The sequence below is a fragment of the Amycolatopsis coloradensis genome, from assembly GCF_037997115.1.
GTDB classification, from domain to species: Bacteria; Actinomycetota; Actinomycetes; order Mycobacteriales; family Pseudonocardiaceae; genus Amycolatopsis; species Amycolatopsis coloradensis_A.
Map to the genome: position 1 here is coordinate 5439366 of NZ_CP150484.1, position 83750 is coordinate 5523115.

General features: G+C 69.7%; 88 protein-coding genes and 2 pseudogenes. 37 read left to right on the forward strand and 53 right to left on the reverse strand.

Annotation, left to right across the window (positions count from 1 at the left end; all coding sequences use genetic code 11):
- Positions 1–48: 48 nt before the first annotated feature.
- On the reverse strand, positions 49–894 hold the full coding sequence (locus tag LCL61_RS25470) for an LLM class flavin-dependent oxidoreductase (protein WP_340682055.1): 846 nt from the start codon (positions 892–894) through the stop codon (positions 49–51).
- 181 nt (positions 895–1075) lie between these two features.
- Between LCL61_RS25470 and LCL61_RS25475 the strand changes: the two genes are divergently transcribed.
- Positions 1076–2341: a family 1 glycosylhydrolase gene (locus tag LCL61_RS25475; protein WP_340682056.1), complete on the forward strand. Its 1266-nt coding sequence runs from the start codon at positions 1076–1078 to the stop codon at positions 2339–2341.
- Here LCL61_RS25475 and abc-f read toward each other — a convergent pair.
- Positions 2325–3947 (reverse strand): ribosomal protection-like ABC-F family protein, encoded by a 1623-nt coding sequence (abc-f, locus tag LCL61_RS25480; protein ID WP_340682057.1) that lies wholly within the window; start codon positions 3945–3947, stop codon positions 2325–2327. The two genes, LCL61_RS25475 and abc-f, sit on opposite strands and share 17 nt — an antisense overlap.
- 283 nt (positions 3948–4230) lie before the next feature.
- On the opposite strand from abc-f, the gene LCL61_RS25485 reads away from it, so the two are divergent.
- The 5 genes from LCL61_RS25485 to LCL61_RS25505 all read left to right on the forward strand — a co-directional run bounded on the left by LCL61_RS25485 (position 4231) and on the right by LCL61_RS25505 (position 8314).
- Positions 4231–4827 carry an Rv1733c family protein gene (locus LCL61_RS25485; protein WP_340682058.1) on the forward strand — a complete coding sequence of 199 codons (597 nt, stop codon included), beginning with the start codon at positions 4231–4233 and terminating at the stop codon, positions 4825–4827.
- A gap of 42 nt (positions 4828–4869) precedes the next feature.
- Positions 4870–5697 carry a M55 family metallopeptidase gene (locus LCL61_RS25490; protein WP_007035431.1) on the forward strand — a complete coding sequence of 276 codons (828 nt, stop codon included), beginning with the start codon at positions 4870–4872 and terminating at the stop codon, positions 5695–5697.
- A complete protein-coding gene (locus tag LCL61_RS25495; RefSeq protein WP_340682059.1) occupies positions 5690–6985 on the forward strand; it encodes a M20/M25/M40 family metallo-hydrolase in 1296 nt (431 codons plus the stop codon). The genes LCL61_RS25490 and LCL61_RS25495 overlap by 8 nt, the downstream gene beginning before the upstream one ends.
- 178 nt (positions 6986–7163) lie before the next feature.
- The gene (locus LCL61_RS25500) at positions 7164–7658 is read left to right on the forward strand and encodes a hypothetical protein (RefSeq protein WP_340682060.1); all 495 of its coding nucleotides are present in this window, start codon (positions 7164–7166) and stop codon (positions 7656–7658) included.
- Between the two features lie 14 nt (positions 7659–7672).
- Positions 7673–8314, forward strand: a complete 642-nt coding sequence (locus LCL61_RS25505; RefSeq protein WP_340682061.1) for a maleylpyruvate isomerase family mycothiol-dependent enzyme — start codon at positions 7673–7675, stop codon at positions 8312–8314.
- Between the two features lie 7 nt (positions 8315–8321).
- On the opposite strand, the gene LCL61_RS25510 is transcribed toward LCL61_RS25505, so the two are convergent.
- Positions 8322–8984 (reverse strand): helix-turn-helix domain-containing protein, encoded by a 663-nt coding sequence (locus tag LCL61_RS25510; protein ID WP_340682062.1) that lies wholly within the window; start codon positions 8982–8984, stop codon positions 8322–8324.
- Here LCL61_RS25510 and LCL61_RS25515 point away from each other — a divergent pair.
- Positions 8928–9914 (forward strand): FAD-dependent monooxygenase, encoded by a 987-nt coding sequence (locus LCL61_RS25515; protein ID WP_340682063.1) that lies wholly within the window; start codon positions 8928–8930, stop codon positions 9912–9914. The two genes, LCL61_RS25510 and LCL61_RS25515, sit on opposite strands and share 57 nt — an antisense overlap.
- Before the next feature lie 5 nt (positions 9915–9919).
- Here LCL61_RS25515 and LCL61_RS25520 read toward each other — a convergent pair whose 3' ends face one another.
- A complete protein-coding gene (locus LCL61_RS25520) occupies positions 9920–10045 on the reverse strand; it encodes a hypothetical protein (protein WP_340682064.1) in 126 nt (41 codons plus the stop codon).
- Between the two features lie 49 nt (positions 10046–10094).
- Between LCL61_RS25520 and LCL61_RS25525 the strand changes: the two genes are divergently transcribed.
- Positions 10095–11168 (forward strand): GDSL-type esterase/lipase family protein, encoded by a 1074-nt coding sequence (locus LCL61_RS25525; RefSeq protein ID WP_340682065.1) that lies wholly within the window; start codon positions 10095–10097, stop codon positions 11166–11168.
- A 4-nt stretch (positions 11169–11172) separates the two neighbouring features.
- On the opposite strand, the gene LCL61_RS25530 is transcribed toward LCL61_RS25525, so the two are convergent.
- From LCL61_RS25530 to LCL61_RS25555, 6 genes are read right to left on the reverse strand one after another with little or no spacing between them, the layout of a single operon-like run.
- Positions 11173–11472 carry a hypothetical protein gene (locus LCL61_RS25530; RefSeq protein ID WP_005150941.1) on the reverse strand — a complete coding sequence of 100 codons (300 nt, stop codon included), beginning with the start codon at positions 11470–11472 and terminating at the stop codon, positions 11173–11175.
- Positions 11459–11686, reverse strand: coding sequence for a hypothetical protein (locus LCL61_RS25535; protein ID WP_007035425.1), 228 nt, complete (start codon positions 11684–11686; stop codon positions 11459–11461). The genes LCL61_RS25530 and LCL61_RS25535 overlap by 14 nt, the downstream gene beginning before the upstream one ends.
- Positions 11687–11732: 46 nt before the next feature.
- Entirely contained in the window at positions 11733–12185 is a 453-nt protein-coding gene (locus LCL61_RS25540) for an Lrp/AsnC family transcriptional regulator (protein ID WP_016334198.1), read from the reverse strand.
- Positions 12182–13324 carry a Xaa-Pro peptidase family protein gene (locus LCL61_RS25545; RefSeq protein ID WP_340682066.1) on the reverse strand — a complete coding sequence of 381 codons (1143 nt, stop codon included), beginning with the start codon at positions 13322–13324 and terminating at the stop codon, positions 12182–12184. Before LCL61_RS25545 ends, LCL61_RS25540 begins: the two co-directional genes overlap by 4 nt.
- A 10-nt stretch (positions 13325–13334) precedes the next feature.
- On the reverse strand, positions 13335–14585 hold the full coding sequence (locus tag LCL61_RS25550; protein WP_340682067.1) for an MFS transporter: 1251 nt from the start codon (positions 14583–14585) through the stop codon (positions 13335–13337).
- Complete coding sequence (locus LCL61_RS25555) at positions 14582–15160, reverse strand: helix-turn-helix domain-containing protein (protein ID WP_340682068.1); 579 nt, start codon at positions 15158–15160, stop codon at positions 14582–14584. Before LCL61_RS25555 ends, LCL61_RS25550 begins: the two co-directional genes overlap by 4 nt.
- A gap of 118 nt (positions 15161–15278) precedes the next feature.
- On the opposite strand from LCL61_RS25555, the gene LCL61_RS25560 reads away from it, so the two are divergent.
- From LCL61_RS25560 to LCL61_RS25570, 3 genes are all read left to right on the forward strand, one after another.
- Positions 15279–15815, forward strand: a complete 537-nt coding sequence (locus LCL61_RS25560; RefSeq protein ID WP_340682069.1) for an NAD(P)H-dependent oxidoreductase — start codon at positions 15279–15281, stop codon at positions 15813–15815.
- A gap of 74 nt (positions 15816–15889) precedes the next feature.
- Positions 15890–16834: a 5'-3' exonuclease gene (locus tag LCL61_RS25565; protein WP_340682070.1), complete on the forward strand. Its 945-nt coding sequence runs from the start codon at positions 15890–15892 to the stop codon at positions 16832–16834.
- Positions 16831–17808, forward strand: coding sequence for a pirin family protein (locus LCL61_RS25570; protein ID WP_340682071.1), 978 nt, complete (start codon positions 16831–16833; stop codon positions 17806–17808). Before LCL61_RS25565 ends, LCL61_RS25570 begins: the two co-directional genes overlap by 4 nt.
- A gap of 112 nt (positions 17809–17920) precedes the next feature.
- Here LCL61_RS25570 and LCL61_RS25575 read toward each other — a convergent pair whose 3' ends face one another.
- From LCL61_RS25575 to LCL61_RS25595, 5 genes are all read right to left on the reverse strand, one after another.
- Positions 17921–19141 carry a GNAT family N-acetyltransferase gene (locus LCL61_RS25575; protein WP_340682072.1) on the reverse strand — a complete coding sequence of 407 codons (1221 nt, stop codon included), beginning with the start codon at positions 19139–19141 and terminating at the stop codon, positions 17921–17923.
- A gap of 44 nt (positions 19142–19185) precedes the next feature.
- A complete protein-coding gene (locus LCL61_RS25580) occupies positions 19186–19584 on the reverse strand; it encodes a DUF4333 domain-containing protein (RefSeq protein WP_340682073.1) in 399 nt (132 codons plus the stop codon).
- Positions 19585–19618: 34 nt separating this feature from the next.
- On the reverse strand, positions 19619–20818 hold the full coding sequence (locus tag LCL61_RS25585) for a GNAT family N-acetyltransferase (protein ID WP_340682074.1): 1200 nt from the start codon (positions 20816–20818) through the stop codon (positions 19619–19621).
- Positions 20819–20858: 40 nt separating this feature from the next.
- Positions 20859–21635, reverse strand: coding sequence for a DUF4333 domain-containing protein (locus LCL61_RS25590; RefSeq protein WP_340682075.1), 777 nt, complete (start codon positions 21633–21635; stop codon positions 20859–20861).
- A 440-nt stretch (positions 21636–22075) separates the two neighbouring features.
- Positions 22076–24919, reverse strand: a complete 2844-nt coding sequence (locus LCL61_RS25595) for a DEAD/DEAH box helicase (RefSeq protein WP_340682076.1) — start codon at positions 24917–24919, stop codon at positions 22076–22078.
- Positions 24920–25030: 111 nt separating this feature from the next.
- On the opposite strand from LCL61_RS25595, the gene LCL61_RS25600 reads away from it, so the two are divergent.
- Entirely contained in the window at positions 25031–25618 is a 588-nt protein-coding gene (locus LCL61_RS25600) for a hypothetical protein (RefSeq protein ID WP_340682077.1), read from the forward strand.
- On the opposite strand, the gene LCL61_RS25605 is transcribed toward LCL61_RS25600, so the two are convergent.
- The 7 genes from LCL61_RS25605 to LCL61_RS25635 all read right to left on the reverse strand — a co-directional run bounded on the left by LCL61_RS25605 (position 25602) and on the right by LCL61_RS25635 (position 30552).
- Complete coding sequence (locus LCL61_RS25605) at positions 25602–26477, reverse strand: diacylglycerol/lipid kinase family protein (RefSeq protein WP_340682078.1); 876 nt, start codon at positions 26475–26477, stop codon at positions 25602–25604. The genes LCL61_RS25600 and LCL61_RS25605 overlap by 17 nt on opposite strands.
- 7 nt (positions 26478–26484) lie before the next feature.
- Complete coding sequence (tatC, locus tag LCL61_RS25610; protein ID WP_340682079.1) at positions 26485–27456, reverse strand: twin-arginine translocase subunit TatC; 972 nt, start codon at positions 27454–27456, stop codon at positions 26485–26487.
- Between the two features lie 110 nt (positions 27457–27566).
- The gene (gene tatA, locus LCL61_RS25615) at positions 27567–27899 is read right to left on the reverse strand and encodes a Sec-independent protein translocase subunit TatA (RefSeq protein WP_340682080.1); all 333 of its coding nucleotides are present in this window, start codon (positions 27897–27899) and stop codon (positions 27567–27569) included.
- A gap of 38 nt (positions 27900–27937) precedes the next feature.
- Positions 27938–28147 (reverse strand): bacteriophage holin, encoded by a 210-nt coding sequence (locus tag LCL61_RS25620; RefSeq protein WP_005150907.1) that lies wholly within the window; start codon positions 28145–28147, stop codon positions 27938–27940.
- 9 nt (positions 28148–28156) lie between these two features.
- Complete coding sequence (locus LCL61_RS25625; RefSeq protein ID WP_340682081.1) at positions 28157–29134, reverse strand: YafY family protein; 978 nt, start codon at positions 29132–29134, stop codon at positions 28157–28159.
- A complete protein-coding gene (locus tag LCL61_RS25630; protein ID WP_340682082.1) occupies positions 29131–30111 on the reverse strand; it encodes a helix-turn-helix transcriptional regulator in 981 nt (326 codons plus the stop codon). The genes LCL61_RS25625 and LCL61_RS25630 overlap by 4 nt, the downstream gene beginning before the upstream one ends.
- Positions 30112–30120: 9 nt before the next feature.
- On the reverse strand, positions 30121–30552 hold the full coding sequence (locus LCL61_RS25635; RefSeq protein ID WP_340688679.1) for a winged helix-turn-helix transcriptional regulator: 432 nt from the start codon (positions 30550–30552) through the stop codon (positions 30121–30123).
- A gap of 104 nt (positions 30553–30656) precedes the next feature.
- On the opposite strand from LCL61_RS25635, the gene LCL61_RS25640 reads away from it, so the two are divergent.
- From LCL61_RS25640 to LCL61_RS25650, 3 genes are read left to right on the forward strand one after another with little or no spacing between them, the layout of a single operon-like run.
- Positions 30657–31595, forward strand: a complete 939-nt coding sequence (locus LCL61_RS25640; RefSeq protein WP_340682083.1) for an NADP-dependent oxidoreductase — start codon at positions 30657–30659, stop codon at positions 31593–31595.
- A gap of 37 nt (positions 31596–31632) precedes the next feature.
- Positions 31633–32085, forward strand: a complete 453-nt coding sequence (locus LCL61_RS25645; RefSeq protein ID WP_340682084.1) for an SRPBCC family protein — start codon at positions 31633–31635, stop codon at positions 32083–32085.
- On the forward strand, positions 32082–32780 hold the full coding sequence (locus LCL61_RS25650) for an SDR family oxidoreductase (RefSeq protein WP_340682085.1): 699 nt from the start codon (positions 32082–32084) through the stop codon (positions 32778–32780). Before LCL61_RS25645 ends, LCL61_RS25650 begins: the two co-directional genes overlap by 4 nt.
- On the opposite strand, the gene LCL61_RS25655 is transcribed toward LCL61_RS25650, so the two are convergent.
- From LCL61_RS25655 to pafA, 4 genes are all read right to left on the reverse strand, one after another.
- Positions 32777–33640 carry a TIGR03620 family F420-dependent LLM class oxidoreductase gene (locus tag LCL61_RS25655; protein ID WP_340682086.1) on the reverse strand — a complete coding sequence of 288 codons (864 nt, stop codon included), beginning with the start codon at positions 33638–33640 and terminating at the stop codon, positions 32777–32779. The two genes, LCL61_RS25650 and LCL61_RS25655, sit on opposite strands and share 4 nt — an antisense overlap.
- 71 nt (positions 33641–33711) lie before the next feature.
- On the reverse strand, positions 33712–34053 hold the full coding sequence (locus tag LCL61_RS25660; RefSeq protein WP_340682087.1) for a metalloregulator ArsR/SmtB family transcription factor: 342 nt from the start codon (positions 34051–34053) through the stop codon (positions 33712–33714).
- A 12-nt stretch (positions 34054–34065) separates the two neighbouring features.
- Entirely contained in the window at positions 34066–35109 is a 1044-nt protein-coding gene (locus LCL61_RS25665) for an oxidoreductase (RefSeq protein WP_340682088.1), read from the reverse strand.
- A gap of 80 nt (positions 35110–35189) precedes the next feature.
- Complete coding sequence (gene pafA / locus LCL61_RS25670) at positions 35190–36548, reverse strand: Pup--protein ligase (RefSeq protein ID WP_007035399.1); 1359 nt, start codon at positions 36546–36548, stop codon at positions 35190–35192.
- Between the two features lie 147 nt (positions 36549–36695).
- On the opposite strand from pafA, the gene LCL61_RS25675 reads away from it, so the two are divergent.
- Positions 36696–38174: a bifunctional phosphatase PAP2/diacylglycerol kinase family protein gene (locus LCL61_RS25675; RefSeq protein ID WP_340682089.1), complete on the forward strand. Its 1479-nt coding sequence runs from the start codon at positions 36696–36698 to the stop codon at positions 38172–38174.
- A gap of 172 nt (positions 38175–38346) precedes the next feature.
- Here the strand turns inward: LCL61_RS25675 and prcA are convergent, their stop codons facing one another.
- From prcA to dop, 4 genes are all read right to left on the reverse strand, one after another.
- Positions 38347–39108: a proteasome subunit alpha gene (gene prcA / locus LCL61_RS25680; RefSeq protein WP_340682090.1), complete on the reverse strand. Its 762-nt coding sequence runs from the start codon at positions 39106–39108 to the stop codon at positions 38347–38349.
- Between the two features lie 52 nt (positions 39109–39160).
- On the reverse strand, positions 39161–39997 hold the full coding sequence (gene prcB, locus LCL61_RS25685; RefSeq protein WP_340682091.1) for a proteasome subunit beta: 837 nt from the start codon (positions 39995–39997) through the stop codon (positions 39161–39163).
- A 73-nt stretch (positions 39998–40070) separates the two neighbouring features.
- Positions 40071–40265: a ubiquitin-like protein Pup gene (locus LCL61_RS25690; protein WP_037319666.1), complete on the reverse strand. Its 195-nt coding sequence runs from the start codon at positions 40263–40265 to the stop codon at positions 40071–40073.
- Between the two features lie 97 nt (positions 40266–40362).
- Entirely contained in the window at positions 40363–41865 is a 1503-nt protein-coding gene (gene dop / locus LCL61_RS25695) for a depupylase/deamidase Dop (protein WP_039924535.1), read from the reverse strand.
- Positions 41866–41908: 43 nt separating this feature from the next.
- Here dop and LCL61_RS25700 point away from each other — a divergent pair, with 43 nt between their 5' ends.
- Positions 41909–42427: an NUDIX hydrolase gene (locus LCL61_RS25700; protein WP_340682092.1), complete on the forward strand. Its 519-nt coding sequence runs from the start codon at positions 41909–41911 to the stop codon at positions 42425–42427.
- On the opposite strand, the gene LCL61_RS25705 is transcribed toward LCL61_RS25700, so the two are convergent.
- Genes LCL61_RS25705 through LCL61_RS25715 form a run of 3 tightly spaced genes read right to left on the reverse strand, consistent with a single transcriptional unit; the run spans position 42424 to position 44378 of the window.
- A complete protein-coding gene (locus LCL61_RS25705; RefSeq protein WP_340682093.1) occupies positions 42424–43029 on the reverse strand; it encodes a hypothetical protein in 606 nt (201 codons plus the stop codon). The two genes, LCL61_RS25700 and LCL61_RS25705, sit on opposite strands and share 4 nt — an antisense overlap.
- Positions 43030–43083: 54 nt before the next feature.
- Complete coding sequence (locus LCL61_RS25710; protein WP_340682094.1) at positions 43084–44037, reverse strand: aldo/keto reductase; 954 nt, start codon at positions 44035–44037, stop codon at positions 43084–43086.
- Positions 44034–44378, reverse strand: coding sequence for a hypothetical protein (locus LCL61_RS25715; RefSeq protein ID WP_125678154.1), 345 nt, complete (start codon positions 44376–44378; stop codon positions 44034–44036). Before LCL61_RS25715 ends, LCL61_RS25710 begins: the two co-directional genes overlap by 4 nt.
- A 143-nt stretch (positions 44379–44521) precedes the next feature.
- On the opposite strand from LCL61_RS25715, the gene LCL61_RS25720 reads away from it, so the two are divergent.
- The gene (locus LCL61_RS25720) at positions 44522–45433 is read left to right on the forward strand and encodes a DMT family transporter (protein ID WP_340682095.1); all 912 of its coding nucleotides are present in this window, start codon (positions 44522–44524) and stop codon (positions 45431–45433) included.
- A gap of 54 nt (positions 45434–45487) precedes the next feature.
- On the opposite strand, the gene arc is transcribed toward LCL61_RS25720, so the two are convergent.
- On the reverse strand, positions 45488–47290 hold the full coding sequence (gene arc / locus LCL61_RS25725; RefSeq protein ID WP_340682096.1) for a proteasome ATPase: 1803 nt from the start codon (positions 47288–47290) through the stop codon (positions 45488–45490).
- A 362-nt stretch (positions 47291–47652) separates the two neighbouring features.
- Here arc and LCL61_RS25730 point away from each other — a divergent pair, with 362 nt between their 5' ends.
- The 4 genes from LCL61_RS25730 to LCL61_RS25745 all read left to right on the forward strand — a co-directional run bounded on the left by LCL61_RS25730 (position 47653) and on the right by LCL61_RS25745 (position 51028).
- Positions 47653–48474: a hypothetical protein gene (locus LCL61_RS25730; protein WP_340682097.1), complete on the forward strand. Its 822-nt coding sequence runs from the start codon at positions 47653–47655 to the stop codon at positions 48472–48474.
- Positions 48475–48481: 7 nt separating this feature from the next.
- A complete protein-coding gene (locus LCL61_RS25735) occupies positions 48482–48937 on the forward strand; it encodes a hypothetical protein (RefSeq protein WP_340682098.1) in 456 nt (151 codons plus the stop codon).
- A gap of 221 nt (positions 48938–49158) precedes the next feature.
- Complete coding sequence (locus LCL61_RS25740; protein WP_340682099.1) at positions 49159–49944, forward strand: thioesterase family protein; 786 nt, start codon at positions 49159–49161, stop codon at positions 49942–49944.
- 148 nt (positions 49945–50092) lie between these two features.
- The gene (locus LCL61_RS25745; RefSeq protein ID WP_034306615.1) at positions 50093–51028 is read left to right on the forward strand and encodes a ParA family protein; all 936 of its coding nucleotides are present in this window, start codon (positions 50093–50095) and stop codon (positions 51026–51028) included.
- Between the two features lie 72 nt (positions 51029–51100).
- Here the strand turns inward: LCL61_RS25745 and hisG are convergent, their stop codons facing one another.
- The 5 genes from hisG to LCL61_RS25770 all read right to left on the reverse strand — a co-directional run bounded on the left by hisG (position 51101) and on the right by LCL61_RS25770 (position 55022).
- Entirely contained in the window at positions 51101–51946 is an 846-nt protein-coding gene (gene hisG, locus LCL61_RS25750; protein ID WP_340682100.1) for an ATP phosphoribosyltransferase, read from the reverse strand.
- A 32-nt stretch (positions 51947–51978) separates the two neighbouring features.
- Positions 51979–52242 carry a phosphoribosyl-ATP diphosphatase gene (locus LCL61_RS25755; RefSeq protein WP_034306611.1) on the reverse strand — a complete coding sequence of 88 codons (264 nt, stop codon included), beginning with the start codon at positions 52240–52242 and terminating at the stop codon, positions 51979–51981.
- Positions 52243–52314: 72 nt separating this feature from the next.
- The gene (locus LCL61_RS25760) at positions 52315–52806 is read right to left on the reverse strand and encodes a methylated-DNA--[protein]-cysteine S-methyltransferase (protein ID WP_340682101.1); all 492 of its coding nucleotides are present in this window, start codon (positions 52804–52806) and stop codon (positions 52315–52317) included.
- 15 nt (positions 52807–52821) lie between these two features.
- Positions 52822–54285 (reverse strand): AlkA N-terminal domain-containing protein, encoded by a 1464-nt coding sequence (locus LCL61_RS25765; RefSeq protein WP_340682102.1) that lies wholly within the window; start codon positions 54283–54285, stop codon positions 52822–52824.
- Positions 54286–54341: 56 nt separating this feature from the next.
- The gene (locus LCL61_RS25770) at positions 54342–55022 is read right to left on the reverse strand and encodes an HAD family phosphatase (protein WP_340682103.1); all 681 of its coding nucleotides are present in this window, start codon (positions 55020–55022) and stop codon (positions 54342–54344) included.
- Positions 55023–55200: 178 nt separating this feature from the next.
- Between LCL61_RS25770 and LCL61_RS25775 the strand changes: the two genes are divergently transcribed.
- The gene (locus LCL61_RS25775; RefSeq protein ID WP_126732014.1) at positions 55201–56100 is read left to right on the forward strand and encodes a PAC2 family protein; all 900 of its coding nucleotides are present in this window, start codon (positions 55201–55203) and stop codon (positions 56098–56100) included.
- Positions 56101–56210: 110 nt separating this feature from the next.
- On the opposite strand, the pseudogene LCL61_RS25780 reads toward LCL61_RS25775, so the two are convergent.
- From LCL61_RS25780 to LCL61_RS25790, 3 genes and pseudogenes are all read right to left on the reverse strand, one after another.
- A pseudogene (locus tag LCL61_RS25780) lies at positions 56211–56312 on the reverse strand (metallophosphoesterase); the annotation flags it as partial.
- A gap of 15 nt (positions 56313–56327) precedes the next feature.
- On the reverse strand, positions 56328–57572 hold the full coding sequence (locus LCL61_RS25785) for an MFS transporter (RefSeq protein WP_340682104.1): 1245 nt from the start codon (positions 57570–57572) through the stop codon (positions 56328–56330).
- Positions 57569–58147: a helix-turn-helix domain-containing protein gene (locus tag LCL61_RS25790; RefSeq protein ID WP_340682105.1), complete on the reverse strand. Its 579-nt coding sequence runs from the start codon at positions 58145–58147 to the stop codon at positions 57569–57571. Before LCL61_RS25790 ends, LCL61_RS25785 begins: the two co-directional genes overlap by 4 nt.
- A gap of 152 nt (positions 58148–58299) precedes the next feature.
- Here LCL61_RS25790 and LCL61_RS25795 point away from each other — a divergent pair, with 152 nt between their 5' ends.
- On the forward strand, positions 58300–58770 hold the full coding sequence (locus LCL61_RS25795; protein ID WP_340682106.1) for a MarR family winged helix-turn-helix transcriptional regulator: 471 nt from the start codon (positions 58300–58302) through the stop codon (positions 58768–58770).
- 146 nt (positions 58771–58916) lie between these two features.
- The gene (locus LCL61_RS25800; RefSeq protein ID WP_340682107.1) at positions 58917–60524 is read left to right on the forward strand and encodes an ABC-F family ATP-binding cassette domain-containing protein; all 1608 of its coding nucleotides are present in this window, start codon (positions 58917–58919) and stop codon (positions 60522–60524) included.
- A 50-nt stretch (positions 60525–60574) separates the two neighbouring features.
- Here the strand turns inward: LCL61_RS25800 and mshC are convergent, their stop codons facing one another.
- The 4 genes from mshC to LCL61_RS25820 all read right to left on the reverse strand — a co-directional run bounded on the left by mshC (position 60575) and on the right by LCL61_RS25820 (position 66023).
- A complete protein-coding gene (gene mshC / locus LCL61_RS25805) occupies positions 60575–61813 on the reverse strand; it encodes a cysteine--1-D-myo-inosityl 2-amino-2-deoxy-alpha-D-glucopyranoside ligase (protein ID WP_340682108.1) in 1239 nt (412 codons plus the stop codon).
- A 73-nt stretch (positions 61814–61886) separates the two neighbouring features.
- Positions 61887–62651 (reverse strand): MerR family transcriptional regulator, encoded by a 765-nt coding sequence (locus tag LCL61_RS25810; protein WP_340682109.1) that lies wholly within the window; start codon positions 62649–62651, stop codon positions 61887–61889.
- 19 nt (positions 62652–62670) lie between these two features.
- Positions 62671–64629, reverse strand: coding sequence for a VWA domain-containing protein (locus LCL61_RS25815; RefSeq protein ID WP_340682110.1), 1959 nt, complete (start codon positions 64627–64629; stop codon positions 62671–62673).
- Positions 64626–66023, reverse strand: a complete 1398-nt coding sequence (locus tag LCL61_RS25820) for a sigma 54-interacting transcriptional regulator (protein WP_340682111.1) — start codon at positions 66021–66023, stop codon at positions 64626–64628. The genes LCL61_RS25815 and LCL61_RS25820 overlap by 4 nt, the downstream gene beginning before the upstream one ends.
- A 133-nt stretch (positions 66024–66156) precedes the next feature.
- On the opposite strand from LCL61_RS25820, the gene LCL61_RS25825 reads away from it, so the two are divergent.
- Positions 66157–66954 (forward strand): hypothetical protein, encoded by a 798-nt coding sequence (locus LCL61_RS25825; protein ID WP_340682112.1) that lies wholly within the window; start codon positions 66157–66159, stop codon positions 66952–66954.
- A gap of 4 nt (positions 66955–66958) precedes the next feature.
- On the opposite strand, the gene LCL61_RS25830 is transcribed toward LCL61_RS25825, so the two are convergent.
- Positions 66959–67579 (reverse strand): VC0807 family protein, encoded by a 621-nt coding sequence (locus tag LCL61_RS25830; protein WP_340682113.1) that lies wholly within the window; start codon positions 67577–67579, stop codon positions 66959–66961.
- Entirely contained in the window at positions 67576–68460 is an 885-nt protein-coding gene (locus LCL61_RS25835; RefSeq protein WP_340682114.1) for an alpha/beta hydrolase, read from the reverse strand. The genes LCL61_RS25830 and LCL61_RS25835 overlap by 4 nt, the downstream gene beginning before the upstream one ends.
- 87 nt (positions 68461–68547) lie before the next feature.
- Between LCL61_RS25835 and LCL61_RS25840 the strand changes: the two genes are divergently transcribed.
- A complete protein-coding gene (locus LCL61_RS25840) occupies positions 68548–69129 on the forward strand; it encodes a TetR/AcrR family transcriptional regulator (protein WP_340682115.1) in 582 nt (193 codons plus the stop codon).
- 42 nt (positions 69130–69171) lie between these two features.
- Here the strand turns inward: LCL61_RS25840 and LCL61_RS25845 are convergent, their stop codons facing one another.
- Entirely contained in the window at positions 69172–70218 is a 1047-nt protein-coding gene (locus LCL61_RS25845) for a ferrochelatase (protein WP_340682116.1), read from the reverse strand.
- 85 nt (positions 70219–70303) lie between these two features.
- Here LCL61_RS25845 and LCL61_RS25850 point away from each other — a divergent pair, with 85 nt between their 5' ends.
- The 3 genes from LCL61_RS25850 to LCL61_RS25860 all read left to right on the forward strand — a co-directional run bounded on the left by LCL61_RS25850 (position 70304) and on the right by LCL61_RS25860 (position 72556).
- Positions 70304–70888 carry a TetR/AcrR family transcriptional regulator gene (locus tag LCL61_RS25850; RefSeq protein ID WP_340682117.1) on the forward strand — a complete coding sequence of 195 codons (585 nt, stop codon included), beginning with the start codon at positions 70304–70306 and terminating at the stop codon, positions 70886–70888.
- A 73-nt stretch (positions 70889–70961) separates the two neighbouring features.
- Complete coding sequence (locus LCL61_RS25855) at positions 70962–72143, forward strand: Cmx/CmrA family chloramphenicol efflux MFS transporter (protein ID WP_340682118.1); 1182 nt, start codon at positions 70962–70964, stop codon at positions 72141–72143.
- A gap of 8 nt (positions 72144–72151) precedes the next feature.
- Entirely contained in the window at positions 72152–72556 is a 405-nt protein-coding gene (locus LCL61_RS25860; protein ID WP_340682119.1) for a nuclear transport factor 2 family protein, read from the forward strand.
- Between the two features lie 122 nt (positions 72557–72678).
- Here the strand turns inward: LCL61_RS25860 and fabI are convergent, their stop codons facing one another.
- Both fabI and fabG read right to left on the reverse strand, forming a co-directional pair.
- Positions 72679–73446 carry an enoyl-ACP reductase FabI gene (fabI, locus tag LCL61_RS25865; RefSeq protein ID WP_034306560.1) on the reverse strand — a complete coding sequence of 256 codons (768 nt, stop codon included), beginning with the start codon at positions 73444–73446 and terminating at the stop codon, positions 72679–72681.
- A gap of 50 nt (positions 73447–73496) precedes the next feature.
- Positions 73497–74201 carry a beta-ketoacyl-ACP reductase gene (gene fabG, locus LCL61_RS25870; protein ID WP_016334125.1) on the reverse strand — a complete coding sequence of 235 codons (705 nt, stop codon included), beginning with the start codon at positions 74199–74201 and terminating at the stop codon, positions 73497–73499.
- A gap of 191 nt (positions 74202–74392) precedes the next feature.
- Here fabG and LCL61_RS25875 point away from each other — a divergent pair, with 191 nt between their 5' ends.
- From LCL61_RS25875 to LCL61_RS25900, 6 genes are all read left to right on the forward strand, one after another.
- Positions 74393–75751, forward strand: coding sequence for an MFS transporter (locus LCL61_RS25875; RefSeq protein WP_340682120.1), 1359 nt, complete (start codon positions 74393–74395; stop codon positions 75749–75751).
- Positions 75752–75761: 10 nt separating this feature from the next.
- A complete protein-coding gene (locus LCL61_RS25880) occupies positions 75762–76430 on the forward strand; it encodes a response regulator transcription factor (RefSeq protein WP_340682121.1) in 669 nt (222 codons plus the stop codon).
- A 3-nt stretch (positions 76431–76433) separates the two neighbouring features.
- The gene (locus tag LCL61_RS25885) at positions 76434–77837 is read left to right on the forward strand and encodes a HAMP domain-containing sensor histidine kinase (protein ID WP_340682122.1); all 1404 of its coding nucleotides are present in this window, start codon (positions 76434–76436) and stop codon (positions 77835–77837) included.
- Complete coding sequence (locus LCL61_RS25890; protein WP_340682123.1) at positions 77834–78775, forward strand: TAXI family TRAP transporter solute-binding subunit; 942 nt, start codon at positions 77834–77836, stop codon at positions 78773–78775. Before LCL61_RS25885 ends, LCL61_RS25890 begins: the two co-directional genes overlap by 4 nt.
- Before the next feature lie 100 nt (positions 78776–78875).
- Positions 78876–80162: a lipase gene (locus LCL61_RS25895; protein ID WP_340682124.1), complete on the forward strand. Its 1287-nt coding sequence runs from the start codon at positions 78876–78878 to the stop codon at positions 80160–80162.
- A 765-nt stretch (positions 80163–80927) separates the two neighbouring features.
- The gene (locus LCL61_RS25900) at positions 80928–81359 is read left to right on the forward strand and encodes a thioesterase family protein (RefSeq protein WP_340682125.1); all 432 of its coding nucleotides are present in this window, start codon (positions 80928–80930) and stop codon (positions 81357–81359) included.
- On the opposite strand, the gene LCL61_RS25905 is transcribed toward LCL61_RS25900, so the two are convergent.
- A complete protein-coding gene (locus LCL61_RS25905; RefSeq protein ID WP_340682126.1) occupies positions 81347–82942 on the reverse strand; it encodes an alkaline phosphatase D family protein in 1596 nt (531 codons plus the stop codon). The genes LCL61_RS25900 and LCL61_RS25905 overlap by 13 nt on opposite strands.
- Before the next feature lie 111 nt (positions 82943–83053).
- Between LCL61_RS25905 and LCL61_RS25910 the strand changes: the two genes are divergently transcribed.
- On the forward strand, positions 83054–83515 hold the full coding sequence (locus tag LCL61_RS25910; RefSeq protein ID WP_037337394.1) for a tRNA (cytidine(34)-2'-O)-methyltransferase: 462 nt from the start codon (positions 83054–83056) through the stop codon (positions 83513–83515).
- Positions 83516–83604: 89 nt separating this feature from the next.
- Here LCL61_RS25910 and LCL61_RS42675 read toward each other — a convergent pair.
- A pseudogene (locus tag LCL61_RS42675) lies at positions 83605–83730 on the reverse strand (AIR synthase-related protein); the annotation flags it as partial.
- Positions 83731–83750 lie beyond the last annotated feature (20 nt).

Below are 83750 nucleotides of genomic sequence, written 5' to 3' on the forward strand. Positions count from 1 at the left end.
GACAGACGGTTCTAACCGTCCTTACCACTCACGAGGCCGAGCGGGAGCTCACCACCGAGGCGGGCCGGCGTCCACGATCTTCTGCGAAAGCTCCAGCGGGTCGAGATGCATCAGCGACTCCATCCACCACGTCATCCCGGCCTGCCCCAGCGCGGGCAGGTCGACCTTGATCGGCTCCTCCCACGCCGGACTCGCGTTCCCGGCGACCGCGACGTCGAAGGGACGGCCCGACTCCAGTCCGGCGAGACCGAGCGCACGGTGGGTCTCCGCGATCTCCTCGGCGGTCGGCGTGTGGTCCTCCGGGTTCGGGAAGATCCCGTCGCACAACGCCGCCCGCCGGACGACGCGCGGATTGTCGGTGGAGCTCGCCACCCAGATCGGGATCCGGAACGGCTCGGGCGGGGCCTCGGCGAGCGCGACCTGGTAGTGCGCGCCGTCGTGGTCGAAGCGCCTGCCGGACCAGATAGCGCGGATGACGTCGAGACCCTCGTCGAACATCGCCGACCGGGTCAGCAGGTCGGTCTGCTCGCCGAACCGGCTGAAGTCACCGGATTCGTCCGAACCGAGACCGGTGCCGAGGATCAGCCGCCCGCCGGAGAGCCTGCTGACCGTCGACGCGTGCCGCGCCACCACCCACGGCCGTCGCCGGGCGGGCGGGGTGATCATCGGACCGAACAGCAGTTGGCTGGTGGCGTGCGCGATGGCGCCGAGCGTCGTCCACGGATCCGCGATGGGCATGGTGTCCGCGACGACGTGGTCCCACAGGAAGAACCCGTCCCAGCCCGCCGCCTCGGCGCGCACGGCGAGGTCGACGAGCACCCCCGGCTCACCGAACGGGCCGAAAGGCGGCAGATAGACGGCGTGTCGGACCGTGCTGCCGGTCAAGTCGATCATCTCCCCAACGTCATCGTCGAAGTCCCCGGACGGCCGCTTGTTTACGCCGTTCACCCACGTTAGCGTCCCGAGGATGGCGGACGCTGGTGAACGATCGACGAAGTGGCCGGAGCATCGGGGAAGGTTACGCCGGGCGCTGTCCTCGGTGGTCGCCGTCTCACTATGCGCGACACTCTCCGCGGTGAACGCGTCCGCATCGCAGGACGACGGCTGGTCCCGGGACTTCTACTGGGGCGTCGCGTCGTCGGGCTATCAGTCCGAGGGCAGCGCTCCGGACAGCAACTGGAAGCGGTTCGTGGACCGTTCCGCCGGCAAAGACGGCGTCGACGAATACCGCGACTCCGTCGACTTCCGGCACCGCTACGCCGACGACATCCGCCTCGCGGCCGGGCTCGGCGTCAACACCTACCGTTTCGGCATCGAGTGGGCTCGCGTCGAGCCCTCGCCAGGACGGTGGGACGAAACCGAGCTGGCCTTCTACGACGACGTGTTCCGGCAGGTCCGGGCCGCGGGCATGACCCCGATGATCACGCTCAACCATTGGGTCTACCCGGGCTGGGCGCTCGATCAGGGCGGCTGGGCGGAGTCGCGGACGGCCGACGCGTGGCTGGAGTTCAGCCGGAAGATCGTCCAGCGTTACGCCGGGCAGGACGTCCTCTGGGTCACGTTCAACGAGCCGCTGATCTTCCTCAGGAACGAACAGAAGGTCGGGGCGCTGAACGCGACGCGGTACTTCGCGGCGCAGTCCAACATCGTCCAGGCGCACCGGCGCGCCTACGACCTGATCCACGAACTCGATCCGACCTCGAAGGTCACCAGCAACCAGGCCTACATCACCGGCGTCAACGGGATGGCCGACTGGTTCTTCCTCGACCAGGTCAAGGACAAGCTCGACTTCATCGGGATCGACTACTACTACGGCCTGAGCATCGACAACTGGACGGTGTTCGCCGCGGCGACCGACAAGTTCTGGGACGTGAAGCTCCAGCCCGAAGGCATCTACTACGCGCTGCGCAGCTACCACGACCGGTTCCCGCGGATGCCGCTCTACATCGTCGAAAACGGCATGGCGACCGACAACGGGAAACTCCGCGACGCGGACTACACCCGCGGCGATCACGTCCGCGACACCGCGTACTGGCTCCAGCGAGCCAAGGCCGACGGGATGAACCTCATCGGCTACAACTACTGGAGCCTCACCGACAACTACGAATGGGGCAGCTATCGCGCCCGGTTCGGACTGTACACAGTGGACGCTCTCACCGATCCCGCGCTGACCCGGCGCCCCACGGACGCCGTTCCCGCGTACCAGGCTCTGGTGACGGCGGGTGGCGTGCCGCAGGGCTTCCGGCTCAAGCGCGGTCCGGGGACCTGTTCCCTCGTGGACGGGCTGAACAGTTGCCTCAACCCGGCCAAGGTGGACGGACCGCTCATGCCACTGAAGTGACCAGCTCCAGCCGCCTGCCCTCGAAGGTCCGCCGCATCCGACGGTCGTGGGTGACGATCACGAGCGCGCCGGAGTACTCCGCGAGCGCCTGCTCCATCTCCTCCACGAGATCCGGGGCGAGATGGTTGGTCGGCTCGTCGAGCAGTAGCAGGTCGGTCCTGGCCGTCACGAGCCTGGCCAGTTCGAGCCTGCGCCGCTGCCCGATGGACAGTTCCCGGACCGGCTTGCGCAGATCCGGCGCCCGGAACAGGCCCAGCGACAGCAACCTCTCGGCCGCCTCGTCCTCGTCACCGTCCCCGGCGAAGACCGCCAGAACGGTTCGAGCGTCGGCGGCGAGTCCGCCATTCTGGTGCAGGAACCCGATCCGGCCCGTCCGCTCCGCCGACCCCGTCGACGGCGCCAGCTCGCCGGCGAGCACCCTCATCAGGGTCGTCTTGCCCGCCCCGTTGGGCCCGGTCACGAGGACCCGTTCGCCCGGCAGCACGCTGAGCGACGTCCGCGGAAGACAGCCGTCGACCGACACGTCGTCCACCTTCACCACGAACTGATCGGCCTCGGTCTCCCCCGCGGCGATCCGCGCGGTGAACCGGAGCGGCTCCGGCGGCGGCGGAACACGGTCCGCCTCGAGCCGCTGGATCCGCTCGCGTGCCGACCGGATCCGGCTCATCGCCCCGTGCGCCCGGGACCGGGCCCGGAACGCGCCGGCCCCGCTGAAGGCCGCCGGAGCCTTGCGAGGGATCGCCGAGAACCGGTCGATGTTGACGTCCGCCATCCTTTCGTAACGGGCCTTCTCCAGCCGCCACTCCTCGTACTCACGGACCCATCGGGCCCGTGCGGCCTCCTTCGCCGCGAGGTAACCCGCGTAGCCGTTGCCGTGCCGCTGCACGGTCCGGCGGTCCGCGTCGACCTCGAGAATCGTGCTGGTGACCCGGCTGAGGAACATCCGGTCGTGGGTGATCGCGACGATCCGGCCGCGATGCCCGCGAAGGTGGTTCTCCAGCCAGGCGACGGCTTCGTCGTCGAGATCGTTGGTCGGCTCGTCCAGCAACAGCAGTTCCGGCGAAGCGGCCAGGGTGGCCGCGAGCGCCAGTCGGGACCGCTGGCCGCCGGACAGGCTGCCCAGGGCGCGGCCGCGATCGAGGCCCGGCTGCCCGAGCCCGTGCAAGGCGACCTCCACCCTGGTGTCGGCCTCGTAACCGCCACGGGCTTCGTAGGCGGCCATCAAGTCGCCGTACGCGGCCAGGTCCTCGGCGGTTTCGAGCGCTGTTTCGGCTGCCCGCAGGCGCGATTCGAGGTCCCGGATGTCGGCCAGCGCGAGGTCGATCGCGTCGCCGACCGTGGCGGTGTCGGACAGCTCCAGCGTCTGTGGGAGATAACCGACGCCTCCGGGCGCGGTGACGGTCACCGTGCCGTTGTCCGCCCGGTCCCGGCCGGCGATCAGCCTCAGCAACGTGGACTTGCCCGAGCCGTTGTCGCCGATGACGCCCACCTTCTCCCCCGGTTTGACGGTGAAAGAGACCTGGTCGAGTACGACATGGTCGTCGAAACGTTTGGTGACACCGGAGAGCACGAGTTGTGTTCCGGGATTCTGATGCGGGATACGCACAGGGGCGTCCTCCTGATTCTCGCAAGGGAAAAGAGCGCGTGCGGAAGGACGCGGCCCGGCGGAGCGAAGGCTCTACGCCAGGACCGCGTCGAAGGCGAGAATCACAGAGTGAAGAAAATCCCCATGCCGAAGACGGTAGCGGTGGAACGCGGACGGGCAAAACGAATTAAAGGTTGTGTACGGGTTCACAGAGTGGTCTGTGTCCCCATACCGCGACAGCGGCGCCCCGGTGACCGAGAATCGAAGATGGAGGTTTTCGCGGTCTGAGGGAATGGGGTTCCTCGTGCACGGGTCAAGCGGTCCGATCGCCCGGTTCCGGCGACGGCTCTTCCCTGGTCACAATTCGCTGGCCCGCGGCTCCGACCGGTTCGAAGCCCTGGTGCTGAAGCTCGTCATCCTCGCGGCATTGCTCGCCATCCCGGTCGCGGCCACCGTCGGCTCCGCCAACCACGGCAGGCAGGTCGCCGCGGCCGCCGCCGACGCCACCGGACGCCAGGCCGCCACCGCGTATCTGCTGACGGCCGCGCCCGTCCGCATCGTCGACAGCGAGAGCGTCGGAACCGGCAACTCCACCACCGCGGCGACCTGGACCGACTCGCGCGGCGCGCGGCACACCGGTGGTGTCCTCGCGACGCCGGGCAGCCCCGCCGGATCGGCCGTGCCGATCTGGATCGACGCCCGCGGTGAGCTCACCGCCGCCCCGAGGAACGCGTCGACGGCGGTATTCGATTCCGTGCTCGTGGGACTCTGGCTCTGGTTCGCCGTGGTCGGCGCGCTCGTCCTGTTCCACCGGATCGTCCGGCTGGTGCTCGACCGGCAGCGCGCAGCGGCCTGGGAGCGTGCCTGGGCGGTCTACCCGCGTTCCGGCTCCTGGCCCTGATCCCGGCGGCGAGGGCAAAGCGCCTCGGCTAGGGTGCCCCGCATGCGCATCATGATCTCGGCGGACATGGAGGGCGCCACCGGCGTCACCTGGACCGAGGACGTCATCCCCGGTACCGAGCAGTGGCAACGATTCCGCCGCCTGTTCACCGGTGACGTCAACGCCACCATCGCGGGCCTGTTCGACGCCGGCGCCACCGACGTGCTGGTCAACGAGGCGCATTCCTCCCAGCGGAACCTCCTGCTCGAAGACCTCGACGGCCGCGCGCGCATGCTCACCGGCAGGCACAAGCCGCTCTCGATGATGCAAGGCATCGACACCGGCGTGGACGGCGTCGTCTTCCTCGGCTACCACGCCGGCGCGGGATTCGACGGCGTCCTGTCCCACACGTACCTCGAGAACCAGATCACCGGCGTGTGGCTCGACGACGTGCCCGCCAGCGAAGGCAGGCTGAACGCCGCGATGGCCGCCGAGTACGGCGTCCCGGTACTCGTCGTCTCCGGTGACGACAAGGCCTGCGACGACGCCCAGGACTACGCGCCGGAGGCCGAACTGGTCACGGTGAAGGAGTGCGTCAGCCGCTACGCCGCGATCTGCCTGCCGCCCGCGAGGACGGCCGAACTGCTGAGCTCGGCCGCCGCGGACGCGATGAACCGGGCGGGCCGGGTCGAGCGATTCACCACGCCCCACCGGATCGAGGTCGAGTTCGACGCGAGCCACCTCGCGCAGGCCGCGGCGGTGATCCCGACGGTGGAACAGATCGGCGTGCGGCGGGTCGGCTTCGACGCGCCGGACATGACCGAAGCGATGAAGGCGTTCAAGATCGTCACGGCGATCGCGGCCGGGGCGGTGCAGGGTATCTATGGCTGAGTTGGATGTCGTCGAAGTCTGCTCGCGGCTGATCCGGTTCGACACCACGAACCGGGGCAATGGGGATTCCGGGGGCGAGCGCGAGGCGGCCGAGTACGTGGCGTCGCTGCTTTCGGGACTCGGGATCGACTCGAAGATCATCGAGTCCGCGCCTCGCCGCGCGAACGTGATCGCGCGGCTCCCCGGCACCAACCCGAGTCTCCCCGCGCTGCTCGTACAGGGACACCTCGACGTCGTCCCGGCCGACGCCACCGACTGGTCGGTGGATCCGTTCTCCGGCGAGGTCCGCGACGGGTTCCTCTGGGGCCGGGGCGCGGTCGACATGAAGGACTTCTGCGCGATGGTGCTCGCCGCCCTCGCCACGGGTGTCCGGCCGAGGCGGGACATCGTCCTGGCGTTCGTGGCCGACGAGGAGGACAAGGGCGAGTACGGGGCGCACTGGCTCGCCGCGGCGCACCGGGACCTGTTCGACGGCTGCGCGGCCGCGATCAGCGAGTCGGGCGCGTACACCTACCACGTCCCCGCCGCCGACGGCCGCACCGTGCGGCTCTACCCGGTGGCGACGGCCGAACGCGGCACGGCGCACCTGCGCCTGACCGCCAAGGGCCGCGCGGGACACGGATCGCGTCCCAACGACGAGAACGCGGTCACCCGGCTGGTCACCGCGCTCGGCAAGATCGCCGCGCACCGCTGGCCGGTCCAGCTGACCCCGACGGTGCAAGCGTTCCTGGAACGCACCGGGGAAGCGCTCGGCGTCCCGATCGATCTGTCCGATGTGGACGGAACGATCGCGCGGCTCGGGCCCGCCGGGGCGCTGGTGGTGCCGACCGTCCGCAACAGCACTACGCCGACCATGCTCGACGCCGGCTACAAGGTGAACGTGATCCCGACTTCGGCCGAGGCCCAGGTCGACGTCCGCGTCCTGCCCGGTACCGAGCCCGACCTGTTCGCCGAGCTCGACGCGATGCTCGGCGAGGGCGTCAGCCGCGAGTTCGTCGCACACCAGCCGCCGGTCCAGGCCCCGGTGGATTCGCCGTGGTTCGACGCGATGGCTGAGGCGCTGCGCTCCGAAGACCCCGAAGCCGTCGTCGTGCCCTACTGCATGGGCGGCGGCACGGACGCCAAGGCGTTCAGCCCGCTCGGGATCGACTGCTACGGCTTCGCTCCGTTGTGGCTGCCGGAAGGCTTCCCGTACCGGGCGATGGCGCACGGGGTGGACGAGCGCGTCCCGGTGGAGGGCCTGCGGTTCGGCACGCGGGTGCTACGGCATTTCCTGGAAAACTGCTGAGGCGTCATCGGTACAGGTGGTCGTGAGTGGCAAGTGTCGTTCTAAAGACACTTGCNGCCGACCACCGCCGCGAACGCATAGAGGATCGCCGGGACTCACGACCCACTTTCATGCGAATTTCATGAAGGCCGCATAGCGTCGGCGGCGTGAGACCTCTGACTTCGCGCGCCTGGCGGGCGTGCTCGTGATCGGCCTCGGCGTCACCCTCTCGGCGTGCCGAGGCGGGTTCCCGATACCGCGTTCCGACGCCGCGCCCGCGACGTCGACCTCGGACTCCCCTCCCCCGCCCGAGACGCGGCCCCTGACGGTGACGCCGCCTGCAGCGCCTTCGACGTCATCCGCGCCGGGTCTCGAACCCGCCGCGATCGACCGGGTGTTCCAGGTCTACGTGAACGGTCTGGCCAATCACGACATGACCGCGTTGCGCAGCGGGACCTGCCCCCGGCTGCGGGCGACCCTCCTGGGATTCGAACTCCACGGGCACTACGTCGAGCGCTGGGGGATGCTGCCGTACTCCGTCCCGCCGGGACAGGAGTTCGTGACGGTCCAGGCCAAGGTCACCCAGCGGAACGCGCGCAGCGGCAAACTCGCGGGTGACGTCGTCTATTCCTGGTATGTCGAGCGGAACGAGGACACGAACTACTACGTTTGCGGGTGGCTCGACTACGAGTGAGCAGGAGGCCGCCAGTGGACACCGTCGCGCGACTCGCCCGGGACGAACGGGCGGACTTCGCCGCCTTCCTGCGAACGCTGTCCCCCGAGCACTGGGACGCGCCGACGTTGTGTTCGGAGTGGACGGTCCGGCAGGTGGTCGCCCACGTTGTCGACTACGACGCCCAGCGGTTCCGTGATCTGCTCGGCCAGGCCGTCCGCGGCGGGCTGCGGCTGAACCGGATGAACGCGCTCGGTGTCGCACGGAAACCCGGCCGGACACCGGAGGAGCTGATCGCGCGGTTCGAGGAGCACCTCGAGCCACGCGGCCTGACCTCGGCGTTCGGTGGACGGGTTGCCCTGCTCGACGGGATCCTCCATCATCAGGACATCCGGCGCCCACTGGGGTTTCCCCGCGAGGTGCCGCCAGAACGGCTGCGTCACGCCCTGGCTTTCGCCCGCTACGCCCCGCCGATCAAGGCGCGCAAGCGGGCGCGCGGGCTTCGGCTCGTCGCCACGGACCTCGACTGGTCGTCCGGAGCCGGGCCGGAAGTCCGCGGCCCCGGGGAGGCGCTCCTGCTGTCGATCGCCGGCCGGGCCGTGGCACTGGACGAACTTTCCGGGCCCGGCGCGGCGATCCTCGCGTCCAGGGTGGACGGTCACCCCGCCGCCGGCTGAGGCGGCGTCAGCCCGGGAAAACCTCGGACAACGCGGTGAAGGCGCGGTCCAGCCGGTCACGGTGCGCGGTGACGAGGGCGGTGAGATCGTCTCCGGCGAGCCGTCGCCGCGTCGTCGCCACGGCGACGACGCGATACGTGGCGACGATCAGCGCGGCGACCAGTTCGCTGTCACCGGAGAGCCGGGGGTCGCTCTCGAGCTCGTCGGTCAGTTCCGCCTCGATCTCGTGCTCGAACTCGCGCAGCCGTGAAATGAGCGAGCGAGACCCGGCGACGGTGCGCGCGAGCGGCTCACCCGCCTGACTCAGCCCCGACAGCGGATGCTGTTCCTCCGCGAGAGCGATAGCCGCCCGGCGGAACGCTTCGACGACCCCCACACCATCCGGCCGCTCGCGGACCACGGCCCGGACGATGCCGACGGCGTCGGGCAGCCGGTCGAGCGCGAGGTCCTCCTTGCGCTCGAAGTGCGAGAACACGGTCACCTTCGAGACGCCGGCGGCGGCGGCGATCTCGGCGACGGTCACGTCTTCGAAACCGCGCTCCATTTCGCCGGGATCATGTTCCGGCACGACCTTGTCGACCAGGGCGATCCGGTACTGGCGGCGCATACCGCTGTGGCCAACGGGATCCTGGTACGCCAGCACGATCTCGAACTGCTGCTCGGCGAGCACTGCGCCAAGCTGGGAGTCGAGATCCGTCGCGGTGTCGAGGTCCGGGACCTGCGCGGCATCGGCGGGGACGGCGACGTGGTCGTCGAAACCAGCGCGGGTGAGTTCACCGCCGGGTGGGTCGTCGCGGCCGACGGCGGACGGAGTGTCATCCGCAAGCGGCTCGGCGTCGATTTCGCGGGCACCGGCCCGGAACTGGTGGGCTACCAGGCCATCGCGGATTTCGAAGACGTGAGCGAACTGCGCCGCGGCTGGAACTGGACACCTCGCGGCATCTACACCTACGGACCGGTGCCGGGACGCGTTCTCGTCGCCAGGTTCGCGCCCCAGCCCGAAGACAAGAACGCTCCCGTCACTCTCGAAGAGCTGCAGAGCGCGGTGCGCGACGTCACCGGCATCCCGGTCACGATCACCGGACTGCGGGGCCGGGCGACCCGATGGCCGGACAACGCGCGCCAGGCGCGGGCCTACCGTCACGGCAGGGTGTTCCTCGCCGGCGACGCCGCGCACGTGCACTCACCGTTCAGCGCGCAAGGGCTCAACCTCGGGCTCGGCGACGCGGTCAACCTGGGCTGGAAACTCGCCGCGACCATCCAGGGCCACGCGCCGGCAGGACTGCTCGACACCTATCACTCCGAACGGCATCCGATCGGCGCGTGGGTCCTGGACTGGACACGGGCTCAGGTCGCGCTGATGCGCGGAGACGAACGAACCGCTCAGCTGCGGAAGGTCGTCGGCGACGAACTGTTCGCCGTTCCCGGCGCGACCAACCGCATGGTCGCGCTCACCTCGGGAATCCTTCAGCGGTACGACGTCGCCGACGACGCCACCGCCCCGACAGGCTCGATCGCCGGGGACGTCGCCTGGGCCGACGCCTCCGCCGGCCACGCGCGGAAGCTGCTCGACATCGCGGTCCAACGCTGGGCCGGCTGACTCGATCAGAGCGCGGTCGAGCGGCTCGAGGACTCCCAAGCGGCCAGCTCCGCCGCCCTGGCTTCGTGTCCGGTCGCCGCCGGTGAACGACAGCCCGCGCTGCCGGACGGACCGGACATCGCGACCGTCACACCGCCATGATCACCCTGTCGGGCCACGGGTCCGTAGAATCCGGTGACGATGCGACGTTTCCGGTGGTGGTGGGGTGCTCTGGCGCTCACGTTCGTGGTGGTTCTCGTCGGGTTCATTGCCTTTACCGGGTCGGAAAGCCGCCCAGGGCAGCCGTCCCCGCGCCAAGGCCCACCGGGGACGGGGCCGCTGACGGTCGTCTCCATCGGCGACAGCACCGTGTCCGGTGAGGGCGCGGGCGACTACACGCCCACGACCAACGGGCAGGGCGGCAATTGGTGCCACCGCTCCCCCAACGCCTTCGTCGAGCAGATCAAGATCCCCGACGTCACCGCGCGCGTGAACCTCGCGTGTTCGGGGGCGCCCTCGGAGCAGATCGCCCTCGGCGACGCCAAGCAGTGGACCGAGCCGTCACAGGCTCAACAGCTCGCGAACTTGATCAAGGACCATCGGGTCGCGGCGGTGGTGATCGCGATCGGCGCGAACGACGAGCCCAAGTTCTCGGCTCAGGTCAACGAATGCTTCAAGGCTTGGTTCTCCCCGCAGAACCCGCCGTGCAGCGTGGCTCTCCGCACCACTTGGAAGTCCAAAGTGGACGCCATGGTGCCGAAGGTGACCAACGCCGTCGCCGACGTGAAGAAGGTGCTCGCGCAGGCCGGCTACGTCCCGGCGGACTATCAGCTCGTGCTGATGTCGTACGCCTCGCCTGTCGGCCCCCAGATCCCGGAGGCCCTGCGCAGCCTCAATGGCTGCCCGTTCCGCACCGAGGACCTGGAGTGGATGCGCCGCGACGGCGTCTCCGTTCTGTCGGACGGGCTCAAGCAGGCGTCGAGGGCGACCAGCGCACGGTTCCTGGACCTCTCACGGGCTGGCGCCGGGCACGAGGCATGCAGCAGCGACCCGGCGAACGAGTGGTTCAGCAGGCTGACGCTGCAGCTGCGTGACCTCGGCCAGGTGGACCGCGCGAGCCACGCGCTGCAGGAGTCTTTCCATCCCAACGCGAACGGCCACGCGCAGATCGCGAACTGCCTCAACGAGTTCCTCGCGGCCCGCGGCGGCAACGCGTCGTGCCTCTCCGGCCCCGACGGCAAACTGCACGCCGCGCCCGAGGTGATCGCGCGTTAGAGGTCTAGAGGTCGAGTGCGGCGCGCAACGCGATGTCGATGCGCTCCTGGACCTCTTGGTCGATCTCCGCGATCTTCTCGTCGAACCACGGCCGGTACAGGCGCGTGAGGTTCAGCGTGGAGACCCAGTACCGCGCGTCGACGGCGACGCCGAGGATGTCCTGCGGATCACGGTCCAGCAGTTCGGTGCCGAGCAGCCACGGCCGCTCGGATTCGTTCACCCCGTCCGAGGACAGCAGGACGACGGTGCGCTGCCGTGCCGGTTCGGTCGGGGGGTGGTACGTCCAGACTTCACCCCTGTGCACGCAGATCCTTCTCCGCGGCGGTCAGCTCGGCCTCGTCCGATTCGGCGGACGGTTCGACCGGGGCGCGCTGCGGGGTGTATCCGGTGCGGACGGCCTCCCTGCGGGCCGCTTTGGACAACCACGACGAGACCGAGATCCCGTGTGCCTTCGCGGCCCGCTCGGCGAACTCGAGCGCACCACTGTCGAGTGAGAGAGTGACCTTACGTGTTGCCATACCTTTTATCGTACCAGCGTCGCGCAAGCCCACCGGTTTTCCCGTTTCACAGGGTGGGCGAACGGCCCTCGAACGGCGTCGACAGCACCACCGTGGTCCTGGTCGAGACCTTGGCGGACTCCCGGATACGGCGGAGCAGATCCTCCAGGCCGAGCGGCGAAGCCACCCGGACCAGGAGGATGTACGACTCGTCCCCCGCGACCGAGTAGCAGGACTCGATCTCCTTGATGTGCTCGAGACGCTGCGGGTAGTCGTCCGGCGCGGCCGGATCGTTCGGCGTCAGCGAGATCAGCGCCGTGAGCGGCAGCCCGATCTGCTCGCCGTCGAGCCGCGCGGTGTACCCGAGGATGACCCCGCGCTGTTCCAGGCGGCGCACCCGCTGGTGTACCGCCGAAACCGAAAGCCCGACCCGCTCGGCCAGATCGGTGAAACTGCGCCGTCCGTCCGCGGCCAGTTCCTGCACGATGGCCTGGTCCAGTGGCTCCAGGGAACCCGTCATGCGTCGAGCACGATCAGCTCGTGCGGGCGCTGGTTGACCGCTTCGACGCCGTCCTCGGTGACCACGACGATGTCCTCGATGCGGGCGCCCCAGCGGCCGGGCTGGTAGATGCCGGGCTCGACGCTGAACGCCATGCCCGGCTCGAGCGGCAGCGCGTTGCCCTTGATGATGTAGGGCTCCTCGTGCACGTCGAGGCCGATGCCGTGGCCGGTGCGGTGGATGAAGTACTCGCCGTACCCCGCCTCGGCGATGATGTCGCGCGCGGCGGCGTCGATCGACTCGGCGGTGACACCCGGACGGACGGCGTCGACGGCGGCCTTCTGCGCCCGCTGCAGGACGGCGTAGGTCTCGGCGACGTCGGCGTCACGCGGCTCGCCCACCGCGTACGTGCGGGTGGAGTCGGAGTTGTAGCCCTCGGCGATCGGGCCGCCGATGTCGACCACGACGACGTCGCCGCGCTCGATGACCCGATCGGAGACGTCGTGGTGAGGGCTGGCGCCGTTGGGGCCCGAGCCGACGATCACGAAGTCGGCGTGGGTGTGGCCCTCTTCGACGATCGCGGCGGTGATGTCCGCGCCGACCTCGGCCTCGGTGCGGCCGGGGCGCAGCCATTCGTGCACGCGGGCGTGTACGCGGTCGATGGCGGCACCCGCGTCGCGCAGCGCCTGGATCTCGGCCGCGTCCTTGCGCATCCGCAGTTCGCGCACGATCGGCCCGGCGAGCGTCTGCTCCGCGTCGCCGAGCGCGCCGCGGAAGGCGAGCACGTGCAGCGCCGGGGTGAAGTCGCTGACCGCCACGCGGCCGGGCTTGCCCAGCCGGTCGGCGACCAGTTCGTAGGCGTTGTCACCGTCGACCCAGGTGACGATCTCGATGCCGAGTTCGTCGGCGGGGACGTCGGCGTAGCCGGGTGCCTCCAGTTTCGGCAGCACCAGCGCCGGGACGCCGTCGGCCGGGATCACGAGCGTCGTCAGCCGTTCGAAGGAGCCCCCGGCCTGGCCGATGAGGTAGCGCAGGTCCGAGCCGGGTGCGATCAGCAGGGCGTCGGTGTCGGCGGCGGCCGCGGCGGCGCGGGCCCGGTCGAGGCGGGCGCGGAGGCTGGCGGCGTCGGGGGCTGGGTTGTGAAGGGAACGGCGCGACATGATGGCGAGCCTAGTCGGTCCGCGCCCCTTGGCTCACCGGCCGGTCACCCCCGATCGGGGCGGGATCGTCGAGTCCGCGCCAGACCCGGAAGATCGCCGGGAAGGTGCCGGCGATCAGGTACAGAGCGCCGAACACGGCGAGCGCGCCGACGAGGCCGATCCCGTCCAGTAGCAACCCGGCCGCCATCGAGCCGAGCGGCATCGCGGCGAGCACCCCGCCCACGAGAAGGCTGAGCACACGGCCGCGGACGGCTTCCGGAACCCGTTCGTAGACCGCCGGGAGCACGATCGGATTCAGCGCGCCCGCCCCGATCCCGGCGACCACAAGCCCGGCGAGCAGGACCGGCGGCGCGGGTTCCAGCGCGAGCAAGGCGAAGCGTGGCGCGCCTCCGATCGCGACGGCGACGAGGATCGCCGTCCGCCGGGAAAACCGATGGCCGATCCAGCCGTAGATCGCCGAACCGAGCAGCGCGCCCGCCGCGACCGCGGTGATCATCGCGCCGATGAGCGCGGTGCTGTGCAGGACCTGGTCGCCGTACGCCGGGTACAGGACGCCGAGCAGCCCGAAATCGAGGCTGTTGGTGAGCATCAGCATGCCGACCACCGCGCGCAGTACCGCGTCACGCTTGACGTATCCGAGCCCTTCGCGCAGTTGCCTGAGATATCCGCCCGACGGCGGCCTCGGCGGACCGGCCGCGGCCGGGATCAGCGCGAACACCAGCGTCGAGGACAGCAGCAACGCGCCCGCGTCGACGAACAGCACCGGCATCGGGCCGATCAGCGCGATCAGTGCGCCGGCGGCGGGCCCGCCCACCATCCGGCCGGTTCTCATCGCCGCTTCGACGGCGCTCGCCGCCCGGCTCACGCGGACACCGCCGAGTTCGGCGACGCCGGGGAGCAGCACCTGCTTGGCCGTGTCCGCGGGCCCCCGGGAAACCCCCATCACGAACGACAGCACGATCAGCCCGGGCAGGCTGAGCCCTGTCGTGCCCATCGCGAGCGGGATCAGCAGCACCGTGATGGTGGTCAGCAGGTCCGCACCGACGCTCGCCCGGCGTGTGCCGACGCGGTCCACGATCGGCCCGCCCAGCAGTGCCGCGACCATCAGTCCCAGCACCTCGGCCGCGGTGACGAGACCGGTCTTGGTGCCGCTGCCCGTGCTCTGCAGCACGAACCAGGGAATCGCGAGCAACGTCATCATCACCCCGGCCGAGGAGGTCCCCGAAGCCACGACCAGAGCCCCCAGTGGCATCCGGCTCATGGCGTCTCCGGCCGGGACTTCCTCGGGAAGGCCGCCCAGTGCACACGGACCTGGGTGTCGCCGTCCTTCTCCGGACGGCGGTACCGGCCGATCACCTCGAGGATTTCGTCGCTCAACGCGGCGGCCTCGTCCGGTGTCAGCGACAGCGGCGAATCGTGGAAGCTGACCTTGTCGATCCACTCGTCGGCCCAGTCCCGCACTTCGGCGACGAACTGCGCTTCGGCCGCGTAGCGCCGCTCGATCATCGTGTGGGCGTAGGCGTTGAAGGGACCCGCGAGGTCGGGATCGTCGATGAAGTCCTTGGTCCGCATCTGGTCCCCCTCGTGCACCGCCCTCCACCACCGGTCGCGCCTGCTGCCGCGCTCGGTGTCCTCCGTGATCAGCCCGGATTCGGCCAGCTGACGCAGATGCCAGCTCGTGGTCCCGGAACTCTCCCCCGCCCGTTTCGCCAGTCCGGACGCCGTCGCCGGTCCGTCCTCCCGCAGCAACTCCAGGATCTTGACGCGCAGTGGATGCGACAGCGCCCGCAGGATGCGGCCGTCGACCCGCGCGAGATACCTCTCGCTCTTCCCCATGCGCTCCACCCTACGACCGCAGAGAGTTCTTTGCAAAGAGTTCTCTGCGATTGACTCTTGAAATGAGCCCATTCTGGAGTTTGACTTCAAGTTAAGTGCAGGTTTTACGGTCTTGGGCATGACAACGAACTCGCCTTACCAACTCGCCGTCGTGATCAGCAGCGTCCGCGAAGGCCGCTTCGCTCCCGTCGTCGCGAACTGGTTCCTCGACCGCGCCAAACAGCGCGACGACGTCACCCTGTCCGTCATCGACCTGGCCGAAGCCCCCGGTGATCTCTCCCCCGGTGTCGCCGGCGCGGACGCCGTCGTCGTGATCGTCCCCGAGTACAACCACAGCTACCCCGGCCCGCTCAAGACCGCGCTCGACGCCACGGGCCCCGAATGGCACGGGAAACCGGTCGCCTTCGTTTCCTACGGCGGAATCTCGGGCGGCCTGCGCGCGGTGGAGCACCTGCGTCCGGTCTTCGCCGAACTCCACGCCGCGACGATCCGCGAGACCGTGAGCTTCCCCTACGCCTGGAACCACTTCGGCCCGGACGGTGAGCACGACGACTTCGAAGGCGCCTCCGCCGCCGCAACCACGCTGCTGAATCAGCTGAACTGGTGGGCCAACGCCCTCCGCGACGCGCGCCGAGTGCGGCCCTACGCGGCCTGACGCGTCCGTGGAGGACCCGGCTGGGGGTCGGGTCCTTCACGGACATCCGGGGCGGGACATGGCAGGCTGTCCGCGTGACCGGACCACTCGCTCTCCTCGATTCCGCGAGCCTCTACTTCCGCTCGTTCTACGCACTGCCCGATTCGATGACCGCCCCCGACGGGACACCGGTCAACGCGGTGCGCGGGTTCACCGACACCGTCGCGCGGATTCTCGTCGACCGGCGGCCTTCCCGGCTCGTGGCGTGCCTCGACGCGGACTGGCGGCCGAAGTTCCGCACCGATCTGCTGCCCAGCTACAAGGCGCACCGGGTGGCCGAAGAGGTCCCGGAAGGCAGCGATGTCGAAGAGGTGCCGGACACCCTGACGCCCCAGGTGCCGATCATCCTGGAACTGCTGGAGGCCTTCGGGATCGCGACGGCCGAGGCGGCCGGGTACGAGGCCGACGACGTCATCGGCGCGCTCGCGATCCGCGAGCAGGTGTCACCCGTCGAGGTCATCACCGGCGACCGCGACCTTTTCCAGCTGGTCCGCCATGAACCGACGCCCACGGTCGTCATCTACGTCGGCAAGGGCTGGAACAAGGCCGAGGTCCTCGGCCCGGACGAGATCGCGGAGAAGTACGGGATCCCGGCCGGGAACGCCGGGCCCGGCTACGCCGACATGGCGGCGCTGCGCGGAGACCCCTCGGACGGGCTGCCCGGTGTCGCCGGGATCGGCGAGAAGACGGCGGCGAAGCTGATCACCCAGTTCGGCTCGCTGCAGGAGCTGCTCGAGGCGTCCAACGCCGGCGACTCGCGCGTGCCGCTCAAGACCCGGCTCCGGCTGACCGACGCCGCCGACTACCTCGCGGTCGCCCCGACCGTCGTCCGGGTCGCCGCCGACGCACCGGTCGAACAGTCACGTCCGGACGTCGTCCCGTCCGAGCCCGCCGACCCGGACAAGGTCGCGGAACTCGCGGAACGCTGGAATCTCGGCCGTTCGGTGGAGCGTCTGCTGGCCGCGCTCCCCAAGCCGTGAGCAACACCGAGGCCGACCCGGCCGAGCTGCTGTGCCGGGAACGGCCGGGCGAAGGCGTCACCGTGCTGACCCCGCGCGACGTCCCGCTCGGCGGTCCGCGCGCCATCCGGGTCCGGCGGACACTCCCGCAGCGCCAACGGTCCCTGATCGGCGCCTGGTGTTTCGCCGACCACTACGGCCCGCAGGACGTTTCGGAGTCCGGCGGGATGGACGTCGCGCCGCATCCGCACACCGGATTGCAGACCGCGAGCTGGCTGTTCAGCGGCGAGATCGAGCACCGCGACAGCATCGGCACCCGGGCCATGGTGCGGCCCGGCGAGCTCAACCTGATGACCGCCGGGCACGGCATCGCGCATTCCGAGGTCGCCACAGTGTCCACACCGGACACCTCGACGCTGCACGGCGTCCAGCTCTGGATCGCGCTGCCGGACGAACATCGCGACACCGCACGGAACTTCCGGCACTACGCGCCGCCACTGCTCGACCTGCCCGGCGCGACCGCCCGGGTCTTTCTCGGGAGTCTCGCCGGGACCACGTCACCGGTCCCGGCGTTCACTCCCCTGCTGGGCGCCGAACTCACGGTGGACCCCGGAGCGACCCTGGCCCTCGATGTCGACCCGGCCTTCGAGCACGGTGTCCTCCAGGACATCGGCTCCGTCACGGTCGCCGGAGTGGCGCTGAAAACCGGGGAACTCGCCTACCTCGCACCGGGCGCGGAGCGGCTGGAACTGACGAACTCCGGTGGCGAACCGGCTCGGGTGCTCCTGCTCGGCGGGACTCCGTTCACCGAGGAACTCGTCATGTGGTGGAACTTCGTGGGCCGGAGTCACGAGGAGATCGCCGAGTACCGCGAGGCATGGCAGGCACAGGCCGACCGATTCGGTCGGGTGGAGGGCTATCAGGGCACCACCGCGTGGCTGCCCGCGCCCACGCTGCCGCAGGTGCGGATCAAACCTCGCCGCAACCCGGCTTAGCAGCGCGGCCTCGGGCCGCCAGAGATGGACTGAAGTCCGTGAAGGGCCCCTTCACTACCTTCAGGGTAGGCAAGGAGGCCTTCACGGACACGATCGCTCTGTGGACATCGGCTTAGAAGAACGTTCCGCACCACGGCGTGCGCGCGGTGTGGAACAGCGCGTCGGCACGGGCGACCGCTGCCTCGTCCAGCACCTCGACCCTGCCGGACAAGGCCAGATCGCCGAACAGGCCGTGGCCAAGGTACAGCGATGACAACGTGGCGACGTCCAGCCGCAGATCGGCCTCGGCGGTCGTGCGTTCCACGCCGTCCGGGCCGACGACGTAACGGCCGTTGTTGTCCGGAAGCTGCTTGTCGTGCACTTCGAGTACCACGGGATCGGCGGTGCCATAGGAGCGTGCCCGCAGCGCCGCGAGGACGTCGACGAGGCGCAGCCACAGGTCGTCGATGACTTCGGTGGTGTTCACCGCGCGCGGGTCGGTGAGCAGTTCGGCGAGCGGCTCGTCCAGCGGGCGGCCACGGCCGGCGACGGCCGAGACGAGATCGATCGACAGCAGGAAGCGCCACAGGCCCGCCCAGGCCTGTGGCGTGGCGGCATGAAGTTCACGGATGTCCAGGAGTGCGCCACGCTCCGGCGCCTGCCGGTCGCGAGTGTCGATGGTCTGGTAGACGACGAAACCGTCGTCGCCGTCCGGTCCACTGTGGACGGCTACGCGATAGCCGTCGTCCCCGGTGACCACTCGTTCGAAGAAGCCCGGCCACCAGTTGGCCGGCCGGGTCACGAAGCCCGGCCGCGTTCCCTCGAATCGGCTGTACAGCGCGGGAACACGCTCGACCGCTTCGGCCGGGGTGACGAACCTGACCACGCCGTCCCGCCCCACGCCGTCGCGAAGCCGGGCGCGGGGGCGTTCGACGGAAACACCTCTGCAGAAAGTGGCCGCGCCGTAACCGAAGCGACCGTAGATCACCGCTTCCGACGCGTGCAGCGCGGCGAGCGGGACGCCGCGCGCCGCGAGGTCTTCCAGCTGTACGGCCATCATCGCGGTGAGGATCCCGCGGCGGGTCCAGTCGGCGCGGACGCCGACACCGTCGACGGCGGCTGTGACGAGCTTCCGTCCACCCGGGACGGTCAGCTCCACCTCGAAGGAACTGGCGATGCCCACCGGGGTGCCGTGGTCGTCGAACGCGGCGAATTTCCCGGTGGCGGGCCAGGACGGGGCCATCTTCGCCCAGATCTCGTCCGAAGCAGGCTTGCCGTGCAAGGACTCCGCCAGGACTCCGAGACACGCCCTCTGTTCGCCTTCGGCCACGGCACGCACATGGAATTCGCTCATACCCGCCGATCCTGCCGCGCGGACCGGCTGAACCCAACCCGTTTTCAGGCGGGCGCGCCGACCTCGTAGCGGCCGTCGTCACCGGTGACGGTGATCGTGACGGTCTTGCCCTCCCCGCCGACCTGGACGGTGCAGGTGAACGTGCTGCCGTCCTTGACCGTCTGATTCGCCGGGCAGAGCACGTCGCCGACGTCTCTCACCTGATAGGTCTCGGTGAGGATCTTCCGCACGTCCGCCTGCATGGTCCGCGGGTCGAAGACTCTGCCCGGAGCGGCGGAGGACGAACCGCCGGACGTGGCGGGCGTGCCCGGCGCAGCGCTCGTCGTCGGCGGGACCGTGACGGTCTTCGTCGCCGGCGCGGGCGCCGGGGTGTCCGAACACGCCGCCAGCATCGCGAACGCGGCACAGCACAGACCGACCGTCGCGACGGCTCGCCCGCTCAAGCTTCTCCACCCCCACCGGTGTGATCATCCAACGTCAGAAGAAGGTACCGCACCAGGGATTGACCCGCGTGCCGAACAGCAGGTCCGCACGCTCCAGAGCGGCCGCACCGGTGGCGCGGACCCGGCCGGCGGCCGCGAGATCCGACGGGCGCCAGCCACCGAGGTACACCATCGACAGGGTGTCGGCGTGCAGTTCGAGATCCGCCGGGTCGGTGGTGCGGACGGCGCCGTCCTCGGACAGGCGGTAGCGGCCGGAGTTGTGGTCCAGGAAAGGGTCTGTGACCTCGATGACGACCGGCTCGCCCCGGTACGTGCGCGCGTCGAGCATCCTCGCGACGTCGACCAGCCGGAGCCAGCCTTCGTCCTGGATCTTCTGCACCGTCACGTGCCGCGGGTCCCTGAACAGCAACTCGACCGGCTCGTCGAGCGGCCGCTTCTCGGCGGTGATGAGGTCGACCAGGTCCACGGACACCAGATAGCGCCACAACCCCGCGAACGCGTCAGGACTCGCGTAGCGGAACGACTGGATCTTCAGCAGCGCCGGAGCGCCGAAATGAGCCCTCTCGACGGTGTAGGTGACATAGCCGTCGACCCCGTCCTGGCCGCGATGCACCGCGGTCGTGACCGGCGTGGTCGCCCGGCGCAGTTCCCGTTCGTAGCCCGGCCACAGATGCGAGCTCCGCGCGATCATCCCCGGCCGGGTGCGCGGCAGCGCGTCGAAGAGCGACGGCCATTGCTCGACAGTGCTTTCCAGATCCAGCAAGGAGATCTCACCGCCCGTGGGCGCCTCGGGCCGGAAGCGGGCCCGGTGCCTGTCGACCTCGATCGACTTCGCCCGCACGGCGACGCCGTACCCGAACCTGCCGTAGATGGCGCCTTCGGACGCGTGCAGCATCGCCGCGGGAACGCCCCGAGCGGCGAAATCCTCGAACTGCGCGCGCATCAAGCCGGTCAGCACGCCGCGGCGGGTCCGGTCGGCGCGGACGCCGACCAGGCTGACCGCGGCGAGCGGCGTGGTGCCGCCGCCGGGCAGGGTCACTTCCGAATCGAACGACCGGAGGGTGCCGATCAGCTCCTGGTCGAACGCGCCGAACCCGCGGTCCGGCTGCATCGACGGGACGATGGCCGACCATTCCTCGTCGGTCATCTCCTTGGCGTGCAAGGCGCGCCTGAACAAATCGGTCGCGGCCCGTTCCTCGTCGGACCGCAGCCGCCGCACTGAGAAGTCGCTCATGACACGATCATGCAGGATCGACCGCGCGCGGCGCCCGCCGTTATTTGATGGCGGGCGGAGAGACCTCGTAGTTGCCGGTGTCACCCTTCACGGTGATCGGCACCTCCTGCGGCTTGCCCTCGATCGTGGCGGTGCAGGTGAACTTCACGCCGTCCTTGACCTCCTGACCGGAGGGGCAGGTGACCGCGCTGATCTCCTTGATCCCGTAGGTCTCGGTGAGCAGCTTCTGCACGTCGGTCTGCATCTGCGTGTTGTTGAACACCTGGGTGTTGAACCAGCCCGGCGTGACGAAGCCGAGGATGCCGACCGCGGCGATGATCACCACGAGCGCGCCGATCCCGATGAACAGGCCCTTCTTGGACTTCGGCTTGTCCTGCGCCTCGCCCTGGGTGCCTGGGAACTGGCTCTGGCCGTAGTCGTACTGACCGGGCTGCTGCTGCCCGTACTGCGGCTGTTGCTGCGGGCCGCTCTGGGGGTAGCCGGGTTGCTGCTGGGGCCCGCTCTGCGGATATCCCGGCTGCTGGCCGTACTGCGGCTGCTGACCCCACTGCGGCTGCTGTTGCTGCGTCTGCGACGGGTCCTGATGCTGCGGGTAGCCCGGCTGCTGCTGGGACGGGTCGTAGGGGGCGGGCTGCTGACCCCACTGCGGCTGTTGCTGCTGGGTCTGCGACGGGTCGTACTGCGGCTGCTGACCCCACTGCGGTTGCTGCTGCGGGCCGCTCGGCGGTTGAGCGCCGCCCGGCTGTTGCCCGTAGCCCGGCTGCTGCCCCCATTGGGGCTGCTGCTGCGGGTCGTTGCCGCCATACGGCGTGCTCATCGTTCGCCTCCGCCTGTTCCGCCATCGTCACCGGCCGACCTGCATGGCCGTCGTGGGCGATCCAACCACAGGTCGGCGCCCCTGCCCACTGTTCCCGGCCGGTGTCGGGGCAACTCGCCGCGACCGTGCTCACACCGGACGCGGGGCACTCCGCCGGTCAGCCCAACGTCTCGTCAGTGGTGAGGACGGTTCTAACCGTCCTCACCACTCACGAGGCTCGACCGACGCGGTACCGGCGACTCGGGGTCGCCCGAGTACATGAAGGTCCCTTCCTGTACCTAGGCGCAAGGAAGGAGGCCTTCACGGATTCCGGGGCCTGGGAACACCGCAGCCGCCTCATCGGACCGGCCCTCAGGCCCGAAGGCGTCCTTCGCCGCATCAGACGCGGCGAAGGACGCCTTCACTCCATCACGGGCCGACGCCGAAACTCACGAGACCGGTCACGCGCCGCCGGCCGCCACGACTCCACGCCGCAACGCCTTCACCGCGTCCGAGGCCGCCGCTCCGACCGGGTCCGCCTTCCCGAGGACGTCGCGGATCTGGTCCAGCAGGTCGATGACCTGCCGCGCCCAGCGCACGAAGTCACCGGCCGACAGCTCCTGCCCGTTCGCCTCGGCGGCGGTGAGGACCTTCTCCAGCGATTCGCCGCGCGCCCATCGGTAGACGGGCCAGGCGAAACCGGCGTCGGGTTCGCGGGTGCGGTCCAGTTTGTGGCGCCGCTCGTCCTCGGTGAGCTCCATCCACAGCCGCGTGGTCGCCTGCCAGGCGTCGAGCACCTTGCCCGCGGGCAGGCGGGGCTCCCCTGCGGTGTCCCGGCGTGCCTCGAAGACCAGCGTCGAGACGACGGCGGCGAGTTCGGCGGGCGCCAGTCCTTTCCAGACGCCGTGCCGGATGCACTCGGCGGCGAGCAGATCGGACTCGCTGTAGAGCCGGGTGAGCCGCTTCCCGTGTTCGGTGACGCGGTTCTCGCCGTCGCCCTTCGACTCGGGGCCGAGGTACCCGCGTTCACCGAGGAGCCGCAGGATGCGGTCGAAGGCACGCGCGAGCGAGTGCGTGGTCGCCGCGACCTTGCGTTCCAGTTGCTCGGTCTCGGCCGTGAGCCGCTGGTACCGCTCGACCCAGCGCAGGTTCGCCTCGCGTTCGGCGAGGCCGTGGCACGGATGCGCGCGCAGCGCCCGCCGCAGCGCGGCCAGCTCACCGTCCTCATTGGCCCCCGCGCGGCGCCTTTGCCTGCCAGGCAAGGAGATTCCCGCGTTGCGCAGGCTCGAAGCGATATCCCGCCGGGTCTTGGGCGAGCGCAGCTCGATGTGCTTCGGCAGCTTGATGTTCCCCAGCGCCTCGACCGGCGACGGGAAGTCCGAGACCGAGAGCGGCCCGGACCAGCGGTCCTCGGTGACCACCACGGGCCGCGGTTCGCGGATCGGGTCGAGCCCCGGGTCGACGACGACCGCCAGCCCCGCGCGCCGTCCCNGCCGCGGTTCGCGGATCGGGTCGAGCCCCGGGTCGACGACGACCGCCAGCCCCGCGCGCCGTCCCGCGGGCACGGCGATGACGTCGCCCTTGCGGAGCTTCTCCAGCGATTCGGCGGTTCCCGCACGGCGGGCGGAGGTGTTCTGACGCGACAGCGCCTTCTCCCTGGCGGAGATCTTCGCCCGCAGTTCGACGTACTCCAGCATCTGGTCGAAATCGCCGGTGATGGCCGAGGTGTAGCCCCGCAGGGCCTCCTTGTTCCGCTCGATCCGCCGGGCCGTCCCGACCACCGACCGGTCGGCCTGGAACTGCGCGAACGACTGTTCCAGCAGGTCACGGGCCTCTTCGGCGCCGACCTGGGCGACCAGGTTCACCGCCATGTTGTAGCCGGGCCGGAAGGACGACCGCAGCGGGTACGTCCTGGTCGAGGCCAGCCCGCCGACCTGCTTCGGATCGATCCCCGGCTGCCAGGCGACGACCGCGTGGCCTTCGACGTCGATGCCGCGCCGTCCGGCCCGCCCGGTGAGCTGCGTGTACTCCCCCGGCGTCAGGTCGACGTGCGCCTCGCCGTTGTACTTCACCAGCCGCTCCAGCACCACGGTGCGCGCGGGCATGTTGATGCCGAGCGCGAGCGTCTCGGTGGCGAAGACGACCTTCACCAGGCCCTGGACGAACAGCTCCTCGACGGTTTCCTTGAACGCCGGGAGCAGCCCGGCGTGGTGCCCGGCGATACCGCGTTCGAGCGCCTCACGCCATTCCCAGAAGCCGAGGACGCCTAGGTCGCCTTCGGGGAGGTCCTTGGTGCGCTCGGCGACGATGCGGCGGACCTTCTCGACCTCTTCGGGGCCGTTGAGCCGCAGGCCGGACCGGACGCACTGACCGACGGCGGCGTCACAGCCGGCGCGGGAGAAGATGAACACGATGGCGGGGAGCAACCCGGCGTTGTCCAGCCGCTCGACCGTGTCGGTGCGGGACGGCGGCCGGTACCGCGGCATCCGCGACGGCGCCCCTCGCCGTCCTCTCGGCCCGCGCAACCCGGCCGGGGCGAAACGCCCGCCGATCTCCTCGGTGCGGCGAAGCAGGCTGGGGTTGATCCGCAGTTCGGCGCCCGGCGCGTGTTCCTCCTGGCCTGCGAACAGGTCCAGCAGCCGGTTGCCGACCAGCATGTGCTGCCACAGCGGCACCGGCCGGTGCTCGTCGACGACGACGGTGGTGTCGCCGCGGACCTCGACGAGCCATTCGCCGAACTCCTCGGCGTTGCTCACCGTGGCCGACAGGCCGACGACCCGGACGTGTTCGGGCAGGTGGAGGATGACCTCTTCCCAGACGGCACCGCGGAACCGGTCGGCGAGGTAGTGGACCTCGTCCATCACCACGTACGCGAGCTCGCCGATGGTCGAGGACCCGGCGTACAGCATGTTGCGGAGGACCTCGGTGGTCATGACCACGACCTGCGCGTTGCCGTTGATCGAGGTGTCGCCGGTCAGCAGGCCGACGGCGTCGGCCCCATAGCGGCCGGCGAGGTCGGCGTACTTCTGGTTCGACAACGCCTTGATCGGTGTCGTGTAGAAGCATTTGCGGCCCTCGGCGAGGGCGAGATGCACCGCGAACTCGCCGACCACGGTCTTCCCGGCGCCGGTGGGCGCGCAGACGAGCACGCCGTGACCGTCTTCGAGCGCCTCGCAGCCGCGGACCTGGAAGTCGTCGAATTCGAACGACGATTCCGCCGCGAAGCGGGTCAGCTGGGGGTATCGAGCGCGGCGCTGGGAGGCCGCGTAGGCCTCGGCCGGGGTCTGAGAAGGGCTATTGACCACTTCGTCAGGGTTCCATACCCCACCGACAGTTCGCACTCGGTGTGACGATCTCGGGAACGGCCGCCACCCCTGTGTCATCCAAGGGCCGGATCCGAGATCGAGAGGGGACCCATGGAGATCGCTTGCCCGCAATGCGCGCAGGTCGACCAGGTGCAGAGTGTGCCGGCGGTGTTCCAGAGCGGGCAGACGACCTACCGGGTGCAAGGGGGCATGGCGGCCATCCCGGCGGGCGACGGCGTGGTCTATACCGCGACGACGCACACCGGCGTGTCGGTGACGGCGACCGCGGCGTCGCTCAACCCGTATCCGGTGCTCCGCGGTGGCGGGTGCTTCTTGGCACTCGCGCTGGTCTTGCTGATCCCCGCGTTCGTGTTCCTCGCCTTCGCCACCGACGTGCTCGACGAGAACGTCGCGCCGAGCGCCGACGGCCGGGTCGCGCAGTTCATCGGAGCGTCGATCTTCCCATTCGGCGCCTTCGCGCTGGTCGCGCTGTTCGCCGTGCTGTTCGTGCTCAGGCTGCGGCGCAACGCGCGGATCCGGCGGGGCATCCCCGACGCGCTGGAGTACTGGCGGCAGGCGTGGTTCTGCCACCGCTGCGGCGGGGTGTTCTTCCCGCGCGGCGAACTGATGTCTGCCGCGACGTTCCGCGGACTGGTGTGGCGAGCGGGTGACTACGCCGGGCTCACCCGACGACGGTGAGCGCGCCGGGAACACAGGTGACGTCGATCGGCAGCCTGCCCAGCGGCTCGCCGTCGGCGTACACCGGCAGGTCGCTGCCCGCCAGGTGGATCTGACTGGCTTTGAGGGTCCGGACCGCCGGATGCGCGATGTGCTCTCCGGACCGGACACCGGGCAACATGCGAAGCAGGTCGCGCCGGGTCGCGTTGCCGACGACGGTGACGTCGAACAGACCGTCTTCGGGGTCCGCCCCGGGGCAGATCGGCATGCCGCCGCCGTAGTACGGGGTGTTGCCGACGGCGATCATGGTGGCGTCGAGTTCGAGTGTCTCGACGTCCGTGCGGAGCACGACCGGCCGAGGCCGGAACGCGGCGAGTTCGGCCAGGATCGCGACGTCGTAGCGGCGCGGGCCGCGAGGCCAGGTCAGCCGGTTGGCCCGTTCGGTGACCAGGGCGTCGAAGCCCGAGCACAGTACCGTGGCGAACCATTCGCCTTCTGCCTGGCCGAGATCGACTCTCCGCCGTTTCCCCTCCGCGATCCGCCTCGCGACGAAATCAGCGGCGGCGTGCGGCTGTTCGGGGATGCCGAGAGCCCTGGCGAAGTCGTTGCCGGTGCCCGCGGGGACGAGCCCGAGGGCGACGCCGGATTCGGCACAGAACTGAACGCCTTGGTGTGCCGCGCCGTCACCGCCGAGGACGACGAGGACGTCCAGTCCGGCCGCCCGAGAGTCGGTCATCAGCGCACGGGATTCCTCCACCGTGTGGGCGACGAGGACGTCGAGCCGGTCGACGACGGGCCGCAGCCTCGCCGCGACCGACTCCAGCAGCCGTCCCGCGGCCCCGTCACCGGAGGCCGGGTGGACGGCCAGTGCCGCGTGCATCCCGGGCTCAGGTGACGTCGTCGGTGCTGGTCCGCTTGCCACCGGTGGTGGCGGACGGTTCGTCGTCGATGGTGCTCGGCGTGTAGTCGAACGGCGCGGCCTCGTCGTCGGCGAGCTGGTCCCAGCCCTCGGTGCCGCGCACCTTGTCGAGCTTGCGGTCGTGGAAGCGCGCGATCTGGATGGAGAGCTCCAGGAGCACAACCAGCGCGCCCGCCAGGGCGAGCATCGAGAACGGGTCCGAACCAGGCGTCGCGAAGGCGGCGAAGACGAACACGACCATGATCAGGCCGCGGCGCCACTTCTTCAGCGTCTGGTACTTGAGGACGCCGACGCGGTTCAACATCACCACGAACAACGGGAGTTCGAAACTGACGCCGAAGATCAGCAGCAGCGACAGGATGAACGAGATGTACTTGTCACCGGTGAGGGCGGTGATGAACTGGTCGCCACCGAAGTTCATCAGCAGCTCGAGAGCGTGCGGGATGAGCAGGTACGCCAGCACGGCGCCGGCGGCGAACAGGATCGACGCGAAGAAGACGAAGGTGAGCGCGTACTTGCGCTCCTTCGAGTAGAGACCGGGCGCGATGAACGCCCAGATCTGGTAGAGCCATAGCGGGGCGAGCAGGACCGCGCCCGCGGCGAGACCGACCTTCAGCTGGATCATGAAGGCTTCGAACGGAACCGTCTGGAGCAGCTGGCAGGGACCGTTGAGTTCCCCGCCGAGCCTGCGCTGGTACGGGATGCCGCAGTACGGCCCGGTCATGATCTGGCCGAGCGACGGGATCGGGCCCACCTTGGTCTGGAACCAGATGAAACCGATGATCCCGCCCGCCAGGATGGCGAGCAGCGCGAAGCCCAGACGGCGGCGGAACTCGTAGATGTGCTCGATGAGCGTCATCGTGCCGTCGGGGTTGGTCCGACGGCTGCGCTTGCGCCGCTTCGAACCGCGGCGCTCCTCACCGGAGGCGGAATCCGCCACTGGACAGTCCGTTCTCGTCAGGGTCCACCATGAGCGCGCCGGTGGTTCGGCGCGCTCATCCGCGAACAGGCTCCGCTGGGCTGGCTAGAAGCTGCTTGCGAAAAGATCGCTCAGCTGGCGTTCTTCTGCGCCTGCTCGGCCGGAGCGGGCGTGGTGGCCTGCTGCTTCTTGAGCTCGTCGAGCTGACGCTGGAGTTCGGCGACCTGCTTGTCCTGCGCGGTCGCGGCGGGCGCGGGCGTGGTGGCCTGCGGCAGCTGCTTGGTCTCGACCTCTTCGGTCTCGGCGGCCTTGTCCTTGTCCCCGGCCATGTCCTTGGTCTCGGCCTTGAAGATCTTCATGGACTTGCCGATGGACCGCGCGGCGTCCGGAAGCCTCTTGGCGCCGAACAGCAGAACAACGACGAGCACCAGGATGATGATGTGCCACGGCTGCAGCGCGTTCATCGTTTGCGGCCTCCTTCTCGAGTCTCTCAGGTGTGATGTTACCGGTCTTCGAGCCCACGTCGTTGCGCGATCGCCACGCGCAGCGCGGCCGACCGGGCGCGAAGGAGCCCTGTCCGTTTTCGGGTGTTCGTAGCCACCATGCTCATCGTATGGGTGAGTACGCGCAAGACTCTGCGTAATTTGATTAGCAGAACAAAGAGCAGGATCAGCCCGGCGACGGCGAGCGCGATGCTCGGCAGGTACGACACGGCGTCACCCTACTGCTCGTAGGTTGACGTTAGGTGACGAGCCCGGGCCAGCGCGTCGGCCGCCCGTCGACGAACAGCCTCTCCGAGCGCGGCCGGGCTTTCGACCTGCGCGTCTCCGCCGAGGCCCAGGATGAGCCGGACCATCCACGACTCGTCGGCGTACCGCATCCGGATGCGCAGCCGCCCGCCGTCGAGCTCGTCGAGCTCCTCGCAGGGGTAGTACTCGGCTACCCAGCGTGCGTCGGGGTCGAGGACGAGAACGGCTTCCTGCTGATCGGGACGCGGGCGGAAAACACCATCGGAAATGTCAGTGGGCTGTGCGTGCGCCGGCGGGACGGCGGGTTCGTCAAGCACGGTGAGCTCGTCGATCCGGTCGAGGCGGAACAGCCGGACACCCTCGGCGCGGCGGCACCACGCTTCGAGGTAGCCGACCGCCTGGACGATGAGCAGCCGCATCGGATCGACGGTGCGTTCGGTGATCTCGTCCTTCGACGCCGTGTAGTACCGGATCCGCAACGCGCGCTTCGCCGTGAGAGCGGCCCGGACGGCTTCGCGCGTGCCTGCCGTCTTCTTGCCTTCCCGCACTCCCCCGCCGACGACGATCCCCGACGGCTGGGCCTGCCCCGCGGCCACCTCGATCTTCGCGATGGCCCGGCGGACCGCGTCGGCGTCGACCACCCCGGGCGTCTCGGCCAGCGCGCGCAGCGCGACGAGCATGGCCGTCGCCTCGCCGCCGGTGAGCCGCAGCGGGCGGTTCATGCCCGCGTCATGCGTGACGACGATCGTGTCGCCCTCGAAAGAGAGGTCGATCAGGTCGCCGGGGCCGTAGCCGGGCAGCCCGCACATCCACAGCAGTTCGAGGTCCTTGCGCAGCTGCTTGGGTGTGACGTCGAAGTCGTGGGCGGCGTCGTCGATCTTGATCCCGGGCCGCGCGAGGAGATACGGCACGAGCGCGAGCAGCCGCGGCATCCGTCCGGTGGTGCTCATCGGGCACCGCCGGCGTGCGCGATGGCTTCGAGGCGGCTGAAGACAGACTTCGCGAGCACCTCTGGTTCGAGGACGAGGACGTCCGGCCCGTGCGCGGTGAGCCAGTCGGCGGCGGATTCGGGGTAGTACAGCTCGATCTCCACGAGATCGCCTTCTTCTCCCCCGGCGTTGCTGCGGCCGACCACCCGGCCGCGGCGGCGGACCCCGGCGGCCCGGCCGTCGGCGACCCAGACACTGGCGGTGGTCGGAGCGGACGGGTCCTCGCCACTGCTGGCGGAGACCATACGCAGCAGGTTGACCCCTTCCGGGCGTTCGACGACGCCGGTTTCCCCGAAGGCGGCGACCTTCCCGGTCACGCGCGAGAGGCGGAAGCACCGGGGCGCGCCGCGGTCCCTGTCGTGCCCGACGACGTACCAGCGGCCCTTCCACGACACCACGCCCCACGGTTCGAGGGTGCGGATCTTGCGTTCGGCCGAACCACTGCGGCGGTACTCGAAACGCACCGCCCGCCCGGCTTGGACGGCGGCGAGCAGCGGGCCGAACGCCGGTTCGGCGCGGACGCGGGGTTCGACGACGGTCGGGGCGTGGTCGTCGACCTCGACCCCGGCGGCGCGGAGTTTCACCAGCGCGCCTTGCGCCTCACCGGTCAGTTCCGGGGAATCCCACAGCCGGACGGCGAGGCCGACCGCGGTCGCCTCGTCGGGCGCCAGGTCGATCTCGCCGAGTTCGTAGTCGCGGCGCGCGATGCGGTAGCCGTCGATCGCGTCGAACGCGGAGTTGCGGCCGGTCTCCAACGGGATGCCGAGTTCGCGCAGTTCGGTCTTGTCGCGCTCGAACATGCGGAAGTACGCCTCGTCGCTGGCCGCGTCGGCGTACCCGGGCACGATGCCCCGGATCCGCTCGGCGGTGAGGTACTGCCGGGTGGACAGGAGGGCCAGAACCAGGTTGACCAGACGTTCGGCGCGTGCGGTGGACACCCGGCTACCCTAGCCCGCGCCGTCCGACCCGATGGTGAGAGCCGCCGATCGCGCGTCGTAGCGATCCCTGGCGGTCTCGACCTCGTCGAACCGGGTCTCGGCCCATTCCTTGATCCCGGCCAGCAACTGCCGGAGGCTCCGGCCGAGTTCGGTCAGTTCGTAGTCGACGCGGACCGGCACGCAGGGGGTCACCGTGCGGGTCAGGAGGCCGTCCCGTTCGAGGGTCCGCAGTGTCTGCGTGAGCATCTTCTGGCTGACGCCCGCAATCCGGCGCGAGAGGTCGCTGTAGCGCTGGGGCCCGTCGCCGAGGGCGACGAGGACGAGGCTGACCCATTTACCCGAGACCTCGTCGAGCAGTTTCCGGGCGGGACAGGCCGCGAGGTAGGCGTCGTAGGCCCGCTTCTGTTCGTCCCGGCGTTCCTGTGCCGTGCGCGTGACCACGGTGCGCGTACCTCCGCGTGGCTTGGGCACCTCGAGGTGCGTACTTCCCGAAGGAGAGTAACTCCCCATACGTTCGCCGTGAACGATTCCCCTGGAGGAGAACGATGCGCGCTGTGGTGGTCCGCCGGTTCGGCGGCCCGGAAGTCCTGGAGTTCAGCGAAGTCGCGGTACCCGCACCGGGGCCCGGTCAGGTACGAGTGAAGGTGGCCGCGGCCGGGGTCAACCCGGTCGACGCCGGGACCCGGTCGGGTTTCCTGACCGAGGCGGGGATCATCCCGCCGCGTGAGCGGGTCGGGATCGGCTGGGACGTGGCCGGGACTGTCGACGCCGTGGGCGGCGGCGTCACCGGGTTCGCCGCCGGCGACAGCGTGATCGGCCTGCTGGACCGGCCGTCAGCCGCGCTCGGCGCGTATGCCGACTTCGTCGTGCTCGACGCGGACGCGATCGCCGCCGCCCCGCGGACGGTGTCCCTCGCGGAGGCCGCGACATTGCCGCTGAACGGTCTCACCGCGGTCCAGGCCCTCGATCTGCTCGACCTGCCACCGGGCGCGACGGTCCTGGTGACCGGCGCGGCGGGAGCCGTCGGCGGCTACGCGGTCGCCTTGGCCAAGGCGAGGGGATTCCGCGTGGTGGCGGTCGCCGGCCCGGCCGACGAGGCACTGGTTCGAGGCTTCGGCGCGGAGGTTTTCGTGTCACGTGGCGATTTCCTCGCCGATCGCGTGCGGGCGGCGGTCCCTGGCGGCGTCGACGCGGCACTCGACACGGCGCTGCTCGGGCTCGACGCGTTGGACGCGGTGGCGAACCGCGGCCGGTTCGTCGTGTTCGCGGCCGGAGCCGCCCCGATTCCGTTGCGGGGCATCAAGGTCGAGCACGTCTGGGTAGCCGCCGACGGCGCGGCGCTCGCCGGGCTGGTGACCTTGGTCGACAACGGTGCGCTCGGCCTCCGGGTCGCCGACACCTTGCCCTTGGCCGAGGCGGTGAAAGCACACGACCGCCTGGCGGAGGACGGACTCCGCGGAAGGCTCGTCCTGACCATTGAATAAGTTGACGCTTAATTAAGCCTACGGTTATCTTCGCGTCATGGACAACGAGGAGACCCGGCTCGAACTCCGGCGCGAGTACCCGGACCCCATCGAGGACGTCTGGTCGGCGCTCACCGATTCCGAGCGCACGGCCCGCTGGATCGGCACCTGGACGGGCGAAGCCGGAGTCGGCAACACGATCATGCTGTCGATGACCGCCGAGGAGGGCTCCGAGCCGGGTCCCGCCGTCATCCGCGAATGCGATCCGCCGAAACGGCTGGTCATGGATCTGCACAACACCGGCGAGCCGACCTGGCGAGTGGAGCTGACCCTGACCCCGCGCGGCGACGGAACAGTGCTCGACTTCGTGCACCGGATGCCCAAACCGGACTGGGACACCTCGGATATCGCCAAGGGCTGGCACTTCTACCTCGACCGGCTCGGCGCTTCCCTCGCCGGCGAACCGGTGCCCGAATGGGACGGCTACACGCCGCCTAGTTTGGAGGCATGAACGAGCGAGTACTGCTGATCACCGGTGCTTCCCGCGGCCTCGGCGCGGCCACCGCGCGCCGGGCCGCGACGGCCGGATTCCGGCTGGCGTTGCTCTCCCGCGACCGCGAGGCGCTGCTCCCGCTCGTCGCCGAGCTCGGCGAGGAGCGGGCCCTCGCGGTCGCGGCGGACGTCACCGAATGGGGATCGATCTTCGCGGCCGTCGAGACGGTGAAGAACACCTTCGGCCGGCTGGACGCGGTGTTTGCCAACGCGGGACAAAGCGTCGTCGTCTCGTTCTTCGGCGACGGCGGCGCGGACCCCGAACAGTGGCGGGACATGGTGCTGACGAACGTCTACGGCACCGCCCTCACCGCACGGGCGACCCTTCCGTCACTGGCGGAATCGAAGGGGCACCTCGTGCTCACCGGCTCGGTCGCCGGGCGCTACCACCGGCCCGGGAACCTCTACTCGGCCACGAAATGGGCGGTGACCGGGCTCGCCGGGTCCATCCGCGAGGAGGCCATCGGCACCGGCGTGCGGGTCACCGTCGTGCAGCCGGGACTGGTCGACACCTCGATGATCCCCGAGGACTCGAAGTCCAAGCCCAAACTGGAACCCGACGACATCGCGAGGGCGGTGCTCTTCGCGCTGGAGCAGCCGCCCTCGGTCGACGTCAACGAGATCGTGGTCCGCCCGACCGGCCAGGTCCGCTAGCGCGGCAGCAGCGAGTCGGCCAGCCGCCGCCAGTGCGGCATGGCCGATTCGCCGGGTTCGATGCCGATGACCTGGACGCCGACGTGGTCGGCGCCCGCGTCGAGGTGGCCGTGCAGTTTCGCGGTGACGGTGTCGAGGTCGCCCCAGAACACGAGATCGTCGACGAGCCGGTCGCTGCCTCGGCCGCCGTCGATGTCGGCTTCGGTGTAGCCGAGGCGGAGGAACTTGGCCACGTTGTACTTCGACGTCAGGTAGGCGTGCAGATGTTCGCGGGCGATCGCACGCGCCTTGCCCGGGTCGGTTTCGAACAGCACGGCGTGCTCGACGCCGAGGAAGGCCTTCTCCCCCAGCACTTCCCTCGCCTGGGCGGTGTGCGACACCGGCACGTGGTAGGTGTGCGCGCCCTCGGACCGGTCGCGGGCGAGCCCGAGCATTTTCGGCCCGTACGCCGCCAGCAGCCGCCGGATCGACTGAGCGGGCAGCGGGTTCGCGCTGGTGACGGTGTCGAGTTCGTCGAGGTAGGTGTTCATCGCCTCCAGCGGCTTGACACCGGGACGCGCGCCACCGAAGCCGAGCCCGAGGACATGCCTGCCCGGATACGCGTCGGCGAGCAGGAGCGCCGCGCCACGGGTCCAGCGGGCCCCACGGGAGTCGATGCGCGCGATTCCGTTGACCACGGCCATCTGTTCGGTGGACGCGAGCAGGAATCCGGCGTGGGTCAGCGCTTCGCGGCCGTCCCGTTCCGGGATCCAGATCGCGGGCCAGCCGAGTTCTTCCAGTTCTCGCACCGAATCCCGGAGCATGCTCGCGGGCTGATCCTCGAAGTCGAACGTCCAGATCCCGAAACGCCCCAGTTCCATCTGTCTCTCCTCAGGTCGAGTCCAACATATCGAAGCATCGCAGATTTTCGATATGTTATTCCCGGCCGGGCTCAGATGGAGCGTCCCAGCAGGTCGACCAGCTGGGCGATCCGCTGCTCGTCACGGCGATAGTGCGTCCACTTGCCCACCCGGGTGGACCGGACGAGCCCGGCGCGCTGCAACAGCGCCATGTACGCCGACACCGTGGACTGCGCGAGCCCCAGCTTCGCCTGGAGATGACTGACGCAGACCCCGACCTCGTCCTGGTCGGCGATCGCGTTCTCCGGCGGGAAGTGCCGGTCCGGTTCGCGCAGCCACCCGAGCACCTGGAGCCGGATCGGGTTGGCGAGCGCCTTCAACACCTCGACCAGATGATCGGTGGTCTCCGGGACTGGTTCGGCTTGTGCGGTCATAGTCCTTCGAGCTTAGGCCGTTCCGAGCCGCGCGGCCCTGCCGTTGGCCCCGCTCGCCCAGCACGCGCCACGAGCGCAGTCGACCGAGTCGAGCGATCCGGTGTCGAACGACTTCCAATGCCGTCCGCCGTCCGGGCTCAGATCGCTCCCGCCGGGGCCGACGGCGATCACGGTGTTCCCCAGCCACGCCAGGCCGGAGCGGTAGCCGACCGGGGCCTCGGGCGGTGTCCGCCAGGTGCGCCCCCTGTCCGCACTGAGCGCCGCCGCCGGACCGGGAGCGTTCGGCGCCGCGTAGTCGCCGCCGATGGCCACGCCGTGCCGTGGATCTCGGAACGCCACCGAAAAGACCCCGGCTGAGGCGCCGCTGGGCAACGGAGTGTCCGCGGCTTCCCACGTCATCCCGCCGTCGCCGGAGTGCAGGACGCGGGCGCGGGCCCCGCCACCGGTGGCGATCCAGGCGTCACGCGGGCCCGAAGTGGTGAGGCACTGGCCGCTGGCGGCGAACCCGAACTCGCCGTCGAGCGCGGGGACCATGCCCTCGGCGGGAACCGGCTTCCACGTGCGACCACCGTCCGAAGTGGACTGTAACCGGAACTTGCCGTCCACCGGATCGCTCATCGCGAGACCGCGCCGGTGGTCGAAGAACGCGACACAGTCGTAAAAGGCGGCAGGGTCACTGTTCCTGAAGGACAGTCGCCAGCTCTTGCCGCCGTCGTCGGTGCGGTAGATCCGGGACGCGTCGCCGGGCCCGATCGACAGCGCGACCGCGTGATCTGCGTCGAAGGCCTCGATGTCACGGAAGTCGAGCGCCTCGGTGCCCGCGGGGGCGACGGGCTGCCAGGTGCGGCCGCGGTCGGTGGTGCGCAGGATGGTGCCCCTGCTGCCGCTGACCCACGCCGTACGGGAATCCACCGCGGACAGGCCGCGCAACTGGGTGTCCATGCCCGTCGGAGTCTCCGTCCACGCGGGCTCCGGACATTCCGGTGCGGCGTGCGCGACACCGGTGAACGCCATCGGGACGACCGCACCCAGCAGGACCAGCAACGCACGGCGCATCGGCGCACCTCTCCCTCGAAGATCCGTGAAGGCCACCTTAGAGGGCGCGGAGCCTTCCAAGATGGCCTTCACGGAGTAATTCAGAGCGAGGAGATGAGCCTCTCGACGCGTTCGTCCACCGAGCGGAACGGGTCCTTGCACAGCACGGTCCGCTGTGCCTGGTCGTTGAGCTTGAGGTGCACCCAGTCCACGGTGAAGTCACGCCCGGCGGCCTGCGCGGCGGCGATGAAGTCACCGCGCAGCTTCGCCCGCGTGGTCTGCGGCGGCGTGTCCTTGGCCAACTCGATCTCGCCGTCGTCGGTGACCCGCCGCACGAGCCCCTTCCGCTGCAGCAGGTCGAAGATGCCCCGCCCGCGCCGGATGTCGTGGTAGGCCAGGTCGAGTTGCGCGATCCGCGGGCTCGACAGGTCGAGGTCGTGCTTGTTGCGGTAGCGCTCGACCAGTCGGTGCTTGATCGCCCAGTCGATCTCGGTGTCGATCTTGCTGAAGTCCTGCTGCTCGACCGCCTCCAGCGCACGGCCCCACAGCTCGACGACGCGCTCGGATTGCGGCGACGAACCGGTCTCCTTGACGTGCTGGACGGCCCGGGCGTGGTACTCGCGCTGGATGTCCAGCGCGGACGCCTCGCGGCCGCCGGCGAGCCGCACCTGTCGGCGTCCGGTGAGGTCGTGGCTGATCTCGCGGATGGCCCTTATCGGGTTGTCCAGCGTGAAGTCGCGGAACTGGACGCCCGCTTCGATCATCTCCAGCACCAGGTTCGCCGATCCGACCTTGAGCATCGTGGTCGGCTCGGCCATGTTCGAGTCGCCGACGATCACGTGCAGGCGCCGGTAGCGTTCGGCGTCGGCGTGCGGCTCGTCGCGGGTGTTGATGATCGGCCGCGAGCGCGTGGTGGCGCTGGAGACGCCCTCCCAGATGTGTTCCGCTCGCTGGGACAGGCAGTACACGGCGCCGCGGGGCGTCTGCAGCACCTTGCCGGCGCCGCAGATGAGCTGCCGGGTCACCAGGAACGGCAGCAGCACGTCGGCGATCCGGGAGAACTCACCCGCCCGGGTCACCAGGTAGTTCTCGTGGCAGCCGTAGGAGTTGCCCGCCGAGTCGGTGTTGTTCTTGAACAGGAAGATGTCGCCGCCGATGCCCTCGTCCGCCAGCCGCCGCTCGGCGTCCACCAGGAGGTCCTCGAGGATCCGCTCCCCCGCCTTGTCGTGCGTGACGAGCTGGACGAGGTCGTCGCATTCCGCCGTCGCGTACTCAGGGTGGGAACCCACGTCGAGGTAGAGCCGCGAGCCGTTCGACAGGAAGACGTTCGACGAACGCCCCCAGGACACGACACGCCGAAACAGGTAACGCGCCACTTCGTCCGGGGAGAGCCTGCGTTGCCCGTGAAAGGTGCACGTGACCCCGAACTCGGTCTCGATGCCAAAGATCCGCCGCTGCATCCCACCAGAGTAGGCGGTGAAGACCCACTGAAGGTGCGCCGTTCGGGCGGCGACACGCGGTCGGTACGTTGCATTCGGTGAAAGGTGTGCGGGAAGTCCCGATCGGGTCTCACGCGCATGACGTTCCGGGCCGGAAGTGGGGAACCCGTGTTAAAGCAGCTCAAGCGCCCTTTCCGCAAGGTCGGGCGGACCGATCGGCGGCTGATGGCGCGGAGTGCTGCCCTGCCGAGGACCAGGGCCGACGAGGTGATCACGTCGCTCTCCAAAAGTGCGGACAAATCCAAGCTTTGGTGGTGTGTCGCGGTCCTGCTCGCGGCGAAGAAGGGGCCGACGCGCCGGGGAGCGCTCCGCGGCGTGGCCGCCATCGCCGGGGCCAGCGCGGCGGCGAACCTGATCGGCAAGCCGCTGTTCCCCCGCCGCCGCCCCGCGGCCGAAGAGGTGCCGATGCACCGGCGGCTCGTCCGGCGGCCGACCTCGTCGTCGTTCCCGTCCGGGCACTCGGCGTCCGCGGCCGCCTTCGTCACGGCCGTCGCGATGGAATCGCCCAAGACCGGCGCCGCCCTCGTACCGCTGGCCGCCGCCGTGGCCTATTCCCGGGTCCACACCGGTGTCCACTGGCCCAGTGACGTCGGGGTGGGGATCGGGATCGGCGTCGGCGCCGGCCTCCTCACGCGGCACTGGTGGCCGCTGAACGACGACGTCCCCGGCCGCACCGCGCACACCGCCGAAGCGCCCGAAATGCGCGACGGGGAGGACATGCTCGTCCTGGTCAACCCGCATTCGGGGATCGACGGCCAGGATCCGACCGAGGAAGCCCGGTTCGCCTGGCCCAAGGCCACCATCCTGTATCCGGACGCGAAGCGTGACCTGCGCGATCAGCTCTGCGACGAGATCGCCGCCCGGGACAACACCGTACGCGCGCTCGGTGTCGCCGGGGGTGACGGGACGGTCGCCGCAGTGGCCGCCGTCGCGGCCGACCACGACCTGCCGCTCGCGCTCATCCCGGCGGGCACCCTCAACCACTTCGCCCGGGACGTGGGCATGCGCTCGATGCCCGACGCGGACGCCGCCACCGAGGCGGGCAACGCCGTCGGCGTCGACCTCGGCGAGGTCGAGATCAACCACGACGACGACCAGCGCTACTTCGTCAACACCGCCAGCCTCGGCGGTTACCCGGAAATGGTCCGCATCCGGGAAAGGCTGCAGAAGCGGCACCCGAAGTGGCCGTCGGCGGCGATCGCGCTCGCCCGCACCCTCCGGCGCGCGAAGCCGCTGGAAGTGACCCTCAACGGCAAGCACACCAGCATCTGGCTGCTGTTCGTCGGCAACGGCACCTACTCGCCGAAGGGGTTCGCCCCCTCGCGCCGCCCGGCGCTCGACACCGGCCTTCTCGACGTCCGGTACCTGCGCGCCGACCTGCCCTACTCGCGAGCGCGGTTCATCCTCGCCACGATCACGAACAGCCTCAACGCCAGCCACGTCTACCAGGAACTCGACGTTCCGGAGCTGCACGTCCGGCTGCTGAACGGCAACCGCCGCGTCGCCACCGACGGCGAGGTCGGCCCGCTCGGCAACGACTTCCGCTTCCGGTCGCGGCCCAGCGCGCTCACCATCTACCGGCTCTAGGCACCCTCCGCGCGGGCCGCGTCCACTGTGTACTGAGGGGTAGGCCAAAGGCGGCTTTCGCAACGTTAGCGGGGATACACCCGACCTTTGCCTTACCCCCATCGCAAGTATGTGAAGGCCCCCTTCACCGCGCTAGACGCAGTGAAGGGGGCCTTCACATACTTCAGGAGGCTCAGTCCTTCTTGGACTCACCGTCGGGCTTGTCGCCCTCGGCGTCGTCCTTCTTCGGCTCCTCCGGCTCGGCGGGCAGCAGCGCGTCCAGCGCGGCACCGGCGACCCGGCGGAACTTGCGGCCGCGCCGCTCCCGCTCCAGGACGGCGACCTCGAGCTTCACCGGGTCCGAGTCGCCGTTCGCGGGCGTGGGGGTGTTGGCTCGCAACGCCTTCACCGCGACGCCGAGCGCCGCTTCCAGCTCCATGTCCGACTCGAAGCTCTCCTTGAGCTTCGTGGTGAGCGTGTCGGCCTGACCGCCCATCACGACGAACTTCGGCTCGTCGAAGATCGAACCGTCGTAGGTCAGCCGGTACAGCTGGTCCTCGGCGGCGGTCGCGCCGACCTCGGCGACGCAGACCTCCACCTCGAACGGCTTCAGCTGCTCGGTGAAGATGCTGCCCAGCGTCGCGGCGTACGCGTTCGCCAGCGCACGCGCGCTGACGTCCCGCCGGTCGTACTGGTAGCCCTTCAGGTCCGCGTGCCGGATGCCGGCGACACGGAGGTTCTCGAACTCGCTGTAGCGGCCCACGGCCGCGAAACCGATCCGGTCGTAGATCTCCGACACCTTGTGCAACGTCGCCGAGGGGTTCTCGGCCACGAACAGCACGCCACCGCGGTACTTGAGCACGACCACGCTCCGGCCACGCGCGATGCCCTTGCGCGCGATCTCGGAACGCTCCCGCATCAACTGCTCGGGAGAGGCGTACAACGGCATCGTCACTGTGGTGCTCCGCTCTTTCGGGCTCTCATCGGGAAGGGACAGGGAAAGACGGCTAGCGCCCGCGCTCGGCTCGTGCGGCCACGACGGCCTCGGCCACCGCTGTCGTCTGCTCGAGCGGCAACGCCACCGCACCCTGCTCCGCGGTGACCGTCACGATCGTCGGGAAGATCCGGCGCACCAGATCCGGCCCGCCGGTCGCGGTGTCGTCGTCCGCCGCGTCGTACAGCGCCTCCACCGCCGTCCGGATCGCGGCTTCGGCGTCCGCGTCCGGGTCGTACAGCTTCTTCAGCGAGCCCTTCGCGAACAGCGAACCCGAGCCGATGGCGTGGTAGCCCGCGTTCTCCTCATAGCGGCCGCCCGTCGCGTCGTACGAGACGATCCGGCCCGCGTGCTTCGCGTCCTCGGCGTCGAGGTCGTACCCGACGAACAGCGGCAGCACGGCCAGCCCCGCCATCGCCATCTCGAGGTTGGACTTCACCAGCCCCGCGAGCTTGTTCGTCTTGCCGTCGAGCGAGAGCGAAACACCCTCGATCTTCTCGTAGTGCGCCAGTTCGACCGCGTACAGCCGCACCATCTCGATCGCCAGCCCGGCCGAGCCCGCGATGCCCACGGCCGAGTACTCGTCGGTGACGTGGACCTTCTCCATGTCGCGCGAAGCGATCAGGTTGCCCGACGTGGCCCGCCGGTCACCGGCGATCAGCACCCCGCCCGCGAACTTGACCGCGACGATCGTCGTCCCGTGCGGGGCGTCCAGCCCGGCCGCCCCGGTCGAGACCCGCCGCTCCGGGAGCAGCTCGGGCGCCTGCGCCCGGAGGAAGTCCGAGAACGACGAGGTCGCCGACGAGAAGTACGCGGCGGGCAGCGCCGACTTACCCGAGGTGTGTTCCATACGTGCTCAAAGTTCCAATCTGTGTGATCCGCCGGCTCCGCACAGGCGGCCGCGCGGGCCGCCGGAAGACGAGTTACTCGCCGCCCTTTTGCACGTACGCGCGGACGAAGTCCTCGGCGTTCTCCTCGAGCACGTCGTCGATCTCGTCGAGGATCGTGTCGACGTCCTCGCCGAGCTTCTCGCGCCGTTCCTGACCCGCCGGACCGCCGTCCTCGAACTCTTCGTCCGAGTCGCCGCCGCCGTGCTTTTCGATCTTTTCCTGAGCCATCTCGCCTCCCGGTGTGGCCGATGTTTCCTAGCCTACCCAGCGGTCCCGACAATCCGCGGGATCCGTGATCGCTTAACCCCGATGAAAGGAAATCCCGCTAGTCCGAACCGGTGAGCGCCTCCACCAGCTCCTCGGCGGTCGCGGAGTCGTCCAGCAACTTCCCCACGTGGGCCTTCGTGCCCCGCAACGGCTCCAACGTCGGGATCCGCACCAGCGATTCCCTGCCGACGTCGAAGATGACCGAATCCCACGACGCCGCGGCGATGGAGTTGGCGTACTTCTCCAGCGTGCGGCCCCGGAAGTAGGCCCTGGTGTCGGAAGGCGGGGTCGTGACCGCCTCCAGCACCTCCTCCTCGGTCACCAGGCGCTTCATCGAACCTCTGGTGACGAGCCTGTTGTACAGGCCCTTGTCCAGCCGGACATCCGAGTACTGCAGGTCGACCAGCCGCAACCGCGGCGCGCCCCAGGCCAGCTGGTCCCGCGCGCGGTAGCCCTCGAGCAACCGCAGCTTCGCCGGCCAGTCCAGCCTGTCCGCGCATTCCTGGGGGTCCCGCGCCAGGGCGTCCAGGATCTCGCCCCAGACCCGCAGGACCTCCTTGGAGGCCTCGTCCGCGCCGGTGCGCTCCAGGTTCGCCGACGCGATCTCGTGGTAGGCGAACTGGAGGTCCAGCCCGGTGTACTTGCGCCCGTTGGCCAGCGACACCTTCGCCTTCAGCGTCGGGTCGTGGCTGATCTGGTGGACGGCCCGCACCGGTTCGTCCAGTTTCAGGTCGTCGAACCGGATGCCCGCCTCGATCAGGTCCAGCACCAGCGCCGTCGTGCCGACCTTGAGGTACGTCGAGTACTCGGCCAGGTTCGCGTCGCCGATGATGACGTGCAGCCGGCGGTACTTGTCCGCGTCGGCGTGCGGCTCGTCGCGAGTGTTGATGATCCCGCGTTTGAGCGTGGTCTCCAGGCCGACCTCGACCTCGATGTAGTCCGAGCGCTGCGAGAGCTGGAAACCCGCCTCCTCGCTCTGCTGCCCGACACCGACGCGGCCCGAACCCGTGATCACCTGGCGGGACACGAAGAACGGCGTCAGCCCGGCGATCACCGCGGTGAACGGGGTCGACCGCTGCATCAGGTAGTTCTCGTGCGTGCCGTAGCTCGCGCCCTTGCCGTCGACGTTGTTCTTGTACAGCTGCAACGGCGGCTGTCCCGGCACGGTGGCGGCCTTGCGCGCCGCCTCCTCCATGACCCGTTCGCCCGCCTTGTCCCAGATGACCGCGTCGCGCGCGTTCGTCACCTCGGGCGCGGAGTACTCGGGGTGGGCGTGGTCGACGTACAACCGCGCCCCGTTGGTCAGGATCACGTTCGCCGCGCCGAGGTCCTCGACGTCCGGGTCGTGTCCTGGGCCGCTCGGGCCGGTCAGGTCGAACCCGCGGGCGTCGCGCAGGGGTGATTCCACCTCGTAGTCCCAGCGTGCCCGCCTCGCCCGCGGGATGTCCGCCGCGGCCGCGTAGGCCAGCACGACCTGGGTCGAGGTGAGTACCGGGTTCGCCGTCGCGTCGCCCGGCACCGCGATGCCGTACTCGACTTCGGTTCCCATGATCCGCCGCATACCCACCACCCTACGGGGTCGGGGGCGTGCGACGATGCCCCCCATGTCAGGCAGTGACGAACTCGTTGCGCTCTATGACCTCGACGGAACCGCGGTGGGAGCGGCCACGCGCTCCCGGGTCCGCGCCGAGGGACTCTGGCACGCGGCGGGCGTGGTGTTGGTCCGTTCGAGTGACGGAGAGCGTGTCTACGTGCATCTCCGTACGGCCACCAAGGACGTCTATCCCTCCACATGGGACTGCTGGGCCGGCGGCATCGTCGCCGCGGGCGAGACCCCGGAGGAATGCGCACGCCGGGAACTGGCTGAAGAACTGGGTGTTCACGGAGTGGAACTACGGCCGCTTTTCGTCCACGTCACCGACGACGAGACGATCCGGGCCCACAACTTCGCCTTCGAAACGCGCTGGGACGGCCCATTCGTCCATCAGCCGTCCGAAGTGGTCGAAGGACGCTGGCTGACGCTGCGTGAGTTGCGTTCGTGGCTCGACGATCCGGAGAGCCGGTTCATCCCGGACGGACGTCTGGGCGCCCTGGAGTGGTTCCGGCGAGAAGACGCGCGCTAGGCCGAACGGAGGCGCTGCGCGACGATCGGCAACAACCGCTTCGCCGCGTCCGTCGCCCGCGCTTCGGTTCCGGCGGTCACGCTGAGGGCGGAGACGAGCTTCCCCTTGGCGAGCAACACCGTGCACGTCGTGCCGTCGCACCAGGCGCGCTGGACCTCGACGCCGGTTTGCTTCGCGAGGGTGAGTTTCTTGCCGTCGCAGTCCGCCCGGAGGACGACATCCGAAGCGTCACGGTCGGGGTACTCGGTGACCTGATGTTCCAGCGTCGAGCCGCTGGGGTACGACCACGTGGCCGAGCGGCTCGTGCCCCGGGTGAGACCGGTCAGACAGCCGGACACCTTGCTGTCGCCGGGGACGACCTCTTCCTCGGCGACGTCCTCGTCGGTCAGCAACGCGGCGGAAACGGCCGCGGGGACGGGAGGCCGGGTCGACGACGGCGGCACCGGGTTGGCCTGCGGTTTGACCGAGGGCTGTGACGGCTCGGCCGCGGGCGTCGGCGTCGGGTCGTCGTAGTAGGTGTCGAGGTCGTTGGGACGGTCGGCGCATCCCGACAGACCGAACAGCGCGACCGTCGCCACCGCGAGCACCTGCCGATGACGCACCCCGAGCCCTCCCCGGCTTCCGCCTGACGTTTGCCGCGAGACTAGTCCAGCCCCTCAATGCCAGCCGAGGCAGGACCGGTGCCGCCAGTAAGCGACCGGTTCCTCCGCGAGCGCGGCCAGCTCCGCGAGTTCGTCTTCGGCGAGTTTCACCTTCGCGGCAACGAGATTCTCCGCGAGCTGGGCGGTGCTCGACGGGCCGACGACCGCGATCGGACGCCAGTCCTGCGCCAGCACCGCCGCGATGGCCACCGCGTCCGGGCCCGTCCCCTGGTCCCGCGCGATCCGCGCGAGCGGCGCAGGCGGCTCGACCACCAGCCGTCCGTTCGCGACGGTTTCCTTGACCAGCACCCGTTTCCCGGCGGCGTGCGCCTCCGCGAGCGCCGGGCCGACGGACGGTTCGAGCAGGTTCCACGTCGACTGCACGGCACTGAAGACCGGCGTTCCGGACACCTCCAGCTCGAACGCCCGGCGGACGGCGTCGGCCTGCGACGGTCCGGACGTCGAGAACCCCACCGGCACCCCGTCCGCGGCGAGTTCCGCCAGCGCGCCGATCAACCGGTCGTCGGTGAACAGTGGACTGTCCACAGTGAGCGAATGGACCTGGTAGAGCGAGATCGCTTTCCCCAGCAGCCCGGCGGATTCGGTCCACTGCTCGGCGAACCGCGCCGCGGTGTGCTCCTTGACCTCGTGCACCTCCGCGTCGAGCTTCCACTCCCCCACGTAGCGGTAGCCCCATTTGCTCGACACGGTGACGCCCGGGTGGCCGCGGTCGGCGAGCCAGCCGGCGAGGAACTCCTCCGAAGAACCATACGAACGAGCGACGTCGATCCAGCGGACGCCCGCGCGATACGCGTCGTCCAGCACGTCGTAGGTCGCCGCGCGCATCGCCTCGAACTCGCGTCCTGGCGGCAGCGCCTCGACCCGGCCGAGGTTGATGTACGCGGGCCTGCCGAGCGCCGCCAGTCCGACGGCGATCCGGTCGCCGACGGGGGTTTCCGAGTCTGTCACCGGGCTCCTTCGTTCTTGTGGCGGAGGATCGCGAGCCACTGGCTCGAGTTCTGTGCCTGCCGATGGAGCTTTTCGAGGCGCGCCGCCGGAGCCCGAACGTAACCCTTGCCGAAGACGGGCGCGATCTGACGGAGGCTGGCGCCTTCTTCTCTGGCGGCGAGCAGTGCCCAGTCCGACGCGTCGGCGCAGGCCGCGGAGGCGCGGCGCAACTCCCCCAGAATCTCGATGAGTTCGGGGGCGCTCACCTCGCCCGCCCGTACGGCGGCCGCCGTCGTTTCCAGCCAGGCCAGGACATCGGCTTCGGTGATCGGCGCGCGCGGGCGCCCGGAAGATTCGCTCACAGCCCGGAAGTATAGGTCGTTATACAGACGGTTCTGGTGACCGCCACGCGCGAGTCTTCGGACACATCGTCTGAAAACCGCTGGAGCGCAAGAGGATTCCGGGATTCACTGAGCCCCGACTTGAGGATTCAGGAGAAGGACAATTGGGACGTTTCGGTATCGCGATCCGGTTCGCGGCACTCGCGGTCGTATGGGGTGCGAGTTTTCTGTTCATCAAGATCGGTCTCACCGGCCTATCGCCGGCTCAGGTGGCGCTCTCGCGCGTCTGCCTCGGCGCCGTGGCGCTCATCGCCATCGCCGCGTGGCGCCGTAAGCCGCTCCCCCGCGATCCGGCGCTCTGGGGCCATCTCGCGGTCGTCTCCGTGCTGCTGTGCGTCATCCCGTTCCTGCTGTTCTCCTGGGCCGAGCAGTACATCTCCTCCGGGCTCGCCAGCATCTTCAACGCGACGACCCCGCTGATCACCATGCTCATCGCCGCCGCGGCCCTGCCGTCGGAACGGTTCACGAAGGCCCGTACGACCGGCCTGCTCCTCGGCTTCCTCGGCGTGCTCACCATCGTCGGGGTCTGGCAAGGGATCGACGTGTCCCACGAACTGACCGCGCAACTGGCGTGCCTCGGCGCGACGACCTGCTACGGCATCTCGTTCGTCTACGTGCGAAGGTTCATTTCCTGGCGGAACCTCGACGCGCCCACCATCGCGCTCGGACAGGTCTGCTGCGGTGCCGTCGTGATGCTGGTACTCGCGCCGTTCATCGCGACGACGCCGGTGCGCCTCGACACGCCGATCGTCCTCAGCATGATCGCGCTCGGAGCGCTGGGCACCGGGCTCGCCTACGCGTGGAACGCGTCGATCATCGCGGCATGGGGCGCGTCGAACGCGTCGGCCGTGACCTACCTCACACCTGTCGTGGGTGTGCTGCTCGGCGTCCTCGTGCTCGACGAACCCTTGGCATGGAACCAGCCCGTCGGCGCGTTGCTCGTCGTCCTGGGGATCCTGGCCGCACACGGGCGGCTGAGCGTGCGCAAGAAGGTCCGGGAACCCGTACCCGCGTGACACGAAAGGGCCCTTCGCCGCATGTGCTGCGACGAAGGGCCCTTTCGGCTTGTCCTACAGGTACTGACCGGTGTTCGTGGCGGTGTCGATCGCGCGCCCCGAATCCTGGTTCTTGCCGGTGACGAGCGTGCGGATGTAGACGATCCGCTCGCCCTTCTTGCCGGAGATCCGGGCCCAGTCGTCCGGGTTGGTGGTGTTGGGCAGGTCCTCGTTCTCCGCGAACTCGTCGACGATCGCGTCCAGCAGGTGCTGCACGCGCAAACCGGGCTGCTGGGTCTCCAGCACCGACTTGATCGCCGACTTCTTCGCCCGGTCCACGATGTTCTGGATCATCGCGCCCGAGTTGAAGTCGCGGAAGTACAGGACTTCCTTGTCACCGTTGGCGTAGGTGACCTCGAGGAACCGGTTCTCGTCCGTCTCCTCGTACATCCGCTCGACCGTGTGCTGGATCATCGCGTCGAACGTCGCCCTGCGGTCCCCGCCGAACTCGGCGAGGTCGTCCGCGTGGATCGGCAGGCCATCGGACAGGTACTTGGAGAAGATGTCCTTCGCGCCTTCGGCGTCCGGACGCTCGATCTTGATCTTGACGTCGAGCCGGCCCGGCCGCAGGATCGCCGGGTCGATCATGTCCTCACGGTTGGAGGCGCCGATGACGATGACGTTCTCCAGGCCTTCCACACCGTCGATCTCCGAAAGCAGCTGCGGGACGATCGTGGTCTCCACGTCGGAGGACACGCCCGAACCGCGGGTGCGGAAGATCGAGTCCATCTCGTCGAAGAACACGATCACCGGGGTGCCTTCGGAGGCCTTTTCCCGAGCTCGCTGGAAGATCAGGCGGATATGCCGCTCGGTCTCCCCGACGAACTTGTTCAGCAGTTCCGGACCCTTGATGTTCAGGAAGTAGGACTTCCCGTCCGCCGAGTCGCCGCGGGCTTCCGCGACCTTCTTGGCGAGCGAGTTGGCCACCGCCTTGGCGATGAGGGTCTTACCGCAGCCAGGAGGCCCGTAGAGCAGCACGCCCTTCGGCGGACGCAACTGGTACTCCTGGTACAGATCCGCGTGCAGGAACGGAAGCTCGACGGCGTCGCGGATCTGCTCGATCTGCCGGGTGAGGCCACCGATGTCCTCGTACCGGACGTCGGGCACCTCCTCCAGCACGAGATCCTCGACCTCCGCCTTCGGCACGCGCTCGTAGGCGTACCCGGCTTTCGAGTCCACCAGTAGGGAATCGCCCGGTTTGAGGGGCTGTTCGGCCAGCGGATCGGAGAGCAGGACGACCCGCTCCTCGTCCGCGTGCCCGACCACGAGCGCACGGGGGCTGCCGCCCTCGACGTCCGGGGCCAGCACCTCGCGCAGCGCGCAGACCTCGCCGATCCGCTCGAAGTCACCGCCTTCGACGACGGTGAGCGCCTCGTTGAGCCGCAACGCCTGTCCGCGCTGAAGCGACGAGACCTCGACCGCGGGTGAGACCGAAACCCGCATCTTGCGGCCCGCGGTGAACACGTCCACCGTGTTGTCCTCGTACGCGGTGACGAACACGCCGTAACCGCTCGGAGGCTGGGCCAGCCTGTCGACCTCCTCCCGCAACGCGAGCAACTGACCACGCGCCTCGCGGAGCGTCTCGACCAGTTTCGTGTTGCGTTCAGTGAGTTGGCTCACTCGTTCCGACGCCTCGGCGAGTCGCTGCTCCAGCACTCGGTTCTGACGTGGGGAATCGGTGAGCTTCCGGCGCAGCAGGGCGACTTCCTCCTCGAGGAAGCGGACTTGACGTGCCTGCTCGTCGGACGTGGTTCCAGCTCCGGTCGTTTCTGAAGGGTCGGCCTCCTCGCGCCGACCTCCGGGAAGGTCATGATGCATCGGGCACCTCCTCGGAGTGCTTTTCATTCCACGGTACCGGCGATCACCGACAATAAAAGGCCTTTCCGCATCACAAGATCGGCGCGTCGCGTTCCGGACGACCCTGCAGCACGTACCTTCGCGACGCGCAAGGGGCCATCCCGGTGCCGGGTCCGGCACACTCATGGTCACAATCCGTCCACCTGGCCTGACCTGCGACGGAATACCCGGCTCCGTCCGGGTGCAAACGGGTTTCCGGTCTCAGTTCGGCCCTAATCGAGCGGCGATCCGGCTCGATGGCTAGCATCGGGCGACGTTCGCCGGGGAGGCGGACCCGCAGGTCATGTTGAGCATTTTCGCAGAACAGCTAGGGGGCACCAGCCATGACTTACCCGCCGCAGCAGCCCGGCGGCTACGGACAAGATCCGTACGGCCAGCAGGGCGGGTACCCGCAGAGCGGCCCCCAGCCGCAACAGGGATACCCCGGTGGCGGCCAGTACGGACAGGACCCGTACGGCCAGCAACAAGGCGGCTACCCGCAGAGCGGTCCTCAGCCCCAGCAGGGATACCCCGGCGGCACGCAGCAGTTCGGCCAGCCGGACCCGTACGGGCAGCAGGGCGGCTACAACGCCTACCCGCAGGAAGGCGGGTTCGGCGGCGGAGAGCCACCCAAGAAAAAGAAGACCGGCTTGATCGTCGGCATCGCGATCGGCGCGGTCCTGCTGGTCGGTGGCGGTGTCACCGCACTGGTCATCGCGCTGAACTCCGGCGACGACAACCCGACCGCCGCGCCGCCTTCCAGCAGCGCCGCCCCGTCGGAAGCCCCGTCCTCGTCGTCGCAGAAGCCGAGCTCGACCCGCACCAGGTCCAGCTCGCCGAGCACGTCGTCGACCAAGAGCTCTGGTCCGGCGCCCGGCGGTAAGGCCACGCCGCAGGAGGTCTTCGAAAGCGCCGCGACCTCCTACAGCGCGGGTGACAAGAAGACGTTCCTCGATCTGATCTGCCGTAGCGAGAACACCAAGGACGAGGGCAAGCCGCTCGACCCCATCAAGCTCGAGATCACCGAGCCCGCCAAGGAAAGCGGCGACCGGGCGACCGGCCGTTACCGCGCCACCCAGGGCACCAAGATGGCGGAAGGCACCATCACGGCGGCCAAGGAGTCGGACCTGTGGTGTCTCAAGGACATCAAGGCCGACAAGAAGTGACCTGTCCGTGACGGTGAGCCACAAGCTGATCGTCGTGGCGGTGGTTTGTGGCGCGGTCGTGGCCGGGGTCGTGGTGGGGTTGCTCCTGGTGGCCCCCTCCGGCTCCGACCCGGCCGCGTCGAGCACCGGCGCGCCCACTCCACCGCCGGTGTCGTCCCGTCCGGTTCCGGTGGATCCGGACGTGGCCGCGGTCGAGGTGGTCGGCAAGGCGATCGCCGCGGCCATCGTCAACCACGACGCGACGGCGTTCGGGAAACTCACCTGCGTCCAGCAGTCGTCGGCCGATCTGGCCGAGCTCGGCCGGAAATGGGCGGCGGCGGGCAAGGTGACGGCGACCGTCCCGGATCCGCCGGTGGTCAGCGGCGACTCCGCCACGGTGACCGTCCACGTCGAAGGCGTGGGCGGTCAGAAGGACACGCCGTTCCCGCTCAAGAAGCACGACGGCAAGTGGTGCGTGCCCTGACGTCGTGAGTGGCGTTTCGGGTCAGAACCCGAAACGCCAGGCATCTGGACGTCGAGCAGCGCGACGTCCNGGCGGTGTCACCTCGTACGCCTACGACGCCGCCGGTCAACTCGCTTCGCGGACGTCAGGGGTCGTACTCGGGTGAACCGCCCGTGCCGCCAGGGGCCGCCTGGGCGCGGAGACCGCGAACGGACTCGCCGGACACGGCCTAAAGTGCCCTTGTGACAGAAGCCTTCTACGTGCCGTCAGGTGACGGCGTCTTCCTCCCGACCCCGCACACCGCCGGCCCTTGGACGCCGGACGCGCAGCACTTCGGGCCGCCCTCGGCGTTGCTGGTCCGCGCGCTCGAAGAGGTCGAGGCGCCGCACGCGAGCCAGCTGGCACGGGTGACGGTCGAGATCCTCGGGCCGGCGCCGTTGAAGGAGCTTTCGGTGCGGGCGTGGGTGGAGCGGCCGGGCCGCTCGGTCGAGTGGCTGGTGGCCGAACTCTCCCACGGTGAGCGGGTCGTCGCCCGTGCGTCGGCGTGGCGTATCGCGACCTCGGACACCACGGCGGTGGCCACCGCGGAAGGTCCGGCCCTGCCTTCGCCGGAGGGGCTGCCGACGTCCTCCTGGCCGGAGGGCTGGCACGGCGGGTACCTCGACGCCGTCGAGTGGCGGCGGGTCAAGGGCGCGCTCGACGCGGCTGGACCGGCGACCGTCTGGGGCCGCCAGCGCGTCGCCCTCGTCGACGGGGAGAAGCCCAGCCCGCTGCAGCGGCTGTTCGTCCTCGCGGACTCCGGCAACGGGATCTCGAACTTCCTCGACCCGCGTGAGTGGTGGTTCATCAACTCGGAGCTGACGGTGCACCTCCGCCGCCCGCCGCTGGGCGACTGGATCGGCGTCGACGCGGCCACCCTGGTCGGCCCGAACGGGATCGGGACGGCGACCACCACGCTGCACGACGCCTCGGGCCCGGTCGCCTCCGGAGCCCAGGCCCTCCTGGTGCGACCGCGACAGGCGGGCTGACCTGGCAGCCGCACCGCCCTGACCAGCTGCACCGCAGTCGCGCGCCCTCTTCCGATGGCGCGCGCCCAAAACACCATCGGATAGACGCGCTTTCTCGGCGGGTTTCCAATAGCCTTCCCGGAACAACAGACACAGGGAGCGCTTCGGCATGCAGATCACCTCGGTGGTCAACCAGAAAGGCGGGGTCGGCAAGACCTCACTCAGCGTGGGCGCGGCGGCCGCACTGGCCGAACGCGGCCGCCGGGTGCTGCTGATCGACCTCGACCCCCAGGGCCACGCGACCACCGAACTCCTCGGGCTCGACGAGGTGGCGCATGACATGCCCAGCCTGGCGAAAGCCCTGACCAAGGTATGGAAGGGGCCGATCGAGGAACTCGCCGTGCGGCATCCGCGCAGCAACCTCGGCCGGGGCGGCGCGTTCGACGTCATCCCGACCTCGCCGGGCATGTTCGACCTGATCCGGCGGCTGGATCAGTTCCGCGTACCCGGCTGGCAGCTGGCCAGGGTCATCCAGTTCGCGAACTACGACCACATCATCATCGACTGCCCGCCCGCGCTCGACGTCCTGACCAACAACGCGCTCGCCGCTTCGCACGGGATTCTCGTGCCGGTGCAACCGGACCGGACGAGCATCCGCGCGCTGCGCCTGCTCGCGGACCAGGTGCGTTACGTCGAACAGACCGTCGGCCGTCCGCCGATCGCCTACTACGGCCTCGTCCCCGGTCTGTACCGCCGCCCGATCTCGCACTACGCGGCGGCGGCATTGCAGGAGTTGTACGCGTTCGGGATCCCTATGCTGTCGCACGTCCCGCTCGGCGTCGTGATGAACGAGGCAGCCGCGCACGGCGTACCGGTGACGACCTACGCGCCGGAAACCTTGCAGGCGCTGTCGTTCCGGGAGATCGCGGCGACGCTGGACGGCTACCTCCAGAACCATCCGGCCGCGGCGATCGTGCCCGCGGACGAGGAGTTCGTCTTCGAGGACTTCATCACCGAGGTGTCGGTGACCCGCAGTGCGAAGGACAACGGGGCACGCAAGAAGCTCTACGACCTCATGCCCAAGAAGCCGAACCGGCCCCGCTGACCAACGCCATGAAAGGTCCTTTCCTTGCAAATTTCGCAAGAAAAGGACCTTTCATGGCGTCTGTGACCGGGGTCAGAGGCGGCAGGCCCGGATGTCCGAAGCCAGGACGGCCTTGGCGCCGGTCTCGGCGAGTTCGTCCATGATCCGGTTGACCTCCTTGCGCGGCACCATCGCCCGCACGGCCACCCAGTCTTCGTCCGCCAGCGGCGCGACGGTCGGGGACTCGAGACCCGGCGTGATCGCGATGGCCTCGTCGAGCAGCGAACGCGGGCAGTCGTAGTCCAGCATCATGTAGTGCTGCGCGAAGACGACTCCCTGCAGCCGTGCCTTCAGCTGGTCCTTCGGCCGAGTGTGCTCGGTGCCGGCCCGCTGCAGCAACACCGCCTCCGACACGCAGATCGGATCCCCGAAGGCCACGAGGTTGTGCTGGCGCAGCGAACGTCCGGACTCGACGACGTCCGCGATGGCGTCGGCGACGCCGAGCTGGATCGAGATCTCGACGGCGCCGTCGAGGCGGATGACCTCCGCCTCCACCCCGTGCTGCTTCAGGTTCTCGCGCACGAGGCGCGGATACGACGTCGCGAGCCGCTTGCCCTGCAGGTCTTCGGCCTTCCACTCCCGGCCCGCGGGTGCGGCGTACCGGAAGGTGGAACCGCCGAAGCCGAGGCCGAGGATCTCCTCGACCGGGGCGCCGGAGTCGAGCGCGAGGTCGCGGCCGGTGATGCCGAGATCCAGCTCGCCGGACCCGACGTAGATCGCGATGTCCTTGGGACGCAAGAAGAAGAACTCGACCTCGTTGACGGTGTCCAGCACGGTCAGGTCGCGGGCCTCATGTCGCCTGCGGTAGCCGGCCTCTCCGAGCATCTCCGACGCGGCGGCGGCGAGGGCTCCCTTGTTCGGCACGGCGACACGCAGCATTGCTTCTCCTTGGTTCTCCGGACGCGAACGCGTCACAGGTACCGGTACACGTCCTCTGTCGACAGTCCTCGGCCGAGCATGAGCACCTGCACGCGGTACAGCAGCTGTGAGATCTCCTCGGCGAGCCTGTCGTCGGATTCGTGCTCGGCGGCGATCCACACCTCACCCGCCTCTTCGAGCACTTTCTTGCCCTGCGCGTGCACTCCCGCGTCGAGCGCGGCGACGGTGCCGGAACCGTCGGGCCGTGTGCGGGCGCGGTCGGCAAGCTCGGCGAACAGCTCATCGAAGGTCTTCACAGTCTGGAGATCCTTCCATCCGCGCCCGCGCCGCGCTGCCCCGGGCCGGTGTGGTGCCGGTCGCGTCACACTTCAGAACAGCGCCGCGCCGCCCCGCTCGAAGTCGAGCAGGTGCCGCTTCCGTTCGACGCCACCGCCGTATCCGGTGAGATCGCCGTTGGAACCGATCACCCGATGGCACGGCACGATGATGCTGATCGGGTTCTTCCCGTTCGCGAGACCGACCGCGCGCGACGCGGTGGGCCTGCCGAGCCGGTCGGCGAGCTGACCGTAGGAGACCGTCTCGCCATACGGGATCCCGAGCAGCCCTTCCCAGACCATCCGCTGGAATTCGGTGCCCCCGAAGCTCAGCGGGAGATCGAATTCCTTCCGCTGGCCGGCGAAGTACTCCTTCAGCTGTTTTTCGGTGTCCACGAAGATCGGCGAGCCCGGATCCGGATGGCCGAACGTCTCCTCGGCCGGGCGATGCCGCTGCTGGACCATGTACACCCCGCAGAGGCTTTCGCCGTCCGCGACCAGGGTCAGCTTGTCGTACGGGCTGTCGATGACGGTGTGCGTGCGCATGGCGCTCCTCGAAATTCAGGCGGCGGGCAGCCGGTTGATCGGGTGATCTCCGGTCGCCCAGAGGTGTTGGACGGCGTAGGCACGCCACGGGCGCCAGCGTTCGGCGTGCGCGGCGAACGCGGCCGAGCCGAGCCCGAGACCCTTCGCGGCGACCTTGACGCCGAGGTCGGTCGGCAGGAAGGCGTCCGGATCGCCGAGCGAGCGCATCGCGATGCTCTCGACGGTCCACGGGCCGAAACCGGGCAGCGCGTGCAGCCGCTCGCGGGCTCGCTGCCAGTCACTTCCCGCGCCGAGGTCGAGGTCGCCGTCGTTCAGTTCGGCCACGAGACCGAGCAGGGTCCGCTTGCGGCTCTGCGGCATCGCGAGGCTCTCCGGGTCGATGTCCGCCAGCGCGGCGGCGTCCGGGAAGACATGTGTGAGGCCGCCGTCCGGGTCGTCGACGGGGGCACCGTGCGCGAGGACCAGCCGGGCCGCGTGGGTGCGGGCCGCGGCGGTGGACACCTGCTGGCCCAGGACGGCGCGGACGGCGAACTCGTCCCCGTCGACCGTCCTCGGCACCCGCCTGCCCGGCGCGGCGGCAACGAGTGGCTCGAGCAGCGGGTCCGCCGCCAGCGCCTCGTCGACCGCGATCGGGTCGGCGTCGAGGTCGAGCAGGCGGCGGCAACGGCTGATCGCGGTCGAGAGGTCTCGCAGGTCCGAGAGTGTGAGACGGCAGCCGATGTAGCCGTCCTCCGGTTTGAGCGCGACGATGGCGGGACCGTGCGGGAGCCGCAGCGTCCGGCGGTACGCGCCGTCGCGCCATTCTTCGACGCCGGGGACGCCTGTCGCGACCAGATGCCCGAAGAGGTTGTCCGGGAACAACGGCTTCCGGTACGGCAAGCGCAGGCCCAGCGTTCCGGGTGCGGTGGCCGGCGCCGTCCGGACGCGAGCCCGCAGCTCCGTCGGGGACAGGGCGAAGACCTCGCGCACCGTGTCGTTGAAGGTCCGGACGCTGCCGAAGCCCGCGGCGAGGGCGACGTCGATCATCGACAGGCCGGTCGTCTCGATCAGCAGCCGTGCCGTCTGCGCCCGCTGCGCGCGGGCGAGGCTGAGCGGGCCGGCACCGAGTTCGGCGCGCACATGCCGCTCCACCTGCCGGACGCTGTAGCCCAGCCGGGCGGCCAGCCCGCTCACGCCGTGGGTGTCGACGACGCCGTCGGCGATCAGCCGCATCGCCCTGGCCACCAGGTCCGCGCGCTCGTTCCACTGCGGCGAACCCGGGCTCGCGTCCGGACGGCATCGCTTGCAGGCGCGGAACCCGGCCTCCTGCGCGGCGGCCGCGCTCGGGTAGAAGCTCATGTTCTCCGGTTTGGGCGGGACGACCGGGCAACTCGCCCGGCAGTAGATCCGCGTCGTCAGCACCGCGGTGAAGAACCAGCCGTCGAACCGGGCGTCCTTCGACTGGACCGCCCGGACGCAGCGCTCGAAATCCTCATGCACCCGGCAAGCATCACCGACCGCACGGGGCGGGGTCTAGCGAAAATGCGACATGGCGGTCAAGGCAGGAGCGCGGTCAGCGCCGGCACGTCGAGACCCACCAGCGACGTGCGGAACACGCGCCGTTCACCCGGTTCGACCTCGACGTCGTTCGGGATCACCACCACCGTGCAGCCCGCGGCGGCCGCCGAAGCCGCGCCCGGCGGGGAATCCTCGATCGCGACACACCGGGAAGCCGGGACTCCCAGCAACCCCGCGGCCAGCTGGTACGGCCTGGCGTTCGGCTTGTTCAGACCATCGACCTCGTCGCCGCAGACCGTGGCGGCGAAGTACTCACGGCCGATCGTGTTGAGCGCCAGTTCGGTCAGCGACCGTTCGGTGGAGGTGACCAGCGCCATCGGGACACCGTTGGCGCGCAACAGTTCGAGCAGCTCCTGCGCGCCGGGGCGCCACGGGAGCGGGCCGTCGAACAGGTTGGCCGTGCGGCGGCGGATCCACTCCCCCATCTCCGCGATCGACTCGGGCGTGACGGGCCTGGCGCACACTTCGAGGAGGAAGGCGGCCGTGTCGTCCATATTGGACCCGACGAGACTCAGGCGCTGCTCCTCGGCCAGGGTGCAGCCGAGACTTTCGACGGCCTCGTAGAGCGCGACATCCCACAGCTTCTCCGAGTCGACCAGCGTGCCGTCCATATCCCACAGCACGGCGGCGAGTCCGTCCAGTGTGGACGGTTCGGTCACGGTTCCCCCTCATGATCGGATGGACCTTCCGGGACCCACGGTAGCCGAGACGGATTCACGTCGGCGGCGAGGCCGCTGCCCGAAATGTCGCGTTACGTCGGCTCCGCACGGTTCGGCCCGGCGAAACGCCACCGGACATGCCCAACGCCGCACGGCCGCCTGGTCGTAGGCTGGTCCGGTGAGTGAGCCCGTCGACGAGACCCAGCGGCCCGGCCGCGACCACCCGGATGACAGCAAGCCGATCATGATCGTCGCCTTCGAAGGATGGAACGACGCAGGTGACGCGGCCAGCCGGGCGGTCGAGCATCTTCAGCTCAACTGGGATGCGACACCGCTGAGCGAGCTGAGTCCTGACGAGTACTACGACTTCCAGGTCAGCAGACCGACCGTACGCATGGTGGACGGCGTCACCCGAAGGGTCGACTGGCCGACCACGCGGCTCTCGGTGTGCCGCCCGGAGGGCTTCAGCCGCGACATCGTGCTGGTCCAGGGCCCCGAACCGAATATGCGCTGGCGCGCCTTCTGCGCCGAACTGCTGGAGCACATCCAGCAACTGGAAGTCGCCACGGTAGTCACCCTCGGCGCGCTCCTGGCCGACACCGCGCACACCCGCCCTGTCCCGGTCACCGGGACGGCGTACGACAAGGACACCGCTTCGCAGTTCGGCCTGGAGCTGAACAACTACCAGGGGCCGACCGGCATCGTCGGGGTCCTGCAGGACTACTGCGTGCAGGCGGGCGTCCCGGCGGTGTCGATCTGGGCGGCCGTGCCGCACTACGTCTCGCATCCGCCGTCGCCCAAGGCCACGCTGGCGCTGCTGCACAAGCTCGAGGACGTCCTCGACGTCGAGATCCCGCTCGGCGCCCTGCCCGAGCAGGCCGAGGAGTGGCAGCGGACGGTCACCGAGATGGCCGAGGAGGACGAGGAGATCAGCGAGTACGTCCGGGGGCTCGAGGAGCGCGGTGACGCGGAGACCGAGTTCACGCTGGACGACGTGAGCGGGGACAAGATCGCGGCCGAGTTCGAGCGGTACCTGCGGCGGCGCCGTCCCGGCCAGGACGGTCCCGGACGCGGCTGAACTCCCGGCCTCAGGCCGGCAATCGCCACACTCGCCCCACAGGCACCAGCAGCCACAACAGCTGCGCGTGAAGACCCCCTTCCCTCGGCTGAGCCGAGGGAAGATCGGAAGAGCACANAGTCGTCGGGGGTCCTGGGGACGACCTCGTCGACGAGCGGGGCGTTGCCCTCATGGGTGACGTGGAGGTCGCTGGTGGCGAAGAGATGCGGCACTCCACCACCGTAGCTTCACCCGGACCGGGGAACCGCCGGAATCGGGTCACGGCGCAGCCTGCCCGACGCCGACACGCCCAGCACGACCAACGCCGAGACGGTGTGCAGGCCCGCCTGGACGTTCAGCAGGACGCCGGTGCCCAGCACGTCGAGCAGGACGCCCGTCAGCAACGCACCCAGTGCCGTGAACCCCGCCGTCCCGGCGAAGACGGTGCTCAGGACGCGGCCGGAGCGCTCGGGGGACGCGGCGGTCTGGACCAGCGAGAGCAGACCGGAGCCTGCGAGCACTCCGGGGGCCCCGACCAGGCCGAAGAGTCCGATGAAGACCCCCAGCGGCAGCGACACCGTGAGGGCCGGAAGGTTCCAGATCACCGCCGACAGCAGGCCGAGCGCCAGACCGCCCCAGCCGAGCAGGGCCACGGGCGCGACCTTGCGGGCGATGGTGGCGACGGCGAATCCCGCGGCCAGCCCGCCGAGGGCCTGCACGCCGCGCAGCAGGCCGACATCGCCTTCGGTGCCGTCGAGGATGTCGAGCACGAAGACCACGAACAGCACCAGGAACATCCCCTGCGCCAGGGACGTCAGCACCACTACGACACCGGCGAGGCGAAGGCGCCCTTCGCGGGCGATCTCGCGAAGCCCGTCGATCCAGGCTCGCACCACCGGTTCGTGCGGTCCGGCCGCTTTCGGCGCGGCGACACGGGCAAACGGACGCGCCAGCAGGGCCGAGCCGATCACGAGCACACCGAGATAGGCCACCACGACCCAGCCAAGGCCGCCGAATCCGAGCAGGAGACCACCCGCCCAGCCGCCGGCGAGACGAGCGACGCTGCCGTTGATGCTCATCAGGCCGTTGGCACCGATCAACTCGCCGGGGGCGACCAGTTCGGGCACGAGCGCGTTGCGGGCGGGTTCGAACAACGAGGCCAGACCCGCCTGCGCGGCCATCACCCCGTAGATCACGAACACCGGGCCACCGGACGCGACGAACAGCAGCGGCAGCGCCACGAACGCCTGTCCCGCGCACACCACGCACAGCACCAGCCGCCGATTCCACCGGTCCGCGATCACGCCGGCGACCGGGCTCAGCAGCACCGCGGGCACCAGGCCGAGGACGATGCTCAACGCCGTGGTGGCCGCCGAACCGGTCGCCTGGAAGACGAACACCGGCAACGCGATCTGCAGCATCCACTCGGCGGTCTCGGAGAAGAAGGCCGCGATCCACAACCGCGCGAAGGCGGGTTCTCTCAACGGTTTCATCTGCTCGGCTTCCCCTCGGCGTCGATGCGGAGGAACGCCCGAAGTCCCAAGTGGACCGGCCAGGCCCCTGCAGGGGCGTCTTCGCGAATCGCGCCGACGTAGGGCCGCACGAGCGCGTCGATTTCCCGGACCAGCTCTTCCAGCTCCGCCGCGGTCACCCGCAGCGAATAGTTGTTGATCCCCGACGCGTCCCGCCACTCCTTGTCGAGCCGGTCGGCGGCGTCGAGATAGCGCTCGGTCAGCTTCTTCTCCCGCGCGAGGGTGGTGCCCACGACCGCAAGCTGCGCCCCATGCAGCTCAGGGTCGTCACCGAACTCGATGCCGACCTGACACGCCCGCCACGGCCGCTCCCGCGCGTCCTCCCCCTCGACCCGCTCCACGAGACCGTGCTGCGCCAGCTGACGGAGATGCCAGCTGCAGTTCGAGGCCGTCGAGCCGACGGCCGCAGCGCACTCGCTCGCGGTCCGCGGACCGACCGCCATGAGGTGGTCCACCAGCGCCGAACGCAGCGGATGCGCCAGCGCCCGCATCAGCTCGACGTCTTCGATCCGCTTGCGCGGCGGCAACCCGGCCATCGACCGATCCAATCTGAAAGATGTCTTTCGAAAGTCCTCTTTCAGATTCACAGGCGGCCAGCCGGATGTCAAGTACGCCCCGGATACCCTTGCCAGAGCAGTTGCTGCACCGGACAGCAACTGCATAGCTCAACTACTGACCAAGGAAGCACATGCCTGACCAGCGCGAACTCGCCACCGCGGCGGCTTTGGAGATCCCCCGGTTCGTCAGCGCGACCGTCCTGTTCCAGACGGCCATGGCGGAGCGGCTCGGGATCAGCGCCACCGAGCTGCACGGCCTCCAGCTGGTCATCAGCGGTGCCGCGACCTCGCCGACCGCGCTGGCACGGGCCCTCGGCATGACCACCGGCGCGGTGACCCGGATGCTCGACCGCATGGAGGAGCGGCGCCTGGTCGAACGCGTCCCCGACCCGGCCGACCGGCGCCGCCTCGCGATCCGCCCACTCCCCGACCGGCTCGACGATGTCGCCGCCCTCTACTCCCCCATGGCCCGCTTCTTCGGCGACCGCCTCGGCAGGCTCGACCGGCGCCAGCTCACCGCGCTTCTCGGCGTCATGACCGACGGGCGCGCGTTCGCCGAACAGGAGGCCGCTCGCCTGCGCTCCGAAAAGGGGGTTGACTAACGCTACACGGGTTGCGTTAGACTGCTCGCATCATGGACAACTGACATCGCACCTTCCCGCTCCGAGGCGGCTTCGGTCGAGCACCGCTCCCGTAAGCCATGAGGCCCGGCGGGGATCCCTCATGTCCGAGAACACGGTGATGTCGTATGTCTCTTTCCCTGATCGCCAAGGACCTCGTCCACTGCTACGGTGCCCGCGTCGTCCTAGACGGCGTAAACCTGACCGCTTCGGCAGGACAGCGGCTCGGACTGGTCGGCGAGAACGGCGTCGGCAAGTCCACGCTCCTGCGGTTGCTGGCCGGGGTCGAAGAGCCGCACGGCGGTGAGGTGCTGCGAGGCGACGACGTCGGATTCCTCTTGCAGGAGCTGCCTTTCCCGCTCACCGCGCGGTTCTCCGACGTCATCGACGACGCGCTCGCCGAGATCCGGCAGGCGTCGGCGAGGCTCGACGAGCTGACCGCGGCGCTGGCTCGGCAACCGGACGACGCCGCCGTGCTCGACGAGTACGGCACCGTCCTGGAATGGGCCCAGGCGCACGACCTGTGGGACGCCGGCCGGCGAGCCGAGGTCGTGTGCGCGGGTCTCGGGCTCGCCGGGATCGACCCGGCGCGCGAACTGGGCACCCTGTCGGGCGGGCAACGGTCGAGGCTCGGCCTCGCGGCGTTGCTGATCCGGCGGCCGGGCACACTCGTCCTGGACGAGCCGACGAACCACCTCGACGACGCCGCGATGGAGTTCCTGGAGCAGCATCTCGCCTCGCTGACCGGTGTCCTCGTGCTGTCGTCGCACGATCGCGTGTTCCTCGACGCGGTGTGCACCGACATCGTCGACCTCGACCCGGCCCTGGGCGGACCGACCCGGTACGGCGGCACGTATTCCGACTACCTGGACCAGAAACGAGCCGAACGGGCGCGCTGGGAGCAGCGCTACGCCGAGGAACAGGACGAGCTGAAGGAACTGCGTGAATCGGCGGCCGTCACCGCGCGCAACGTCGCGCACGACCGGCCGCAGCGCGACAACGCCAAGATGCTCTACGACTTCAAGACCGGGAGGGTGCAGAAACAGATCTCACGCCGGGTCCGCAACGCCCAGCTGCGGCTGGCCGAACTGGAGCGCGACCAGGTGCGAAAACCGCCCGCGCCGCTGCGCTTCCAGGGCGAGCTGACCGGCGAGCCCGGAGAGGGCAAGGCGGCGATCTCCGTACGGGACATCGAGATCGCCGGACGGTTGCGGCTGGCGACCTTGGACGTCACCACGACGTCGAGGCTCCTGATCACCGGCGGGAACGGTGCCGGGAAGTCGACGCTGCTGTCCGTCCTCGCCGGCTCGCTGACGCCCGACTCCGGCACCGTCCTTTCCGGACGCGGCGTGCGGATCGGCATGCTGGCACAGGACGTCGTGTTCGCCGAGCCGGAGAAGACCGCGCAGCGGACCTACGCCGAAGCCCTCGGCGAGGACGCTCCCCCGTTGCGCGGCCTGGGATTGCTGGCCCCGCGCGATCTCGGGACCCGGGTGGGCGCGTTGTCGGTCGGGCAGCGGCGGCGGCTCGCGCTGGCGTTGCTGATCGCCGATCCGCCGGAGGTGCTCCTGCTGGACGAGCCGACGAACCACATCTCGCTCACCTTGGCCGAGGAGTTGTTCACCGCGCTCGATTCCGCGCCGGGTGCCGTCGTCATCGCGTCGCATGACCGGTGGCTGCGGCGCGATTGGGCGGGTGACCACCTCCGGTTGGAAGTCGGGCGCGTCGCCGTGTAGGGCGTTATACACACTGCCGGGGCGGGAACTTCCCGCCCCGGCAGTGTTCGTCAGAGCTCGATACCGAGCAGCGCGTCGACGGCGTTCCGGATCAGCCCGGGCGCGGCCGGGTCGGTGCCGGAACGGGTGAGCGCCTGCTCCGCCCAGGCGTCGACGGCCGCGAGCGCCTTGGGCGTGTCGAGGTCGTCGGTCAGGCGGTCACGCAGGCGCGCGACCGTGTCCTCCCCCGCCGGGCCGGTGCCGAGGGAGACGGCTTCGCGCCAGCGCGCGAGGCGCGCTTCGGCGTCCGCCTGCAACTGCGCGGTCCACGGCCGGTCCTCGCGGTAGTGGCCGGCGAACAGCGCGAGCCGGATCACGCCCGGGTCGACCTTGTCGGCCCGCAGCCGCGAGACGAACACGAGGTTTCCGCGCGACTTCGACATCTTCTCGCCGTCGAGGCCGATCATCCCGGCGTGCACGTAGTGCCGCGCGAACGGCCTGTCCCCCGCGACGGCTTCCGCGTGCGCGGCGCTGTACTCGTGGTGCGGGAAGATCAGGTCCGAGCCGCCGCCCTGGACGTCGAAGCCGAGGCCGAGCCGGTTGACCGCGATCGCACTGCACTCGATGTGCCAGCCCGGCCGTCCCGCGCCCAGTTCGGACTCCCACGACGGTTCACCCGGCCGCGCCATCCGCCACAGCAACGCGTCGAGCGGGTGCCGCTTGCCGGGACGGTCCGGGTCGCCGCCGCGTTCGGCGAAGAACTTCGCCATGGTCTCGGCGTCGTAGTTCGACTCCGAACCGAAGTGCCCGGTCGCGTTGTGCTCGAAGTAGATGTCCGGGTACTCCGCGTCGTCCGCGCGGTACGCGCTGCCATTCGCCACCAGCTTGGCGATGACCTCGACGATCTCCGGGATGCTCTCGACCGCCCCGACGAACTGCCGCGGCGGCAGCACCCGCAACGCGGTCATGTCCTCGCGGAACAGCGCGGTCTCGCGCATGCCGAGGACGACCCAGTCGTCCTTGTCCCGCTCGGCGCGCTCCAGCAGGGGCTCGTCGATGTCCGTCACGTTCTGCACGTAGTGGACGTCGTGCCCGGCGTCCCGCCACAGGCGGTTCACCAGGTCGAATGTCAGGTACGTGGCGGCGTGCCCCAGATGGGTGGCGTCGTACGGCGTGATGCCGCAGACGTACATCCGGGCGGTCGACCCGGGCGCCGTGGGGCGGATCTGCCCCGTCGCCGTGTCGTGGAGCCGCAGCGGACGGGGGGTGCCGGGGATACGGGGCACGTCGACCGATGACCAAGTCTGCATACCTCGACTGTAAGCGGAGCCGCCGCGCCGTTCCCGTCCGGTGGGAGAGCAACACGGCGGAGTAATCGATTCGCTATCCCCCGCCCCGTTCGGCGTTCGCGTGGACGGCGTCCCGGATGTACTCGCCGAGGCCCGGTCGCTGGTCCGGCTCACGCACGAGGAAGCCGAGCTGGACCGGCTCGGTCGCGTACAGCTTGGCGAGCTCTCGGTGCGTCGCGAGGTCGCAGTCCCCCATGAACGCAGAGAGCATCCGGCGGTGCTCCTCGGCGAGGTCCATCGCCTCACGGCTGCCCGCGGGCGCGCCGGAATCGAAGACGGCGAGCAGCCGCCGGACCCAGTCCTCCCGGACCCTCTCCGCCTCGATCCATTCCTGCTTGGTCCGCGGCACGGCGGCCGCCCGCCAGTGCGGGGTGTCACCCCACCGGCGGACGGCTTCCTCCGCGTAGCCCTCCGGCTCGCGGAACTCGCCGAAGACCTCGAATCGCTCCTCCGGGGTCAGCGCGGCGCCGGCCTCCTTCGCCGCGATCACCCGCTCGACGGATTCGGCCATCCGGGTCAGCTCGCCGATCCGGTCGGCCAGCAGCGCCCCCTGGCGCCGCAGGTGCTCCAGCGCGTCGACCGCCGGGTCGTCGATCACCTTCGCGATCGTCTCGAGGCCGAACCCTAGTTCGCGGTAGAACAGGACACGCTGCAGGCGGTCGAGGTCGTCGTCGCTGTAGCTCCGGTACCCCGCCGCCGTCCGCCCGCTCGGGCACAGCAGGCCGATCTCGTCGTAGTGATGCAGCGTGCGCACGGTGACCCCCGACAGCGCCGCGACCTTCCCGACCGAGTACCCCATCGGGCCAGCGTAAGCGAGTTCAGCGCTTCCTGGTCCGCAGGTAGTCGCCGACCACGGCGGCGCCGAGCCCGTCCAGATCCGGAGCGACGACACGGCCGCCCGAGCGGCGCGCGATGAGGTCGACGAACTCGGTCAGGCGTGGATCGTCCCCAAGCCGGAACACCGTCACCGACGCGCCCAGCTTCGCCATCCTGTCCACTTCGGACAGGGTTTTGAGCAGGGTCCTCGGCTGGGGTGGGTAGTCGAACTCCGCCGTGCCGTCGGGCTCGAGATGTGCCGTCGGCTCCCCGTCGGTGACCATCAGGACCACCGGCTGCGCGTCGGGGTGCCGCCGCAGATGCCGTCCGGCCAGGAGCAGCGCGTGATGGGCGTTGGTGCCCTGTTCCCAAGCGCCCTCCAGGCCCACCAGCTCGGCCAGTTCGACCGACGTCGCGTAGCGGCCGAAGGTGATCAGCTGGAGCGCGTCGTTGCGGAACCGGGTGCTGATCAGCTGGTGCAACGCGAGCGCCGTCCGCTTCATCGGCAGCCAGCGCCCCTCCTGCACCATCGACCACGACGTGTCCACGAGCAGCGCCACCGCCGCGCGCGACCGATGTTCGGTCTCGACCACCTCGACGTCGGAGACGTCCATCCGGACCGGCCGCTCGCCCGCCGAAACCGAACGCAGGACCGCGTTGCGGACCGTCCTGGAGACGTCCCACGGCTGCATGTCCCCGAACCGCCACGGCCTGGTGGCGCCGGTCGGTTCGCCCGCGGCCCCGGCGGACTCCGTCTCCCGCTGCCCCGTCTTGCCGCGCAACGCGTGCACGACGTCGGCGAGCGCAGTCTCCCCCAGCCGCCGTAAAGCCTTGGGCGACAACCGGAGCGTGCCATCGGGGGCACGTTCGAAGAGACCTTGGCGCCGGAGTTCGCGTTCCAGTTCGGACAACCGCCGCGCGTCGACGCCCGCGTCGGGTCCGAGCTGGCGTTCGAGAGCGTCGACGTCGATATCCTCCAGCCTCGCGCCGGGGTAGGACTGGCCGAGCTGTTCGGCCAGCGCGTCCAGTTCGGCGAGATCGGACATCGCCCGGGCGCCTTCGCCGAGACCGAGCGGGTCGTCACCCCGGAACCGTTCCGACGACGTCCAGTCCTCGCCCGGCCGCAGCGCCCGCAATTGAGCGTCCAAAGTGGACAGCTGCTGCGCGAGCCGAGGGTCGCCGAACGCCTGCTGCGACAGTTCGGCCAGTTCGGCCCGCTGTTCCGGCGTCATCGAGTTGAGCATCCGTTGCGCGGCCGCGGCGCGAGCGGCGAGGACATCGATCAGCTCTTCGACGTTCTTCGGGTTCTCCGGGAAGAACTCGCCGTGCTCGCGCATGAACTCCGCGAACCGCTCCGGAACGTCCTCCCTGCCTTGCGCGTGCGCGGCCAGGAGTTCGTTGAGGTCGGCGAGCATCCGGTTCGCCCGCTCGGCCTCTTCCGGCCCGGCGTTCCGCAGCGCCTCCTTCATCCCCTCGAAACGGGAATCCAGCAGCTCACGGCCGAGCAGATCACGGATCTTCTCGTAGTTCTCCCGGCCTTCTCGCGAGCGCCAGTCATACTCGGCGAGTTCGCGCACGGCCGCCGCCGTTCCCGGCGGCAACGCGTCCAGCTGTGCCTCAAGGAAGCGGGCGTCGTCGTCCGGATCGGGGAACAGCTCGCGCCGCTCGGCCTCCAGCGCCCGGTCGAGCAACCGCTGGACCTCCTGGAGCGTGCCGTCCAGCCGGTGCCGCCGCTGGATCTCCGACCGGCGCTGCCAGAGCCGCCTGGTCAGTTCGTCGAGCCCGGCGGTGCGCGGGGTGCCGCGGCGCAGCAGTTCTTCCAGCGCGGACCGGGGCGAAGCGCCCGCCATGACGTCGCGGCCGATCTCGTCGAGCGCGTCCCGCAGGTCCGCCGGCGGCGCCAGCGGATCGGGGCCGTTGTCCCACGGCCCGTACGAGTAGCCCTCCGGGACGGCGCTCATCGGCCGTAGACGGTCGTCGAGTCGTCGGAGTCCTTTGCGAGTTTCCTCGACAGGAACAGGGATTCCAGTGCCAGTTCGACCGCGGCCGCGATCCGCCCGGCCGGTTCGTCCGGACCGACGCCGGCGCGTGCGGCGACGTCGTGGAGCACGGGCAGTTCCGGCAGTGCGGCGAGGACGTCCTTGCCGGGAACGCGTTCCCCGGTGGCGACCAGATGCCCGGACTCGACGGCGTCGGCCAGCGGCAGCAGGTCCAGGCCGGCGAACCGCGAACGGGCCGTCTCCGCGACCGCCCGGCGCAGCAGGTGCACGAGGTGCTCGGTCTCGCGTCCCTCCTCCCCCGGCTCGAATTCGAGCTTGCCGCGCAGGACGCCGGGGACCGCGTCGAGGTCGACCGGACGCGCCACGGCGGGTTCCTCACCGGTCAGCGCGGACCGGCGCAGTGCCGCCGCGCCGACCGTTTCCGCCGCGGCGACGGCGAACCGGGCAGAGACACCCGACCGCTGGTCGATCACCGGCGACTCGCGCAGGTTCCGCACGAACCGGGCGAGCACCTCCAGCAGCGGCTCGCCGACTTCGGCGACCAGCTGGGCCTCCTGCCGGACGACCGCGATCTCCGCCTCGACGTCGAGCGGGTAGTGCGTGCGGATCTCGGCGCCGAACCGGTCCTTGAGCGGGGTGATGATGCGGCCGCGGTTGGTGTAGTCCTCCGGGTTGGCCGTCGACACCAGGAGCACGTCCAGCGGCAGGCGCAGGGTGTAGCCGCGTACCTGGATGTCGCGCTCCTCCATCACGTTCAGCAGCGCGACCTGGATGCGCTCGGCGAGGTCCGGCAGCTCGTTGATCGCCACGATGCCGCGATGGGCGCGCGGGACGAGTCCGAAGTGGATGGTCTCGGGATCGCCGAGGCTGCGGCCTTCCGCGACCTTCACCGGATCGACGTCACCGATCAGGTCACCGACCGAAGTGTCCGGTGTGGCCAGTTTTTCCGTGTACCGCTCGTCGCGGTGGCGCCAGGTCACCGGCAGCGCGTCGCCGAGTTCGGCGGCACGGCGGCGCGATTCCGGGGTGATCGGGTCGAGCGGATGCTCGGCAAGCTCGGCGCCCTCGATGACGGGCGTCCATTCGTCGAGCAGCCCCGCGAGGGTGCGCAGCAGACGGGTCTTGCCCTGGCCTCGTTCGCCGAGGAGGACGACGTCGTGCCCGGCCAGCAGCGCGCGTTCCAGTTGCGGCAGCACGGTGCGCGAGAACCCGACGATCCCTGGCCAGGCGTCTTCCCCGGCGCGGAGCTTGGCGAGGAGGTTCTCGTGCAGTTCTTGTTTGATCGACCGCGGCAGGTGACCCGCCGCGCGAAGGTCCCCGGCGGTCCGGGGCAGGTTTGCGGGAACATCGTTCACCCGTTCGACGCTACGTCGCGAGCCTGGTCCCTGTCGACGTGAAGCAACTCCAGCTCCGGCGATCGCGAACGGCAAGCCTGGGTTAACCCTCCCATAGCCGGGTTTCGCCGAAAGCACGACTAAAATCAATCCGGTGTGCCGTCCTAGTGCGACCCTCGCGGTCTGGTCTTCGGCGTGGCTGAACGGAGCCGCCGCCTCCGACGACGTCCTTGACGCCCTGCAGGTCTGGGGCGAAGCCCATGACTTCGTCGCCGCGGACGCGGCGGCCGCCGAAGCGTTCGACCTGCCACTCGCGTTCAACCGGGCCGCGACCCCGGTCCAGCTGCTGCTCGCCCTGCGCGCGCAGGGTGCCAAGAGCATGCAGCTGCTGCTCCCGGTACCCGGCGACGTCCGGGGCCTGGGTGGCGGCGGGCCGTTCACGGAGGCCGCGCTGCGGATCGGAGAGGCCGTCCTGCTGCCGGACCTCGGCTACGGCGTGGTCCCCGAGGCGATCGCCGAGGGGCTCATGCGGTGGACGGTGTACTCGGTGCCCATGCCAGGTGTCCTCGAATACCGCCCGCTGGGTGAGGCCGAACACGGTCTGACCGACGCGATCCGCGCGAGTGCGGGCGCGTTGCAGGCGCTGGACGTCGCCAGCGAGCGGCCAGGGGTGCGGGCGGAACTCTCGGCGCGGCTGCGGGCCGCCACCGACGCGCCCTGGCCCGCCGGGATGCCCAGCCGGGCGCTGCGGGTACTCCAGCGTTCCCAGGAGATCGCGGCGATCCTCGCCATCGCCGAATCCGACGACCCGGGCGGCGCGCTCTCCTCGTCGGCGGCGCTCCGGCGGGCGGAGGCGCTGCGGCCGCTGACCGAAGCGGTCCGCAACGCCCGCTACGCGGCGATCAACGAAGCGGTGCGAGTGTTCGCCGAACAGGCGGACAGGCACCCGTAGCGGTTCACGTGGTCACTGTGTGCTTTTTCTGGACTTTCTCGGCATAGCGTACGGACCACAGCGAAAGCCCGCCGATGACGGCGAGAAGCAGGACCACGCTGAGCGCGTTCATCACGTCGGCCGACAAGGTGTACACCAGCGGCACCCGGATCGCGGCCTCCAGCAGCAGCGCCACTCCCCACACCGCCGACATCCGGGTGAACGCCCGCCGGAACTCGGGAACCTCGTCGCCGAGCCGGTCGATCTCCGCGCGTTTGGCCGCGCTGGAGCCTGCCCGCACGGCGACGAGCACCATGGGCGTACGGCTGAAGCAGCTGAGCAGCAGGACGATCGCGGCGGTCGCGGTGGCGAAGGATTCCTTCAGCAACAGGAATTTCGCGTCCCCGGTGACCAGCGAAAGCACCAGCCCGACCCCGAGCACACCGGCCAGCAACGCGGCGAAGCCGTCGAAGGACCGGTCCCGGACGGCGACCCACACGATCCGGGCCGCCGCCACCCCCGCCCCGGCCAGCAGCGAGACCTGCTCGCTCTGTCCGGCGAGCCGGAGCCCGTAGTAGGCGGCCAGCGGGAGCGCGACGTCCCAGAGCAGCAAGGACAGCGTGGGGTTCTTGGCGCGCGCGGTCACGAGTCCATCTCGCACTCGGACAGGAACTTCAGAACACGTGCGTTGACCTCGTCCGCCGCTTCCCCGGCGATGGCGTGGGTCGCCGAGGGCCACAGTTCGACCTGACCTCGCGACAGGAACTCACGGGCGCGGGCGGCCGCCCGTTCCGGGTGGTGGATGACGCTGCGCCCGGCGATGAGGGCGAGCACGGGCATCCGCACGGAGCGCAATTGCTCATCGGTGAACAACCTGGGCGACGGCAGGGCGATGCGGTAGGTCCGCATCCCCTCGTCGATCACCCGCGCGACCGGATCCGCGGCGTCGACTTCCGCGCCGCCGGAGATCCAGTCGAGGAACGACGGGCGGGTCCATCGGTTGATTCCGGGAATCGCGGCGAGCGTGGAGCGGAAGACCAGTCCCGCTGTCAGACCGCCGAACGTCAGCACGGGGTCGATCACGGTGAGCGATTTCAGCCGTTCCGGTGCCCGCACGGCGAGGTTGGTCGCGAGCCAGCCACCGAACGAGTACCCGATCAGGTGCACGGACGGCAGGTCGAGCTCGGCGAGCACCGTGCTCAGCCACGCGGCCTGGTCCGCGGCGTCGCGGATCGGGGCGGTCTGCTCGCTGCGGCCGGCTTCGCCGATGAGGTCCACCGCGAAGACCTCGCCGTGCCCGAGCAGCGCGGTGAGGTTGGGTTCCCACATCACCGCGGTCCCCGCGCGGCCGGGCAACAGCACGATCGGCGTCGCACCCGGCTCCCCGAACCGGTGCACGCGCGCCACCCCGAACGCCGTCCGGACATCGTGGATCCCGGTCGGCGCGGGCAAGGCCGCCAAACCTCGTTCGTAGACGGCCTCGTACTCGGCGCGCGCCTCCGGCGAGGCGAATCCGCCCACCTTCATTCTCACCCCTCCTTTTTACGGTACGATCGGATTATAACCAGTTGGTGAGAAGTTTGCAATCCGATCGGACTGCCAAAAGGAGTACGAGTGCCCAAACGAGTCGATCACGAGGACCGGCGGCGGCAGATCGCCGCGGCCGTTCGCCGCATCGCTGCCGACCGGGGGCTCGAAGGAGTCAGCCTGAACGAGGTCGCGGCCGAAGCCGGTATCTCGAAGGGCTCCGTCCAGCACTACTTCGCGTCGAGGGACGAGATGCTGCGCTACGCGACGACCACCCTGCGAGGTGGCATTGAGGAGCGCATCGCCACCCCGTCCGAGCCGCGGGTCCGAGACCTGCTCATCGCCCTGCTCCCCTTGGACGAGGCAGGCCGGGACCACGCGCTCGTCGCGAACGCCTTCGTGGTGCGCGCGCTCAAGGATCCGGAGATCGCCGGCCACTTCCGGACCGGGCACGGCCAGCTCCGCGACGCGGTGGCGGCCCTGCTCGTCGCCGGCCAGGACGCCGGCGACCTCCTGCTCACCGGCGACCCGGCCATGGAGGCCGACCTCCTGCTCGCCCTGGTGGCCGGTCTGGGCGACGCGGTGCTGCTCGGCTACCAGACCGGCGACGAGGCCATCGCCCTCGTCGACCTCCACCTGTCGAGGATCGCCGCTTCTCGTGAGCGGTAAGGACGGTTAGAACCGTCCTTACCACTCACGAAGCCTGGGCGCTCAAGGGCGAGCAGGCCTCTTCGCGGGCTCGCAGCATCCGATCGCGCAAGGCGCCCCGTTGACCGTGCACCCGGCCGCCGGGAACGGTGACAGCTTCCGCGCCGGCAGCCCCTCGGTGTGTTCCCGAACCAACTCCACGACGAGTTCGGCGAAGCGCGGGTCGGTGTCCGGCGTCGCGGCGCGTGCGAAGCCCATGCCGTGCTCCGCGGCCCGCTCGGCGGCCTCGTTGTCGAGGTCCCAGATCACCTCGAGGTGATCGGAGACGAAACCCACCGGGCAGACGACCACCGAGGTGACACCTTCCGCGTGCAGCGCGTCGATGTGGTCGACGATGTCCGGCTCCAGCCACGGCACCTGCGGCGGGCCGGAGCGCGACTGCCAGACGACGTCGTAGGTCTCGATCCCCGCTTCGGCCGCGACGAGGCGCGCGGCCTCGGCGATCTGGCGCGAGTAGCGCCGTCCGCCTTCCGACGGCGGGCCGGACGCGGCGTCGGCGGACTCGGGCACCGAGTGGGCACAGAACACCGTGCGGGTTCCGGGCCGGTTCCCCAGTTTCGCGTGCGCGGCGCGAACGGCGTCGGCGAAGGCTGCGATGAACAGCGGGTGGTCGAAGAACTGCCGCAGCTTCACCAGTTCCGGCGCGCCGTCGCCGACCGCCGCGCGGGCACGCTCGATGTCCTCGTCGTACTGACGGCAGGCGGAATAGCCGCCGTACGCGCTCGTCGGGAAGACCAGGACGCGCTGAGCGCCCGCCTCGGTGATCTCGGCGAGGGTGTCCTCGACCATCGGCCGCCAGTTGCGGTTGCCGAAGTGAACGGGCAGGTCGATCCCGGCGGCCGCGAGTTGCTTCTCCACCGCGGAGATCGCGTCCCGGTTGAGCCGGTTGATCGGCGAGACCCCGCCGAAGTGCTGGTAGTGCTCGGAGACCTCGAGCAGGCGTTCCCGGGGGACCCCACGGCCCCGCGTGACGTTCTCCAGGAACGGCATCACCTCGTCGGGCCCCTCGGGACCACCGAACGAAAGCCAAAGCAGCGCGTCGTAACCCACCCTGCCATCTTGCCGCTATGGCGCCCCGCACGCTGACCCGGCCCATTTTGAACCGATCGATCCAAAACCTGGTACGGTCATTTCCATGGCCAGGCCGAAGGAATTCGACGAGCGCGCCGCGATCGGGCGCGCCATGGACGCGTTCTGGACACGCGGCTACGAGGGCACGTCGACACAGGCCCTCTGCGAAGCCACCGGTTTGGGCCGCAGCAGCATCTACAACACCTTCACCAGCAAGCACGAACTGTTCATGCGCGCGCTCGATCACTATGCCGATCGCGGGATCGCGGCCAGGACGGCCTTGCTGGAGGAATCCGGGACCGGCGTCGAGCGATTCCGTGCCCTGTTCTCGTACACGATCGACGAGGAGGTCGCGCACCACGGACGAGGCTGCCTCGTGGTCAACACGGTGGCCGAATTCGGCGGGCGCGACCCCGAGATCAAGGCGCGGATCGAGGCCGACACCCGGCGGCATCTCGCTCTTCTTTCGGCCTGCGCCAAGGAAGGGCAGCTCGACGGGACGATCGACGACGATCGCGACCCCGGCGCGATCGCCGAGTTCGCGCACAGCACCGTCGCCGGCCTCCGGCTGATGTCCCGCCGAGGCGCCGACCGGGCGGCCATGGAGTCCGTCGCCGCCATCGCACTGGACGCGATCGCCGCGAAGTAAGACCTCGAACGAATCCCGTGCCTAACGCTGGCCACATTTTGGACTGATCGATACAAAACTGGAGGGACTTCCCGTGCCTTTGGCAGTCTGCGTACTCGGACTGAGCGTGTTCGCGCTCGGCACGTCCGAGTTCATGATCACCGGCCTGCTTCCGGGGATGGCGGCCGATCTGAACGTCGGCATCCCGGAGGCCGGGCTGCTCATCTCGGCGTTCGCGATCGGCATGGTCGTCGGCGCTCCCCTGCTCGCGATCGCGACGCTGCGGGTGCCGAGGCGCGCCACCCTCATGGCCTTGCTCGTCGTCTTCGGCGTTTCGCACGTCGTCGGCGCGCTGGGCTCGGGGTACGCCCTGCTCTTCGCGACGCGTGTCGTCAGCGCGGTCGCCTGCGCCGGATTCTGGGCGGTCGCGGCGGCCACCGCCGTCGCGCTGGTGCCGGTCGAGCGCCGTGGCCGCGCGCTGGCCATCCTGGTCGGCGGACTCACCGTCGCGAACATCGCCGGCGTCCCCGCGGGGACCTTCCTCGGCCAGCACGCGGGCTGGCGGGCGGCCTTCTGGGCGGTCACGGCGCTGACCGTCGTCGCGTTGATCGGGGTCTTCGCCCTGGTCCCGGAGACCCAGAACGGTGCGGACAAGGCCGACGTCGCGACCGAACTGCGGCTCTACCGCGGCGGCCGGTTCTGGCTGGCGCTCGGCGTGATCGCGCTCGCGCAGGCGATGATCTTCGCGACCTTCAGCTACCTCGCGCCCTTGCTGACCGAGGTCGCCGGGCTGCCGGATAGCTGGGTGCCGGGAGTCCTGTCGCTGTTCGGGCTCGGCGCGCTGATCGGCATCACCGTGGGTGGCAGGCTCGCCGACGCGAGGCCTTTCGCGACCCTCTACGGCGGCCTCGCCGTCGCCCTGCTCGCCCTGGTCCTGCTCGCGATCTCCGGCCCGGCGACCCCGGTCGCGATCTTCGCCGTGTTCCTGTTCGGCGTCGCCGGATTCGGGGTCAATCCCGCTTTGAACGTCCGCGCCTTCGCCGTGGCGGGCAACGCGCCCACGCTCGTCGGCGCGAGCACGACGGCCGCGTTCAACGTCGGCAACACCCTCGGCCCGTGGCTCGGCGGCGAATCGATCGACGCCGGTCTCGGCTACCCCAGCGTCGCGTGGGTGAGCGTCGGGCTCGGGGTCGCCACCGTCGTCGCGCTCACCTTCGCCGCCGGTGTCCAGCGCACCGACGACACCCTCCTGCTCCGCGAACCCGTCACCCAGTAAGGAGAATCATGTCCGAAAGAACCCGATCCATCCTTGACGAGTTCTTCCGCCGAATGTCCACAGGGGACACCGACGGAGCCACGGAACTGTTCGCCGACAGCGTCGCGTGGGACATCCCCGGTGCGACCGAGCTGGTCCCGTGGATCGGCCCGCGCCGGAATCCGGCGGAGATCCGCGAGTTCTACGACCTGCTCGACAAGGGCCTCGTCAAGGACCGGTTCGACGTCGAACGCGTCCTCGCCGACGGGCCGCACGCCGTCGCGATCGGCCGCCTCCGCTCGACGATCCGCAGCACCGGCAAGGTGATCGAGACGGCCTTCACCATCGAGTTCGAGGTGAACGACGACGGCCGGATCACCAAGTACCTGATGCTCGAGGACTCGTGGCACGTCGCGAACGCCGTCCTCCCCTGACACGCGTGAAGGCCCCCTTGCCTCGTCCATCCATGCCCCCGCCGCCGCCCTCAACGGACGCGCTGGCGCGCGGCAGAACTGAACTCGACCGAGGGAAGGGGGCCTTCACGCGCAATTGCGACCTAGATGCCGAGAGCGTGCACTCCGCCGTCGACCATGATCATCGAGCCGGTGGTGGCGGGCAGCCAGTCCGACAGCACGGCACAGACGGACTTCGCCGTCGGGTCCGGGTCGGAGCTGTCCCAGCCGAGCGGCGCGCGGTCGCCCCAGCCCTCCTCCAGCTCGGAGAAGCCCGGGATCGACTTCGCCGCCATCGTCTTCATCGGACCGGCGCTGACCAGGTTGACCCGGATACCCTTCGGGCCGAGGTCGCGAGCCAGGTACCGGTTCACCGACTCCAGCGCCGCCTTCGCCACGCCCATCCAGTTGTAGACGGGCCACGCGACGCGCGCGTCGAAGTCCATGCCGACGATCGACGAGCCGCGTGAGAGCAGCGGCAGCGTCGCGACGGCGAGAGCCTTGAAGGAGTACGCCGAGACGTCGACGGCCACCTTCACGTCCTCGCTCGGGGCGTCCAGGAACGGCGCGCCGAGGCAGGACTGCGGGGCGAACCCGATCGAGTGCAGCACGCCGTCGAGCCCGTCGACGTGCTCACGGACGCGGTCGGCGAGCGAGTCGAGGTGCTCCTGGTTGGTGACGTCCAGCTCCAGCACCGGCGCCTCCTCGGGGAGACGTTTGGCGATGCGCTCGACGAGCGACAGCCTGCCGAAGCCGGTGAGCACGACCTTCGCGCCCTCCTGCTGCGCGATCTTGGCCGCGTGGAACGCGAGCGAGGCGTCGGTGATGACGCCGGTGATCAGCAGGCGCTTGCCTTCGAGCAGTCCTGGCACGGGACCTCCAGTCCGGAGTGGTTTGCGATCGGTACGGGAAAACGGGGACGTCAGTGGCCCATGCCGAGGCCGCCGTCGACCGGCAGCACCGCGCCGTTGACGTAACCGGCCTCTTCGGAGGCGAGATAGCGGACGGCGGCGGCGATCTCCGACGGCTCGGCGTACCGGCCGGAGGGAACCTGGGCGAGGATCTCCTTCTTGCGGTCCTCGCCGAGCTCGTCGGTCATGTCCGTGGCGACGAAGCCCGGCGCGATGACGTTCGAGGTGATGTTGCGCGAGCCCAGCTCACGCGCCAGCGAACGAGCGAGACCGACGAGGCCGGCCTTGCTCGCCGCGTAGTTGACCTGCCCGGCGGACCCGGTGAGCCCGACGACGGACGAGATGAAGATGTAGCGGCCCCACTTGCCGCGGAGCATGCCGCGGGAGGCACGTTTGGCGACCCGGTACGCGCCGGTGAGGTTGGCGTCGACCACGCGGGTGAACTGCTCCTCGCTCATGCGCATGAGGAGGGTGTCGTCGGTCATGCCGGCGTTCGCGACGAGGACCTCGACCGGGCCCTGGTGCTCCTCGACGAGCTTGAAGGCGGCGTCGATCTGCTCGGCGTCGGTGACGTCGGCCTGCACCCCGAAGAGGCCCTCGGGCGCGCCGGAACCGCGGTGCGTGATCGCGACCTTGTGCCCCTGCGCCGCGAGGTCCTTCGCGATCGCCAAACCGATGCCGCGGTTGCCGCCGGTGACCAGTACCGACCGTCCCACAGAGCTCTCCTCGCCTCGTCCTGTCGCACTGACGGCACTGAGGTTATCGGCTCGCCAGGTTCACGCCCGAGCCGCGCCACCCCTACCTCCGGGTAACCGCGACCGTCCTAAGCGGATGTTAGGAACCGCGCCGAAACCTTGCCCGGTCGTCACGGATTGTTCACCGTGAGCCGGAACACAGGAGGTCAAAGATGACAACCCGGATCGGCGCATCCTCGCCGCCCGTGAGCGAGAGGCGAGTCGTCGGCAACGTGCTGCGCGGCTCCATCGGCAACCTGGTCGAGTGGTACGACTGGTACGCCTACGCCGCTTTCACCACGTACTTCGCCAAGTCCTTCTTCCCCACCAAGGACACGACGGCGGCTTTCCTCGGTACCGCGGCGGTCTTCGCCGTCGGCTTCCTCATGCGACCGCTCGGCGGCTGGATGCTGGGCCGGTTCGCCGACCGCTTCGGGCGACGAAGCGCACTCGTGCTTTCCGTCACGTTGATGGCGGCGGGGTCGCTGATGATCGCGCTGACGCCGACCTACGCCACGATCGGGATCGCCGCGCCGATCCTGCTGCTGGTGGCCCGGCTCATCCAGGGGCTCTCGGTCGGCGGTGAGTATTCGACCTCCGCGACCTATCTGTCCGAAGTGGCCACTCCGGGCAAACGCGGCTTCTATTCCAGCTTCCAGTACGTCACGCTGTACGGCGGCCAGTTGCTGGCGCTGGGTCTCCAGCTGCTGCTGCAGGCCATCCTGACCGAACAGCAGCTGACCTCGTGGGGTTGGCGGATCGCCTTCGTCGTCGGCGCGCTCGCCGCCGTCGTGGTGATGGTCCTGCGCCGCGGGATGGACGAGTCGGCCAGCTTCGAGGAGACCAAGGCGTCCGGCACCGGCAAGGACGCGGGCGACAAGGGCACGCTGCGCGCGCTGATCAAGTACCCCAAGGAGATCGCGCTCGTCGTCGGCCTCACCCTCGGCGGCACGGTGTCGTTCTACACCTTCGCCACCTACAGCCAGAAGTTCATGGAGAACACCGCGGGTATCCCGCGCCGGACGGTCACGCTGATCCTGTTCTGCGCGATCCTCGTCGCCGCGATCCTTCAGCCGTTCGCGGGCAAGCTGTCCGACCGGATCGGCCGTCGCCCGCTGCTGATGTTCTTCGGGATCGCGGGCACCCTGCTGACCGTCCCGATCATGACGCTGATGGGCGGCACCAAGGAACCCGTGCTCGCCTTCCTGCTGATGCTGGCCGGACTGGTGATCGTCACCGGGTACACCTCGATCAACGCGATCGTGAAGGCCGAGCTGTTCCCGACGAAGATCCGCGCCATCGGCGTGGGTCTCCCCTACGCGCTCACCGTGGCGATCTTCGGCGGAACCGCCGAGCTCATCGCGCAGGCGCTGAAGGGCGCCGGTCACGAATCGGTGTTCTTCTACTACGTCGCGGGCTGTGTCCTGGTCTCCCTCATCGTGTACGGCACAATGCGGGAAACCTCGAAGACCTCGGAGCTGGACAAGAAGAAGCAGCCCGAGCCCGAGCTCGTGTCCGGCCGCGAAGGCTAGGCGGGAAGGTGTGGCCGTGCGGGTGCTGCTCGTCGAGGACGACGCCGGTGTCGCCGACGCGCTCGCCGAGGCGCTGCAAACGCGCGGCCACACCGTCTCCCACGCGATCCGCGGCAGCGACGCGCTCCACCGGCATCGCGCGGCCGACGTGATCCTGCTGGATCTCGACCTGCCCGACATGCACGGGCTCGACGTGCTCAGGAAGGTCCGGCAGGTCTCGCCGGTGCCGGTGCTCGTGCTCACCGCGAGCGGGGACGAGCGGTCCGTGGTGCGCGGGCTGCGGCTCGGCGCCGACGACTACCTGACCAAACCCATCCGCCTGGCCGAACTGCTGGCGCGGATGGACGCGGTCGTGCGCCGCGCGGCCGTCTCCGCCGCACCACAGGACGGCGTCGTCCGTATCGAGGACGTCGAGATCGATCTCGGCGCGCGGCGCGTGCTGGTCGGCGGGAACGACATCGGGCTCACCGCCAAGGAGTTCGCCGTCCTGGCCGTGCTCGCCGCCCGGCCGGGCACGGCGGTGAGCCGCCAGCAGCTCATGGACGAGGTCTGGGGCGACGCGTACCTCGCCGTTTCCCGCTCCCTCGACGTGCACCTGACCCAGCTGCGCGCGAAGCTCGACAGGCCGGGACTGCTGACCACGATCCGCGGTTTCGGCTACCGGCTGGGCCGGGACTGAGCGGTGCGCACCCGGCTGGTGGTCGTCCTCGTCGCGCTCGCGCTGACCGTGGTCGCCGCGTTCGCGATCCCCCTGTTCGGGTCGACCGCCGCGCAGCGCACGCAGCAGCTCGTGATCGCCCGCAACGCCGACGTCGACCGGTTCGTCGTCCTGGCGCAGCAGGCCGTCGACGCCGCCGACCCGACCGCGCTGGCGGTCGACGCCGAGCGGTATTCGTCGTTATACGGCGAAGCGGTCGTGGTGGTCGATGCCCGCGGGGTGCCGCTGGTCGAAACCGGCGGGATGACGGCCGCGGAACCAGTGGTCCGCTCGCTCGTCGAGGCCGCACTGCGCAATCAGCCCGCGAAGGGGCCAGAACAGCTGAGCCCGTGGTCGGCGGATCCGGTCCATTTCGCCCGTCCGGTGGGCACCGGGACCCGGGTGGCCGGCGTGGTGGTGCTTCGGGCGTCGGTGACCACGGCGGCGGCCGACGTCGCCGCCCGCTGGGCCGCGATCGTCGCGGGCGCGGTGCTGGTCGCGGCGGTGTTCGTGGTGCTCGCGGTACTGCTGGCCCGCTGGATGGTGCGGCCGCTGCACGAACTGGAGACCGGCGTGCAGGCGGTGACCGAAGGCCATCGCGCGCAGGTCCCCGACCGTGCCGGTCCCCGTGAGCTGCGTTCGCTCGCGACGTCGTTCAACCGGATGTCCGATGCCGTCGTCGAGGCGTCCGAACAGCAGCGGCGGCTGGTCGCGGACGCGTCGCACCAGCTGCGCAATCCCATGGCCGCCTTGCGGTTGCGCGTGGACTCGCTGGCCGCGCAGGTCGACGGGGACGGCCAGCGGGCCTACCGGGCGACCGTCGCGGAGGTCGAACGGCTGGAGTCCCTGCTCGACGGCCTGCTCGCGCTGGCGCTCGCGGAAAGCGCCGCGACCCGACTCGCCGCGGGTGAGTCCGGCGACGAACCCTGCGACCTCCCGGCCGTGCTGGCCGAACGGGTCGACGCGTGGCGTCCTTCGGCCGAAGACGCGGGAGTGAACCTCGCCGCGGCGGAAGGCCACGACGAACCTGTGCCGGTGCGGTGCACGGAAAGCGAGCTGGCCCAAGTCCTGGATGTCCTGCTGGACAACGCGGTGCACTACGCGGGACGCGGCGCGACGATCACCACCGGCTACGAAACCGGAGACACGACGGCCACGGTCTTCGTGTCCGACAACGGTCCCGGACTGTCCACAGAGGACCGCGAACGCGCGACCGAACGGTTCTGGCGCGCCGGTGGCGACGGCGCTCCGCGCGGAACGGGCCTCGGGCTCGCGATCGCGAGCCAGCACGTGCTCGCCCGGGGTGGGAAACTCGAACTGCGCGAAGCGAAACCACATGGGCTCGAAGTCCACGTCGAACTACCTCTCGCGACTGGGGAAACGCCGTGACCGTCACCAGGCGCACCGCTCTCCTGGCCGGGCTCGCGACGCTCGCGGGCTGCTCGACCGCGGGTTACCGGGGCCCGGAACGCGAGGTCGTCATCGCGGCGGGCGAGAGCGGCGGTTTCTACCTCGCCTTCGCGGAACTGCTGGCCCAACAGCTGAACCTGGCGGAACCGCGGCTGCGCGCGACGGCCGTCGCCACCGAGGCCAGCGTCGAGAACCTGCGGCGGTTGCGGGACGGCCGGGCGGATCTCGGACTCGTCCTCGGCGACGTCGCCGAGTCCGCTTTCGCCGGCGCGGAGCCGTTCTCCGTCCCGATCGCGTTCTCGGCCATCGGCCGTGTCTACGAGAACTACCACCAGCTCGTGGTCCGGGCGGACGGCGGGGTGCGCTCGCTCGCCGATCTGACCGGGCGGCCGGTGGCGATGGGCGCGAGCGGATCCGGCGTCGCGGTGTTCAGCACACGCCTGTTCGCCCGCGCCGAAGTCCCGGTGAAGGCTAAGAACCTGCTCTTGGGGGAAGCGATCAACGCGCTGGCGGCGCACGAGGTCGACGCGCTGCTCTGGTCCGGCGGGATCCCGACCCCCGCGCTCACCGAACTGAACCGGACCACTCCGATCACCCTCCTCCCGCTGGACGCTCATCTCCCCGCCCTGCGCGCGGGCCACGGCCCGGTGTACGACCAGGTCCTCGTGCCGGCGCAGGCCTATCAGGGGGTCGGTGAGCTGCGGACGATCGGCGTCGCGAACCTGCTGCTGGCGGCTCCTTCACTGCCCGATGACGTCGCGGCGGCGGTGACCCGGGTGCTGGCCGGGCACGCCGCCGATCTCGTCCCGGCGGCCGCGGTGGGAACCCAGTTCCTCGACGTCCGGACGCTGATCGGCACCGGCAAGGTGCCCCTGCATCCCGGAGCCGCCTCGGCCTACCGTGCCCTGCACGGGTGATCCGGGCTCCATCTTCAGAGGGATGCGCGTCGCACCGGCGCGCTGCCAGGGTCGGAACCAGGCGGCCGACGGGCCGCCCCGATCCGGAAGGACTCCAGCAGTGTCATCGAGACACACCAGGGTGGTGCGGGGTTCGGCGCTGATCGCGAGCCTCGCGCTCGCGGGCGGACTCGCCACGGCGGCCCCCGCCGTCGCGGCCGACCAGGCCAGACTCACCGCACCCGCCCTCACCGGCCACTACGAGGTCGGCACGACCGACCTCCATCTCGTCGACCCGTCCCGACCCGATCCGTGGAAACCGGAGCGGCGCCGGGAACTCATGGTCACCGTCACCTATCCGGCGGACCGGTTCGCCGACGGACCGCGCGCTCCGTGGCTCACGCCCGGCATCAGCGGTGTCATCGACCAAGCGTTGTCCGGCGAGGACTACCTCGGCCTCCCTGTCGGCTCCATCGACTGGGCGTCGGCGAAGCGGCGCGCCGAGATCGGCGTTCCCGTGGCGCTCGGCGCGCCCAAGCCGGTCGCGCTCTTCTCCCCCGGTTTCGGCGGGCCGCGGGAAACGTACTCGGCGATCGTCGACGATCTGGCCAGCCGCGGCTACGTCGTCGTCTCGCTCTCGCACACCTACGAGAGCGCCGCGGTCGAGTTCCCCGGCGGACGGCTCGAAACTGCTCTTCCGCCGGGCGAGGGACCCGAGTTCATGAAGAAGGCACTCGACGCCCGGGTCGCCGACAGCCGGTTCGTCCTCGACCAGCTGGCGAAGATCACCCGTGGCGAGAATCCCGACGCGGAGAAGCGGCATCTCCCCCGCGGCCTCGGCTGGTCACTCGGCCTGTCCCGGGTCGGTGCCTACGGGCACTCCTACGGCGGGTTCACCGCGGGCGAGACGATGGTCCACGACCGCCGTGTCGACGCGGGGATCAACCTCGACGGCGCCATGGCGACCGCGTTCGGCTACCCGCCGGGCAGTGCCTACGTGCCCGGCGAAGTCACGAAACGCGGTCTCGACCGGCCGTTCCTGCTGATGGGCGCCGAGGGCGTCGACGAGAACGGGAAGCCGCTGGAGCACACGCACCGGCAGCCCGAGTTCGATCGCAGCTGGGCGGACTTCTGGGCAAACCAGCGGGGCTGGAAGCGAGACCTGCTGCTGCGCGGCGGGAGCACGCATATGGCGTACAGCGATCTGCAGGTCGTGGTGCCGCAGCTCGGCTCGCGCGTGGCGCCGGAGAAGCGTGAGGCGGTCATCGGCACGATCGATCCCCGTCGTTCGCTGGCCGCGCAACGGGACTACATCGGCGCGTTCTTCGATCTGCACCTGAAGGGCCGTGACCGGCACCTGTTCGAGGGCGAGTCGCCGCGCCACCCGGATATCGATTTCATCGACTGAGCCACGCGAAGGGTTCCTTCCCTCAAGCCACAGGGTCCGGCGAAGTCGGCTATCCGCTGGTCACGTGGGTGTTGGAGGGGCCTCGTCACAGTGGCCTGCGGCCGTACCCGATTCGAGCGTTTTGCGAAGGGGTCGTGAGTGACAGGGAGGGGTAAGTCAAATGTGGCGTGACCGAGCCTCTGCGATGAAGGACCCCTTCACTGGGTCAAGGCAGAGAGGCGGCCTTCGCGGTGTGGTTCTGGACTGGCCGCCAGGGAGTCAGCCGCGCCCTGAGTGTCCACAAGGGACGCTTTCCGGCGACGAAATGTCTGCTTCATAGGCCATATGACCGGTTTGGCAAGGGGTCGTGAGCGGCAATTAGGGTTCTAACCCTCTTTGCCACTCACGACCCCCTCGTCAAACCGCACAAATCGCTCAACTCGTACACCGACACCGCGGAAACTGTCCCTTATGGACAGTCAGGAAGATGTCTCGTCGGCGAGTCCCGCTCCTGCCGCCAACTCCGGCACGCCACTATTGCCTTACCCCTCGATAGAACCCGAATCGCCACTCACGGCCCCGATCGAAAACCGTACAGATGAGCATCGAACGGACATCACCTGTCAGCTGGCGTCCTTTGCGGACACCGCCCGTTCAAACCCTGTCTTCTGCCCCGTTCGGACGTCCAGTTCGCATCACCAAGAGCGACACCGGCCGGCGTTCATGCGGCTTTGCCGAGCCCCTGCCCCAAGCCAAGGGAAGGAGCCCTTCACGTAGGTTGGAACCGTGACGGAGCCACGGAAACCGATCGTCGAAATGCCGCTGCGCGTGCGCTACCACGAGTGCGACGGGCAGGGCATCGTGTTCAACGCCAACTACCTCGCCTACGTCGACATGGCCATGTTCGAAATGGAGAAAGCCCTCTTCGGCTCGCACCAGGAAGCGCTGGCCCGCGGCGTCGACATCGTCGTCGCCGAGTCCAACCTCCGCTACCGCGCGCCCTGCCGCTACGACGACGAACTGGTCGTGGCCGTGTACCTGAACCACCTCGGCACGACCTCGCTGGTCATCGACTTCGAGATCACCCGCGGCGGCGACCTGTGCACGGAAGTGAAGACCCGCTACGTCTTCGTCGACCCGAAGACGCTCAAGAAGGCGGCGCCACCCGCGCCGGTGCGCGAGGTGTACGCCGCCCTCCTGCCCGCTCAGGCGGACTGAACGCCGGGTCGACGGTCTTCGACGACGTAGCTGGCGCGCGTGCTGATCGGCGCGCCGGGGGTGTTGACGAACGGCACCACCCGGAAGTCGCTCCGCCAGCGCTGCCGGTTGACGTTGACCCGGACGTACCCGCGCTGGCTGTTGAAGAACTTCATGTGCGGGTTGGCCTTCAGCAGGTTCTCACCGCCGGGCGTCATGTCGGCGCCGTTACCACCGCTGGTGATCGACGTCCCGACGAACTCGCTCGCCACGGTGGGCGAATCCGGGTCGGCGAAGTCGCGCTTGAGGTCCCAGGCGTAGTTCTGGTGCCTGTCGCCGGTGATGACCACCAGGTTCCGCACCCCGCGGTCCTGCGCGGCGGCGAGCACGCGGTCTCGGTCGGCGACGTAGCCGTCCCACGGGTCGAGGTAGACGTTCGTCGCCTCGCCCGCGTCGGTGTCGGTCTGGCCCATCGGCGCCTGGTTGCCGAGGATCTGCCACCGCGCACGGGACCGGGAGAAGCCGTCGAGCAGCCAGTTCCGCTGCTCCGAGCCGAGCAGGGTGCGGTTCTCGTCGAACCGTTCCGTGCAGTTCGCCGACTGGCCGTCACCGCACGGCTGGTCGTCGCGGTACTGACGGGTGTCCAGCATGGTGAAGTCGGCCAGTGTTCCGTAGCTCAGCCGCCGGTGCAGACGCGCGTCCGGGCCCTTCGGCAGCTGGGCGATGCGGTACGGCAGGTGCTCGTACATCGCCTGGAACGCCTCAGCCCGCCGCTGCCGGAACACCGCGCGGTCCTGGTCCGGTTCCTTGTCGATCTGCGAGATGTCGCCCGCCCAGTTGTTCTCCACCTCGTGGTCGTCGTTGACGTGGATCCACGGGAAGGCGGCGTGCGCGGCCATCAGCGGCGCTTCGGATTTGTAGAGCGCGTACTGGAGCCGGTAGCGGGCCAGGTCGAAGGTCTCGCCCTTGAACTGCGGCCCCACCGGCGTTCCGCGGCCGACGCCCGTGACGCCGCTTTCGTAGAGGTAGTCGCCCAGGTGCACGACCAGGTCGAGGTCCTCGGCCGCCATGTGCTCGTACGCGGTGAAATGCCCGGCCTCCCAGTTCTGGCAGGACGCGAACGCGAAGTTCAGCTCACGCGGCGACGACCACGCGACCGGCGCCGTCCGGGTGCGCCCGACCGGGGAGATCTCACCGCCCGTGCGGAAACGGTAGAAGTACTCGTGGTCCGGTGCGAGGCCGTGGATCTCCGGGTGCACGGAGTGACCGAGTTCGGGCGTGGCGACCACGGATCCCCGGCGGATCACGGCGCGGAAGCGCTCGTCCAGCGACACCTCGTACTCGACGCGGACCGGCGTCCGCGGCATACCGCCGAAGCCGTCGGCCTCGTAGGGCTTCGGCGCGAGCCTTGTCCAGAGCACGACACCGCCGGGCAACGGGTCACCCGACGCGACTCCGAGGGTGAACGGGTTACCGGCACCGCTGGCGAGCGGCATCGCGCCGGCGGCGTTCCAGGCACCGGTCCCCAGCAGGACTGCGGCCGCGCCGGCGGAGCCATATCCGAGGAAGCGACGCCGCGACAGGGGGTGAGGGAGCGAAGGCATGAAGCCCTCCTGTGGTGGGATGGTCACGGGCGGGCCTCATGCTCGTCCGGCTTGATGGCCACCCGGCCGCGCTCAGGCGAAGCGCCCGTGAACGAAAGACGATCAACCCTCGTGTTCCGCATCCTGTTCTACCGCCCGGAAATCCCGCCCAACACGGGTAACGCGATCCGCTTGACCGCGAACACCGGCTGCGAGCTCCATCTGGTGGAGCCGCTCGGTTTCACGCTGGAGGACAAGCAGTTACGGCGCGCGGGGCTCGACTACCACGACCTCGCACGTGTCCACGTCCACGCGGATCTCGACGCCGCCTGGGCGGCGCTCCTCCCGGCGCGGGTCTACGCGTTCAGCGCTTCGGCGACGCGGCTGCACACCGACGTCGCGTACGAGCCCGGTGACGTCCTGATGTTCGGGCCGGAGTCGGCGGGGCTGCCCGCCGAGATCCAGGAATCCCCGCAGGTGACCGACCGGGTGCGGCTGCCGATGCTGCCGTCGAGCCGGTCTCTGAACCTCTCGAACACCGCTGCGATCAGCGTGTACGAGGCTTGGCGGCAGAACGGCTTCGCGACTCCCTGAGACGCAGCCCCACTGCGATGAAGGGGCCTTTTCCAAGTCATGACAAGATTTGCTTTTTCAGTCACAGTGGCAACCACAACCGCATCGATATTTTCTTTGGCACATTCAGCGATGAAGGCATCCGCATCTTGAGGTCGAACCACAACGGACATGCGTTCTTGTGATTCAGAGATAGCAATTTCAGTACCGTTGAGCCCCTGGTATTTCAAAGGCACTTTATCCAAGTCAATTTCCA

Coding starts and splice junctions, on each gene's coding strand:
- LCL61_RS25470 (WP_340682055.1), bottom strand. CDS start 894: ATGATCGACTTGACCGGCAGCACGGTCCGACACGCCGTCTATCTGCCG.
- LCL61_RS25490 (WP_007035431.1), top strand. CDS start 4,870: ATGCGCATCATGATCTCGGCGGACATGGAGGGCGCCACCGGCGTCACC.
- LCL61_RS25495 (WP_340682059.1), top strand. CDS start 5,690: ATGGCTGAGTTGGATGTCGTCGAAGTCTGCTCGCGGCTGATCCGGTTC.
- LCL61_RS25525 (WP_340682065.1), top strand. CDS start 10,095: ATGCGACGTTTCCGGTGGTGGTGGGGTGCTCTGGCGCTCACGTTCGTG.
- LCL61_RS25535 (WP_007035425.1), bottom strand. CDS start 11,686: ATGGCAACACGTAAGGTCACTCTCTCACTCGACAGTGGTGCGCTCGAG.
- LCL61_RS25540 (WP_016334198.1), bottom strand. CDS start 12,185: ATGACGGGTTCCCTGGAGCCACTGGACCAGGCCATCGTGCAGGAACTG.
- LCL61_RS25545 (WP_340682066.1), bottom strand. CDS start 13,324: ATGTCGCGCCGTTCCCTTCACAACCCAGCCCCCGACGCCGCCAGCCTC.
- LCL61_RS25550 (WP_340682067.1), bottom strand. CDS start 14,585: ATGAGCCGGATGCCACTGGGGGCTCTGGTCGTGGCTTCGGGGACCTCC.
- LCL61_RS25555 (WP_340682068.1), bottom strand. CDS start 15,160: ATGGGGAAGAGCGAGAGGTATCTCGCGCGGGTCGACGGCCGCATCCTG.
- LCL61_RS25560 (WP_340682069.1), top strand. CDS start 15,279: ATGACAACGAACTCGCCTTACCAACTCGCCGTCGTGATCAGCAGCGTC.
- LCL61_RS25575 (WP_340682072.1), bottom strand. CDS start 19,141: ATGAGCGAATTCCATGTGCGTGCCGTGGCCGAAGGCGAACAGAGGGCG.
- LCL61_RS25585 (WP_340682074.1), bottom strand. CDS start 20,818: ATGAGCGACTTCTCAGTGCGGCGGCTGCGGTCCGACGAGGAACGGGCC.
- LCL61_RS25590 (WP_340682075.1), bottom strand. CDS start 21,635: ATGAGCACGCCGTATGGCGGCAACGACCCGCAGCAGCAGCCCCAATGG.
- LCL61_RS25600 (WP_340682077.1), top strand. CDS start 25,031: ATGGAGATCGCTTGCCCGCAATGCGCGCAGGTCGACCAGGTGCAGAGT.
- LCL61_RS25605 (WP_340682078.1), bottom strand. CDS start 26,477: ATGCACGCGGCACTGGCCGTCCACCCGGCCTCCGGTGACGGGGCCGCG.
- tatA (WP_340682080.1), bottom strand. CDS start 27,899: ATGAACGCGCTGCAGCCGTGGCACATCATCATCCTGGTGCTCGTCGTT.
- LCL61_RS25625 (WP_340682081.1), bottom strand. CDS start 29,134: ATGAGCACCACCGGACGGATGCCGCGGCTGCTCGCGCTCGTGCCGTAT.
- LCL61_RS25640 (WP_340682083.1), top strand. CDS start 30,657: ATGCGCGCTGTGGTGGTCCGCCGGTTCGGCGGCCCGGAAGTCCTGGAG.
- LCL61_RS25645 (WP_340682084.1), top strand. CDS start 31,633: ATGGACAACGAGGAGACCCGGCTCGAACTCCGGCGCGAGTACCCGGAC.
- LCL61_RS25650 (WP_340682085.1), top strand. CDS start 32,082: ATGAACGAGCGAGTACTGCTGATCACCGGTGCTTCCCGCGGCCTCGGC.
- LCL61_RS25655 (WP_340682086.1), bottom strand. CDS start 33,640: ATGGAACTGGGGCGTTTCGGGATCTGGACGTTCGACTTCGAGGATCAG.
- LCL61_RS25660 (WP_340682087.1), bottom strand. CDS start 34,053: ATGACCGCACAAGCCGAACCAGTCCCGGAGACCACCGATCATCTGGTC.
- LCL61_RS25665 (WP_340682088.1), bottom strand. CDS start 35,109: ATGCGCCGTGCGTTGCTGGTCCTGCTGGGTGCGGTCGTCCCGATGGCG.
- pafA (WP_007035399.1), bottom strand. CDS start 36,548: ATGCAGCGGCGGATCTTTGGCATCGAGACCGAGTTCGGGGTCACGTGC.
- prcB (WP_340682091.1), bottom strand. CDS start 39,997: ATGGAACACACCTCGGGTAAGTCGGCGCTGCCCGCCGCGTACTTCTCG.
- LCL61_RS25690 (WP_037319666.1), bottom strand. CDS start 40,265: ATGGCTCAGGAAAAGATCGAAAAGCACGGCGGCGGCGACTCGGACGAA.
- dop (WP_039924535.1), bottom strand. CDS start 41,865: ATGCGGCGGATCATGGGAACCGAAGTCGAGTACGGCATCGCGGTGCCG.
- LCL61_RS25700 (WP_340682092.1), top strand. CDS start 41,909: ATGTCAGGCAGTGACGAACTCGTTGCGCTCTATGACCTCGACGGAACC.
- arc (WP_340682096.1), bottom strand. CDS start 47,290: ATGCATCATGACCTTCCCGGAGGTCGGCGCGAGGAGGCCGACCCTTCA.
- LCL61_RS25730 (WP_340682097.1), top strand. CDS start 47,653: ATGACTTACCCGCCGCAGCAGCCCGGCGGCTACGGACAAGATCCGTAC.
- LCL61_RS25745 (WP_034306615.1), top strand. CDS start 50,093: ATGCAGATCACCTCGGTGGTCAACCAGAAAGGCGGGGTCGGCAAGACC.
- hisG (WP_340682100.1), bottom strand. CDS start 51,946: ATGCTGCGTGTCGCCGTGCCGAACAAGGGAGCCCTCGCCGCCGCCGCG.
- LCL61_RS25760 (WP_340682101.1), bottom strand. CDS start 52,806: ATGCGCACGCACACCGTCATCGACAGCCCGTACGACAAGCTGACCCTG.
- LCL61_RS25785 (WP_340682104.1), bottom strand. CDS start 57,572: ATGAAACCGTTGAGAGAACCCGCCTTCGCGCGGTTGTGGATCGCGGCC.
- LCL61_RS25790 (WP_340682105.1), bottom strand. CDS start 58,147: ATGGCCGGGTTGCCGCCGCGCAAGCGGATCGAAGACGTCGAGCTGATG.
- LCL61_RS25795 (WP_340682106.1), top strand. CDS start 58,300: ATGCCTGACCAGCGCGAACTCGCCACCGCGGCGGCTTTGGAGATCCCC.
- LCL61_RS25800 (WP_340682107.1), top strand. CDS start 58,917: ATGTCTCTTTCCCTGATCGCCAAGGACCTCGTCCACTGCTACGGTGCC.
- mshC (WP_340682108.1), bottom strand. CDS start 61,813: ATGCAGACTTGGTCATCGGTCGACGTGCCCCGTATCCCCGGCACCCCC.
- LCL61_RS25810 (WP_340682109.1), bottom strand. CDS start 62,651: ATGGGGTACTCGGTCGGGAAGGTCGCGGCGCTGTCGGGGGTCACCGTG.
- LCL61_RS25815 (WP_340682110.1), bottom strand. CDS start 64,629: ATGAGCGCCGTCCCGGAGGGCTACTCGTACGGGCCGTGGGACAACGGC.
- LCL61_RS25835 (WP_340682114.1), bottom strand. CDS start 68,460: ATGAAGGTGGGCGGATTCGCCTCGCCGGAGGCGCGCGCCGAGTACGAG.
- LCL61_RS25850 (WP_340682117.1), top strand. CDS start 70,304: ATGGCCAGGCCGAAGGAATTCGACGAGCGCGCCGCGATCGGGCGCGCC.
- LCL61_RS25860 (WP_340682119.1), top strand. CDS start 72,152: ATGTCCGAAAGAACCCGATCCATCCTTGACGAGTTCTTCCGCCGAATG.
- LCL61_RS25875 (WP_340682120.1), top strand. CDS start 74,393: ATGACAACCCGGATCGGCGCATCCTCGCCGCCCGTGAGCGAGAGGCGA.
- LCL61_RS25905 (WP_340682126.1), bottom strand. CDS start 82,942: ATGCCTTCGCTCCCTCACCCCCTGTCGCGGCGTCGCTTCCTCGGATAT.